This is a genomic window from Methylobacterium sp. PvP105 (assembly GCF_017876975.1).
Classification (GTDB): domain Bacteria; phylum Pseudomonadota; class Alphaproteobacteria; order Rhizobiales; family Beijerinckiaceae; genus Methylobacterium; species Methylobacterium radiotolerans.
In genome coordinates this window covers 6,414,192-6,529,534 of the sequence record NZ_JAGIPA010000001.1, presented here as the reverse complement: position 1 = coordinate 6,529,534, position 115,343 = coordinate 6,414,192, and the positions used below count along the sequence as shown (strand labels likewise).

Below are 115,343 nucleotides of genomic sequence, written 5' to 3'. Positions count from 1 at the left end.
CGCAGCACGAACGGCGGGGCACGATCCCCCACGCGGAGGGCAGGCTTGAGATCAGCAGGCTCCTTGTGGTGCGGCGAAGGCTCCAGATGTTGGATGCGCCCGTCGTCTCCGAGAGTGAAGGCGACATCGAGCGCCGAGAGGCCGTTGGGACCAGTGCGCCCATCCGCCCCGCCGGTGAACCTCGCGCGAAGGGCCAGCCTCGTGGCGGTTGCGGCGGGCAACAGGCGCCATTCCAGCGCCTGCATCGCAGGTCCGGCCGGCATCCGCGCTTGGTGAGCCAAGACCGCATCGATGCCGACGACCGTCTGGCCGGCAAAGGTCAGTCTCACGTCGTCGCTCAGCGCGGAACGGCGGGCGGCATCGGCCGAGGGCCCGGTCTGCCCGAGGGCGTTCATCCATGCGGCGACGGCAGTCGGGAGCTTGTCAGGCAACACCATGGTTCGAATCTCCTCGTGGGACACGTCGCTGGTCTGGGTCAGCCGCCCCATCGCTCGGAGCCGTCCCGGTCGTTGCGCCAAGGGGCGTCACGACCGACGCGACACAGGGTGATGGCGAACAGTTGGACCGACGATCCATCGAGCGAGTAGACGCTGTCCTTGCAGGCAAAGTCGGCGCTTCCGGTCTCGCGCTGCACCAAGACTTGCCCCGTGACGGGACTGGTCCAAGGCAGAAGGGGCTTGGCCGTCCAAGCGGCCGTGGCTCCGGGCGGGAGATCGGCGACTGCGCTGCTGATGGCGGCCATCTCTCCGGCGTGTATCAGGCGCTGCCAAAGTCGGCCCGCGGCACCGACGACGGGTAACGGCACCAGCAGCACCGCCGGGATCAAAAAACGGAAACGTCCTTGCGGCAACACGACCCTTAACCTAGCGAATGAACGTTGCCTCGATGCGACGCGGCCCCGGTACCGCCGATCCCGCGGTCCAACTCGCGCCGCACGAGTCGGCTGACCTCCGCGCGAGACGCTCCCTTGGCCCGGTGCGGGGAACGATCCGATGCCTGCGGCACACCCGACGGCATACCGGCGTCCCTGCGCGACCGCCAATCGTCATTGATGCAGGCTGTGATCAGGATCGATGATCAACCTTGAGCTTCGGCACCTACGATCGTTCGTCTGTCTCGCCGAGGAACTACACTTCGCGCGAGCCGCCGCACGCCTCAACATCGTGCAGCCGGCGCTCAGCGCGCAGATCCGCGGCATGGAGGGCATGCTCGGCGTTGAGTTGTTCGATAGAGGCCGACACAAGGTGGCGTTGACCGAACCAGGGCGCCTCTTGCTGGCCGAGGCCCGCGCAACCCTGGCGCAGGCCCAACACAGTATCGAGGTCGTTCAGCGCGCCGGGCGCGGGGAGGCCGGCCACCTACGGATCGGCTACACCGGCGCCGCTGCGTACTCGGGACTGATGTCGCGCCTGGTCCGCGATTTCCGCCGACGCGCGCCCGCCGTCACCTTCGGCTTCGAGGAGCTGTATCCGACGCTGCAACGCGATGCGCTCCTGGCAAGCCGCATCGACATGGGACTGATGGTGTTCCTGCCCTCGTTCCGCGACGAGCGGCTGGCCCATCGCGTGATCGAGCATTGGTCGCTGGTGGTTGCGCTGCCTGCCACCCATCCGCTCGTGTCCTGCGATCGGATCCGCCCCGATCAACTTCAAGGAGATGCGTTCGTCGTCTACGCGGCGCACGGCGGGGAACTCGGCGGGGAAGTTTTGGACCGGATCGGTGTGGTGCCGACCGCCGTCCATAGAGCCGCAACCGTGACCTCGCTCCTTGCCCTCGTTGCAGCCGGGCTTGGCCTTGCCGTCGTTCCCTCGGGTTTGGCAATCAGCACGACCGCCGACGTTGTTTTCCGATCCCTCGACTTATCGATTCCACCGCTGGAGGTTTCAGTCGTCTATGACGCGACGACCATGGTCCCGGCCCTGATGAATTTCATCAATGCATTCACATGACGGTCGCTGGCGAACGTTTCCGGCACAAAGACGCTCACTTCGCCATGTCAGCGAGATTCCTCGCAGGGATTGTATGTCGGAAGCGGGAAGATCGATTGGGTCGGTTGTCGTGATGAAAGCCGATCGCGGCCGCGATCGGCGACAGGTGGCATCAGCCCTCGACCTCGGCCATTAGCCCTTCAACCGATCCGGCGGCGCTCGGCCGCGGCATCGGGATGATCGTGGCGACTTTTCTCGGGTTCGGGGCGGTCGCTGCGAGACGGAACTCGTATCGCGGTCGGTTCGGTCCTCGCAACCGCAGGCAATCCAAGCTTCACGCAGCAAGCCCTGCCGGCCTCGTCGTGGGCGACATTCCGACGGACACGTCCGCGTCCCACAAGCCAAGCCGGCGCGTCGTCGGCATCGTTCTCGGCCCTGACCCCGGTGGACGTATCTTACGAGTACCGTCGCTCACGGTACAGGGTGCATCGTTTCGAGTCCTGTCTCAGTTTGAACCAGCCCGCGGGCCGGCGCTCCTGCGATTCCGTCCCACTTCCCGGACGCGCATGCGCGGCGGGGTCTGCGGCCCAGGCGACACCACGGACTGGTGGCCGGGGCCCGGCCGGGCGGATCCTCGCCCGCGAGCATGAGGCCGCGGGCGGGATCGGCGCCCCCTCGCAGTTCGGTTTCCCGGTCCCCGCTGGCCATCCGCGACGATTTGCCGATGAGTTGGCGTCGGGGGAGCCCAACGCAGGAGGTGACCTGTCGCCGCTCGCGGAACCTTTGTCGTCCCCCCGGAACGGGTGGGCGTCGGCCCCGGGGCAGACATGGCTCGCCCTTCAGAGATCTGCTGGCGGATCCCGGTCGGCGTCAGGCGCCCCCCTGATCGCGGAGATCGGAACCCATGCGGCGCCCGGGAACGGGCCGCACGACGGGTGACGGGCGGCCGGCAGCGGGCGAGCCTCGCCCGCGGGGCCTCATCCCACCAGCTCGTCGAGAAGAAGCAGCAGCAGGAAGCCGACGAAGAACATGGCGGTCACCCAGGGACGGTCCTCGGACTCGTGCGCCTCGACCAGCAGTTCCTCGGTGACGAGGTAAAGCAGCGCGATCAAGCCGAAGGCCAGGAAGCCGCCTTGGACGGGGGCGGGCATGGAGCCCACGGGACCGCCGAGCAGGGCGCCGAGCGGCAGCAGCAGGACGAGACCCGCCGTCGCGCCGACCACCTTCCACTTCGATGCGCCGCCCTCGCCGAGCTCGCTGGCCACCGTGAGGCCCAGGAACAGCACCTCGACGGTGAGAGCCACGGTGAGCAGGAAGCCGGCCCTCGCGGCGGATGCGAAGGCGATGCCCAGCACGAGGCCGTCCACCAGGATGTCGATGCCGGTCACGGTCAGCAGCCCCACCGGCCCGGCCGCCCGCCGCTCCAGCATGCGGACCCCGAGCATCGCCGCCACGCCGACGGCGCCCCCGACCAGCGTGGCCCAAGGGGAGCCGACATGCTTCAGGTCTGGCAGGATCTCGCCGGCGGCAGCGGCGAACACCACCCCCGCCGCGAGATGCTGGATGGCGCTGACGAAGACGGCCCCCGGCCGCAGGTTGGCCGCGATCGCGGCCCCGAGGATGGCCGCCGCGGCCGGGATCAGCGTGTAGATCCAGGCTTGCATCGTGGCCTCACGCGGCGCCGTTCGGGCGGGCGGCGACGGGCCCGTCGTTGCACCCGAAGCGCTGCCCCTCGCCCCCGCGGAACTTCCGCCGGGCCTGCCGCGGGACCTGTGCGGACGTGGCCGGCGAGATGCCGGCCCTCGTCCTGGCGACCGCGAGGCCGGTCCACGCGCTCGACGGGTCGCGGAGGCAGTGCGCCGCGGCCGCGGCGTCCCCATCGTGCCGGAACGGCCCGGCAGCAGGCGCGCCCGTTGGCCCGCAGGCACGGCCGATCGGGTCCGCGTCGCGGCAGAGGCTGGCCATGTCACGCTCCCTTCCGAGGTCGAGCCGCGAGCCCTAGATCATCCAATGGCCGGTGGGGCAAGCCTCCCGGGCCGTGCGGGAAGCGAAATGAATCGAGCGACCCCGGCGCCATCGCGCCGGGGTCGCTCGGTCTTCCACGTCGCATCCTTCCCGGCCTCGCCCCACCTCGTCGCGTGCCCGATGCGCGATCGCCGCCGCGACGGAGATTCCCGGCGCGGCCTGGCTTGAGCCGGGGATCGATCCCGCGCCGACGCCGATGCCGTTCGTCACCTTCCTGCGGGTGCCGCTGCGAGAACCCGGCCGCGTCTTCGACCTGGCCCGCATCCGCGGGGCCCTGCTGGCCGCCGCCTCCTCGTCGGTGCCGCTGTCGGGCACGGCCCCCGATCTGGTATCTGCCAGCCGACCCGATGCTGCCCGCCGGCCTTCCGATCTACCGGTTCCGGGATTTGGCGACGGTCTACGGCACTGCCTGCCAGGAGCCGATCCAGGGGAGTTCGGCGACGGCATCATGTCGGCGATCGGCTCTGGACATGGACGTGGCTCAGAAGGCCAAGAACGAGCGCGACCGCGTGCGGCCCAGGATGTCGGGGAAGCTCCCGCTATACAAGCGTCACGGCGACGACGACACCTCGAATGCGGTTTCAAGGAGGACCAGGGACGCGGGTCCGGCCGGCGGCTGGCGAGCCGTCGCGCCGGTCATATCGAGGCGGCGGGCCCACTCCGTCCCACCAGGCATCCCGGTCGGGATATGCGTCATGACGGTCGAAATCGACAAGGACCCGTCGGCCGCCCCACGAACCCGCCGAGGCATGGAAGTGAATGAGGTGCGTCGGTTCGGCGGGGCGACACTCGACATCTTAGCCGAGACTAACAATCACAGTCCGGCCCAAGAAAATGCGGCCTAACTTGCTCATCCGTCAATCGGATTCATGATTTTTGGGCTTGACCGCCTCGGCCCTTCGTTTACTGGAATGCCGTCGCCGGCGCGCCTGTGCCGCCCGCGTCGCACACCGGAACCCTCTCCACCCCATGCCCAGCGACAGTCACAGTCGATCGACTGTGCCGCGCGCCGGCTAGGTCGCACGGACTCGCCCTGGAAGGGTGAACCCGGGACCTGGCCGCACGCGCGGCCCGTCCCAGGAGACCCTCATGTCCATCGTCCATCTCGCGTGGGCCGCGTCCGCGCCCGCCATTCCCCCTCGCGAAGGAACGGCGCCTCCTCGTCTTTCGGCCCACTGGTCGCTGAATCCCGCCACGGGTCGCCTGGAGTGTGCCTGGGTTCGGGCGCCGGGCCCACTGCAGGCGGCCGCGGTTGCCCAGGATCGCCCTGGACGTCTTGCGTTGCCGGAAGCGGCGTGAGACGGGGGCCCGCAAAGCTGCCCTCCCCCGACCCGCGCGGACAGGCGAGGCGTCCTTCGTTGGCGGATCTGCGCCGCGACGTCAGCCGGCCCGCGCGCGGCGGCCGCGGGCGCAAGACATCCGTACGACGCCAGTGACCGAATCGAGGCTGCGGTGGATTCCGGGGTTGCCCGCCAGCCCATCGCCGTCCACGACGGGCCGGAGGGGCGCCATGGCGCGATCGGGATCCGGCCGTCATCGAGATGTCTTGCGGGTTTGTGACTGACGCCCATGCCTTCGGGGCGACGTTCGCGGGCCTCGCCCCGTCGGAGCGAAAGCCGCCAATCAGACGATTCATCGCCGGCGTGCGACGTTCGGAAGTTTAGCCATGCGTACCCTAGTCAGGCTTGCGATCGCCGCTCCATGGTGCGTCCCGTTGATCCCGGAGGCGGGAGCCGCGGACCTGGGGATCCCCGCGCCGTCCGCGGCCAGCTTCGTCGATTGGTCGGGGCCGTACCTGGCCGGGCAGGCCAGCGGGGGCGCGTCGTACGGGGGCTTCGACCTCGGCGCGCCGCGCGTCGGGGGCCGGACCCTCCCCGATTTCCGGACAGGCGACGGGGCCGGGCGCAACGACGCCGGCCGGCGGGCGACCTCCGCGGTCGGCGGCCTCGCCCTCGGCTGGGACTGGCAGGCCGGGCAAACGGTGATCGGGCTGGAGGCGGACCTCTCGGCGGCATCGCTCAAGCGGCCGGTCCTCGGCACGACCCCCGGCTTCGGCTACGAGCGCCGCGACGGGCTGGACGGGCTCGACATCGTGCGGGCCAAGACCGGCGCGTACGGCACGCTCCGCGCGCGGCTGGGCTACAGCTTCGACCGCTACCTCGTGTACGGGAGCTTCGGCCTGGCGGCCGCCGACAGCCACGTGCTGTCGACGTTCCCGGGGCAGGACGGGACCGCCCCCGACCGCGGCCGGCGCGAGTTCGGGTCGGTCGGGTTCACGTTGGGCGCGGGCATCCAGTTCGCCATCCTCCCGAACTTCGCGCTCGGCATCGACTACCGCTACCTGGACCTCGGGCGGACCGACCGCCTCGGGCTCGGCTTCGTGCCCGGCGCCGACGGGGGCCCCTTCTCCGCGCGCGTCGGCGCCGCCTCGAACCAGGTGTTGGCCCGCCTTTACTGGTTCCCGGGGGGCCTCGCCCTGCCGCCCGAACCCGACGACGCGGCGCCGCACGATCCGGACACAGGCAATTCCGACCGCATCTCGGTGCACGGGCAGACGACCCTCGTCGCGCAGGGCGTGCCAAACTTCCGTTCGCCCTACGTCGGCCCTCAGAGCCTGGTCCCGAGCCAGACCCAGCAGACCACGACCGCGACCGTGTTCCTCGGCCTGAGGCTGACCGACAGCACCGAGCTCTACTACAACCCGGAGTTCAGCCAGGGCTTCGGCCTCAGCCGGACCACTGGCGTCGCCGGCTTCCTGAACGGCGAGGCGCAGAAGGCCGGCGCCGCGGCGCCCCGGCTGCGGTCGAACCGCTACTACGTGCGCCAGACCTTCGGGCTCGGCGGCGAGACCGAGACCGTGCCCGACGGGCCCAACCAGTTGGCCGGGACGCGCGACGTCGAGCGGGTCACGGTGGTGGCCGGCAAGTTCGCGCTCGGCGACTTCTTCGACGGCAACGCCTACGCGCACGACCCGCGCGTCGACTTCTTCAACTGGTCGCTGTGGGCCTCCGGCGCCTACGACTTCCCGGCCAACCTGCCAGGCTACACGCAGGGCGTCATGGTCGAGTACAACCGGAGCGCGTTCGCCGTCCGCGGTGCCTACACGCAGGTCCCGAAGGAGCCGTCCAGCGACGTCCTGGACCCGAGGGTCCTCCGGCGCGGCGGGGCCACGCTGGAGTTCGAGGAGCGCCATACCCTTCCGCTCCTCCACCAGCCGGGCAAGCTGCGCGTCGGCCTGTTCAGCAACGAGGGCGTGACCGCGAACTATCGCGACGTCGTCGCCCTCACGCAGGCGGGCGCGTTCGCCGACGCCAACGAAGCCGCGGCCGCAACGCGCCGCCCGAGGCGCAAGAGCGGCTTCTACGTCAACCTGGAGCAGGCCCTGACGGCCGACCTCGGCTCGTTCCTCCGGTTCAGCGACGGCGACGGCCGGACGGAGAACCTGTCGTTCGCCGACATCGACCGCTCGCTCTCGGGCGGCCTCTCGCTGAAGGGGGCCGGCTGGGGAAGAGCGCAGGACACCGTCGGCGTCGGGGCCGTGATGAACGCCCTGTCGCCCTCGCACCGGGCATACCTCGCGGCGGGCGGCCTCGGCCTGGTCGTCGGCGACGGGCGGCTTCGGTACGCCGCCGAGCGCGCGTTCGAGGCGTACTACGCCGTCGGCGTCAGCAGGGCCGTGACGGTGACGTTCGACTACCAGCACGTCGACAGCCCGGGATACAACCGCGACCGGGGGCCAGTGGACGCCTTCGCCACGCGCCTGCACGTCGACTTCTGACGGCATCGAGACCAGGGAGACGAGCCGACGGGCTCGACGGCAAGCCGTCGTGGCGGATGCGGCAGCGCCGGATCGGACCTGACGCCAGGGCCGTCTGGGTCAGCGCAGTCGCAGGTGGGATCCCGCGAAGGGCGGGAGTGCGATCCATGCGTCGGTTTCGGTCTGGCCCGATGCTGCATAAGCCTCGGACAGCCTCTCGAAGGCGATCTCGTCCCACGCATAGCAGTCGACTGGCCGAAATCCGATCGGTTGGCTGCGGCCGGTCCTGATCGCGTCGAGAAATCGGGGATTGGCGACGTACAAGACGTCCGGCCCCGTCGCGAGGATGACGCGTTTCAGGGGCTCCCCGTCGTAGGCTCGTACCAGGGCGAGATGCGCGTGATCCATCGAGGCCTCCATGGCCTGTTCGTGCCACCGATCCCCGTTTGATCAACCCTCTGGTTCCGCGGCGATTCGAGTGGCTGACCTTAACGAAACAGTAAGGCACCTTTGGCGAAACAGAAGGGCTTTGACGATGCCGCGACTTGCTGAGGGGGTGCGAATTCCGCCGGCCCCGTTTATGTTTCGCTGAGCGCCGTCTTGGCTGTAATCACTGTCCTGCGCGATCACGGCACGCCAAATCCCATCGACGAAATGGCGTTGCAGCACGTGTCTCAGAGTATGCGACGGCAGGTGCTCTCGGGCCTGAGGTTTCTGCGGCTGATCGATGCCCGTGGCCGTGCGCTGCCGAGGCTGAAATCCCTGGTTGTGGCGTACGAGACTCCGGCATGGCCGACCGTGCTGACGGGCGTGCTCAAGGCGGCTTACGAGCCGCTGTTCCAGCATGAGCTCGGCACGATGTCGCCGACTGTGTTTCAGCGCCTGTTTCGCTCGCAGTATCCCTCGACGGATGGCGTAACGCGGAAGGCCCTGACGTTTTTCATCAGCGCGGCGCGGTCGGCCGAGATCCCGTTGAATGGGGATCTCTTCGAGGGCCGCCGCGTGCGACGGGGTGGGCAGCGGCGGGAGGCTTTGGGCCGCGAGAATGGCGGCCGTGTCGAGCCCGTCGACGACGCACAGGATGAGACCCCGAGCCTTGGCGAATCGGGGGGCGAGGAATCCCCAGGAAAGGTGATCGCGGCCGATGACGGGCACGCGGCGCTCGCCTTTCTGACGGACCTTCTCGACGAGGCCCGTATGACGGGACAGGAGCAGGAGGCCGTGTGGACCCTGGTGAAGTATGTCCGCCGCTGCCGCGACCACGCGCATCGCGCTGCGTGACGACTCTTGATCCGGTTCGTGCCTGACTGCGTCTGGTCTCATGGCGTCGTCAATTTGACCGGTCTCGGCCAGGGGACGCCCCGCGCCGCCGGAGCTTGGGGCCCGTCGCGCGCAGGATCCGCGCCGCACGGATGCGCCGGTAGCGTGGGTTGTCGATCCGCCGCAGGCGCTTCAGGCGTTTGTCTTGAAGGACGGGGAGGAAGGTCCGGTCGCGGCGAAAACCTTCGGGCAGGCGGAGGATCTGGCGCGCGAGATCGCCGGGCCGGGCGACTTTTCGGAACATCCGCTGAGTGAGCCCGGCTTCGCCGGCGGCAGTGAAGAAGCGGCGCGGCCAGTCTTCGATCCACGCCGCGACGGTCTCGACGATGACAGCACAGTCGCCGGCACTGAGACACCGCGGGCAGATCTGAAGCGCGTGCCGGATCCGTGTGCGGCGATAGATCCCGGCCGACAGGATCAGGGACGCATCGCCCGATCCCCGCCCGAACCGACGGCGAGGGGCATCCAAGGTCATCGCGCGGACCCGGTCGAGCGTCAGGCCGGCGCGACCCGCGAGATCGGCGAGCCATGCGGTGTCCGCGACCTGGTCGAGATCGCGGTTCCACACCGGTCGGTCCGGCCACCACAGTGCGGCGAACGGCTTCACGACCTCCAGGGTGATGCCGTGATCGGCGGCCGCTTCCGCCGCGCGCTCAGGTATAGAGCCCTGATCGACACAGGCGAGGTTCACGCTGTCACTGGTTGCCCTCTGCACGGCACAAGCGAGCGCGGCCACGGCTGCGCGATCATCGGCGTTGGCCGGTGTGACGTGCAGAGCCAGCACTTGGCCGAGCGTACCGACCGCTGCGTGCAGCTTCGAGCCACGGGTGCGCTTGTGACCGTCCCAAGCGGCGCGAGCGACGCTCTCAGGGGTCGAACGCGGGGTGCGGCTGTCGTGCACCACGGCCGAGGGCTCCTCGGCACGACCCGCAGCCAGGCGCAACACGGCGCGCAGGTTGTGGATCAAGCTCTCGAAGCAGCCGGGCCGCAGCCAACGTTGCGCCTGATCGTACACGGCGTGCCACGGCGGCAAGTCATGGGGCATCGCGCGTTGACCTGACCGGCTGGCTTTGGACCGGGCTGATTGAGAGGATCAGCCGGGACCGAAGGAGCTGGGTATGAAGCGGGGTCAGAAGACGAGCGCAAAGCAGGTCGTGCTCAAGCTGCGCCAGATCAAGATCCTGACGGCACAGGGCAAGAGCTTGGCGCTCGCATGCAAGGAAGCCGAGATCCCAGAGCAAAGCTACTATCGCTGGCGCAAAGATTACGGCGGCTTACAGATCGATCAAGCCAAGCGAATGAAGGAGCTGGAGCGCGAGAATACCCGCCTGCACCGGCTGGTCGCCGATCTGTCCCTTGAAAAGCAGGTGCTCGCGGACTTCGCCGCGGGAAACTTGTAGCCCCCGAACGACGCCGGCAGGCGGTCGATGGTGCCCGAGAGAAGCACGGTCTCTTGGAGCGCCACGCCTGCCGGATCGTCGGCCAGCACCGGGGCACGCAGCGTTACGTGCCCACGGTTGCGGCCGACGAGGATGAACTGACCCGCGCCATCATCGCCCTGGCGTCCGAGTACGGCCGCTACGGCTACCGCCGCGTGACCGCGCTGCTGCAGGCGGCCGGCTGGCGGGTGGGCAAGGACCGGGTTCAGCGCATCTGGCGTCGTGAGGGGCTGAAGGTCCCAAAAAAGCACCGACCGCGCAGCCGCCTCTGGCTGAACAACGGCTCGTGCGTGCGGCTGCGCCCGCTCCACCCCAACCACGTCTGGAGCTTCGACTTCGTCCAGGCGCAGACCCATGACGGGCGGAGCCTGCGCGTCCTGACGCTGATTGACGAACACAGCCGGGCCTGCCTCGCGCTGAAGGTGGCGCGGCGCATCGGCAGCCTCGGCGTGATCGAGGCGCTGGCCGACGCGATGTGCCTGCACGGCATCCCGGAGCATCTCCATTGCGACAACGTCCTACGTAGCGATGAAGGACGGCTGGCCAGGCAACAGGTCTCCGTCCGCGAACATGCGCCCGCGGTGTGTTTGTCGTCAACGTCGATCCAGGCGGCTCCTGCCGATCCGGAAGAACTCTCGGCCATAGCGAACACAGGATCCAGCCGATGCACGCGGCACCGTGGTCCTCACCGTCCTCAACACGAGATGTCGATCCAGGCAGGAGACCCGAGCATTATCTACAGGGTCGTGGTTCTCACGCCCTCACGGCTCTGCTGAGAGGGGTTCTCCCACCTGGCACCGGCCCCTCGACGAAGGGCCGGTAGTCGGCACCGGTCTTGATGACGGCGTGCACCACGCGCGCCATCTTGGCGGTGATCGCGGTCAGCGCCTTACGCCGCAGGTCGGCATTGTGCCGGTCGCGGGCGATGTAGCGCTCGAACTTGTCGCGGAAGCCGTTCTCCCGCTGCCGGATAGCGACCTGTCCGGCCAGCCAGAGCGTACGCCGGAGCCGGGCGTTGCCGTACTTCGACAGCTTGGTCTGGCCGCGGAAGGTGCCGGATTGCTGGGTGGCCAGATCGAGCCCGCAGAACTTCAGGAACTGCCGGTGATGGCTGAAGCGGCGCAGGTCGCCGGCCTCAGCCAGGATGGTCAGGGCGTTGATCGGGCCGATGCCGGGGATGCGGCGCAGCAGCTTGTAGTCGGAGCTGTCGGTCAAGAGGGCGTCGGCCGTGGCCTCGATGGCGTCGCGCTGCTGGATCAGCCCGCGCGCCTCGCCGATGACGAGCCGGAACATGCTCACCGCCGGAGCGTCAGGCGGCACCGGCAGGCCGATCGAGCTGTGGGCCGTCTCGTAGATGTCGCCGAGCAGTTGCGCCTTGGCGACCTTGCGCCCGACGACATCCCAGGCGGCGGCGATGAAGGCTTCCTTGCTCAGCGCGGTGATGCAGGCGGGCGTGGGGAAGCGATCGAGGAAGGCGAAGAACCAGTCCGAGCGGCTGTTGTGGCGGAAGCGGTCGACCTCTGGGAAATACAGCGGCAGGTAGTGGGTCAGGATCCGATGCAGCACCTCGGTCTTGGCCCGCGAGACGGCGTCGTGCGTCTTGGACAGCTCCTGCACGTCGTTGATGCCGGCGGCGAGCGGGTCGTGATACACCTGCGAGGCGCCGATGCGGATCATGTGCAGCATGACTTGGGCGTCCTTCGGGTCGTTCTTGTCCCAGCCGTTGTGCAGGGCCTCGCGGGTGCGGGCGAGCCCCACGGAGGAGATCAGGCGCACGGCAAAGCCGGCCTGGAGCAGGCGCCAAGCGATCGGGCGGTGATAGTTGCCGGTGGCCTCGAAACCGCAGGTCACCGGCTGGCCGAGGTTCGACAGGAGCGCGATCAGACGGTCGTGCTCGGCGCGGGTGTTGAGGACGCTCAACCGGCGTCGTCGGCCGGAGCCGGGCACCTCGATGAGGACCTCGTTGCGGGCCTTGGCGACGTCGATGGCTACGAGAACGCCGGCCGGCGGCGTAAGCTGTGGTCTGGTCATGGTCGATCCGTCTCCGGAATGAGGCTTCGAACACCGTCATTCTAGAGACCTGTCGATCGGCCATGACCGCCCAGGGCGGCGCGCTGCGCTCAGCATGGCTTCGCGCGCCGCCCCAGAGCCGTCGAGCCATCTTCCCGATGTGCTATGGCCCCGAGATGATTGCGAAGGCGCTGCGCAAATGGGTCGCCAAGACGGGCCCGCAGATCCAGTACATCACCCCAGGCTCGCCGTGGAAGAACGGGTACTGCGAGAGCTTCAACGGCAAGCTGAAGGACGAGTGCCTGAGGCAGGAGATCTTCTACTCGCTCAAGGAGGCGCAGACCGTGATCGGGATCTGGCAGAACACATACAACCGCGTCCGGCCGCATTCGTCCTTGGGCTACCGGCCGCCCGGGCCCGTCACCTTCCCGGATCTGGCCTTCCGGCCTCCATGGTCGCTGCCATGCAGTAGCCTCTCACTCGGCCCGGTCCAAAATACCGGTCAGGTCACCCGTGCCGACGGCCGGTGAGGAAACTCGCAGGGATCGACAGGTTTCGCGAAGCGGCTCGGCCGTTCGAAGCCTAACGATGTCCAGGGCGCGGCGAACACGCCTACGGCGCGGAAGGCCCACGGCAGCTTGGTACGCGTTTACCGAACCTCGCCCCGAGACGACGGCCCGTCCGATCGGGGAGCCGCGGAGGGGGCAGCGGGTCAGATGGACGGGCTCGGTCCATCGAGACCCGGACGATCGTCGGGCGATGGCGCCGTCTCTTGGTCCGGAGCACCTGCGGCGATGAAATCGAGGAGGGCTTGTTCCCGGTCGATTGGCCCGTTCGTCGCCGCCGGACGGCGTTGGCCATCGACGTCGAATGCCTCGAAGTGGAGTTGCGCGTTGCCGACGTCGCCGAAGGCCGCCCTGATCGGCTTGGCGTGGTATTGGGGGAGTCGGTTCGCGGCGAGCTCGTACCAGACTTTCTCCCGGATCGTTTCCACCATGCCCGAGGGTGCGAAGAGCAGGCCGCGAAGGCCCTCCAGATCGTCCTGCGCCTTCAGGGTCGCGACGACGCACGCGATGTGCCGGGCGAGCTTGCGGGCGTTGCCGACCTCGAAGCGCTTGCTCCCGTCGCCGGGACGATCGCCTCGGAGAAGCAATGCCGTCATCACCGGGTCGCGCCTTACGAGTCGGGCGATGTCGTCGGCCGCCGCGAAGGCGGCCACGGCGTCGCCGGCCTCGATCGCGCGCCGGGCCTCGCGGACGCCCGACATGAACGCCTCTCCCGTCGGGGGCAACGGCCTGCGGGTTGCCAGCCGGTTCCGCACGCACTCCTCGTAGGTGGCGCCCGGGTACACGGTCTCGGTCTGCGTCTCGGATCTGACGGTCGGCCGCTCAGTCCCTGCCGGCATCAGGGAGGCCAGGTGGTCGGCGAGCTTCCGACCCAGGCGGTCGACATCCCCGTCGGGGCCGCTGAGCATGACTTGGTAGTTCACGTGCACGAAGGGATCGACCGGGGCGAAATAGAACGCGCGCGACAGCCCGAGGACCTGCTTCACCCGTTCGCGGATGTTGTCGGGCGCGGCATGGAGCACGGTTCCGGGTGCGACCGCCTCGATCCTGGATGTCCAGGACACATGCACGCCACAGGCGCGGGCCTCCTCCATCGCCTCGGTCATTGCCCCCCGGACGCCATCCTTCAGGCGAGCGGCCTGGACGGAGACGCAGGCGCCGACGATGCCGAACAGCTCGTCCATCCGGTGCTCCACCATGGATTGGTCGAGACACTGCACCGCTTCGTCGCCGCCCGCCTCGGCCAGCGACGCGCAGAGGTCGTCGAGGACCGCGCCGCGGTTCGCCTTTGGGAGGGCCTGGTTGAGGGCGAAGGCGCGAGTCTCGTCCGGATGTCCCACCGCCGGAATCGAGCGCGAGAGTCCGATATGGCAAAAATGCGTGACCCGCACGGTGGGGCCGACAGAAGAACTTATTTCCATGGATGTCATGACTGGCCCGTCCCGCTCAGTGCACCATCGAGCCCGATGCCCGATCGTCCCGGCGAAGGTTGGTCGGGGGGCTTGCAACCCACAACCTCGGCCCACGCCGCCGACGGGAATGGGCCACCCGGCTGATCCTGCCCCGCCGACGGCCCGGCCACCGCGCCGGGACCGCACAAGAAAGTTCCGCGATCACCGGGGCACATGCGTCACCGCCCTCGCACCGTGCCAGAGCACAATGGCTGGGCCGTCTAGGGGCCGGGAACGGCTGCGCGGCGCTCGGCTTCACGATGCCGGTGATGGACGGGTTCCACTCTCTCGACAGGCTCCCGGGGCTGCCCGGCTGCGCGAAGGTCCCCGTGGTGGCGCTCAGCGCACGGGACGTGACGGCGACCGAGCGCGACCGCCGTCCGAGGCCGACCAGGCTGGCGCAACGGCGAAACGAGCCCGCAGAACATCGCCACGGGAGATGCGCAAGCTCGACAATCAGCAGACGGACGGCGCGAACGCCGCCACGACGCACGAGCCGGCACGGGCTCGGCGGGCTGACCACTGCGACGGCCTGCCCGTCGTCGCCGCTACCCGGGACACCATGGGTTCGACTTCGGCTCAGCCCGCGAATGTCTGGAGCGCGGCTTCGATGCGGCGGGGGTCGAACGGCTCGCCGAGCACGATCCCGCGCTCCGGAATCTTCGAGGCGTCCAAGGGCCGCGACGGGACCATCAGCAACTCGATAGGCGGCCAGCGGTGGCGGATCGAAGGCGGGCTGCATGCCCGCGGTGGAGCCGCGCATGTCGAGGCCGGTGAACACCGCGTCGATCTCGCTTGTTGGCCGGCAAGGTCGACGAGCCGTGGTCCCATGCCGCGCCCCTCGACGACACCGTCCCGACGCCACGACGATGACCGGGAGGCCCACCGGAAGGGGGGCCTGGCCGATCCGCGGCACCCATCGGCGATCGCCTGTGGATCCACGACATGGTCGCGCACGCTTAACTCGTCCGACAGGGACTTGTGCGATCAGAGGGATTCAACGGGTTTCGAGGCCGCGCCATGCTCAACGTCGTCGGATGCCTCGTCGAAACCCATGATCTCCGCCTCGTCGTCCTGGCGGCCGCCACCTGCGGACTGTCGGCGCTGACGACGGTCTGCCTCGTCGACCACGCCCGCCGGACCGCCGCCTGGGTCCAGGTCGGCTGGCTCGCCGTGGCCGCCTTCGCGGGGGGATCCGGCATCTGGGCGACGCACTTCATCGCCATGCTCGCGTTCGCGCCTGGCGTCCCGGGCGGCTACGATCTCGGTCTCACCGCGCTCTCCCTCGTCCTCGCGATCGCGCTGGTCGGCGCCGGCGTGGCCCTCTCGGTCTCCGTCGGGGGGCGTGCGGCCGCATGGGCCGGCGGTGGCGTCGTCGGGCTCGGCATCGCGGCGATGCACTACACCGGCATGGCCGCCTACGACGTCGCCGGGCACAAGGCGTGGGACCCCGCCGCCGTCGCGGCCTCGCTCGCCCTTTCCGTCCTGCTCGGCGGGGCCGCCCTGTCGGCCCGGCCGGGCGGGCGAGGCCTCGCCCGCCAGCTTCCCGCCGCGCTCCTGCTGCTGCTCGCCATCTGCGGGCACCATTTCACCGCGATGGGCGCCGTCACCGTTACCCCGGACCCGACCATGGCCGTCTCCGAGGCCGCGGTCCCGAACGCGTGGCTGGCCGTCGCCGTCGCGCTGGCGAGCTTCACCATCCTCCTCATGGCCGGCGCCGCGCTCGCGCTGGACCTCCGCGACCGCCGGCATGCCCAATTGGAGGCCGACCGCCTGCACAGCCTCGCCAACGCCGCCGTCGAGGGGCTCGTGGTCTGCACGGGCGACACCGTCGTCAGCGCCAACCGCAGCTTCGCCAAGCTCGCCGGCCGGCCCCAGGCCGGCCTCCCGGGCTCGTCCCTGTCCGCCTACCTTCCCGGGGAAGCGACACGCCTCCTCATGGCCGGCCATCCCGAGCGACCGGTGGAGGTCGAGCTTCGGCGCGCGGACGGCACCTTGATCCCGGTCGAGGTGATCATGCAGCCGGTCGAGCATGCCGGGCGGCCCCACTACGCCGTGGCCGTGCGCGACCTGCGTGCCCGTCGCCAGGCCGAAAGCCGTATCGCGTTCCTCGCCCACCACGACGCCCTCACCGGCCTCGCGAACCGCGCCAGCTTCGGCCAGCGGCTCGACCTTGAGATGCGGGCGGCGGACGTGGGGGGACGCAAGCTCGCCGTGCTCTGCCTCGACCTCGACCGCTTCAAGGAGGTCAACGACCTGTTCGGTCACGCCGCCGGCGACGCGATGCTGGAGGCCGTCGCCCGCATCGTCTCCGCGGAGCTCGACGGCACCCAGACCATGGCGCGCCTCGGCGGCGACGAGTTCGCCGTTCTGATGCCGTGCGAGCATGCGACCGCCGCGGGGGGACTCGCGGAGCGCATCCTGGAGGCGCTGCGCGCCGGCCGGGCTGAGGGGGGCGGCCCCAGCATCGCGACCAGCATCGGCGTCGCCCTCTACCCGGACGACACCCGGGAACGCGCGGCGCTCCTCAACTTCGCGGACACCGCCCTGTATCGGGCCAAGTCGGAGGGCCGCGGCACGTACCGCTTCTTCGAGGCCCGGATGGGCGCGGAGGTGCACGAGCGCCGCTCGCTGGAACATGACCTCCGCCATGCCGTCGCCCGCGGCGAGATGGAGCTCGTCTACCAGCCCCAGACCGAGGTCGGCACCGGCGAGGTCATCGGCTTCGAGGCGCTGCTCCGTTGGAGGCACCCCGAGCGGGGCCACGTCCCGCCGTCCGTGTTCATCCCCATCGCGGAGGAGAGCGACATCATCCTTCGGATCGGCGAGTGGGTCCTGCGCGAGGCCTGCCGCGAGGCCGCGGGCTGGCCAAGGCCCCTGTCCATCGCCGTCAACGTCTCGGCGGTGCAGATCCACTCCCCGGACCTCGTCGGGCTGGTGCACGAGGTGCTCCTCGGGACCGGGTTGGCCCCCGGACGGCTGGAGGTCGAGATCACGGAGACGGCGCTGATCAGCGACCCGAACCGGGCGCTCCTCACCCTGCGGCAACTCAAGGCGGTCGGCGTGCGTGTCGCGATGGACGATTTCGGGACGGGCTACTCGTCGCTCTCCAACCTGCGCTCCTTCCCGTTCGACAAGATCAAGATCGACGGCTCGTTCACGCGCGCCGTCGACACCAACGAGCAGACCGCGGCCATCGTGCGCTCGGTGTTGGGCCTCGGCCGGGGCCTCGGGCTTCCGGTCCTGGCCGAGGGGGTCGAGACCGAGGCCGAACTCGGCTTCCTCGCCGCAGAGCGATGCCATGCGGTGCAGGGCTATCTCCTGGGACGCCCGTCGCCCATCGCGGCGTTCTCCCGCCATACCCATGGGATCGTCAGGCAGGATGCCGCGTGACACCCCCGGCGAGCGAGAGGCACGCCATCACCGAACGGTCGCGCGACGGATCGCCCGAATGGCCAAGCGGGCGGAGGACGCGGTCGCCGCCGACCTGAAGCAGGCTTTCGCCGGAGAGGCAGCGGAGCGACCGCGCCCCGCGACTGAGCGGCGTTCGGCCCGATGACCATCATGCTCGCCCCGGCCTCGAACACCGCCTCGCGCGGCCTGGTGAACGCCGGTCCTCCGTGACGCGCGGCGCAATCAGGGTCGCGGGCCGTCTGCCCTCGGGCTCGTCATCGAATCCTCTCTGACCGACCGGTCCCTGGCGTCGCCGTCCTCAGGCCGGGATGCGGTCGATGCCGCCAGTTTCCTCTTCCGCCACGCCGTTCTCGCGATGGCGGAACGCGCTGAGCGCCCTGTACACCTGCAGCCGCGCCCGCATGACGGAGCCAAGCGGCCGGTGCGCCGCGAGGCTATGCGCGGGACGGAAGGTCATCACCTCGTCGAAGTAGTTCACCCGCTCCGGGGAGTAGGCGTCCTGGGGCGGCAGGCGAACCGTCGCCACCGTGCGGTACGGGCTGACCGAGACCGGCCAGTCGACCGAGGCGTCCTCGATGGGCTGCTTGTCGGCGTCGGCCCAAAGCTGGACCCTCAGCTCGTAGACGACGTCGTGCTCCCGAAAGAAGTCGACCGTGGCGTGCCGGAACCCGTTTTCGTCCTGATGGGGGTCGAGCCGCCATTCGGAGAGCGCGCGCTGGGCGTCGGTCACCGGCACGGCCCCGAGCTTGGCCACGTAGTCCCCGAAGCGGACCGGCGCCTGGCTGAAGTAGCTGTCGGCGAGCGGATGGCTGTAGGGGTGGCCGAAGAAATCGGCCATGGCGCTCTCCGTGCCGAAGGCGTGTAGGACACGGTTGAGGTTACGCGCGGTCGAGGAGACTGCGCTCTTCACCCCCTCCGGCATCCCCGTCGACTTGCCGATGACCGTGCCGTCGCGCAGGAACCCCGCCGCCGTGCCGGACGGGAAGGTCGTGCCGGTGGCGAGGACGAAATCCTGGGTGTCGACCGCGTGGCCGGGCAGCTTCTCGCCGGGCACGTCGAAGACCTTGATCGACATGCCGCGGTGGGTCGAGACGCGGTCCCCCAGCGTTTCGCCGGGGCCTTGCGCGAAGCGCACCGCGACCGGATGCGTCCCCGGAGTGGCGAAAAGGCCCTGAGCCAACTCGGGCGGCAGACCCTCTGCGACCACCAGTTCGCCGGTCACGCAGGCCGAGCTCTTGGCGTGGCTCGCGCGCACCGCATGGTGCTCGCGCGCCTCGACGGCCCGTGACTGCCGGGTCATCCCCTCGATGATGCCGTCGATGGTCTTCTGCTCGTCCGGCGCGGGGGTCTCGATCTCGGCTGCGTAGCGCAGGTAGTCCATGGCCGACCTCCTCAAGGATGTGCCCGTATCGGGCGCCACGCTCGACGCGAGACGATGGCTGCACCGGGCGGACGTGCCGGCTCCCGGGTCGCCCCCGGGACTGCCGCGCGCGTGTGCCATGATCGGGGTACTGGCGGCATCGCCAACCGTACCTCGACAAACGCAGCCCAGGCCCTTCGTTCCCCGAAACTCGGCGACGGACGATTGAGTCATGCCCAATTCGGAGCGCACGTACGCCCTGGCAATTCGATCCCGGGTGTTCCGCCGACTGCGACCAGCGGCGCCGCACAGCGGAGACCCTGTCGTTCGCGCAGGCGCAAGGCCTCCGGCGGTCGAAATCCGCCCCCTCGTACCCACCGCCGGAGGCTGAACGGCGCCCGCGGCGGCGCCGGCCCTCGCTGGAGGGCAAGACGTCGATGCGCCCTCGACCGCACCGCAGTCCGAACGCCTTGCGTTCCGGATGTCGAGGGCTGACTCTATGAGCCCAGCGTACCGGCGCGGTCAGGGAGAAGCGCTCATGCACCTCGTCATGCTACCGGGTGATGGCATTGGACCTGAGATCTCACATGCCACCCGCCGCGTGCTGGAAGTCGTCGACCGGGCGCTCGCCCTGGGGCTCACCTTCGAGGAACACGAGATCGGGCTGTCCCGCCTCGCGAGGGATGGCTCGACGTTCCCGGAGGCGGTGTTGGAGCGCTGCCGGGCGTCGGACGGGGTGATCCTTGGGCCGGTCTCGCACTCGGACTATCCGCCCCGCGAGAAGGGTGGGATCAACGGCTCGGCGCTGCTGCGGCGCGAACTCGACCTCTATGCCAACATCCGGCCGTGCCGCTCGCGTGAAGGGCTGGCCTATTACGGCCGCACGCCCATCGACCTCGTGATCGTCCGCGAGAACACGGAAGGGTTCTACGCCGACCGCACGATGCACATGGGCACCGGGGAGTTCATGCCGACGCCCGACGTCGCCATCGCCATGCGCAAGGTGACCGCCAAGGGCTCCGAAAGGATCGCCCGCGCCGCTTTCGAGATCGCCCGCACCCGGCGTCGGCGGAAGCTGACCTACGTCCACAAGGTCAACGTGCTGAAGATGTCGGACGCCCTGTTCCTGAAGGAAGGCCGCCGCGTGGCGGAGAGCTATCCGGATATCGCCACCGACGACCAGTTGATCGACTCGATGACCGCGATGCTCGTGCGCGATGCCGCCCGCTTCGACGTGATAGTCACCACCAACATGTTCGGGGACATCCTGTCGGATCTCGCCTCCGAGTTGTCGGGCAGCCTCGGTTTGGGCGCGGCGATCAACGCAGGCGACCAGCACTGCGTGGCGCAAGCTCAGCACGGCTCGGCGCCCGACATCCAGGGGCAGGACAAGGCCAACCCATGCTCGCTGGTGCTGTCGGCCGCGATGCTGCTCGATTGGTTGGCAGATCGGCTCGACCGTCCCGATCTTCGGCGGGGCGCGGCGGCGATTGACGCGGCCGTCGATCACCTGGTCAAGGACCCAGCGACCCGCACACGCGACCTCGGTGGCCTGCTCGGTACCCAGGCTTTTGCGGAGACCCTCTGCAAGGAAGTCGAAAGCCGGCTTCGTCATACGCGGTAGGTCGTCAGCCAACGACGCGACTGGCCCGCCTTCCCCCGGTGCGGACCTCGCGAGTGGGTGCGCGGCTCGCGTCGTCGACCCTGCGACGAGCGCGACGGCACGGTTCGATTCGACCTGCGAGGAATCGGGCCGGCCTGTGGCCCGTCTCGACGGGCAGGCGCGGCGCGATGCGGGGCCAACGGCCCGAAACCGCGCGCCCTGTCCGGGCCGGATCGGCCACGATCGGACCGCGCGCATCCGTGCGACCCGCACGGCCGGCTATCCTCAACCTAGGATAGCGGACCCGGAACGGCGCGTTCGGTCTTGGATTCGCGGACCAAATCAGAATACGGTCGTGGGCCAGGCGGCGACAACGCGCGGCGGCCCGCGGAGCCAGATCACGTGGCAAGGGTAAGCAGAGCCAAGGGGCGTTGGGCCGCCCTGGTCTTGGTGATGGCGTTCGTTTCCGTCCCCCCGTCGGGTGGGGATGCCTCGGCGCAGGGGGTCGATCAGGCCACCCGCGCCGCACAGAACGACCTCAGGGACCTTGGCTTCGACCCTGGCACGATCGACGGCAGGTGGGGCCCGCGGTCGTTGGCTGCCCTCAGACGCTTCCAGCGCGGCGAAGGTCTCCCCGAGAGCGGAAGGGCCGATCCAGACACGCTGGCGCGCTTGCGGCAACGATCCAGGCAGCCGTCTGCGGCTTCGCCGATCGCCAAGGCCCCGGAGCCCGACGCGACCGCGCGCTCCCCGCTGCCATCCGTCGGTGTCGCACAAGTCCCGGATCCCGATGCGCGAGCCAAGGAAAGCCCGGCGCCGACGTCGTCGGCCCAGGATGCCATCGATAGCGACAGCCCCGACGGACACACCGGGGGGGCGAAAGCCGCCGCGCCTTCGGTCTCCGGTCAAGCGTCGGGAGAGTCCAGGGCCAACGCGCCGAACCCCGCCGCCGAGCCACGATCGCAAGCGCCGGGGACTTCGAGCCAGTCCCCGGCCCCCGCCTTCCCCCTCGCCACGCTCGCGCTGGTCGGCGCCATCGTACCCGGCGCCCTGCTGGCCGCCTGGGGCGTGCGCCGCAGACGCCGCCAATTGGTCCCGTCCACGCCGGAGACCATCGACGCCGGGCTTAGGGACGGCGAGCCGGCTCCATCGACCGGCCTGCCGCGCGAGGCACCCGTGGGTTTGCGCGCTGCACGGCCGGCGGCCTCGAACCACGTCGCCGTCATTCCCGAACCGAGGACGCCGATGGCCGACCCGAGCCCGATGACGGGGCTCGTCGGCTCCACGGAGGTCCCGGCGCCGGACGCCGTCGCCGATCCGCCGGCGGATGATCCCATTGAAGCGACGGATCGATCCGGCGCGATCGATCCCGGACAGGGATCCGGAGAGCCGCCGCGCGCCGGTCCGGCGCCTGCCTCGAACCCTTTCGTCGCGCGATCGCCGGAGACGGCCGACGACCGCTCGTGCCACCCGCCGGCCATCGCCCCGCGTTCCCCGGATGCGGCCGCGCCACCCCGGGCATCCGAACCCGCGACGCGTCCATCGAAGCACAGGCTTGCCGGCGACCGGACGTGGGTCCCCGCCGGCGTCGGCGTGGCCGTCGCGGGCCTGACCCTTCCCGGGCTCGTCTACGTCGGCAGGACCTTGCCGCCGGCCAAGGGGGGCGAACAGAACGACAACTGCCTGGTCGACCCCGGGCTCGCCGTCCCCAGGACCACCTCCGACACCGCCGGCCGGCACCTGGAATACTGCCCGTCCTACGGGAGCATGAAGCCTTCGTCCCGTCGGGCCTACCTCGAATGGCTGGCCGGCGACCGGGCCGCTCCGGGGACGCCCATCGGCTACGTGTTCCTGTACCTTTACGGGCTCGAACGGCGCGGGGTGCTCGAAGGATCGGCCGAGGACAGGCCCGCCATCCGAGCGGAAGTCGAGCGGCTCCTCTCGGTCTACGGCGACAACGGCTCGTTCCGCCACTACGCGAGCTGCCTGCTGGCGGCGCTGGACGCCCTGTCGCTCGTGCCCGGGACGGATCCGGCGCCGGTCTTCGAGCCCAGCGGCTACGAGCTGCCGCTGTCGGTGCGCTTCGCCGTCGGCTCCCGCATCCGCGACGGCAAGCCGGTCGAGGGCGTCTGGCTGCTGGCATGGACGATGTCCCACCCCGAGACGCGCGTGCGCACGCCGGCGCGCCGCGCCTTCGACCGCGTCAGGGACGAGTTCGTGGCGGAGTTCGAGCGCCGGCATCCGTCCGGCGGCCTGCCGATCAAGTGGCGCAAGGGCGCGCCGTCCCCGGCCTTGTACCGGGCGGCGAGCCGGACCTTCGAGGTCGACCTCGCGCTCTTCGGGTCCGAGCGGATGCCCGACCTCGCGCGTCACGCGGACGCGCTCGCCCTCGGGCGCGAGCTGCTCGACCTGAGCTCCGACCGGCTGGACGCCTACAGCCGACACCTGGGCAAGGAGGCGGGCCGAGCGTCCCCCCTCTCGCTCCAGGCCCTGGCCCTGTTGCCGGCCGGCCAGCGCGAGCGCGCGGCGGACGCGCCGGCCGCCGCCCACCTCTCGTGGCTGCGCGAGCGGGCGGAGGCGTGCGCCCCGGTGCCGCTGGCCGAGCTGGGCAGGCGCGTGGCCGGGCGGTCCGATGCGGGAGCCACCGCCGCCAAGCCGCGGGAGCTGGCCGACGTCCTGTGCCGCTTCGGGATCGGCCTGATCCCCGACCCCCGCTTCCCTGTCCGAGCCCCGGCGGCGGACGTGACGCTGTTCGCGTTGACCGGGCCTCGGGACGCCGTGGACGCCCCGTCCGCGGCTTACGAGGCTGCGTTCCTCACCCTGTCCGTCGGCATGCTGATGGCCCGCGCGGACGGCGTCGTGACCGAGGACGAACGCGCGGTCCTGCGCGACCTGGCTTCCGATGCGCCGGGCCTCGGCCCGGACGAGCGCTTGCGGCTGGGTGCCGACGCATCGTGGCTCGAAGCCCACCCGACCGAGCTCACCTCGATGCGCGCCCGGCTCGCCGGGCTGGACCCGGAGCGGAAGCGGGCCGTCGCCGACACGCTCGTGCGCGTGGCGTCCAGCGACGGCCGCCACCACCGGGCCGAGATCGCGCTGCTGGAGAAGGCGTTCCGTCAGATGGGCCTGGACCTCAACGGCTTGTACTCGGCGCTGCACGGGGCCGCGCCGGCGGCGGCGCCGGACGGGCCCGTGCTCGTCGCGCGCGGCCCGGCGCGCGAGGCGGCCTTCCTCATCCCCGGCGGCCCCGAGGACGGGCGGGAGCCGTCGGGCCGTGCGGCCGCCGACGCGTCCCGACGGGCGGAACGGGGACCGCCCGCGCCGGCGGGACGCGTCGATGCGGAGCGCCTGGCCGCCATCAGGTCGGAAACCGAGGCGGTGAGCTCCGTCCTCGCCGGGGTGTTCGACCTGGACGCCGACCCCATCCGTGAGGCGCAGGGGGCGCCCCCCGAGGCCGAACCGGCCCCGATGGCCGCCCCCGGGGCCCCCGACGGCGGGTTCGATGGCCTCGACGCCCGGCTCGCCGGCCTGATGCGCGCCCTCGCGGGGCGACCCGAGTGGCCGAGGGACGCGTTCGACCGCCTGGCCCGCGAGCGCGGGCTGATGCCCGGCGCGGCGATGGAGGACCTCAACGCGTGGTCCTTCGACCGATTCGACGACCCGCTCGTCGAGGAGGGCGACCCGGTCCTCGTGAACGTCGGCCTGATCCCGGCCCACCTTTTGGAAACAGCATGACCGTCACCGTCACCAAGCCCGCGCCGAACATCAGGCCCCGGGACCGCGACACCATCGTCAACGCACTGCGGGCGGGGGTCGTGCCGCGCCTGGGCCTGCAGCACATCCAGGTGGGGCGCCGAAGGGAGATCGAGGCGCTCCTCGCGGACGTCTCGCGGGTCGCCGACGGCGGCGCGGCGTTGCGTTTCGTCGTCGGCGAGTACGGTGCGGGGAAGACGTTCTTCCTCTTCCTCGTGCGCCAGCTCGCCCTGGCCAAGAACCTGGTGGTGATGCAGGCCGACCTCGCCCCGGACCGCCGGCTCCACGCGACGGGGGGCCAGGCGCGGCTGCTGTACGCGGAGCTCGCCCGGAACCTCGCGACCCGCGCGGCGCCCGACGGCGGGGCCATGCGCAACGTCCTCGAACGTTTCGTCGCCAGGGCCGTCGAGGACGGGAAGCGCCCCGGGCGCGCGACCGAGGACGCGATCCGGGCCGGCCTCGCCGAGTTGCAGGAACAGGTGGGAGGCTACGACTTCGCCACCGTGGTCGCCGCCTACGCCGCGGCCCACGAGGACGGCGACGAGGCACGGCAGGCGAACGCGCTGCGCTGGCTGCGGGGCGAGTACGCGACGCGGACCGAGGCGCGCCAGGATCTCGGCGTCCGCGGCATCATCGACGACGGGAACGTCTACGACAGCCTGAAGCTCCTCGCCCGCTTCGTACGCCTCGCCGGCTATGACGGGCTGTTCGTCTGCCTCGACGAGCTCGTGAACCTCTACAAGCTCCAGAGCCCCCAGGCCCGCAACCAGAACTACGAGCAGATCCTGCGCGTCCTCAACGACGTCCTCCAGGGCACGGTCGAGGGCCTGGGGTTCGTCCTCGGCGGGACGCCGGAGTTCCTGCTGGACACGCGGCGGGGCCTCTACTCCTACGAGGCGCTCCAGTCCCGGCTCGCGGGCAACAGCTTCGCGACGGACGGCCTTGTGGACCTGTCCGGTCCCGTGGTCCGGCTGCAGAACCTGACCCCCGAGGAGATGCTGGTCCTGCTCGAACGCCTGCGGGACGTGTTCGCGGGCGGCGACCGGGCCCGCCACCTGGTCCCGGACGAGGCGCTGCACGCGTTCCTCGACCATTGCCGGGCCAGGGTGGGCGACGCCTACTTCCGCACGCCCCGCAACACGGTCAAGGCGTTCGTGGACCTCCTGGCCGTGCTGGACCAGAACCCGGGGGCGGACTGGCGCGAACGGCTCGGCGCCGTGGCCATACCCGAGGACGGCGCCGCCGACGCTTCGGCGCCCGCGGACGACGGCGACGGCGAGGCCGCGGGGACCGACGACCTCGCGCGCCTGCGGCTGTGACAGGCGCGCGGGCGCCGGGCGCCCACGTCGTCCCCGACGCGGCCTCGACGGCCTTCGAAGCCCTGGCCGAGCCGGTGCGCCGCTGGATCTGGCGGCAGGGCTGGACCGCGCTGCGCGAGGTCCAGGAGATGGCCGTCCCGGCGATACTGGCGGGCGGCGACGTGATCCTCTCGGCCCGCACGGCCGCGGGCAAGACGGAGGCGGCGTTCCTGCCGTTGCTGACGCGCGTCCTGCCGCGGCTGGACGGCGGGAGGCCCGGGTTCGCCATCCTCTACGTCTGCCCGCTGAAGGCGCTGATCAACGACCAGCACCGGCGCCTCGAAGGCCTGCTGCAGGCCTGCGACGTCCCCCTGCACCGTTGGCACGGCGACGTCCCGGCCGACGCGAAGCGCAAGGCGCGCGAGCGCCCCCAGGGCGTCGTGCTGATCACGCCGGAATCCCTTGAGGCGACGCTGGTCCGCCGCGGACCCGACGCGGCGCGGCTGTTCGGGGCGCTCGACGCGGTGGTGGTGGACGAGCTGCACGCCTTCGTCGGCACGGAGCGGGGCCGCCAGCTCCAGTCCCTCCTGACGCGCGTCGAGGTGGCCTGCGGGCGCGACCACGTCGACCGCGTCGGGCTGTCGGCCACGTTGGGCGACATGCGCCTCGCCCGGGAGGCGTTGCGGCCGGGCGCCCCGGATTCGGTCCGGCTCGTGGAGAGCCGCGAGGGCGGCGCCGACCTGCTGCTGCAGGTCCGCGGCTACGAGCGCCCGCCGCGAAATGGCACCGGGAGCGAAGCCGCGGACGCGCGTCGCGAAGGCGCCCCCGACGCCGACGGTCCGGAGCGCGCGGAACCCGTGAAGCCGGCCCCGGACGCGAACGGGGCCGACGAGCCGATCGCGTCTCACCTGTTCGAGGTGCTCCGCGGCCGCCGCAACCTCCTGTTCGCCGGATCCCGGCAGCGGGTGGAGGTGTATGCGGACCGCCTGCGCGCCCTCGCCGAGGACGCGCGGCTCCCCAACGAGTTCTTCGCCCACCACGGCAACCTCGCCAGGGCCGAGCGCGAGGCGGTCGAGACCCGCCTGCGCGAGGACGGCCGGCCGACGACCGCGGTGGCGACGACGACCCTGGAGCTCGGCATCGACATCGGCGACGTCGAGAGCGTCGCGCAGATCGGTCCGGGCCCATCCGTGTCGTCGCTCCGCCAGCGGCTCGGGCGGTCCGGCCGGCGGCCCGGCATGCCATCGGTCCTGCGCATCTACGTCGCCGAGGAGGCGGCGGGGCCGACGCTCCATCCGGCGGACCGGCTGCGCCTCGACCTCGTGCAGGCCGTGGCGACCGTCGACCTGCTCCTGGAGCGCTGGTGCGAGCCGCCGCGGGTGGGCGGGCTGCATCTCTCGACGCTCACACACCAGGTGCTCGCGCTCGTCGCCCAGACGGGGGGCCTGCGGCCGGACGCCGCCTGGAGGACGCTCTGCGGGCGCGGGCCGTTTCGAAACGTCTCGCGCGACCTGTTCGTCGAGCTGCTAAGGGCGATCGCGCGTCCCGAGGCGGCCCTGGTCGAGATGTCGCCGGACGGCTTGCTGATGCTGGGGCCGGCCGGCGAGCGTCTCGCGGAGGGCCATCAGTTCTACGCCGTCTTCCAGACGGACGAAGAGTACCGGGTCATGGTCGTCGGCGGGAAGGTCCTGGGCACGGTGCCGCTCGACCTGACGCTGGCGCCCGGGCAGACGATCATCTTCAATGGCCGCCGATGGCGGATCGAGTCCCTGGACGCACGGGCCAAGGTCGTCGTGGTGGCTCCCACGAAGTCGGCGTTGCCGCCGAGGTTCGGCGGCGGATGGTCGGGCGTGCACGACGCCGTCGCCGCGGCGATGCGGCGATGCCTGTCCGGCCCCGGGATGCCCGCCTACCTCGACGCCGGGGCTCGCGCGCTGCTCGACCAAGGCAGGGCGGCCTTCCTGGGGTACGGCCTCGACGGGACCTGCATCGTCGAGGTCGGGCGTGACTGCACGGTCCTGCCGTGGGTCGGCGCGGCCAAGCTTGAGACGTTGGCCTTGACGCTCCTGGCCCGCAACCTGCAGGCCACGCCCTACGGCCACGCCGTCGAGGTGCGGGGTTGCTCCGCGGGCGACCTGCGCGCCGTCCTCACCGACATCGCCGGCTCCCCGCCCCCCGACGCCGGCGCCCTTGCCGGCCTGGCGGCGAAGCCCGTCCGCGAGAAGTACGACGGCTACCTGACCGACGCCCTGCTCGCCCGGTCGCTGGCGGTCGAGCGGCTGGAGGCGGACGCCGTCCCTGACGTCGCGCGCCGCATCCTCGAACCCGGCGCCTGACGCGGTCGGCGCGGCCGACCGCGGCATCCGGGACACGGGACGCCCCCCGCACGCGTCGATCGGCGGCGCAAGCTTGACCATAAGGATCGCGTGCTCCGATAATGCCCGCAATCCGAGGTGGGGGTTGGCGATGGGGTTTCGCCGGACGGTTGTGGTCCACGGTCGACTGGCCGTGGCGGACGAACGGCTGGCGGCGGCTCGCCGGGGCGAGCACGGCGTGCAGGTGCTGACCGTGGAGGCCCTGGCCGCGCGCCTCGCCGGCGGCTTCGCCCGCCCCATCGACGACGAGTCCCTCAGGGGGGCGCTCAAGGAGGCCCTGGACGAGGTCGAGATCGGCGAGCTCGACCCGATCAAGTCGCTCCCGGGCATGGTCGACGCCGCGGCGGAGACGCTGCGGAAGGCCTGGGCTGCCGGGTTCGCCCTGGACGGCGCGGGCGCCGGCCGCGTCGCGTCCCTCGCCAGGCTGGAGGCGGCCGTCGTCGGGAAGCTGCCGTCAGGTATGATGCGCCCCACCGACCTCGCCGCCGCCGCGACGGCCCGCGCCGCCCACGCCGGGCGCGTGCTCGGGCCGACGACCTTCCAGGGTATGGCGGACCTCGCGCCCTGCTGGCGAGGGGTCGCCGCGGCCCTGGCCCGGCACGTGGCGGTTTGCTGGGCCTCGGGGCCGCGCCCGGTTCCCGAATGGGTGCCGGCGGCGGCCCTTCGCGTCGTCGACGGGCCCCGCTCGGCGCCCGCGGTCGAGGTCTGCACCGCGGCGACGCCACGCCACGAGGTGCTGGAGGCCTTCCGCTGGGCGAGGTGGCTGATGGCGACCGGCCGGGCCCGGCCGTCCGAGATCGCGGTGTCGTCCTGCAGGACGGAGGATTACGACGACGTCGTCCTCGCGCTCCGCGCGGAGGCGAACCTGGACGTGCGGTTCGTCCACGGGGTCCCTGCGACGGCGGTGCGCGAGGGGCAGGCGGCGGCGGCGCTCGCGGACATCCTGGTGAGGGGCGTCACGCAGGATGGCCTGCGCCGCCTCGCCGCGCTGCTGCGGCACGCCCCCGGGCCGTTCGCCGCCCTGCCGGAGGGATGGACGCGGATCCTGCCCCGCGAGGCCCCGCTTTCCGACCTCCCCGCCTGGGAGCGCCTGCTGGGCGGGGAGGGAGTGACCGGCCACTCGGAGGGTCCCGCGCTGGCCGCCGGGCTTCGCGCGATCCTGGCGCTCCTGGCCGCCGGGACCGCGGGGGCCGCCCGGGCGGGGGAGGCCCTGCTATCCGGGCTCGCGCTCCGGATCTGGCGGAAGGCCTTGCTGGAGGGGGCGCCCGCCGTGGTCGACCTGACGCTGTCACGGCAGCGCATCGACGACGACGCCGACGCCGGCACGTCGGTGGTCTGGGTGCCGGCGTCCTCCCTGGCGAGCGCCCCGCGGCGGTTCGTCCGGCTCCTCGGGCTGAGCTCGCGCGGCTGGCCGCAGGTGGCCACGGAGGACCGGCTGCTGTCGGACCATCTGGTCCCCTCGCACGTCCTGGATCCGCAGCCGCGCTCGGCCGTCGACCGGGGCGACTTCGACGCGATCCTCGCCACGAGCGCGGACGCCGTGGTGCTGTCGCGGGCCCGCCGCGGCGCCGACGGCCGGCTCCTCGGCCGCAGCCCTCTTCTGCGCGACCACCCCGACGGCGCGCACCTCGGGAGGAACCGCGTCCCCGAGCATGCCGCCGGCGAGGTCGACCGGCTCACGGCGCGGCCGGAGGAGTTCGCGTCCACGGCCCAGGCCCGGTCCGCCGCTTCCTGCTGGGCGTCGTGGGCCTCCCACTCCCCGACGCCGCACGACGGCCTGGTCCGGCCCGACCACCCCGTCATCCTGTCGGTGCTGGGCCGGGTGCACTCCGCCAACTCCCTGCGCAAGCTGCTGCGCGACCCCCTCGGTTTCGTGTGGCGCTACGGCCTCGGCCTCCAGGCCGCCGATTCCAGCCAGGAGACGCTGACGCTGGACGATCGCGCGTTCGGCAACCTCATGCACGAGGTGCTGGAGCTGGCGGTCATCGCCCTTGAGGCGGGGGACGGGGCCGCGTCGTCCGAGGCCGCGCGGCGGGCGGCACTGGAGGGCGCGGTCCGGGCCGTGGCCGACGCGTGGGAGCGCGGGCGGGCGATCCCGCCCGCGGTGGTCTGGCGCCGGGTCCTCGACGACGTGTCGGTCGCGTCGTGGAGCGCGCTCACGCACCCCGACGACGCCTACGAGGGGCAGTCCAGCTGGGTCGAGGTGCCGTTCGGCGGCCGGGGCCCCAAGCGGGCCGGGGGCGCCGTCCCGTGGGATCCGGACCTGCCCGTGGAGATCCCGGGGACGGGCTTCCGCATCTCCGGCTACATCGACCGCCTCGACCTCTCGGGGGACCGCGCCTCGGCCCGCGTCCGCGACTACAAGACCGGCAAGCCCCGCGGGTCCGACGACGTGCTGGCCGGAGGCCGGGAGCTGCAGCGCTGCATCTACGGCTACGCCGCCCGGGTCCTGCTCGGCGGCGACGTGGCCATAGACGCCTCGCTTCACTACCCGCGCGAGCGGACCTGCATCGCCCTCGAACGCCCCGACGCGGCGCTGGCCGACCTGGCCCGGCACCTCGCGGCGGCCGGGCGAAGCCTCGGGGCGGGCAACGCCTTGCCCGGACCCGACACCGAGGCCGGGTGGAACGACCTCGCCTTCGCGCTGCCGGCCAACGCCGGCGAGGTGTACTGCCCGCGCAAGCGGGCGTCGGCGACGGCGGCGCTCGGCGACGCCGCCCTGGTGTGGGAAGCGCCCTGATGACCGTGCACGACAGGGCCTTGGCGGACGCGGGGCAGCGCGCCCTGGCCATCGCGCGGCACGACCGCTCCATGCTCGTCGAGGCCGGCGCCGGCTCCGGGAAGACGGCGGTCCTCTCCGGCCGGATCGCCATGATGCTGGCGTCCGGCGTCCCGCCGCGCGAGATCGCGGCGGTGACGTTCACGGAGCTCGCCGCGAGCGAGCTGCTGGAGCGGATCGGCGACGTCGTCCACCGCCTCCTCGCCGGGGAGGTCCCCGAGGAGTTGCGCTGCGTCCTGCCGCATGGCCTGACGCGGGAGCAGGAGGGGAGCCTGGCCGCCGCGCAGGGCCGGATCGACGAACTGGTGTGCACGACCATCCACGGGTTCTGCCAGCGGCTCGTGAAGCCGTACCCGGTCGAGGCCGACATGGACCCCGGGGCGCGCGTCGCCGACGACGCCGAGGCCGACGGCCTGTTCCGCGACATCCTGGACGGCTGGCTGCGCGAGACGCTCGCGGGCGGCCGATGCCTCGTGGCGGAGATGTTCCTCGCGGATCCCGTCGCCGCCGAGAAGGCGGTAGAGCGCGTCGCCGGCTGCCTGCGCGCGGGCCGCGCCGTGGGCCCGCCGCCCCCGGTGCCGTCGTCCCGCCTCGCCGAAGGCTTCGCCGAAAGCGTCGCGGCCTACGCCGCCTTCGTCGCGGCGTCGCCCGCCGAGGCCGAGACCGCGGCCGCCGCCGCGGCCTTCGGCGCGATGGCGTCCCGGACGCCGGCGCACGGCCCGGTCGGGGACGCGGAGCTCCTGGGCGTCCTGACGGCGAAGCCCGACCCGGCGCTCTGCACGTCGAAGGGCGCGTTCGCGGCCTACAAGGGCGGGAAGGGCAAGTGGCAGGCCGCGGTCCGGAGCGCCGGGCTCCCGAAGGTCGAGGCGGACAGGCTCCATGCCGCGGCCAAGACGCTGCACGGGGATTGCTGCGCCGCGTGGGACGGCATGCGGGCGTCCGCGGCGAGCGAGCTCCTGGCCAGGCTCGTGCCCCGGGTCCGGACGGTCCTCGACCGCTACCGGGAGCGCAAGCGGGCCGGCGGCCTGCTCGACTTCGACGACCTCGTCGAGGCCGCGGTGCGCCTGCTCCGGGACCACGAGCCGGTCCGGCAGGCGCTGGGGCGGCGGCACCGGCACGTGCTGGTGGACGAGTTCCAGGACACCGACCCGCAGCAGGCGATGCTGTTCTGGCTGCTGTGCGGGGAACGGCCGGAGGGGGCGCCCGCCGACGACTGGACGGCGCGCGTGCTGCGGCCCGGCGCCCTGTTCCTCGTCGGCGACCCGAAGCAGGCGATCTACCGCTTCCGCGGCGCCGACGTCTCGACCTACGTCCGCGCCCGCGAGCGGATCCTGGCCCGCTCGCCCGACGACGTCGTGCCGATCTCCACGAACTTCCGGTCCTGCCGGTCGATCCTCGCGTTCGTCGACCGGTGCTTCCAGGACATCCTGGCCGGACCCGGCCAGCCCGGGTTCGCCCCCCTCGCGGCGTTCCACGAGGACCACGACCGCGGCCCCTGCGTCGCCGCCCTCGACGTGCCCGGCCCGGCGGACGGGACCAAGCGCAAGGCGGGCGCCCTGCGGGACGCCGAGGCGGAGGCGGTCGCCGAACTCTGCGCCCGCCTGATCGGGACGCAGCTGGTCACGTGCAAGACCCACGGCACGCGGCCCCTCCGGCCCGGCGACATCGCCCTGCTGGCGCCGAGCGGGAGCGACCTGTGGCGCTACGAGGAGGCGCTGGAGGCCCGGGGCGTCCCCGTGTCGACGCAGGCCGGCAAGGGCTTCTTCCGTCGCCAGGAGGTCCAGGACCTCATCGCCCTGACCCGCGTCCTCGCCGACCCGCGCGACACCCTGGCGCTCGGCGCGTTCCTGCGCGGGCCGACCGTAGGCCTGACCGACGAGGAACTGCTGGACCTGGTCCACGGCCTGCCGCGCGACCCGGACCGGCCGGACGCCGTGCCGCCCCTGCGCCTCGGGATCGACGTGGCCGCCGTCGCGCACCCGGTCGCGCGCCCCGTCCTCGAACGCCTCCAGGCGTTGGCGCGGCAGGCGCTGGGGACCACGCCGTACGACATCCTCAGCCGGGCGGTCGACGCCGTCATGCTGAGGCCGGTCCTGGGCCGGCGTCACGACGGCCACGCCGAGCGCGCCCTGGCCAACGTCGACCTGTACCTTGAGATGTCCCGCCCGTACGCCGTGCGCGGACTGCGCGCGTTCGCCCGCGCGATGCAGGCCGCCTGGGACGGCCGGACCCGCGCGGTCGAGGGGCGTCCGGACGCCCAGGCCGAGGCCGTCTCCCTGTTCACCATGCACGCGTCGAAGGGCCTCGAATGGCCCGTGGTCATCCCGATCAACACCTCGACGCTCACGATCCCGGCGAGCGGCGCCTTGGTCGACCGCGCCTCGAACTGCCTCTACTGCCCGGTCTTCGGGGTGCGGCCGGCCGGCTACGACGCCGTCCTGGCCGCCGAGGACCGCGAGGTCGGGAACGAGCGCGTGCGGCTCTGGTACGTGGCCGCGACCCGCGCGCGCGAGACCCTGGTGATCCCGCGGTTCCCCGACCCGGCCCACGACGACGCCTGGGCCTCGGTCGTCGGCCTGGGGCTGGACCGGCTGGCCGCCATCGACATGGACCGGCTTCCGGTCCCGGGCGCGAGGACCGGTCCCGCGGGTCGCAACGCCCAGACGCGCGAGAGTTTCGCGGAGGAGGCCGCGCGGGTGGCAGGCCACCGCCGGTTGAGATGGGTCGTGCCGAGCCGCCACGAGGGCGACGAGGCCGCGCCCGGCGGGGCCCTCGACATCGAGGCGCCCGACATCGAGGCGCCCGTCGCGCCGCCCGGCCTCGCGGCGGCCGTCCGCGGGAGCCGCGATCGCGGGCTGATCCTGCACAAGCTCATCGAGGAGCTGCTGACCGGCGAGACCGACGAGGGCGGCGATCTCGCGCTCCGCGCTTCCCAGCTCGCGATGCAGCTCGCCGTCCGGGACGTGGACCCCGACGAGGTGGCGGCCTGCGCGGCCCGGGCCTTGGCCGTGCCCGCCATCGCGGCCCTGCGCGCACGCCTCGTGCCGGAGCTGCCGGTGTACGCCTTGGAGGAACGCGACGGCGAGGACCACGCGACGGCCGGCATCGTCGACGCGATGGCCTACGACGAGTCCGGGCGGCCGGAGGTCGTCGTGGACTGGAAGAGCGACGTCGCGCCGACGGAGTCCGCGGTCGAGGGGTACCGGGGCCAAGTCCGGCGCTACATGGCCGCGACGGGCGCCGGCATCGGCCTGATCGTGTTTGCCACGGACGGGCGGGTCGTTTCGGTAGCTCCCCCGGCGGGGGCCCTGGCCGGGGCCGTACGTGAGGCGTGCCGCACCGAGGCTCCGCCGTCACTCGCCGGCGGCGCATGATCCTCCCCGTCGCCTGACGTCGGGAGCCGGCAGCGGAGCCGGCCCGGCCTGCGCGGCCGGCCGAAGATCCGGGCGGCCAAGGCGGACACGGCGTCCCTCACCGCGACCCCGGCCGGCGCGGAGGACCCGGATCGCCATGGCCCGCTACGGCGTCACCTCGTCGACGACCTCGACCCCGACGGGGGCGACGCCCCTTGGCCGCCGGGCGCCGGGTGCCAGCCTCCAGGCTCCGGCGCGCCAACCGTCCGCCCCGCGGAACAGGATCATCATGGCCGGGTCGGGACAACCCAAGGGGGTGAAGCCAGCCAGCTTCGCCAGGGTCGCGACGTCCAACCGGCTCAACGCGGCGTCCGTGGCGTCCGGATGGGAATGCCAGTCCGCCAGGAACGCCACGTCGCCGCCACGGTCCGCGAGATCGCGGATCCGGCGATTCTGCCAGTCGTGGTCGACTTCGAGCCAGGTCCGGGCCCGGCGCGCGCCGGGCCCGGACCCGATGACGTGGCGTACGAACCGGTCGCCGCGGCCGTCCCGCGATCCGAGCAGGATCCCGCCCTCCTCGTGCGGCAGGGCCGCGTCGGCCGCCGCGACGCAAAGTTCGAGAAGGCGTTGGGGGATGGCGAGACGGGTCAACCGCAGGCGCAGGCCGGATGGCGTTCGAATGGATCGAAGCGCCAGGCGGGCCTCCGGTCCTCGCCGACGAAGTTCAATGTCTCGACGAACGACGTCGCCGGCGCCGCGCGGAGGGTTCGGACCGCGACGCGCACCGCGTGCATCGACAGCTCGCCCAGGTCGTGCGAGGCTCCGGAGAAGGTCGCGTCGGCGCAACCGGGCAACCGAACCGCGTGCGCGTCCCCCCGCTCGCCGGACGGCCGCGCGATGGCGCCGGACCCGTATTGGTGGAGCAGGCAGTTCGGGCAGCCACCCCCGGGCGCGAAACATGCCACGACGCCGCCGGTGAACGCCGCCGTGCCGTAGGCGGAAATCAGCGGCGCACCCATGCTCCCGGCATGTCGGGCGAGGAGCCGCTCGACCTCGAACGAGGTGCTGCAGTCGACGACGAGATCGGCCTGGTTGAGGGCGGCGACGAACTCGCCCCCCTCCCCCTCGGCCGTCCGGAAGTCGAGGTTGCCGATCGGCATTCGGGCGACCGCCGTCCGCGTGGCCGCATGGTTGGCCGCGATGAAGTCGGCGAGGGCGTCGACCTTGAAGCGTCCCCATGCCGACTCGCCGAGCGGCCAGCGCACGGCATTGCCCGGCGTGACGATGTCCAAGTCGGCCATCGCGATCGAACGCGCCCCGTTGCGCGCTAGGTCGAGGGCGACCGGGGCGCCGACGGCGCCGAGGCCGACGATCGCGATCCGCTTCCCCGCGATGACGCCTGCGGACGGGGAGCGTGAGCGGCGGTCGTCCAACCCCGCCCGCAACGTCCGGGCCGTGCCGGAATGGATCTGGTCCGCGCGGCCGTGCTCGAACGCCCGCCGGCTGCCCGTGCGGACCAGGAGGATCCAGGACAGGCCGCGCTCGCCGTGCGTGATCTCGGTCCTGCACGCCACGGCCGCGATGCGGGCGCGCAGACTGTCGGCGAGCGGGATCAGCCCTGTCGTGCCGGTGCCGGGCGACACGGCGCCGAACACGCGTTCGTATTCGTCCGGCTGGGGTTCCTCGTCGAGCAGTCGCCACGGGACACGGATCGAACGCGCTGCGGAGAACTCCAGGGGAAGCGGACCGGCGTTCCGGGCGATCTCGCCGCCGCCGCCGTCCAGGACCCCTTCCACGAACGCTCGCAGCGCGGGGGGGCGGCCGGGCACCACCCCGACCCGCAAGGCCAACGTGCCGCAGGTATGGGTGCCCAATTCCCATCCCGACTCGATCACGAAGGCCGAGCCCGGCACGGCGAGCGCCGCCCACCAATCCTCCATGGGCTCGGCCACCGGCTCGCCGTCGGGGGTGCCGTCCAGGATCATCGGCAGCCGATCCTCGATGTAGGATGCGACCGACGTCTCCGGCTGCCAGGCATGCCGGTCGTGCGCCAGGAAACAGAGGTTGCCGTTCACCGGGTTGCAGTGGTTGCGCGGGCGATCCTCGACCCGCAGCATCCGGATCTCGGGTCGCGTCAGGGGAAAGCCGGGCGGGTAGATGATCGCCAGCGGAAGCGTGCGGCCCCGATGGTCCCACTCGTATCGGACGACCAGGAATCCGGGCGGCGCGGTCTCGCGGCCGGCGCCGGTCACGCGCCCCCGCTCGCGCAGCCGGGCGAGCTCCCAGGTGAAACGGTCCGGCCAGGCCGCCCCGCACGGCGTGTCGCCGCCGACGGGGCCGCCCGACCGGGCCATGGGAGCCGGCACGCTCATCCGACGCGACGCGGGGGGACCACCGGCGGGTTCCCGGGGCCGGGCGCGGGGGGAGCGGCCGGCGGCACGGGCTGACCGCCATGGGCGGGCGGGCAATCGCCGCCGTTCAGGGCATCGCGAATGTCGCGGTCGTCCTCGGCGATCCGCCGCTCGTCGGCGGCGATCGCCGCGTGCGCCTTCGTGGCGGCGTCCTCCTGGATGACGCGACGGCGCGCGAGCTCGGCCATCTCGGCGTCGATCCGCGCCGTCTCCGAACGGGCGTCCAACTCGATCGCGCGCTGCCGCTCGATGTCGGTCGCCGCCTCGACGATGTCCGCCGCATCGTGCTGGATCCGATCCTGCTTGTTTCCGTCCTGCATCGCCGCTCCTTTCGCCTCGCCGCCTGTGTCACCTATGTCCGGATGACGCCGCCTCGCGCCGGTCGCCGGCATCCTTCCGTCGGTCGCCGCGCGAGAATCGGCGACCCGTCTAGTCCATAGATGGGTATTGTTGCTATACCCGTCAAGTGAGCGGAGGGGTAGACATGGCCGAGCCGGAGCGGCGCGTCTGGGCGAGGAACGTCCGATACGAGTTCATGGAATGGAAGCTGTTCTGGGAAGGGCAGCTCAACCGCAGCGACCTGGAGGCGGCCTTCGACATCTCGACGCCGCAGGCCTCGGTCGACCTCAAGAATTACCGCGGCCTGGCGGAGGGCAACGTCGAGTACGACTCCACGGCGAAGTCGTTCGTGCCCGGCGCCGCGATCCGGCCCCGGTTCCTCGTGCCGTCGGCGGACAGGCTCCTGCTGCAGCTCCGGGCGCTGATGTCCGGGGCCCTCCCCCGGGACGTCGTGTGGTTCAAGACCTTGCCGGCGATCGACATGGCGCCGGACGTCGCGAGGCACGTGGATCCGGAGTGCCTCCGGCTGATCCTCGGCGCGATGCGGTCGCGCAGCGCCCTGCGGATCCGCTACCAGTCGCTGACGAACTCGCGTTGGCGGGTCATCGCGCCGCACGCGCTCGCCTTCGACGGTGCGCGGTGGCACGTGCGCGCCTGGGCTTGCGACCACAAGGATTTCCGGGACTTCGTCCTGAGCCGGATCGACGAGTTCGGGGGGGCGGAGGCCGCCAGCTACGAGCCCGCCGACGACGTCGAGTGGCACACGACGATCACCTTGAGGGTGCTGCCGCATCCCGGGCTGACGGACGACCAGCGCCGGGCGATCGAGCGCGACTACGGGATGGTCGACGGCGCCAGGGAGGTGGAGGTGCGTCTGTCGATGGCCTTCTACTTCATCAAGCGCCACAACCTGGACCTGATCGACCTGCCGCCGGAGCGGGTCCAGTTGCGCCTGGAAAACCTCGCCGAGGTCGGCCTGCGGGTCGCCGCGGCGAAGGAGGAGACCCGCAGGCGGGTCATCCCGTCCGGCGGCGGCGGTCCCGCAGACGGTTTGAGCCATGCCGCGGACCCGTGGGATTCAAGCCCGGCATGAACCTTCCGAATGCATCATGCACTGGGACGCGTCGATTCCGTGGATCCTGCCAACGCCCCCGGCCCCGGAATATGCTTTCGCGCGCAGAGTTCCGCGCCACTATGCCAAGAGTTTCCTCACGCAAGATTTTTGACTTCAAGCCCTTCCGAGGGTTCGTGATATCGAGCGGGGCGTAGGCTTCGGCTCGACAAAGCGCCATGGTGGCTCGCGCCCGGCTGATCTCGCTGGCGCTGCTGGCCTACTTGCTCACGCCTGTGGAAGGCGAGGCCGCCGGCCGCGCCGACGCGGCCTACGGCGGCTTCTGCATCGTTGCGGCCATCTTCCGGCTCCGCGTCTTCGAGGGCCATCGCCGAGACCGGTGTGACGTAACCCGCGGCTTGGTGTGCCTGCCCGGCGGTACCCTCAACCTGTTCGCTCCGCGCGGTTCGTAGGCCGCCGGGCTGCCGGCCCACAGCGCCGCGGCTGGCGCGACCATGGACAGTCCCCGCCGATGATGCCGGCGCCTGGTCAGCGAGGCGCCCTGGTCGCATGGGGGCCATGGATGGCAGCTCCGGGTGGGCCGCCGGTCAGATTCGTGCGCGCAGAAGCTGCAGAGCGTTGCCCGTCACCGGAACGGTCGCCCCGGTGTCGGCCAGGATCGCCGGCAACAGGCCGGTTATGCCGACGATGGTCGTCACCAGGAAAACCAGCTTCAGGCCGATGGCGATATCCGCCCGGATGTTGCCGAGCGTCTAACGGGCGAGCGCGACCATGCGGGCCACGTCCGCGGCCCGTCCGTGCAGGATCGCGGCATCGGTGGTCTCCTACGCGACGTCCGTGCCGCCACCCATGCGATCCCGACATCGGCGGCCGCCAGCGCCGGGGCGTCGTTGATGTCATCGCCGACCTTCGCCACGACGGCGCCCGCGCCCTGGAGCTCGCGCACGATGCGCAGCTCGTCCTCCGGCAGGAGCTCGGCCCGGGCCCCGATGCCGAGCGCGCTGGCGACGGCCTGGGCCGTGCGGGCATTATCGCCGGTCAGCATGATGGCGCCTGCGCACGCGGCCGCGACGCTGTCAGCTGCATCGACGGCATGAACCTGAAAGATGCTCTTGGCCAGATGGATGCCGACAGTGGTGATCTCCATGGGGATGGCTCCTGCACCTGCGTGGCTGCGGATTCGGTAGCAACCACATCTTGGCACCGACATGCCGTCAGTCGGAGCGGGAGCCATCCACTCCATCTGCTTCCGGGAGGCTGCCGGCTTCATCTGACTTCCGGCACTCGCCGCAAAGCCGAACGACAGGTTTCGCGCGCCCGGCGATCCGCTATGGCGTAGTCTCGCCAAAAGCCGTCGGTCTGCTTCGGAGAGGCCACGCCGGACAAGCGGACCAACCTCTATCGACCCAACACGGTGGTGCGGGTGTCCACCGGAGCATCCCAAAAGCAGCCATCCGCGGGCCACATGGCAACTCCGACGTGGATCAGAGAGCCATCGTAAAGCGCTGAACCGAACGCCGCAGTGACGTTGCGATGGCCCTTCGCTATCAGCGCGCTCAAAGGACGACATTATTCGCCGGGGGGCGGGCGTAGTTTTAAATGAACAACGATCTGCATGGCCTCTCGCGCGAGGAACTTGAGGCAGAGGTCCTGCGCCTTCGGGCGGAGCGAGGCGAGCGGACCGCTCACGGCGCAGAAGCGTTCAGCCGGCGTGACCACTCTCCTGTATCTGATGCCGACGTGCTGTTCTCCGCCGTCGACAAGACCGGCCTGCCGATGATCCTCACGGATCCCAACCAGGACGACGACCCCATCGTCTTCACCAACCGCGCCTTCCTCGACCTCACGGATTACGGGATCGACGAGGTCGTCGGTCGCAACTGCCGGTTCCTCCAGGGTCCGGCCACCGAGCCCAACCACGTCGACGAGATCCGCGCGGCGTTGCGCGACAACCGCGACCTCACCATCGAGATCACCAACCATCGCCGGGACGGCACGCCCTTCGTCAACGCCCTGTTCATCGGACCCGTCTTCGACGGCGAGGGCCGCCTGCGCTACCGCTTCGGCAGCCAGATCGACGTCACCGAGGCGCACCGCAACCGGCGCCGTCTCGCCGAGAGCGAGGCGCGCCAGCGCGCGATCTTCGACAGTGCGAGCGAGATGGCCATCGTCGTCACGGATGCCGCGGGCAAGGTGACCGACTGGAACGTCGGGGCGGAACGCATCCTGGGCTGGAATGCCGAAGAGATGCGCGGGCAGACCATCGAGCGGATCTTCACGCCCGAGGATAGGGCGACGGGTCGAGCCCGGGAAGAGATGGCTCTCGTCCTCGACGAGGGGCATGCCGAGGACATGCGCTGGCATCTGCGCAAGGACGGCGGCCGGTTCTACGCGGTCGGCGACATGACCTCGCTGCGGGGGCTCGACGGGACGCACCAGGGTTTCGTCAAGGCGTTCAGCGACCGCACGCAGGAGCGCAACGCCGCCACGAAGGAACAGGCCGACGCCGAGTTCATGCGCAGCGTCCTGGCGTCGTCCGCCGACTGCATCAAGGTGCTCGACCTCGACGGCGGCCTGACCTTCATGAGCGAGGGCGGCCGGAAGGTGATGGAGGTCAGCGACTTCAATCACATCAAGGGCTGCCCATGGCCGAGCTTCTGGCAGGGCCGGGGGAACGCCGATGCGCTCGCGGCGCTGGCAGCGGCCCGGGACGGGCGGATCGGTCACTTCCAGGGGCGCGCGGACACCTTCCTCGGTAACGCCAAGTGGTGGGACGTCCAGGTGACGCCGATCTTCGGCCCCGACGGGCGGCCGGAGCGGATCCTGTCCGTGTCGCGCGACATCACCGAGCGGCGGTCGTTCGAGGAGCGCCTCGCGACGAGCGAGGCCCATTGGCGCGGCCTGTTCGAGCGCCTGAGCGAAGGCTTCGTCGTCGGTGAGGTCGTGCGCGACACGACCGGGCGCATCACGGATTGGCGCTATGTCGACGTCAACTCCGCCTGGGGCCGTCTCGTCGGCATCGCCCCGGCCGACGTCGTCGGCCGCACGGTCCGCGAGGTGATCCCCGGCGTGGAGGACGCCTGGGTCGACGAGTTCGCCGACGTGGTCGAGACCGGGGAGCCCGTAACGTTCGTCCGGCAGGTCGGCACCCTGGCGCGGTGGTACGAGGGCCGGGCCTTCCCGCTCGGGAGCGGGCGCTTCGGCGTGATCTTCATGGAGGTGACGGAGCGAGTGCAGGCCGATGCCCGGCGCAGCGGCCTCCTGGAGTTCGGGGAGCGGCTGCGGAGCGCCATCGGCACCGACGCGATCGCGATGGCGGCCTCCGCCATCCTCGGGCGTGTGCTCGGAGTCGGTCGGGTGGGCTACGGCACCGTCGGCCCCGACGGCGAGGGCTTCGTGGTCGAGGAGGACTGGACCGCTCCCGACTTCCCGACGCTCGCCGGCCGCTACCGCATGGACGATTACGGCCTCTACGCCGAGGACCTCCGGCAGGGGCGGACGGTCGTCATCGGCGACGTGCGCGAGGACCCGCGAACCGCCGCTTCCGCCGCGACCTTGGAGGCGGTCTCCGCGCGAACGCTGGTCAACGTGCCCATCGTCGAGAAGGGCCGGACGGTGGCGGTGCTGTACGTGAACGACGACCGTCCGCGCTCCTGGGGGGAACCGGAGGTCGCGTTCATCCGCCAGATCGCAGAGCTGACCCGCCAGGCCGTCGAGCGGCGGCGCGCGGAAGAGCGGCAGGACCTGCTGAACCACGAACTCTCCCACCGCCTCAAGAACACGATGGCGATGGTCGTGAGCATCGCGCACCAGACGCTGCGCTCCGTGTCGGAGCGCGGACCGGTCGAGGCTTTCGAGAAGCGCATCCAGGCGCTGGCCTCGGCCCACGACCTGTTGCTGCGCAAGGACTGGACGGCCGCCGACCTGCGAAGCGTCTGCCGGGAGGTTCTGGGCACCGCGGCCGAGGCGCGCCGCTTCACGCTCGATGGCCCCGACGTGGCGCTCGGCCCCAGTGCCGCGCTGTCGGCGTCGCTGCTCCTCCATGAACTGGCGACCAACGCGGCCAAGTACGGCAGCTTGTCCGGCGAGGAGGGCGAGGTCAAGGTGCGGTGGTGGATCGACGGCGATGCGGGAGAGCCGGGGTTGGTGCTGCGGTGGCGCGAGCACGGCGGCCCTCCCGTGGTGGCCCCGACGCGGCGCGGCTTCGGATCGCGCCTGATCCGGACCGGCCTGGTGGGAACGGGCGAGGTCGACGTGACCTATCATACCGAGGGGCTCGTGGCGGCGATGCGTGCGCCGCTGGTCGAGGTGCAGCGTCTATGACAGCGAGACAGCCGGACGGAGCGAACCCGAAGCCGGTCGTGCTGGTGCTCCAGGACGAGCCGATCCTGGCGGGGATCATGAGGGACTTCGTCGAGGAGGCGGGATGCGAGGCCGTCGTTGTCCGCACCGCCGAGGCGGCGGTCCGCACCCTGGAGGGGCGGACGGACATCCGGGTCGTGTTCGCGGACCTCGACGTTCGCGGCTCGACCACGGGGCTGAAGCTGGTGGCGATGATCCGCGACCGGTGGCCGCCCATCGAGCTGGTCCTGACGGGCGCCCTGGCACCGGACCTCGACGCCATCCCGGCGCGGGGCGTGTTCTGCGACAAGCCCTTTCGGGAGAACAAGGTCATCTCCGCCATCCGTGGCTTCGCCGCCTGAGCGCGAAAGCTGCGCCCTCCCGGGGCGTCGCTTCACCCGGGCCTATCGCGGGCCGGTCTCCGACCGTCCCGGTACCGCCCGGAAGGCCTCGGCGACTTGCGCGGCCGAGTAGGGCTTGCGCACGAGGTCGAAGCCGTGCGTGCCCTCCCGGGCCATCACGTCGCTGTAGCCGGACGTGAGGATGATGGGCAGGTCCGGCAGCATCGCCCGGATGCGGTGGGCCATCGCGATGCCGCCCATCCCCGGCATCACCACGTCGGAGAACACCGCGTCGAACCGGTCCGGGTCGCGCTCGATCTCGGAGAGGGCCTCCTCGCCGTTCCTTGCCCAGACCGTGGAATGCCCGAGCTCCTCCAGGATCTGCGTGCAGGTCCGCCCGACATCGAGGTTGTCCTCGACGACGAGGATGCGCAGCGCCCGGCCATCGGACGCCGCCGTTTGCGTGTCCGGTGCCTCGGCGGCGGGGGCGTCGGCTTGGGGCAGGTACAGGGTGAAGGCCGTTTCGCGGCCAGGGACGCTGGCGACGTCGACGTCGCCGCCGGACTGCTTGGCGAAGCCGATGACCTGGCTGAGTCCGAGGCCGGTCCCCTTGCCGATGCCCTTGGTGGTGAAGAACGGCTCGAAGATGTGGGGGAGCGTCGCCGGGGGGATGCCCGTACCCTGGTCGATGACGGAGACCGCGACGAACGGCCCGCGCGTGCCGGCGTGCCCGCGGATCTCGGGCAGGCTCCGCCGGCATTCGAGCCGCAGCGTCAGCGTGCCCTCGCCGTCCATCGCGTCCCGGGCGTTGACCGCCATGTTAATCAGCGCCGTGTCGAACTGGGTCGGGTCGGCGAAGACGTGGCAGGTCGCCGTCGGGACCTCGACGACGACCCGGATGCGGGCCCCGGTGACCGATGACAGCATGTCGGCGGTCGAGGCGATGCGCGCGCCGACGTCGAACGTCTCGGGCATCAACGACTGACGGCGGGCGAAGGCGAGGAGCTGGCCCGTGAGCTTGGCGGCCCGGTCGACGGTGTCGGACACCGCGTCCATGTAGCGCCGCCGCCGCTCCTCCGGCAGGTCGGGCTTGCGCAGCAGGTCCATAGACGAGCGGATGATCGTCAGCAGGTTGTTGAAGTCGTGGGCGACGCCGCCGGTCAACTGCCCGACGGCCTCCATCTTCTGGGCTTGGCGCAGGGCTTCCTCTGCCTTGGCGAGCTGCTCCAGGTCGCGCAGCCGCTGGGTCACGTCGGTCGCGTACTGGAAGGCGCCGATGCGTCGGCCGTCCGCGTCGCGCAGCGGGGTGAAGGCGAGTTCGTAGTAGGGCCGCTTGCGGTCGGGGTCGCCGAACTCCTCGACCAGCGTGAAGGCATCGTCCGTCAGCGCCCGGGACCAGACGGCCCGCGCCTGGGCCTGCTGGTCGGGGGCGTGCGAGAGCAGGCCGATCAGGTCGTCGCCGACCTGGGGCCGGATGCCGTAGATGGCCTCGAACTCGTCGGCGTAGGCCCGGTTGAGGGCGAGCAGCCGGAACTCCGGGTCGAGGGCGCAGACGAGGGCGTCGGTGATCTCGAACACGTCCGCCCAGAGCTTGCGCTGGGCGAGCGCCTCCTCGATGCGACGCTCCAGGTGCGCGTTGAGCTCGCGCAGGTCGCGCTCGGCGAGCTTGCGGTCGTGGATGTCCTCGACGACGCCGTACCAGGAGACGATGGCACCGGTCCCGTCCCGGCGCGGCTGGGCGCGGGCGCGCATCCAGCGGTACTCGCCTGTCGAGCCCATGCGCAGGCGGTAATCGACGTCGACCGTGTCGCCCGAGGCGAGGCAGGCCGTGAAGACCGTGACCGTCGACGGGATGTCTTCGGGATGGACCGCCTTGATCCAGCCGGACCCGTAGGGCTCGCGCGGCCCCTGGCCGGTCAGGGTCAGCCACCGATTCGAGAACGAGGTGACGTTCCCTTCCGGGTCGCAGGTCCAGGGCACCTGCGGGTTCAGCTCGACCGTGTGCCGGTAGTGGTCCTCGCTCTCCCGGAGCGCCGCCTCGCCGACGACGCGGGCGGTCGTCTCCGCGGTGACGCAGAACAGGCCCGCGATCCGACCGTCCTCGTCGAAGGCGGGCGAGTAGGTGAAGGACCACCAACCCCGCTCCGGCCTGCCGTCGCGCGAGAGGTCGAGCGGCATGTCGGTGACGGTTGTGCCCTCGCCGGCCAGCGTCGTGGCGACGAGCGGGCCGATCTCGTCCCAGATGCTGGCCCAGACCTCCCGGAAAGGACGTCCCAGCGCCGTGTCCCCGCGGTAGCCAAGGATCGGCCGGTACGCGTCGTTGAAGAAGCACAGGAGATCGGGCCCCCAAGCGAGAAACATCGCCGTGGGGCACGCGAGCATCTGCGCCAGCGTGCCCTTGAGCGCCGGCGACCAGGTCCCGGGCAGTCCGAGCGAAGTGCTCGACCATTCGCGCTTACGGATCTCGGCGCCGGTGACACCGCCGGAGGGGAGGAACTGGAACGGGTCGATCACGCCGGGTCGGACCCCGCTATCGCGGCGCGGCGGGCATTCCGGCAAGGGCTCGTTCCTCGGCGGCGGAAGTCGCCGCCGGGAGCGGGCGAGCGGAAGATCGATAGGAGTGGCCACATGCGGCGGCTATCGCCCGTGATGGTGGGCCGGGCAATCGGACGGCCTGTCACGCCTTGCCACCAGCAGTTGGTGCAGGTTCGTCGCCTTCTTGACCCCTCCCGCCCTGGTTCGGATCGGGCGGAGGCAGGTGCGGCGGGGGCAACCGACCGGGGCTGGGAGGCGTCGGCAGGCCGATGTCCTCGGTCACCGGCGGGACTTCGCCGGATTCAATGTCGTTTCCCATCGCCTTGCCCTACGCTCGACAGCGAGGGACAACGCGGAAGTATCCGGAAGGTCGCTGGCCCAATCCTAAACCGAGAAGTCGAGACCGGAACGGCAAACGGCCAGACCGTTCGCACCGGAGAGGTCGTCCGTGCTGCCGCCGGCTGCACAACACCTCGCCGGTGCCGCAGCTTGCCTTCCATACGGACAAGGGCATGTGAAGCAGGTGCTTGCTCTGAGACCAGCCCCAGCCCACCGCACGACGCGTGGGACCTGACTCTACCAGCCGCTTCCCGTAGCCGGCCGCAGGATCGCCGAAAGGCAGTCCTAACCGGGCTGACGGCTCAGGTCGTCTCGGAGCTGCAGCGACTTCGTCCGGTACGAGACAGGCTTATCAGCGCCTCAAGCTCCCATGGTCATGACCGAGCCACCGTCGACCCGTAGGAACTCACCGGTGATGAAGCTGGCGTGTTCCGAACAGAGGAACGTGACTGCGGCGGCGACTTCCTCCGCGCGTCCGCGGCGCTTGGCGACGATGCCGGGGCGCTCCTCGTCCAGCGTCACCTGGACCGCCTCGTCGAAGGAGATGCCCTTCTCCCTCGCCTTCTTTTCCATCTGGGCGTCGGTCATCGGCGTGGCGATGAAGGCCGGCCCGACCGCGTTCACGAGTACGCCGTCAGGCCCGTAGGCCTTGGACAGTCCCTTAGCGAGGTTCAGGACGCCCGCTTTGGCCGCGGCATACGGCAGTTCCTCGACGTAGGGCTGCACGGCGTCCTCGGAGGAGAACAGCACGACCCGGCCCCAGCCGGCCTTGCGCATGTGTGGGATGAACGCCCTGGTCGCGCGCACTCCGGCCATGAGATCAGTTTGAATTGCCTCAAGCCAGTCGTCGTCGGTCAATTCGAGGAAGTCCCCCGACGCCCCGGTGATGCCTGCGGCGCAGACGAGGATGGTGGGCTTGTCGTCGAAGGCCATGTTGGCGAAGGCGGCGAGCACGTCGATCCCCTTGGCCGTGCTCAGGTCCGCCTCAACGGCGCGAACCTGGCCCAGCGCCGCCAGTTCGTTGGTCGTCGCCTGCAGCTCGGGACCTTCCTTGTCAGTCAGGACGACGTGGACGCCCTCGCGCAGAAGGTGTTCGGCGGTCGAGCGGCCCATGCCCGACTTGGCCCCCGTCACGACTGCGACCCGTCCGCTGATGCCGAGATCCATCTCTACGGTTCCGTTAATCCTTGGGAGGTCCACCCGGGGGCCCGGCAGGACCGGTAGTTGAGAAGTCCGCCTTTTGACGGGAGTTCCGTTCCCTTGATCCTCCCCGGGGGGAGCACAAGCTTGACGTTTGCGTGCGCCTGGACCGAACGACCACTTCAACTGGTGCAACGACCCCGCGTCGAACCGATGCACCCTGGACGATGCAGGCCTGCAAACCTGCAGGGCGGTGTCCGACTGGGGGAACCTCCTTTACGCTCCACTATTGCCGCCTCGACACAGTGGAGCACAGGCATGGCGACGAGCAGCACCCCGCGTACTCACCAGACCCGCAACAACACCAATTCCAACGCCAAAAGGGTTTCCATCGAGGCGCTGAACGCACGGCTGGCCGACGGCATCGACCTCGCCCTCGCGATCAAGCAGGCCCATTGGAACCTGAAGGGACCGCAGTTCATCGGCATCCACCTGATGCTGGACGGCTTCCGTGCCGAGATCAGCGACCTCAACGACAAGGTAGCGGAGCGGGCGGTTCAGCTCGGCGGTACGGCCCTGGGAACGGCGCAGGTCGTGGCGGGATCGACCAAGCTCCCCGCCTACCCGACCGGCATCTATGCCATCGCTGACCATATCGCCGCGCTGATAGACAGCTATGCCGTGTACGCCAACGCCGTGCGCGAGAACATCGACGAGACCGATGAGGCGGGAGACCCCGACACCGCCGACCTGTTCACGGAAGTGTCCCGCGCCGTCGACAAGCAACTGTGGTTCCTCGAAGCCCACGTCCAGGAGCCGACAGGCCAGATGCGGGACGGCGACGCCCGCAGCTGAGTTGTGTGCCGCCTCTCCGTGACCGACCGAACGGGGGGCGGCTACGGTGCTCATCGACGAGCGATGCGCTCGGCAGGTCGGTCATCCCCGACACCCAAGCCGCGACCTGCCGAGGCTGCGCGGGAGCTGACCCAGCGTTGCCTGCCCCGCGAGCGACGGGCGTCCCTCAGCCATGACCGGGATTCCGCCGACGCCTCGCGGTCGAAGCAGGGCGGCCGCATTACCGCGCAACTCCATGGCGCGGATGCGCTGGCTGCGAACCAGTACGCACAAGGTTGGAACGTGGATGTCCCCGGGCCTGCATACCGCCAGGTCCACCAGGGCTTCGGCATGAAACTCACGCCCGACTGCCTCGTCCAGCAAGCGGCGCATCGAACCGTATTCCCCGTCGTGCATCCCGATCCACGTCGCTTCGCGGTCCAAGTGAGCCGGGCCCGCTGCCGCGGAGATGTCGACGCGACCACGGCTAGTCAATTCAATCACGCTACGACAGGCCTTGCCGCCACCGCTTTGTCACGGCATGGGGCGTCACGCCTATACCGAAGTGGGCGGGCGTCATCTTCCCCGCCAATCTATCGACCAAGGAGAGCTTGCGTGGAGCGAGCCGCGAACCTGACTGCGGACGACTTCCGGGCGCTCGCCGACGCGCTGCCGCAGATGGCCTGGGTCGCCGAGCCGAACGGCGACATCATCTGGTACAATCGGCGCTGGTACGACTACACCGGCACCACCATCGAGCAGATGCGCGGCTGGGGCTGGCGCGACGTCCACCATCCCGACCATGTCGAGCGCGTCGTTGCGCTCATCAGCGAGGCGTTCCGCACCGGCGAGCCGTGGAAGGACACTTTCCCGCTGCGCGGCACCGACGGCGAGTACCGTTGGTTCCTGTCGCTGGCCGCACCCTACCGCGGTCCGGACGGCGCCATCCTGCGCTGGTTCGGCACCAACACCGACATCACCGAGCGCAAGGGCTTGGAGCGCCGCCTCGCCCGTCACGCCATCGACCTGCGCCGCTCGAACGAGGAACTGGAGCAGTTCGCCTACGTCGCCTCCCACGACCTGAAGGCGCCCCTGCGCGGCATCGAGAACCTTGTCGGGTGGATCGAGGAGGACCTGGAAGGCTCGCTGACCGGCGACGTCCAGACAAACATGGAGTTGCTGAAAAGCCGTGTGCGCCGGCTGGACAGCCTGCTTGACGACCTCCTGGCCTACTCACGGGCCGGGCGGGCTGATGCGACGATGGACACGGTGGACACGAAGTCCCTCGTCGATGAGCTCGCCGTGCTGGTAAGCCCTCCAGAAGGCTTCGCCATCACGGCAGATGCGTCCCTCCCGACGTTACAGGCGGCGCGTGCACCGCTGACCCAGGCCTTGCAGAACCTCATCGGCAACGCCATCAAGCACCACGACCGGCCGGCCGAGGGGCACATCCGGGTCGAGGCGAGGCCGGCAGGGGACGTGGTCGAGTTCGTCGTGACAGACGACGGCCCCGGCATTCCCGAACAGTTCCGCGAGCGCGTGTTCGGCATGTTCCAGACGCTCAAGCCCCGCGACGAGGTCGAGGGCAGCGGCATGGGGCTCGCCATCGTGCGCAAGCTGGTAGACCGTCAGGGCGGGAAGGTCTGGCTCGCCGACGGGCCGGACGGGCGCGGGCTGGCGGTGCATTTCACGTGGCCGCTCGACGGCCGGAAGGGACGGGCGGATGGGATCGACGGTTAACATCCTGCTGGTCGACGACGACGAGGTCGACGTGCAGGGGCTGAAGCGGGCGTTCAAAAAGAGCAAGATCGGCAACCCGATCACGGTCGCCCGCGACGGCATCGAGGCCCTGGAGATCCTGCGCGGCCAGAACGGGCGCGAGCGCCTGCCCAAGCCGCACCTGGTCCTGCTCGACCTGAACATGCCGCGCATGAACGGCATCGAGTTCCTGGAGGCGGTGCGCGCCGACGAGGACCTGCGCTCGGCGGTGGTGTTCATGATCACCACGTCGAAGGCCGACGAGGACCGGATGCGTGCCTACGGCCACAACGTCGCCGGCTACATCGTGAAGCGGGACCCGGCCAACACCTTCATGGAGGCGGTGGCGCTGCTGGAGCACTACTGGAAGGTCGTCGAGTTTCCTGCATAGTCGACCCGTGACGAATCCGACCCGCATCCTGCTGATCGACGACGATGCGGTCGACCGTGCGGCCGTGCGCCGGGCGCTGCGCAAGTCCGGGCTCAAGCATACGCTGACCGAGGCGTCGGGTGGCGAGGAAGGCCAGCGCCTCGCCGCCGAGATGGCCTTCGACTGCGTCCTGCTCGACTACCGCCTTCCGGGTATTGATACCTTCGCACTGCTCAAGACCCTGCTCGCGGCGGAAGGCGATGCGCGGGCGGTGCTGATGCTGACCGGCGAGGCCGACCCGGAGCTCGCGACACGGCTGATGCGGGCCGGCGCGCTGGATTACCTCGACAAGGCCGAGGTCACGCCGTCCGGCCTAGCCAGGGCTATCCGCTACGCCGAAGCGAGGCGGGCCTTTCAGGCGGAGCTTGCCGCCGCGCGGCGGGAGGCCGAGGCGAAATCCCTCGAACTCGACACGCTGAACCGGCAGAAGTCCCTCTTGTTCTCGATCATCGCCCACGACCTGCGCAACCCGTTCCAGGCCCTCCTCGGGCTGTCGGAGGTGCTGGGCAAGGCTGTCGCGGCCCGCGACCCCGCCTCCATCGAACGGCGAGCGAAGGGCATCCACGAGGCGGCGACGCAAGCCTACGCCCTGCTGGAAAGCCTGTTCTCCTGGGCGAGCCTGCAGATGGACACGATGGCGGTCACCCTGACCGACGTCGACCTCGACGCCGTGACCAGTGAGGTGGTGCGCGGCGCGGCGGAGGCCGCCTCGGACAAGGGTTTGAAGATCGAGGTTTCCTGTGGCGGGATCATCGTTCGCGCACAGCGGGACATGCTGACCACGGTGTTGCGCAATCTCGTCGGCAATGCCGTCAAGTTCACGCTGCCCGGCGGGACCATTTCCGTCACGGGCCGCCAGGATTGGGACGACGTCGAGATCTCCGTTACGGACACCGGGGTCGGCATGCCGCCAGGCAAGGTCGACGACCTGTTCCGGCTGGACAGGCGGACCACCACGAACGGCACGGCTGGCGAGCGGGGAAGCGGGCTCGGCCTGCTGCTGTGTCGGGACCTGGTCGAGCGACAGGGCGCCGTGCTGACCGTGACGAGCGCCGTCGACCGTGGCACGACCTTCCGGTTCCGTCTGCCTGCACCGCTCATGGCCAGACAGGTCCCCGCCTCCGCCGCATCGACTTCCTGAACTCCTCCAACGCCCCTGGCCTTTCGGAGGTGACGAAACGTCCGTCGCCCCGGGAAAAAGTCGCGCCTCCTTGGACGACTTTGGCTCCACTCGTCAGGTATCGGACTTCTTCGCGCCAGGAAATCCGCTAGTTCGCAACCCGACGACCAGCGCTGCGACCATCCCCCCGTGAACATCCGCCCTTCATCGACGGCAACTTGCTGCTCGAAGCCCTCGATGCCGACGACCGCAACCTGCCGGCTCTGCACGCCGAGCGGCGCGAGGTCGAACGGGGCGACGTCCTGTTCCGTGCCGGCGACGACGTCAGCCACGTCACCTTTCCGGCTCACGGCTGCGTCGTCATCCTGGTTGTGCCGCTCATGGACGGGAAGTCCGTCGAGACCGCCACGGTCGGTCGCGAAGGCGCCATGCGCGGCGTCGTCAGGCATGGATACCTGCCGGCGTTCGGGCAGGCGGTCCAGGTCGGCGGCCCGGTCGTCCGGATCGACGCCGCGCGCCTGTCCGAGGCCAAGCAGGCCTCGAAGGCCATCCGCGACCTGTTCGTGCGCTACGCCGACTGCCTGCTGGCGCAGGTGCTGCAGTCGGTCGCCTGCAACGCCGCCCATACCATCGAGCGACGCTGCCTGCGCTGGCTCCTGACCCGGCAGGACCGCCTCGGCACGCCCGACTTACCGGTGTCCCGTGAGATCCTAGCCGACATGCTCGGGTGCGCCGCGCCTACCTTACGGAAGTGCTCGGGCGCATACATCGGGAGGGTTTGATCGAGATCGGCCACCGGCGCCTGACGCTGCCGGACCGTGCACGCGCGGAAGCCGCGTCCTGCGAGTGCCATGCCGCCGTCCGACATCACCGCATCACCATCGAGACCGCCAACCGTTGGATCGACGAGGCCGGCGGCCGCCAGCACGACCTCGCGCCCGGCCAGTACCTGGGCGTCTGCGTGACCGACACCGGCACCGGCATGGCCCCGGACCTGATCGGCAAGGTGTTCGAGCCGTTCTTCACGACGAAGCCCACCGGCGAGGGCACGGGCCTCGGCCTGTCCATGGTCTACGGCTTCGCCAAGCAGTCCGGCGGGCAGGTGCGCATCTACTCCGAGGTCGGCGAGGGCTCGACCGTCTGCCTGTACCTGCCGCGGCACTACGGCGAGGCCGACGAGGACGAGGTCGTGCGCAGGCTCGCCGAGGTGGAACAGGCGGGCCAGGGCGAGACGGTGCTCATCGTCGACGACGAGCCCTCGGTGCGGATGCTGGTTACCGAGGTGCTGGAGGATCTCGGCTATACCGCCATCGAGGCGGCCGACAGCGTCGCCGGCCTCAAGGTGCTGCAGTCGGACGTGCGCATCGACCTGCTGGTCACCGACGTCGGTCTGCCAGGGGGTATGAACGGGCGCCAGATGGCCGATGCCGGCTGCGAGCGTCGCCCAGATCTCAAGGTGCTGTTCATCACCGGCTACGCAAAAAAATGCCATGCTCGGGAACGGTTACCTGCGCCCCGGTATGCAGGTCCTGACCAAGCCGTCCGTGCTGGAAACCCTTGCCACCCGCATCAAGGATCTCATCGCCGAGAGTTAGTCTCCCGCGCATGCGCCGACCCCTGATCGCCGCAGCGGGTCAGATTCCCGCGTACCAAGCGTAGCCCTGGTCTTCCCAGTATCCGCCCTTGCCCTCGCCGATGTCGGCGAAGCTCTCCACCACCTCGATGCGCATCACGTACTTGGCTTGCTTGTAGCCGAGGTTGCGTTCGAGGCGCAGCCGCAGGGGAGCGCCGTTCGCCACGGGCAGGGTCTTCCCGTTCAGCTCGTAGGCGAGGATGGTCTGGGGATGGAAGGCGTCCACGAGGTCGATGCTCTCGTAGTAGCGAATGGGCGCGTCGTTGCCAGTGGAGCTTCCCTCGGCGGCCTGCTGGCCTCCGGAATCCCGCTTGTCCTCACCCCCGCCCGATTGCTTCGTCATCGCGGGGTTGGCGTTGCCGCCGGACGAGGCGTCCTCCGTCCCGTCACCCTCGGCGCCATCGTCCTCGCCCTGGTCCATCGTGTCGGCGCAACGGAACACGACGTAGCGCGCCTGCGGTTTCAGCCGTGCCCGGTCCAGGATCTCGGACAGTGGCACGCCGGTCCACTTGCCGATGCAGCTCCATCCCTCAACGCAGTCATGCCGGGTGATCTGCGTCCGGGAAGGGAGCTTGCGCAACTCGGCCAGGGAAAGCTTCAGCGGGGTCTCGACGAGGCCGCACACCTCCAGCCGGTAGTCCGCGAACTTGCGCCGCTCCAGCGCCTTGTAGGCCCGGTCCGGCGGATCCTCGGTGCCGTTCGGCTTGAACCACGGCGAGATGTCGGCCTCGGCGTACTCGGGCGCGAGCGTTCGCTCCGTGAGGAGCAGCCGCTGCACGAACAGGTTCGCGTCCTCGCCGGCCTTGAGCGTGCGCCGGAACCAGTCGGCCTCGCCGAGGCGGTCGCAGCCTCCGAGCATCGCTGCTCCGGCCGCGGCGGTGGCGCCGAGCAGGAGGGAGCGTCGGCTGGGCTTCCGGGTCATGCCCGGTCTCCCGCGCGGTCCGCCGATGCGGGCTCGACCTTGCGCTCAATCACGAACCAGCCGGTGAGCATGCCGCGCATGTTGTTCCAGAACCCCGAGAGCACGACCAAGGCAACGTGGACGACCACGAACAGAACCAGCAGGGCCGCCACGACGAAATGGACCGTGCGGGCCGACTGCCGCCCGTCGAACAGGGTCAGGAGGAACGGGAACGCCGCGTCCATGGCTGGAGACATCGCCAGCCCGGCCAGAACCTGCATCGGCAAGAGCACGAACAGCACGATGGCGTAGGTTAGCTTCTGGATGACGTTGTAGCGCTTGGCCTCGTCGCCTTGCGGGAAACGCAGGGTCACGTGCTCCCACACCGAGGCGGCGAAATGCCGGACCTGGTCGCGCTGCGGGACGACGCGAAAGCGAAGCTGGCCGCTCAGCAGCCCGTACAGGAGGTACAGGGCGCCGTTCAGGACGAAGGCCCAGGCGAAGAAGAGGTGCCAGGAGCGCCCTCCCGTGAGGTCCTGATCGCTGGGAAGCGTCAGCCAGGAGGGGAAGCCGCGGTCGGCCGGCTCGCCGTCAGCGCCGGGCGAGGAGCCTAGCCAGCCGGTGGTGTCGAGGCTGTGGCCTAGCAAGGTCGTGACGCCCTTGGGCGGGTCGTCGTCAGTCGAGGTCATCGACAGCAGCGGGTGATCGAAGGTCGAGACCTTGCCCCAGTACAGGGCCGGGTGGGCGTTGAAGATCTGCAGGCCGCTCATCAGCAAGACGAGCAGGCACAGGGCGTTGACCCAGTGGGTGATCCGGATGACGGCGGGGTGCCTGAACATCCAGCGCCGATGCTCGACCTCTCCGGTGTCGGGGGCGGAGCGCGTCAGGTAGGTGCGGGGCACAAGGGCGGCTCGTCCTGAGGACCGAGGGGCGCGGCGACCGGACCGAGGGTCGGGCCGCCGCGTTCGGGATGGCCGCTTACATGCGGTTCATCATCATCTTCCGCTTCATCATCCGGCGCTTCATCATCTTCTTATGCATCATGCGCTTCTTCATCATCATGCGCTCGCTGTGCGTCATGCGGACCTGCGTGATGCCTGCCGGGCCGGCCTGAAGGCCGTTCGGGCCCATCGGGGCGGCCGAGGCGGCGCCAGTTCCAAGCGCGAGGCTTCCGAGGACCGAGGCGGTGAGCGCGAGGGTGGTGATCTTCATTCGGTATCTCCTTTACAGGGTAGAATTTCCCTTTCGCACAGTGGAGCAAGAAGGGAAATACGTCACAAGTTCCTGATTTATCGAATTAATTTCTTTGATTAGTGGCCTATGGGCGCAACTCTCCGGGCGCCGGGGCGAGGCGCCGCGCCACGCCCCAACCGGGCGTACCCCGACCTGTACGGAGGCTCGCCGCGGAAGGTTTCAGGGGGCGGGAATAATCTGGTCCCGGGCATGAATGGGGTTGTTGGCATTTTACACCCTATTGGCATCACGGACGGGAGCGGACCGGAAGCCGAGCAGCTTGACCTGCGCTGGCCTGTTACTGAATGGAGCGGACTAACCTTCCTTCTGTTGCCTCGCCACCGACAAGGGGACGGCTTCCTCCCCGGCCGGATCTGGGGGATTCGGGCAACCGCGGCACCAAGAAGGCGCGACCGCGAACGTCGCGTGGGCCGGTGCGTTCTCCCAAGGCCAGGCTGCGGACGGGAATAGAGTTGGCACAGGTTCCTCGACGAGCGGACAACACGGCTGCGGCGGGTCCCGCGGCAAGGGCAAGGGCCATGTCCCGGGCGCTCGCCTACTTTGGCATCGCGGTCTCGATCACTGTCGCCTCGGGCTGGGCGTTCCGATTGCCTCTCCTGACGACGATCCTACCGGGCGAGGCGCCGATGGTGGCGCTGACCGCCCTCGCGGTGCTGATCCTGTCGGTCTCGTTGCTGCTCTCGGCCCAGCCCGAGGGGCGAGAGGTCGACAGGTCTGTGGGCCGCTGGCTCGCCGTCGTCGCCGTCGCGGTGGCCGCCGGCGGAGGCATCCAGTACGCCAGTCCGCACGGTTTCCGGCTCGACGACTGGCTGCAGCGGCTCGTGTCAGGCCCGCTCGGGCCGGACAACGGGATGTCGCTCGCGACCGTGGCCTGCGTCCTGGGGGCCGCGGCCGGTATCATCCTCGGCGACGCGCGAGGCCGGACATTCACCCGCCTCGGCGTGGCGACGGCTGCCTTCGCCTTCGTCGCCGCCGCCGTCGGCGGCCTGGGCTACGTCTACGGGGTCGGCGCCCTCCATCAGGGCGGCCCGTTCTCGCGCATGTCGCTGCTCAGCGCCCTGGCCCTGGGCCTGCTGTCGGCCGGGGTGTTGCTCTCCAGGCCGCACGGGCCGTGGGTCGCGACCGTACTCCGCGGCGGCGAGGTCGCGCGTGTCCTCCTGCCGGCCGTCGTGGTCGCACCGCTGCTGCTCGGGGCGCTGGAGATCTACGCCGTCCGTTCGAACCTGCTGGAGCCCGAGACCGGGACCGCTCTCCTCGTCACGGTGCTCGCGATCTGCCTCGCCGCGCTCGCCCTCCGCCTCGCGCGTGACGTCGAGCGGCGCATCGTCGGAGAGAGACGGCTCAGGGATGCTCTCCAGGCCATGAACGAGGCGCTTGAACGGCGGGTGGAGGAGCGGACCCGCGACCTCGCCCAGGCGCAGGACGCCCTGATCCAGGCCCAGAAGATGGAGGCCATCGGGCAGCTTACCGGCGGCGTGGCCCACGACTTCAACAACCTCCTGACCATCATCCGGTCGTCGGTCGAGTTCCTCCGCCGGCCGAACCTGCCGGAGGAACGGCGTGTTCGGTACATGGACGCCGTGTCCGACACCGTGGACCGGGCGGCGAAGCTCACCGGGCAGCTCCTCGCCTTCGCCCGGCGGCAGCCGCTGAGGCCCGAGACCTTCGACGTCGGCTCCCGCCTCGTCGGTCTGGCCACGATGCTGGACACCCTGACGGGGGCCCGCATCCGCGTCGTGACGACCAAGCCCGAGTGCCCCTGCTTCGTGCACGCCGACGCCAGCCAGTTCGACACCGCCATCGTCAACCTCGCAGTGAACGCCCGCGACGCGATGGACGGCGAGGGCACGCTGACCCTCACCCTGTCCTGCGGCAGGGAGAAGCCGGCGATCCGCGGCCACGCTGGCCTGTCGACGCCGTTCGTAACGCTCGGCGTCGGCGATACCGGCGCGGGAATCGCGGCGGAGAACGTGGCCCGCATCTTCGAGCCGTTCTTCACCACCAAGGAGGTCGGCAAGGGCACGGGCCTCGGCCTCTCCCAGGTCATCGGCTTCGCGAAGCAGTCCGGCGGCGACGTCGACGTCGCGAGCGTCGTCGGTCATGGGACCACGTTCACGCTGTACCTGCCGCAGGGCCAAGAGGCGGTCATGGACGTCGTCGAGGACGCCGTCCATGACGACGCACAGGCCGACGACGAGGCCCGGTGTATCCTGGTGGTCGAGGACAACGTGGAGATCGGGCGCTTCTGCACGCAGATCCTGCACGACCTGGGTTACGGCGCGATCCTGACGGAGACCGCGGAGGCGGCGCTCGCGGAGATCGAGGCGGTGCCGTCCCGCTACGACGCGGTGTTCTCGGACGTCGTCATGCCGGGAATGGGCGGCTTCGAGCTGGCGAAGCGGCTGCGGGAGACTCACCCCGGCCTGCCGGTGGTCCTGACGTCCGGCTACAGCCACGTGCTGGCGCAGGACGACGCCCACGGCTTCGACTTGGTGCGGAAGCCCTATTCCGCCGCCCAGGTCGACGGTGCCCTACGTTCGGCGACGCGCCGTCGACGACGCGCGCGCGCACTCGGCATCCATGCGGGAGATGAGCTCATGACCACCTCGAAGCCTCGCCTCGTCGGGCTGAACCACGTCGCGCTTGAGGTCGGAGATATCGGGGAGTCACTCGGGTTCTACCGGGCCGTGTTCTCGTTCGAGCTCCGGGGCACCCATGAGGATGAGGCAGGCCGCACGGTCATGGCCTTCCTCGACATGGGCGACCAGTTCCTCGTCCTGTCGGCCGGGCGGGAACAGCCGGCCGACACGGAGCGGCATTTCGGACTCGTCGTCGATGATCGGACCGGCGTCATGGAACTCGCCGAGAAAGCGGGTGCGAAGGTCCTGGACCGCCCATTCAACTTCCTCGACCCCTGGGGCAACCGCCTGGAGATCGTCGCCTACCCGGATGTCCAGTTTACGAAGGCGGGCGAGATTCTCGGAGGCATGGGCCTGAATCTCGGGAAAGGCGATGAGGCGTTGGGGGAGTTGCGGCGCAAGCTGTCTTCGCCTCCGGCACGCGCCGAAGATTGAAGGCGTGTTTTTCGGGAAAGGCGGGCATCGGATCACCCGCATAAGCGATGGACGGTCGCAGGTCTCCTGGCGCGAACTACAAGAACGATGGCCCCATCCACATACGGAAAATGGCGACCGAGGGGCTGTCAGTCGCCCCTTTCGTTTCCATCCTGACGATTTGGCCTCGAACCTCCGATGACTCCGCAATGCCTCAGTAACCGTAGCCGTAGGCCCGGCAACCGTACCTATAGTTCGGCGCGTAGCCATCACCGGCGTATGAATTTGCGTCATCGACACGCGAAGCCGGTCACCGCCTCCTCGCGAGTATCCGGTCCGCCGTACGCAACGCGACCGCTTGGATCGTGAGCGAGGGATTGACCCCCCCAACCGTCGGGAAGACCGAACCGTCGCAGACGTACAGGTTCGGGATGTCCCAGGACCGGCAATCGGCATCGACCACGGAGGTCCGCGGGCCGGACCCCATCCGGGCGGTGCCGTTCAGGTGGCAGGTGTCATCACCCTGGTCCCAGACCTCGCGCCCGCCCGCGGCCGATAGGGCCTCGCGCATGAACTTGAGCGCGTGCCGGTTCAACGCCTTGTCGTTGTCGCACCAGGAGTAGGTGATGCGCGCCACCGGCAGCCCGTACTGATCCTTCACGTCCGCGAGGGTCACCCGGTTGCGCTCCTGCGGCATGTACTCGGAGACGACCTTGAGCCCGGCGACGTGGTTGTAGCGCTGCATCTCCGAGACGAGCGCCTCCCCCCACAGGCCGTGCGCCGAGGCCTGTGTGTTTGCCCAGAGCTGCGGCAGCGGCCCCTGGCTCATGTAGGAATAGCCACCGAAGAAGTCCTTTACGAAGGGGCCGTGACCCTTGTCGTCGTAGTTCCAGTGCTCGCTGATCGCCAGAGATGGCGGGCCCTTGTAGCTACGGATCTCCTCGTCGAAGACGCCCCAGACCGCTTGGTTGCCCTGGACCATCAGGTTCTTGCCGACGAGGCCCGAGGAGTTGGCGAGGCCGTCCGGGAACTCCTGGTTCGCCGAGTTCAAGAGGAGCCGCGGCGTCTCGATGGCGTAGCCCGCCACCACGACGTTCTTCGCGCGTTGAAACCGCCACTTCCCCTCGCGGAAGTAGTGGACGCCGGTGGCGCGCCCATTCCTCGTCTCGATCCGCCCGACCATGGCGAGGTCGCGGATCTCGGCGCCCGCCTTCAGGGCGCGCGGCAGGTAGCTCACGAGCACGCTCTGCTTGGCGTTGGTCGAGCAGCCCAGCGTGCAGAAACCCCGGTAGACGCAAGGCGGTGCGTCGCCGTGCGGCGCCGAGACCGTAGCGAGCGGCGTCGGCGTCCAGTTGATGCCCATCGCCTCCGCGCCCCGGGCCAGCACCTTGGCGGCGGCGTTGATCTCGTGCGCACGGCGGTGATAGCGGCGACGGTGCGGTCCCCATGGGTAGGAGACCGGGCCGGAGATCTTCAGGTCGTCCTCGACCTGATCGTAGTAGCGCCACATCTCCCGCCAATCGAGCGGCCAGTCGGCGCCGTAGCCCATCAGGGTGCGGGTCTTGAACCATTCCGGTCGGAAACGCAGGGCGACCATGGCGTAGTGTACGGTCGAGCCACCCACCGCCTTGCCGGAATTGTTCGAGCCCATCTGCAGCGGGTTCTCGCCGTCGACGATGCGCTCGTCCGTCCAGTAGAGCTTGGACTGATGGCTCTCGTCCGAGGCGAAATCCTCCAGCGGCCGGAAATACGGTCCGGCGTCGAAGGCCACCACCGACACGCCACCCTCCGCGAGCCGGCAGGCCAGGGTGCCGCCGCCCGCGCCGGTGCCGACGATGGCGAAGTCGACCTCCTCCTCGTCCCGGTGCTGGCGCATCGGCACCCATTCGCCGATCCGCATGACGTTGGGCGCGCGGCCGTCGCGGGCGCGGGGATGGTGCTCCGGGTCGTCGCCGGGCGTGGCGTGCTTGGGGTTGTCGGCGGCGTTGCCGAGGCCGGGGATGCGCATGGACGGAGGTATCCTTATCGACCGACCCGAAGGTTCTCTTGGTAGGCCTCGTCCTCGCGGCCGGGCTTGGCCTCGGCGGCCTCCCAGGGGTCGCGGCGGTCGAAATCCATGCGCACGTAGCCGCGCGGGCTCGCCGGGCCGCCCCAGCCGATCTCGTTCCAGGCCGTGGGGTGGGCGTAGTACGCCTTGACCACATCGGCGAGGACGCGCTGGTGGAAGAACAGCTTCGAGGGCATGCCCTCCCAGACCGCACCGGTCAGGTCACCCTTTTCAGCAAGCTTCAGAAGCTCGTCCTGCGCCCAGGCGCCGAGTTCGTGGAAGCGTGCCCCGAACCGTGCCCGTGCCTCGGCATCGAGGGCGCGCAGTCCCAGGCGCCATGCCTCGCGCTCCCCGGGCATTTCGGCGTTGCGGTAGCCGTCGCGGGTATCGGTCGCGAGCTTGTGGTCCACGAGGGCGGCCACCGGAACCGGATCCCCCCGGTCGGCGGGTTGCGGGACGATCCGCTCGGCCAGCGACTTCATCGTCGACCATTCGGCCTCGTCGAAGAAGCGGCGCGTCTCAGGTCCGATGGCGAGCCGTTCCTCCAAAACCTCGCGGGTCTTGGCGTTCCAGGACGGGCCGTCGCGCTTCGCGAGCACGTCGTAGCCCGGATAAAGGTCCAGTCTCGGACGCATGATGATCTTTCGGGTCAGAAGCGGAAGCGGCTGCGTTCGATGAGTTCGAGGGCCGCGAGCCCCCCGAGCGCCACCCCCGAGAAGGAGGGCGGGGCCGGCAGAGGCGGCCCGTCGATGAGGTTCTGGCGCCAGTTGGACCAGCCGCCCATCATCCGGGCGACGCCGTAGCCGTGGAACGCGACGCCACCGACGCCCATCGCCGAGACCGCCCACATCCCCCACTTGGCGCCCGATTGACTCGCTCCCTCCGGTTTGGTCGCGGCGCGGACGAGAAGGGCGGCGGCAAGCGGCGGCAGGGTGACGGGAACGAACATCGCCGGGTTCTGGAAAGCACCCCGGAAGTGAAGCAGCCCGGCCTCCAGGGTCGTGCCGGCGAGCATGCCCGCCGTGGCGACTGCAAGGGAGCGCCCCGCCGGCAAGCCACCGAGCCGCGGCTCGTCGGGGTCGGCGTCGCGCACGCGCTCGGCGATGACCCCGAGGACGCCGGCCAGCGTCAGAGCCATCGGCGCGCCGATGGGGGCGGAATAGAACAGGTTCTGGAAGGAATACCCACCCTCGCGCTTGCCGACGTTGTAGGCGTGGAAGCCGAAGCCGATCAGCCCTGTCAGGCCGGCGAGCGCCTGCACCCCGTGCCGGACGCGGGAGCTGCCGGGGTCGGTGTCGCCGGCCCCGTGCAGGGACGCCGCCAGGATGACGCTGGACACGACGATGGGCGTGTACATCGCCCGGTTGAAGAACTGGCCGCGGTAGTGCTCCAGGCCGGAATCGAACAGTACCGAGGCGGCGAGCATCGTCGAGGCGTGGTTCAGGCGCTGTGCCGCGCTCGCGGTGACCTCGCGCCCCCGCGGGCTGTAGCTGCGGCCGCCGGCGGCGTGACCTAGGGGCTTGGAACGCCCGGCGGCGAACCAGGTCAACAAACCGGCCCCCGCCGCCACCGCGGCGAGGACCACCACCGGGTGGACGGCCGCCTCAACTCTCACAGGTGCGACGCGCCGCTTCATGCCTGGCGCATGTTGACGTTTCGGCGGGGGTGGGCCGCGATCAGACGGCATAGGCATCGGCATCCCGGGTCTTGAGGGTGAGGCCGTGTCCCGGCCGGGTCAGATCGGGGGTGATCACGCTATCGCGCGGTGCGGGCGCCCCGTCGAACAGCATCCGCTCGATGCGGACGTGGTCGTGGAACCATTCGAGGTGTCGGAAGCGGGGAGCCGCAACCGCCACCGGGAGGTGCAAGGCGGGGGCGCAGTGGCCGGACAGATCGATATGCGCCGCCTCGCACAGGGCCGCGATCTTCAGAAACCCGCTGTAGCCGCCGCAGCGGGTCACGTCCGCCTGGGCCACGTCGACTGCCCCTACGTCGAGCAGTCCACGCAAATCGTTCAAGGTGTAGATGTACTCGCCCGCGGCGACTTCGATGCCGGCAGGCGTAGAGGCACGGACGGAAGCCATACCTGCGGGATCGTCACTGGACACGGGTTCCTCGAACCACGCCACGTCGTAGCGGTGTGCTTCGTGCGCAAGGGCGACGGCGCGCTTCGGGGTGAAGGCGCCATTGGCGTCGATGAACAGACGTGCATTGCCGATGGCTGCCTTCGCCACCGCCATGCGCGCCGGGTCGTGCTCGGGAGCGCTGCCGACCTTCATCTTCACCGCCCGGCAGCCGTCTCGCTCGACCCACCCGGCAAGCTGCTCGCGCAACTGCCGGTCGCCGTAGCTCGTGAAGCCGCCGCTGCCGTAGATCTCCGCGTGTTCCCGCGCCTGCCCGAACAGGCTCGCCAGGGATACGTCGAGGAGGCGTGCCTTGAGGTCCCACAAGGCGGTGTCCAATGCCGAGATCGCCGTGGCGGCCAGCCCGGAGCGCCCGAGGTTCCGCACGGCGCCCCACAGCACGGCATTGGCCCGCGGGATGTCGAAGGCGGACAACCCGGTAAGACGCGATGCGAGCGTGCCTACAATCAAGCGCGCGACACTGGCGTCGGTGTAGCTGTAGCCGAGGCCGGTCTCGCCCCCGGCCTCGACATGGACGACAACGAGCGTCGTCCTGTCCCAGCTGAACGTCCCGTCCGCCTCCGGCGCGTCGGTGGGAACGGTGTAGGCTCGCGCCCGCACCGTTCCGATCCTCGGATCGTCATGCATGCCGTAGAAGCCGTCCTACTTGCTGCCCGGTAGGACGGAACTCAGCACCTGTCGGGCGGTGTCGACAAGGAGATGACGCTCCTTCGGGTCGCCCTTGCCGAGCATCGACATGAAGTTCTGCACCTGCTGGAGCGTGAAGAACGGCGGCAGCGGCGGCACCTCGGGGTCGGTCTTTACCTCCAGCACCACCGGCACGGGGCTCGCCAGCGCCTCGTCCCAGGCCGCCCCCATGCGCTGGGGATCATCGACGTAGATGCCCTTCAGGCCGATCAGCTCGGCGAACTTGTGATAGGGCACGTTCGGGATAGTCTGGCTCGCCTCGAACTTCGGGTTGCCCTCCATCACCCGCTGCTCCCAGGTCACCTGGTTCAGGTCCTCGTTGTTGAACACGCAGCAAATCCAGGTCTTGTTCGACCAGCGATGCATGTACTTTGAGACCGTGATCAGTTCGGCCATGTTGTTCATCTGCATGGCGCCGTCGCCGACCAGCGCGATCACCGGCCGGTCGGGATGGGCTACCTTGGCGGCGATGGCGTAGGGGACCGCCGCGCCCATGGAAGCGAGGCCGCCCGACAGCGAGCACATCTGGCCGCGGCGCATCTTCAGGTCGCGGGCGAACCAGTTGGCGCAGGACCCGGAATCCGAAGTGATGATCGCCCGCTCGGGCATGCGCGGCGAGAGTTCCCAGGTGACGCGCTGCGGGTTGACCGGGCTGGCCTTGGCCATCGCCCGGTCCTCGGCCTCCTTCCACCAGGAGACCATCCCCTTCTCGATGCCGGTGCGCCAGGAGCCACCCTCCTTCTTCTGCTCCAGCAGCGGCAGCAGGGCACGCAGGGTCTCGGCGGACTCGCCGCAGAGCGGCACCTCCATCGGGTACCGCAGCGACAGCATCTCCGGTGAGATGTCGATCTGCACACCGCGGGCCTGCCCCTCCTTCGGGAGGAACTCGGCCCAGGGAAAGCCGGAACCGATCATCAGGAGGGTGTCGCAGTCCTCCATCATGTCCGAGGACGGCTTGGACCCGAGCAATCCGATGGTGCCGGTCACGAACGGCAGGTCGTCCGGCAGCGCCGCCTTGCCGAGCAGCGCCTTGGCGACGCCGGCCTGAAGCTTATTGGCGACGGCGATGACCTCGTCGGTGGCGTGCAAGGCGCCCGCACCGACCAGGATCGCGACCTTCTTGCCGGCGTTCAACACGTCGGCGGCGCGGCGCAGATCGGCGTCGAAGGGCACGACCTTCGGGGCGGTGTAGCCCACCCCGGAGAAGGTGTTGCCGTGCTTGCGTACCGGCTCCTCGTAGGGAACGTCCTGCAGGTCGTTCGGTAGAATGATGGCCGAGACCTTCCGTTCGGCCTTAGCGATCCGCATGGCGCGGTCGACGATGTGGCGGACCTGCGCGGGCGAGGACGCCTGCTGCACGTAGGCCGAGACGTCCTTGAAGACGCTCGTGAGGTCGAATTCCTGCTGGTAGTGGGCGCCATTGACGTTGCGCGCCTGCTGCCCGCAGATGGCGAGAAGCGGCACGTGGTCGAGATGGGCGTCGTACATCCCGGTGAGCAGGTGCGTCGCGCCGGGACCGGAGGTCGCCATGCAGACGCCGACCTCGCCGGTGAACTTGGCGTAGGCCGCGGCCATGAACGCCGCCATCTCCTCGTGGCGGACCTGGATGAACTCGAACGGCAGGTCGTTGCGCTGGAGGGCGCCGAGCAGGCCGTTGATGCCGTCGCCGGGATAGCCGAAGATCTTCTTCACCCCCCACTCGGCCAGGCGCTTCCAGAAAAAGTCGGCGACGGCTTCGGCCATGGCGGATCCTCGGAATAGGTATTGGTGCCGCCCGCTGGGCGAACGTGGTCGGGGGCGGCATGGGATGAAGCCTGCGTGTACCGGCACACGGCTTCCTTAGTCCGAGGCCAACCTCGCGTGGGAACCCAGGTTCCTAGGAGTTTCCGGAGCGTTCTGACGATGCCGTGATTTCACCCCGATCTACTGGGCGGCGAGGTCCAGGGCGTACAGGTGCTGTTTGGACGTGATGAACAGCCGTTGCTGCTCCGGGGAGAAGCAGAGATTGGAGCACACCTGAGGCGTGGGAATCAGTCCGAGCCGGTGCCCCTCCGCGGAGAGGACTTGAACCCCTGCCTCCGAGCTCGTCCAGATCCAGCCGCGATGGTCCACGCGGAACCCGTCCGGCACGCCGGGCTCGACCTCGGCAAAGACCCGCGGTTCGCCCAGGGTTCGGTCATCCACGACCGCGTAGGCGTGGATCGTGTGCCCGTCACCGCCCTCGGTCCGTGAAGTGTCGCTGACGTACAGGGTGTGCCCGTCCGGCGAGAAGGCCAGCCCGTTCGGTTGGCCGAGGTCGGCCATGCGCCTGACGGAGCCGTCCGCCGGGTCAAATCTGTAGACGCTGTGATGGCCCAGGTCGGACGCGGCCAACACCCCCTGCCTGGGTAGCCGTAGCCCATAGGCTGGATCGGTGAACCAGAGGGCGCCGTCGGCGGCGCAGACCACGTCGTTCGGAGCGTTGAACCGGCGGCCCTCGTAGGTCTCGACCAGGGCCTCGTAGTGTCCGTCCGGGGATGTGCGTGACAGGCGGCGGTTGCCGTGCTCGCAGTGGATGAGGTTGCCGTCCCGGTCGACCGTGTTGCCATTGATGAACGGGGTTGCGTCGATGACGACCCGCACGCAGCCGTCGGCGTGCCAGCCAAGCACCCGGCGCCCCTCGACATCGGACCAGACCAATATGTCCCGCGCGGGCCACCAGGTCGGCCCCTCGCTGAAGACGGCCTGATCGTAGAGCGAGACGAGACGGGCGTGGTAGGGCACTACCTCGGTGAAGCGCGGGTCGGACGCCCGGGGTGGATCGACGTGGTGGACGGGCTCGGGCGGACCGGGTCGCCGCAGCAGATTCGACGCGGGTTCAGCGTTCATGATCCCTCCCTGATCGAAGTTTTAGGGCACCTCAGTGGGTGCATGTCTCGAACGGTTAATCCCTCCGGGTTGATGTCGTTCTCCCGCCACCCCCGGCTGACTTGTCGGGTACGACCTAAAGAATGCGGGATCGTCGAAGATCATGAATCAAGAAAAACGCCGATCTTTTCGATGACGACTGCAGCCGGCACCTTGGGGCTAGGTTACTGTCGGCGCACGTCCCGAAGGTCGAACGCAATCGCGAACCTCGTCTTCAGGGCGGCATGGAGACCATTTTAGAAATGGGTGCCCAGCTAAACGCAAGCCCGACCGTGGAATATCGTTCCGTAGCGTCGCCTCATGCGAATGGCCGATCGCAGCTGGTAGCGTCCACTTACGGGATATTGTCAGAACCATCTGAATGACCGGGATGGGCGCGAAGACGAATGTCCGGTGTTGCGCGCTCCAGCGGTACGGCGTGACAAAGTGGGGCCGAAAGCGACTGGTCCGCTTCGGAGAACTCCCGCGGGAAAAGCGGACAGCCTCCTATCGACCCAACTGCGCCGTAGAAGCAGTCCGACGTCGTTCTCGAAAGCAGACATCGAAACTGGGCTCGCGCCGCCAAGGTACTCTTATGAGTGTTCGCCTTCCGAACTAGCGCCCCCCACTCGATCAATCCACAGTCTGCATCTGGACGACACTGCCGAGTTCACCGGGCTTGCCCGAGACCACCACGAGGTAGCGCCGGCTAGCGCCGGCATCCGTGCGGGTGACCTGTCGGATCGGGCCGATCGCGTTGACGATGGCCGCGCCGGCCGGGTTGGTCATGAAGGCGGCGAGCGGCTCCAGGCCGGTCGCTCCCTTCGGATTGGCGGCGAGCGCCAGCACGAAGGGCATTTTCGCGGGCAGTCCTGTGACCGCGGCCTGTAGCGTTTGCAGCACGCCTTGGTCGAACAGGGTGACCTGCGTCGCCGGCTTGTCATCGGAACCGGTGAGCGTCAGCGCGCTGGTCTTGCCGGCAGCACCCAGCGGCTGGAGGTTCTGCTTTCCGTCGCCCTCCGGCACGGCGTTCGGGACGTAGGCGACGCCCTGCGGACCCTGCCCGATCGGCACCTCAGCGATCACCGTGTTCGACGCCGTGTCGATCACCGCCGCCATGTCGGCGTTCTCCAGGCCGACATAGACGCGGCTGCCGTCGCCCGAGGGCCAGAGCCCGTGCGGCAGGGCGCCGGTCGCGATGGTGGCGACCTGAGAGAAGTCGTCGGTGCGGAACACCTTGAGCTGGTTCAGGCCGCCGATCGTCACGTAGGCGAACTGGCCGGCCTTGGTCGAGACGATGTTGACGTGGTTGGTGATCGGCCCGGTCTCGATCGTCTTCAGCGGCGCGAAGGGCGGACGCGCCGAAAACACTTGGGTGCGGCCGACATCCTTAAGGGTGAACCACACCTGCTTGCCGTCCGGCGTCGCGGCGATGTCGGGGCAGAACGGGCTCTCTTGCTTCACGCGGCCGACGATGGTGTGGGTCTTGGTGTCGATGACGACGGTCTCGGGGCTGAAGCTGGAGCAGACGTAGCCGTAGGCGCCGTCCGGCGAGAAGATCGTCATGCCGGGCCCGTTCGGTACGGTGATCCGGCGGGTCTCCTTGGCGGTGGCGGCATCGAGCACCGCGATATGGTCCTCGCCGCGCACGCTCACCCAAACCTCTCGGCCGTCCGGCGTGAAGAAGGCTTCGTGCGGCGAGCGGCCGACATAGGCGGTGTGGCGGACCGCGTTGGTCGCCGTGTCTATGAAGCTCACGGAGTTCGAACCGATCGAGACCGCGAGCAGGGTCCTGTGGTCCGGCGAGAAGCCCATGCCGTGAACCAGAAGCTGCCCGCGATAGAGCGGGCTCAGGTTCATCGGCGTCGGGTCGCCGAGCCGGATCACCCCGAGCAGGGTGTTGGCGGCGGGATCGACCACCGAGACCGTGTTGGAGAACTGGTCGGAGGTGTAGAACCGATCCTTGCCGCTAACCGGCACGTCCGGGGCGGAAGCTGCGCCCGGGGCCTGCCCGGCGAGCGCCGGGCCGGAGAGCAGCGCGAGGGCGAGGATAGTCAGGGCGGTCTTCATCGGCGGGTCTCCGAGGGCATGGCGGCGGGGGCTGCACTGTGGTCGTGGGAATGGGCCGCACCAGTCGATGGCTGCGGCGCTTTAGGAAGACTGGCGAGCGCACGGCGCATCACATCGATCTCCTGGCCCTGCTCGACGACGATTCCTTGCGCGAGGCGACGCAGGACCGGATCCTTGCCGTAGAGCAGCTCCGCCTTGGCCATCGCGATCGCGCCCTCGTGGTGGGGGATCATCATCGCGGCGAAATCGCGGTCGGGATCGCCCGAGGGCGGGACCATCATGTCGGCGTGCATCCGCGTCATCGACTGCGCCATCATCGCGTCGAACGACGTTGACGACGCGGCCGGAGGCTCGCTGGCGGCCAGCGTCGGGCGCATCATCATCCGGCCGCCGACGAGGCCGCTCGCCATCAGCGCCGACGTCACGGCAAATCCCAGTGCTCCGCGCATGCGGCCTCCTCGCGATCCGGTATCAATGGAAGGGATGCCAGAGGACCGCCTTTATTCCGCGGCGGGGCCGAAAAAGCGTTCGCGCCGATGGGATCGCCTTTTTTCGTGTGTCAGCGGAATAAAGGCGCCCGTTTCGCATCCCTCCCGATGCGGTCATGCTCGACCGCGGGAGACTTCACCCATGCGCAATCTGCTGATCCGCACCGCCTTCGCGGCTATCGCCTTCTCCGCCGTGGCCGCCCAGGCCGCCGCGCCCGCCATGACGGCCGAGACCGCCAAGGGGCCGGCGCTCGTGGATGCCAAGAGCATGACCCTCTACACCTTTGACAAGGACATGGGCGGCAAGTCGATGTGCAACGGCCCCTGCGCCGCCAACTGGCCGGCCCTGACGGCTGCCTCCGGATCGGCGGCCTCCGGCGATTGGACGACGGTGACCCGGGACGACGGCACGATGCAGTGGGCCTACAAGGGCAAGCCGCTCTACACCTTCGCCAAGGACACCAAGCCGGGCGACACCACCGGTGACGGCTTCCTCAACGGTGCGTGGCACATCGCAAAGCCCTGATCGGTGAATGCCCGGATCGGCTCCCTCTGATTGGGACACGTCGTTGGACGAGATCGCCCCCCTGATCGAACCGCAGATCCCGGCCCTGCGGCGCTACGCGGTCGCGCTTCTTCGGGATCGCGAAGCGGCGGACGACCTCGTCCAGGACACCCTGGAGCGGGCATTGTCCGCCTGGTCCGGGCGTCGCCGCGACGGCGACCTGCGGGCGTGGTTGTTCACGATCGAGCGCAACCTGTTCCTCGCCGCCGTCCGACGCCGGGGCCGGCGCGGCGCCGATCTCGGCGCGGAAGTGTTGGAGCAGGTGCCCGATCCGAGCGCCGACCCGGGGGCAGCTTTGGGAGCCCGTGACGTACTCGCAGGGCTCGACACCCTGCCCGAGGAGCAGCGCTCGGTGTTGCTCCTCGTGGCGGTGGAGGACCTGTCCTATGCCGAAGCGGCACAGGTGCTCGGGGTGCCGCTCGGCACGGTGATGTCACGATTGAGCCGGGCGCGCACGCGGATGCGCGGATTTGTGGAGACGGGCCGGACAGGCCTGCTGAGGAGGGTTAAATGAGCGGGGATCCGCGCCCGGTCGGCGAGGACGATCTGCACGGCCTGATCGACGGCCGCCTTGAACCGGAGCGGCAGGCGCTGGTCGAGGCGTGGCTCGTGGGGAACCCCGCGCGTGCGGCTGAAGTCTCGACGGACCGAGTTCTGCGCGAGCGCCTGCGCGCCCGCCTCGCGCCGATCGCCGAGGAGGCGATCCCGGCGCGACTGCGGGTGGCCAACATCCGCTCGCGACACCTGTACCCTGGCGCACGCTGGTTCCCCATGGCGGCTGCGGCCGTGCTCTGCCTCGCGCTCGGCAGTGCCGGCGGCTGGGTTGGCCATGCCCTGCACGGTGTGCCCGCGGCGGCGGCGGTGGCGGAGGCACCGGCGACGCAGGACGCGGTCGCAGCCTTCCGCACCTTCGTGGTCGAGGCGGTGCATCCGGTGGAGGTGCGCGCCGACGAGAAGCCCCACCTCGTGACGTGGCTCTCGAAGCGTCTCGGTCACGCGGTCGCGGCCCCCGACCTCTCGGCGCAGGGCTTCCGGCTGATGGGCGGGCGCCTGTTGCCGGCCGGCACCGAGCCCGCGGCGATGTTGATGTACGACGACGACCGCGGCACCCGGCTGACGCTCTACAGCCGCGTCGGTGACGGCGACGGCCGCACGCTCTTCCGCTTCGCCCGCGAGGGCGACATCGCTGCCTTCTCCTGGGTCGATGGTGGCATGTCATACGTCGTCACCGGCCGCACCGACGAGGCCCGGCTGCTCTCCGTCGCGCAGGCGGTCGATGCGCACGTCCGCGACCTCGCGCCGGATCGTCGGCAGCCATGACCCTCGATCAGCTTCGCATCTTCGTGGCGGTGGCCGAGCGACAGCACGTGACGCGGGCCGCCGAGGCGCTGAACCTCGTCCAGTCGGCGGTCAGCACGGCGATCGCCAACATCGAGGGGCGGCACGCGACGAAGCTGTTTCACCGGGTTGGCCGCGGGATCGAGCTGACCGAAGCAGGGCGCGTGTTCCTCGTCGAGGCCCGCGCCGTGCTCGCCCGGGCCGAGGCCGCCGAACTTGTGCTCGCCGACCTCAGCGGCCTACGACGCGGGACGCTGGCGCTTTTTGCCAGCCAGACCATCGCCAGCGACTGGCTGCCTCGCCACCTCGTCGCCTTCCGCCGGGCCTACCCTGAGATCGCTATCCGGTTGGCGGTGGGCAACACCACCGACGCCGCCGACGCGGTGCGCGCGGGGCAGGCCGAACTCGGCTTCGTCGAGGGGGCGCTGGACGACCCGACGCTCGCAAGCACGACCATCGCCCAGGACAAACTCGTCCTCGTGGTCGCCCCAAACCATCCCTTCGCCGGGGCGGCTGCACTCGCACCCGAAGACCTCGCCGGGGCCGACTGGGTGCTGCGCGAAGCGGGATCGGGAACCCGCTCGGCCTTCGAGGCGACCCTGGGTGCGGCCGGCCTTGCCGCGGCCCAGCTCCGGGTCATGCTCGAACTGCCCTCGAACGAGGCAGTGCGCGCCGCCGTCGAGGCCGGGGGCGGGGCCGCCGTCCTGTCCGAGACCGTGGTCGCCGCAGCGCTTCGAACCGGGACCCTGGTGCGGGCGGCGTTCGACTTACCGAGCCGGCCGTTCCGGGTGCTGCGCCACAAGGAGCGCTACCGCAGCCGGGCCGCCGACGCGCTTCTCGACCTGATCGCGACGGCGAACATCAAATGAGCGAGCCCGCGAAACCAGTGCCCCCCGACGACCCGCGGGTGAGGCTCGCCGAGGACCGGACGGTGCTGGCAGCCGAGCGTACGTTCGTGGCGTGGCTTCGAACCGGGCTCGCCTTTCTGGGCGTCGGCTTGGCCGCGCAGCGCTTCCTGCGGGAGGTGCTGGCGGTCTGGCCGCTGAAGGTGCTGTCGCTCACGTTGATCGGCTGCGCGCTTGCCTCGTTCGCCGGCGCCGCATGGCGGGACCGGGCGATCCGGGCGCGTCTCGCCCATGCCGAGATCCCGATGATGCCGCGCATCCTCACCATCGGGATCGCGGCCTTGCTGATCGCGATCTCGGGCCTCGCGGCCACCGCCTTGCTCTGGGCGTGATGATCAGGCCACGGTGACCCGCACCCGGTGCCATGCGGCGCTAAGGTAGCCCTTGTAGTTCCAGGTGTCGTCGGGGGCGGCCGGCTGGGTCTGGCCGGCGGAGTCCCAGGCCCGCACCGCAAGTTCGTGCTCGCCGGCCGTCAGCTCGCGCTCGATCTCCCAGAATGTCCACGCGTAGGGCGCGTCGGCATCGCGGTCGATCCGGGCCTGCGCCCAGCTGCGGCCGCCATCCGTCGAGACGTCGACGCGGGCGACCGCGCGGTCGCTGGCGATGGCATAGCCGCGGATCGCGTGCCGGCCGGCCTTCAACGCCGCGCCGCGGGCGGGCTCGCAGATCGCGCTGTTGAGCGGCATCGCCTCGATGGTGATGCCGTGGGCGGGGTCCGCGGTCTCGGCCGTCACGTCGGGCGGAAACAGCTTGTAGTCGTCGGCCTGCATCGGGTTGTCGGAGGGCCGGTCCTGCACCGTGATCCGGGCGAGCCATTTCGGGCTGCGGATGCCGGCAAATCCCGGCACCACCACGCGCAACGGATGGCCGTGCTCGGGGGCGAGAGGCTCGCCGTTCATCGCGAAGGCAAGCAGCGTCTCGGGCGCCAGCGCCTTGGCGAGAGGGATCGAGGCGCCGAAGCGCGTGTCCGTGTCCGCGATCCGGTCGTGGCTCTCGAAGGCGACGTAGCGCTCTTCATCTGCATCGATGCCGGCCGCGCGCAGCACCTCGGCGAGCCGCACGCCGGTCCATTCCGCGTTGCCGATGGCACCGGGCGCCCACGGGTCACCGGAGACCGGCGCCACCGCCAGCATGTCGGCCCGTCTGTTGCCGGCGCATTGCATCACCGCCGTGACGGTGGCGTGCGCAAAGCGCGCCTTGAGTTCCGCGAGGGAGAGTTCGAGCGGCATGGTGACCATGCCATCTACCGTCAGGCGGTAGCTGTCGGCGTCGAGGTCCGGGATGTCGCCGTGGCTGCGGACGTAGAAGTCGGCCTGTTCGGTGAGGAACGCCGCCCGCAGGCGATCGAGCGGCGGCTCGGCGTTGTAGGGCGCCTTTCCGTGGACGATGAGGCGGTCCTTGCGCTGGAACAGGCGGAGCATGGGGTCTTTGTCCTGCGTACTTGACATGTCGACGACGAGAACGCGCCGGGGGCGATAAGGCCCCCGGCGCGCGTCGCCTCAGGGCTTCATTGTCGAGACCACCGCATTCTTCGCGCGATCGACCACGGCGACGCTGAGATCGCGGTTGAGGACGTAGGCGCGGGCGTTGTCGGCCGAGAACGCGATCGCCTGGCGCGGCTCGTTCAGGCCGGTCACCGTGGCGACAACCTTGAGGGTGCCGGTGTCGATCACTGAGAGTGAGTTGTCCTTGAGGTTGCCGGAATAGACGAAGCGACCGTCCGGTGTCAGTGCGGCTCCGTAGGGGTCCTTGCCCACCTCCACCTCGGAGGTGACTTTGCGGGCGGCGATATCGACCACGCCGATGGTATTGCGGCCGCTGTTGGCGGCAAACAGCGTCTTGCCGTCCTTGGTGATCGAGATGGCGCGCAGCTTGTCGAACCCAGCGATCTCGCCGGTGATCTTGTTGGTGGCGGTATCGACCAACGTGATTTTGTCGCCGAGGAAGTTCGTCACGAACACGGTCTTGCCGTCGGGCGACAGCTTCACGCCCTGGCGCGGCTGCGCGAAGCCGGGAATCACGGCATCTGCCAGCATAGTCTTGGTGTCGAACACGGTCAGCGTGCTCGCGGCCTCGTTGTTGACGTAGAGCTTGCCCCCGTCGGCCGAGAGCACGGTGCCGAAGACCCCGGGCCCGGCGGCGAGAACGCCGGCTTCCTTGCCGGTGGCGGTCTCGTAGACCGTGATCCGGCCGGTGCCGCTGTCGGAGACGTAGAAGCGGGCGCCGTCCGGCGCGAACACGATGTTGCGCGGCGTGACGAAGCCGTCGAGGCGGCGCAGCACCGTGCCCTTGGCGACGTCGTAGACGACGACGGCGCTCTCCTCGCTGTTCGATACAGCGGCGACGGTCCCGGCAGCGTTCAGCGCCAAGGCGTTGTTCTTGATCGCGCCGTCGAAACCAGCGGCGGACCCGGGCTGGCCCTGGGCGAGAAGCAAGGCAGCTCCGGCGAGGAAGGCGCGGAGACTGGTGCGGATATGGGTCATGAAGCGGGTCTCTTGGGCATGCGCGCTCGTTCGGCGGCCGGGGCCAGCCGTGCGGGCGGGTTCGAAATCGGATTGCGTCGTGCGGGACCGGTCCGGCCATGCATCGCCTTAAGGAGATGCCAGCGAGGGCGGTCTATTCCCCGAGGCCGGCGAAAAAACGCGGCGGCCTCGGGATTCGGGAGTTCAGGGGGTCGGCTTCAACGCCGTGAGGTAGTCGACGATGGTCTGCACGTCGGCCTGATCGACCGGAGCCTTGTAGATGTGGACCATCTTGTTCACGGTCTCGGTCCACTGCGCCTTCGTGAGCTTGGGCTGGGTCAACACCATCCCGGCCGAATGGCAGGCGAGGCAGTTGTTGTTGACCGCCTCGGCCCCGGGCCCGTCGGGGAAGATCCGGTCGGAGGTCGGCATCTCGATCGATTGCGAGGTGAAGCGCATCGGCTCGGGAGCCGGGGCGGCGAGCGCCACCAGGGGAGACAGTATGAGCGCGACGCTGAGGGCTGCAGAGCGGATCGGGGTCATGGCTGTTCTCCTCAAGCGGCCTGGAAGGACACGGTTTCTATACCGTTCTGCATGAAGCCGGCCCCGTTCCAGACCCGGTCCGTGGGCTGCGCGACGCCGTTGGTGTTGGTGCAGCGGACCTTCACCGTGTGGGTGCCGGCGGCCAACGCCGGCAGGCTGCCCTCGAAGCGGCGGAAGCTGTAGGGGCCCTCGTCCGCGCCGAGCTGTGCTGGAAACCACGTCGCGCCGCCGTCGCCGGAGAAGTCGACCGCCTTCACCCCGCAATCGCCGCCGAAAGCGATGCCGCGCAACGCCACCGGCGCGCCGGCCGTCACCTTGGCGCCATCCTGCAGGTTGGTGACGAACGAGCGCGGTACCATCTTGTTGATCGGCACCGTCTTGAAGCCGGTCTGGCCGGGCTTGATGTTGGCGCCCGGCACGTCCGGGATGCGGTAGGCGGTCTTCATCCAGTACTGGTCGTCGGGCTTGTCCAGCACCTCGATCTCCGACAACATCTTGACCCAGTAGGTCGAGTACCAGCCCGGCACCACGAGGCGAAGCGGGAAGCCGTTGAGAAGCGGCAATTGCTCGCCGTTCATCGCGTAGGCGATCATCACCTCACCGTCGTAGGCGTGGTCGAGATCGAGCGACTTCTTGAAGTCCGGCGCGTCGTCCACGACCGGCTCATCGAGGCCGCTGAAGCGCACCTGCACGGCACCGGCCTTCACCCCGGCCTTTTCGAGCACGTCCTTGAGGCGCACCCCGGTCCAGCGGGCGTTTCCCATCGAGCCGTTGGCCCATTGCGCGCCGGGAACCCGCGGCTCGAACAGCCCGCGGGAGTTGCCCGAGCACTGGTTGACCGCGGCGATCTCGAAGCGCGGCAGGCCGGCGATGGCATCGAGGGAGAGCGAGAGCTCCTTCTCGACATGACCGTGGACCTTGAGACGGAAGGTGCCGGCATCAACCTCGGTTGGGATCGAGGCCCAGTGCCAGCGCACGTAGAAGCGGTCGTTGGGGGTGAACACGCCCTCATCGAACACCGCAAACGGCGTCTCCAGCAGCGGCGGATGGGTACGCTGGAGGATCATCTCGCCCTTGCCGGGAAAGGCCGTCGTGAGATCCCGCACATCCGGGCCGCCGGGTAGCGGCAGCTTCACCGAGCCCGCGGCCCAGGCCGGCATCGCGGCGGCAAGGCTGCCGAGCCCGAGCCCGCCCAACAGGAGGCGGCGGTTCGTCGGTCTTTCCAATCCGTGCATGGTCTCTCCCTTCAAAGTTCGTCGGCGTCGATGCGTTCGAGGGCACCGGACCCGTGGCGATTCCTTGCGACTAGGGAGATGCTACGGGATGCGTTTAATTCCCACCAACGGTCTTTCGCGATGCGAACGATCTCCCAATGCGATGATTTGAGAATTTTGGATCTCCGCGCCGGTGGTGCCAGATATCGTCTCGACGTCAGACCGCCGGTGCTTCGACAGGCGCGGTCCTGCGACACCCGAACAAGGCGTGACGCTCGGCGAAACCGCGAAGGGCGACAATGCCGAGCGGTTCGAGGGCATGCGCCAGGCCGTGGAGGAAGGTGTCGGTGGCGATCAGCGGCGTGTCGTAGGTCTTGCACAGGCGCTCGACGCGAGCGAGCACGTTGAGATCGCGGCCGATCGCCGTGAAGTCGACCCGGTCGCCGCCGCCGATATTGCCGTAGGCGACCTCCCCAACATGAAGTGCGACGCCGACCTCAAAGGCAGCCCTGTCACCGTCGCGCAGGGTCGCAAGCGCATCGAGTGCGGCCTCGGCGGCACGCAAGGCGGCACGGCGCGCCTCGGCCTCGTCGCGATCGGCATCGAACACGGCCAGCAGCCCGTCACCAATATACTTTAGCACCTCGCCGCCTTCCGCCTCGACGGCCGGCACGATGGCATCGAACATCCGGTTGAGGGCGGCCACGACATGGTCGGGGCTTTGCCGGTCGGACAGTTCACCGAACCCGCGCAGATCGGTCAGCATCATCGCGGCCCGCATGAGGCGTACGTCGCCGCGCCGCACTGTGCCGGCCAGGATTTGCCGCGCCGGGTCGCGCCCGACATAGGCGCTCAGGACCGCGCCAAGCATGTCGTCGAGCGCCTTGATTTCGAACAGCAGCGAGAACGGCTCGACCAGCGCTAGCAACGTCTCGATCTCGATCGGCGTGAAGCCGCCCGGTCTCGCCGTGGCCCAGGAGGCGGCACCCATGCGTCCACGCGCGGCATGCAGCGGCGCGATGAGGTAGTCGGTCAGACCCTCGTTGCGAAGCTCGCCAAGCACGGGAAACGGCAGCGGCCCATCCCCGTCGAGACGGCATTGGAGTGGGGTCCGCGTCTCGACCACGTGCTCGACGGTGTTGCCGTGGAAGGTCGGCGTGCCCTCGATGCCGTGGCGGCGACGCAGGGCTAGGCTCGACGTTCCTGGATGCCAGACGCGCATCACCCACCGGAACGACGGATGCAGGGTCGGCGCGTGGGTGGTGGCGCGGGCCAGCGGCAGGCCAAGCCCCGAGAGGCACGCACTGAACCCATCGAGAAGGGCTGCCGCGTCCACCGCTTCGCGACCCGGCCCCATCAACCATCCCGTCGCCTGCGCGACTGCCTCGGATGAAGATTGGGACGAACGTGTCACGGCAATTCTTCCATCAAGGGGTCGGATCGATGCCATAGCGTGGATCAGACGAGGCCGAGCACATGGATCAGGCCGAGGCTGACGGCGCCGAGGGCAAGGAGCGAGGCGACCACAGCGAGGGTCACCCGCGCCCCGGCCTTGGCGACGCTGCGCACGTCGACCCCGAGGCCGAGTGCCGCCATCGAGACTACGGTCAGCACGTTGGCGGTCTCCGACATCGGCGCGAGCGCGACTTGCGGGATCAGCCCGGCCGAGCGGAGTCCCGCGAGCGCCAGGAAGGCGAGGATGAACCACGGCACCAGGCGGTGGATCGCGAGGCCGCCGGGGGCCGGGCGGTCGCCGGTTGTGACGCCGGGGGCGGCCTCGTCGGTCTCCTCGCGCAGCCGGCTCGCGCCGAGGGAGAGCATCAGAACGACCGGCCCGAGCATCAGCACCCGGACGAGCTTCACCAGGGTTCCGACCTGGACGCTGAGCGCCGCGACCGGCGCGGTGGCGGCGAGGACCTGCGGCACGGCGTAGACGGTGAGGCCGGCGAGCACGCCGTACTGCATCGGCGACAGGCCGAGCAGCGGCACCAGCAGCGGCAGGCCGAGCACCACCAGCACGCCCAGCACCGCGGTGAAGGCGATGGAGGCGGCGACGTCCTCGCCGTCGGCGCCGATCACCGGGGCGGTGGCGGCGATCGCCGAGTTGCCGCAGATCGAGTTGCCGCAGGCGACGAGGATCGCCATGCGCGAATGCAGTCCGAGCGCCCGGCCGATGCCGTAGCTCGACAGGATCGCGACCACGACGACGCCCGCGATGCCGAAGAGCAGGCCCGGGCCGGCGGCGAGGATCGTCGCGAGGCTGAGCGACGCGCCTAGCATTACGACCGCGATCTCCAGCACGGTCTTGGCCCCGAAGGCGATGCCGGGAAAGAAACGCTGCGACGGGGTCCAGGCGGTGCGGATCGCGCTCCCGAGGAGGATCGCCAGCACCAGGGCTTCGAGCCAAGCGCGACCGAACAGGTGCGTCTCGACGGCTTCGAAGCCGACCGCTGCGGCGGTAACTGCCACGCAGAGGCCCAGTCCTGGAAGGATGGCTCTCGTGCCGGCCAGGGCACGCATCGATCGAGGGTGGGAGACAAGTCTGGGGGCGGACATGGGTGGCTCCGATGTGATGCCGGAGAATCCCACTTCCCTTTCATTCACTCCAACGGAATGATTAGATAATTCCAATCACTTAATTAGATCAAATGGGGATCCCTTCGAAGCGTGAGGCGACCCATTCTTGGGGGCCTACAGGCGGATTCAACCGTCGATCCAGCGGGCCTCGATCGTCGTGTCCGCAGCAAACTCATAGATCCTGACGGAGCCCGTCGCGAGTTCGAGTTGCTCGACCTCCGCCGGGCTGAGGTCGTCGAGCGCCATAACGAGCGCCCGCAGGCAATTACCGTGGGCGACGACGAGCACGTCCCCGCCCATGACCGCCGGTAGGATGGATCGGAGGTAGCATGGCACGATGCGGGCGACGGTATCGCGCAGGCTCTCACCGTTCGGCGGCGCCTCGGCGTAGGAGCGCCGCCAGGTCTCGATCCGCTCCGCCCCCCAGCGCGCATCGGCGGCGGTCTTGTCGAGCCCGCTGAGGTCGCCGTAGTCTCGCTCGTCGAGCGCGGCGAAGCGTTGAGGGATTAATCCGGGTTGCCCGAGCGTATCGAGGATAAGCCGGCCGCTCACGACGGCCCGCGTCAGCGTCGAGGTGAAGGCATCGGAAAAGCGCCAGCTGCGCTCGGCCAAACGCCGCCCGGCTGCCACGGCTTCTATCCGACCCTGCTCGGTCAAGGGCGAGTCCAGCAATCCCGTGAACAGACCGGATCGGTTGGCTACGCTCTGGCCATGCCGGACCAGCACGAGACGTCGCGTGATTGGGGCTTTGCGATCGTGAATCACTCTGTCTCCCAAGGCAACGCACTTTCGCGTCGGTCGCATCGCCTCTGATGAAAACGGCATCCGGCTTTAACGAACTTCGACCCTGAGATGGGTTGGACCGTCCATCCGGAGACGGCGATTCATCCTAGGTCCGCTTTAGAACGTCTTGCGACCGAAAGCAGCCAAGCTGCTTCCCACCCCGAGCGGTCATACGGCGAGCGCCCCGTCCGTGATCACCGGGTCGAGCACGGCTGCAAATCGTTCATGCCCGCGGATAGCTCCCTCATTCGGTTTGGTTCGGCGACGCCCTAGGTGAGTTTGAAAGGGAGGCCGACCACGTGGAGCAGGACAGCGGCGAGGATGACGGGCAGCCTGCCGCCCAGGTGCGAAAGCCCATCTCCAGACCTCTCGATCTCCTGAACTTCCTGCTGATCGACGTGAACGGGGCGATCAAGCCCTACCTCAACGTCTACCTCTACGTGCATCGCGGATGGGACGACGCCTCGGTCGGACTGGTCAGCACGGTGTCAGGCATCGTCGGCATCGTGGCTCAGACACCCATCGGGACGGCCATCGACGCAGTGCGGGACAAGCGAGTCATCCTGCTCGGCGCCCTGGTCGCGCTCTCGCTGGCCACGCTCCTCGTCGCGCTCTTCCCGCAGTTCTGGCCCGTGCTCGCGGCTTCCTGCGTGTTAGCCGCCGTCGGGGGCATGCTGAGCCCGGCCATCGCAACGCTGACCCTCGGCCTTTTCCCGGCCGACAGGCTCGCCCGGCGCTTCGGCCGCAACGCCGCACTGGAGCGGACCGGGAACGTCGCCATCGCCGTGCTAATCGGGCTCGTCGGTTGGCTGTTCCCGGACCGGGCGGTCTTCCTCTTGGTCCCGGCCTGCGCCATCGTCTCGGCCGCGGCGCTCTACTCGATCCCGCGAGGTGCCATCGACGCGCGTCGAGCCCGCGGTGGCGGCGAGGGTGAAGGCGAACAAGCCCCGGCCGGATGGCGAGCCCTGCTGACCTGCCGGCCGCTCATGATCTTCGCCGCCTGCGTGGGTCTTTTCCATCTTGCTAACGCGCCGCTGCTGACCCTTGTCGCTCAGGAGATCGGGCAAGCGCGCCCTGACTGGTCGTCCGTCATCGTGTCCGTCTGCATCGTCGGCGCGCAGGCGGTTATGGTGCCGATGGGGCTCATCGTCGGCCGCCGGGCCGAACATTGGGGCCGTAAGCCTCTTCTCGTGATCTGCTTCGCCGCGCTGCCCATGCGCGCCTTGCTTTATCTCGTCTGGCGCGACCCGTATTGGCTGATCGCGGTCCAGTGCCTCGACGGCGTCGGCGCCGGCCTGCTCAGTGCGGTGAAGCCCTTGGTGATGGCCGACATCACCCGCGGGACCGGCCGCTACAACGCCGCCCACGGCCTGATCGGGACCGTTCAGGGCGCGGGCGCTTCCCTATCGTTCGTGATCGCCGGAACCTTGGTCCAGCAGGCGGGGTTCGATGCCGCCTATCTCGCGTGCGCCGCCGTCGCGGCGGTCGCGCTCGGGGTGCTCGTGGTGATGCTGCCGGAGACCGCCCCCGGGAAAGCCTTGGAGCTGGCCGGCGACGTGACTGCGGGCGGTACGACCTGACACGGCGTGAGGAGGGGCGGTGAAACATCGGAACTTCGTCAGGGGCTGCCAGCGATTCACTGCGACGCTGGCGGTGGTCCTGTCCCTTGCCCTGCCTGCCGCCGCCGCCGGGACGCTGCGCAGCACCTACATCGACCCGGAGGCGATGGCGCTCCAGCGCGTCCTACCGCCCCCGCCCGAGGCCGGTTTGGAAGCAGCCAAGGTGGACTTGCAGACCGTGGAAGCCGCCGTCCGTGCCCGCACGCCCGAGGACGAGCGCCGCATCACCGCGAACCTGCCGTGCACCCTCGACCGCTTCACCGGTGTGCTCGGCCCGGCCTTCACGGCGGAGACGATGCCGGTCACCGCAGCGCTGATCGAGCATGTGTTCCAAGACGGCGAACTCGCCGTGCTGGCGGCCAAGGCCACCATCGCCCGGCCGCGCCCCTATAAGGTGAAGCCGGACCTCGCCACGTTCGGCCATCGCTCCGACAGCACGTCCTATCCGAGTGGGCACGCCACGTTCGGGTATCTCGCGGCCACGGTGTTGTCGCGCCTCGTGCCCGAGAAACGCCAGTCGCTGTTCGCGTTCGCGGCCTCCTACGGGGAGAACCGCATGATTGCCGGAACCCATTTCCCGTCAGACCTCGAAGCCGGGAAGATCGCCGCGGCCGTCATCGCGGAGGTGCTGTTCCGCGATCCTCGCTTCGAACGGGATCTCGACCGGGCGGCCGCGGAGATCGCGGCCCAGGGAGCGTCAGGTCGTTGAGGCGGACGCCGCTTCGGTGAGGATCACGAAGGCGGGAGCCGGGTTGCGACGCCCGCCCGCGTGTCCATCTCCGATTCCAAGCACCCCGGGCGTCCGCGCGCCCTTCGTCGCCGCATGCACTTACCCCGGAGACAGGCCGCTCGACGTCCGAGCCCCGAACGACAGGAGGCCGACCATGCACTACGTCACCAAGGAAAAGGCGGCCGACGGGCACTTCATGGTCAAGGTCGCCGGTCGGCCAGTCATCGAGACCTGCGAGAAGCGTCAGGCCAAGAAGCTCGTCCGCGCGATCAGGAGCCTGCGCCGCCTGAAGAAGGCCAGGAAGCAGGCTGGAGCCTGGCGCCTGTACTGAACGGGCCGGGGGGGGGGGCTGGGTCGCTCAGACGAGCCTCATATCGCCCGGCTTGAGGCCTAGACTCCGTGTCAGGTCCCGTGAGAGGGCGCTGGGATATCGACGCGTCAGGACCGAGGTCAATCGACACGCTCAGGGCGCCCCCGCTCACGTGCGAACTCCGAATCGGCCGTGAAGGCGAGCTTGACGCTCCACGGCCCGATGCGTCCGGCCTTGGTCTGGGCGAGGAGCCGGGAAGGTCAGCGAATGGCTTGCATACAGGTCGGAGATAGCCCCAAGCACCGCGTTTGGGGGTAGCTTATTCGAACGGCGCGGCAGGCGATGGCACTGCTTCAACTCGGGTTGCAAGGGCGAAGGGGTAGCCTATTCCGTCAACCGGGGGACGTTAAACCCTATTTGGGGCATGTTAAACGCGCTCCTGACAGCGACGGCGCCGTTGCTCCACTCCACCCGGCGGCGGCTCGGCGACCAGGTGGGCCGGGCCCGCCCCCGCGCCGGCAGGCCGAGCAGGCCGGAGGGCCCCTCGACCATCACGTCGCGCACGTCGAGATGGGTCTCGCCCACCAGGGCGATCCGCCCGACCGGCGCGGCCGCGAAGGCCGGGTCGCCCCGCGCGAGGGCGTCGACCCACTCGGCCCCGGTGCGGGTCTTGCCGCTGCCGCGGCCGCCGATCACCGCCCAGGTGGTCCAGGGCTCCGCGTCGGGCGGCGGCAGCTGGTCCGGCCGGGCCTGGTGCAGCCAGTCGCCCGCGAGCGCCCGGAGGAGATCCGGCGGCAGCGTCCCGAGGAAGTCAGGCAGCCGCCCGGCCGCCGACAAAGCCAGCAACGCGTCGCGCGATCTCCGCGCGCAGGGCGGGCAGGTCGGGTTCGGGTTCGGTGCCATCGCCCCCCTCCCCCGCGGCGGCGCGCGCGCCCGCCGCATCCACCGTGTCGAGAAGCCGCTTGAGCCCGCCGAGGTCGCGCAGGACCCGGGCGGAGTCGCGCGCGCCCGGCCCCGCCCCGCTCAGCGCCGCGTCGAAGGCGGCGATCTGCCGGGCGATGTGGGCGCGCAGACGCGCCCGCAGGGTCGCCGGATCGGCCGCCGGGTCGCCGCGCCCGGTGACCGCCGGCGGCAGCGGCAGGTCCACCCCGAAGGCCGAGGCCATCATCCCCGCGTCGAGCCGGCCGAGACCCAGGACCTCGGTGACGTCGCCGGGATCGGCGCCCGGGGTGCAGAGCAGGCGGATCAGGGCGGCGCGGCGCGCCGCCGGCCAGCGCCGCGTCAGGAGTCGCGGCCGCAACCGCCGCGGCCTCGGCCAGCCGGCCCGGGCGTTCCAGGTGCGGACCGTTCTCGGATGGACGCCGAGGCGGTCCCCGATCGCGTCGAACGTCAGGTCGGTCTCCCGCAGGAGCGTCAGCGCCTCGGCGCGGCTGTCCGCCCGGCCGGGAGGGGGTGGCCACATCGGCGTCTCTCCGCACACGTCTCGACCGTGCCGAGGTGATACCCCGACAGCGCGCCGGTGTCAAGTGTAAATTCCTAATTTGCGGCGGTCATAGGATTTAAGGCAGGGCGCGGAGCCTCAACCCTCCCAGTGCGCCACGCCGCCGTGGCGGGAGCAGGTGCCGCGATGCGTGTGGCTGAAGCTCCACGTGCCGTCCCGGCACTTGGCCGTGGCCCCCGCGGGCTTCCCGCCGTCGAGGCTCTTGGCCGGCCGGTGCACGTCGGACCCGTCCCGGCTGCGGTAATGGCCGTGGCGGTCGAGGGTCCGGTCGTCGGGCTCCGGGAACGGCCGGGCGACGGCGCTGCCCGACAGGCCGATGAGGACGAGGCCGGCGAGCACCGGCCAGCGGGCGGCGCTCCGAGGGGGGTGACGGACAGGGCGCCGTCCGCGGCGGGCGGCGCTTGTCGCGGTCGGGGCAGGCAGCACGGTATCCTCAAGGTTGTGTCTGATGCCAAAAGACACAACTGAGACGAGGCGTCACGCACGATCTACGGTTATCCCATGACCGGCTACAGGTTGTGCGCGGGGGATGTGGCCGGTCCGCCGGCCGGGCCACGCGGCGGGTCGTTCGACCTGTGCGGGCCCGCACGACGGCGGGATGCTGAACGGGCTCGAAAGGTATTGCCGCTAATGTCCCGCTGACTGGCGGATCTGAAGGCGGTTCAGGACCGGAACGGCCGTCCGGTCGACACGTTGACCGGCGCCATCCGCACGCAGGCGTCGCCTTTCACGCAGTTCGTCAGAGTGAATCGGGTACAGAATGGTCGGTGAGCCACCAGGGTCCGGCGCGGAAGACTCGCCGGGCAACGGCCCCGCGGGGAACCCGGGTCGGGGTCCGGCACAGGGTACCGCGGAAGCCGCCGCCCTGAGCGACAGCTTCAAGCGATTCGCCGACGTCGTGCCGCTGATGATGTGGCGCTCGGACGAGGCCGGCCACGCGATCCACCACAACGAGTGCTGGCTGGAATTCACCGGCCGCCCCCTGGAGGCGGAGCTCGGCCTCGGCTGGCGCAGCGGGCTGCATCCCGAGGATTTCGAGCGCCACGCCCGGATCGTCGCCGAGGCCTTCGCGACGCGGGCGCCGTTCACCGTCGAGTTCCGCCTGCGGCGGCACGACGGCGAGTACCGCTGGCTCCTCGACACGGCCCGCCCGCTCGTCGAGGACGGCCGGTTCCAGGGCTATCTCGGCTCCTGCTTCGACATCACCGACCGCAAGCACGCGGAGGAGCATATCGAGCACGCGCTGGCCGAGAAGGAGGCGCTGCTGGCCGAGGTCTATCACCGGGTCCGTAACAACCTCCAGGTGATGGTCAGCCTGATCGGCCTCTACGGGCGGGCGGCCCCGGACGCCTGCCGCGGCAGCTTCGAGGCGCTGGGCCAGCGGGTCCGGGCGATCGCGCTGGTGCAGCAGCACCTGCACGAGGCACCGCACATCGCGTCGATCGACCTCAAGGACTACCTGCACCGCCTCGCCTCGGGGCTCGGGCAGCTCCGGCGCGCCGGGCGGATCGGCGTCCAGGTCGGCGGCTCCGGGAACGGCCTCGTGGAGCCGCGCACCGCCAACGCGCTGGGCATGATCGTCGCGGAGATCGTGGCCGAGTGCCTCGACGCCACCGCCGAGCACGTCGCCTGCTCCATCGCCATCGACATCGAGGCCGGCGCGCCCCTGCGGCTCGCGATCGTCTCGGGGGTGAGCGACATGGCCGAGTCCGGACGGCCGAACGTCCCGAAGCTCGGCCCCCGCCTCATCGCCGCCTACGCGGCGCAGGCGGAGATCACCGTGGCGGGCGATGCCAGCCCGGGCGATCCCCTGTGGCTGACCCTGCCGCCGGCGCGGCCCGGCGCGCAATGAGCGCCCGCGGCGCCGGACCCCGTCGCCACGGCGGCGCGGCCGGCCTATAGCGGCGCAGACCTCTCCGGACCCGGCCGAGCATGCTCCCTCCGATCGACACCATCATCGAGAATTTCGAGATCGTCGAAGACGACGACATGCGGCTCGAATACCTGATCGAGCTCGGCCGCGCCCTGCCGCCGATGCCCGAGTCGGAGCGGACCGAGGCGAACCGCGTCCACGGCTGCGAGAGCCAGGTCTGGATCGACACGCGCGCGGAGCGGGCGGACGGCACGCCGCGCCTCGTCCTGCACGGCTTCAGCGACTCGTTCATCGTGCGCGGCTTCGTGGCGCTGATGATCGCGCTCTACACCGGCAAGACCCCCCGGGAGGCCGCCGAGACCGACGGCCTCGACCTGTTCCGACAGCTCCGCTTCGGCGCCCACGTCACGTCGAAGCGCTCCAACGGCGTGCGGGCGATGGCGGAGCGCATCCACCGCGACGCGGTCCGGCTCGCCGCCGAGGCCTGAGCGGCCCGGGCGGCCTCACCCCCGCCAGAGGCGCAGGCGGGCCCGGTCCGGTCCGGTCGCCTCCCGCTCCAGACCGTAATGCTCGGCGAGCCGCCCCAGGGCGATGCGGGCCACGACTTTGGCGGACCGGGCCGGCCAGCGCCGCTCCGCCTCGATCCGCTCCAGCCCCTTCAGGAAGCCGCAGAGGTCGATCAGCAGGCCCGAGAGGTCGCTCCCGACCGCGTCGAGGGCGCCGCGCACCCGCTGCCGGGCCGCGATCACGTGGTCGGCCGCGGAGGCCGGGTCGCGCGGGCCGCCGCCGTCGATCCGGGGCGCCCCGAGATCCGCGCCCATCCGCGGCAGCAGGGCGGCGGCGGTCATGTCCCGCCGCAGCCGCTCACCGGCCTCGAAGGCGGCCGCGTCGATGAGCGGCGCGCCGTCCCGGTCGCGCCGGCGCACCATCCAGGCCAGGGGGTTCTCGGCGGCGTTGCGCAGGGTCGGTCCGGCGCCGCCCTGCACGACGGCCAGCTCCCGGTGCTGGTCCGCGAAGGCCAGGTCCCCCGGCCTGGCCTCGCGGCGCAGGCGCGCCCGCCCGGCCTCGCTGATCGTCAGGCGCGTGCCGGCCGCGTTCCACGTCGCCAGATCGGCCGCCGCCAGGGCCCGCCCCGAGGCGGCCGCGAAGCGCCCGCTCCCCACCGAGATCCCGTCGCCGCCCCGCCGGGTCACCAGCGCCTCCTCGACGAGGGGGTCGGGCCGCGCGTAGGCGCCCGGCTCGCCGAGCCGCGCCAGCAGGCGCGACGCCTCCGCCGGGAGGTCGCCCGCGGCGGCGCCGCGCGGGCGGGCCCCCGCGGTGGCTGAACGGCCGCCCCTGAAAGATTTGTTCATGTTTTGTTCCGTGCATGCTACGACGGACGTGCGAAGCCCCCAGTGTCTCAGGAAAACTTAGAAGTTCAAGGCTTTTTTACCTACAACCCACAGCTATCTCGCGGCGGCGCGCGTCGGAGGCCGGTGCAGGACGTCGGCGATCTCGTCCTCGGACTTGCCGCGGACCTCGTACCCCATGGCCTCGAACCGGTCGATCAGCGCGTCGCTCTCGGCGGCGGAGCGCGCCGCCCAGACGGCGAGGATATCGTTGACGCGCTCCAGGTCCGCGGCGGGTTGATCGTCCTGCGGATCGGGCTGCGGATCGGGGATCGCGTCCATGTCGGCACCTCGGGATCGAACCGGCGACCGTGATGGGTGCCACGGCCGGCGGTTCAACGCCCGAGGTCGGAACCGGCTCCCGGCCAAGCCGGTCTCGCCGCCCGCGGCCGCCCTCAGAAGTCCCGCTGCACGCGCGCGCGCACCTGGATGACGTCGACGTGGCGGGCGGTCGAGACCGGGTTGGCGGGGTTGTTGACGTAGGCCGCGTTCTGGTTGGGATACCGGCCCAGGTCGAGGATGCGGCCGCTCCGGGGCCCGTAGCGCGTGTAGATCGCCTCGACGCCGATATCGAACTCCTTCACCGGCGACCAGATCAGGTTGGCGCCGGCGACGAAGCGGTAGCTGTCCCGCAGCACTTGGCTCAGGTCGAAGAACCGCGTCCCGGGGGTGCCCGGCCCGGTCCCGGTCACGCCGAAATAGGCGCCCTGCGCCGCGCGGGCGCCGCGGGCGAAGCTCAGGGCGCCGTAGGAGCCGAAGAAGGCGGAGCGGACCGCGGGCGTCCAGTAGTGCAGCATCGCCGCCGTGAACGAGTAGCTCGTCGACAGCTGGAGGCGCTGGGTGAAGGGATTGATGACGCCGTCGTTGAAGAACTGGGAGAAGGCCGCCCCCTGCACCGCCGTGGCCGACTGCGCCCAGGGGCCGTTATAGGCCGGCAGGCCGGTATACAGGGCGGTGCCCTCCCCGTAGGCGCCCTGGAGGTAGAGGGTGTCGCCGGTCGCTATCGCTGGCAGGTTGATCTTCACGCCTCCCTGCACGGCCCAGCCGAGGGCGGAGGCTCCGCCGGCCGGAGCGCGGTTGTTGCCCACCGAGACCGGCGCGCCCAGGTTCGAGCCGGCGAACGCGACGCTGCTGAGCAGGCCGTGGTTGACCTCGTGCACGGCGCCCGAGAGCTGCGCGGAGCCCCAGGACTGGTCGGAGCGCAGCACGCCGACGAGGTCGGGCATGCGGCTGCGCTGGACCGTGTCCACGAAGCCCACGCCGGTCGGGCGGCCGGCGGCGTCGTACCCGACGAAGATCGGGGCGACGGGGTTCCCGGGCGAGAGGATCGCGCCGGGGTTCGGGAAGGCCGAGGCCGGAGCGTTCTGGGACGCGTAGACCGGCGTGCGGCGGAACATCGGGTCCTCCACCGACAGCGAGGCGGACAGCCCCTTGCCCAGCGTCGCCGTGTAGGCGGCGAGGTTGGTCGAGGGATTGTCCGAGCCGATGGTGGAGACGATGAACTCGAAGTCGTGGGCGTAGAAATCGAAGAACGAGGAGGCGCGGCCGGCGGTGATGCCGGCGAACTGGATGAACGCCTTGTCGACGTTGAACTGCTGCTGGGCCCGCCCGAACTGGTCGACGCCCAGGGCCGGGAAGGCGCCGCCGATCCGGTTCAGCGCGCCGGCATGCATGGTGGCGAAGCCGGTCCGGCTCCCAGCGTCGAGGCGCAGGAAGGCGCGCAGGGTCCCGTAGGACGTCTGGGTCCGGGCATCGAGGTTGATCCGGAGCCGGCCCTGGTAGCCGCTGTAATCCCCCGGGGTGGCGGCAGCGGTGCCTGAGCGGCTGTAGGAGGGCTGGTAGGCGTACTCGAAGCGCGCGCGGCCGGAGAGGCGCAGGCAGGTATCCGTGCCGGGGATGAAGAAGAAGGCTTGGCCGTAGGCCGAGCAGATCCGCACGTGCTCGATGAGCTGCGATTTTCGCCGATCGGGAAGTTCCGCCGCCGCCACTGGCAGACTCAGCACCCCCGCGACACCCGCCAGAACGCCCGTTGTCCCACGCTTCGTACGATGTTTCCGGTAATCCGCAGACACAACATGCATCGAATCGGCCATTCCACCATCCGCACATCCCCCTTTAGGTCGGACGGATCGCGGCGCCGGATAATCCCAGGCCGGTTATCTCAGGCCTGTGCTCGGCTCGACTTGTCACGACCTGTGCAGCACCCGGGGCGATCCGGTGCCGGGACGCGGCGGAAAACGGCCGCTGCGCCAAGTCCCTGGCGGGTTCGCGGTCCCCGCCGAGACCGCCCGATCCGGCCGCCCCGGCGCGGCTCCGGACGCCGCTCCGGCGCGGGACCGGACGCGCGGATCCCGTCCGCGGCCCGGCCGTTTCCCGCGCCACCGATGCCGCGAGGCAACGGGTCGGCGCCGGTCCCGCGGCCGCGCCGACCCGGCCGGCGGCACAGGGCTCCCGCCCCGGCCCCGCCTCCGGACGCCTTGCATCCGCGCGCCCGGCGGGACACATCCGCTCACCCGGACGCGACACCCGCGCGCGACGGGACCCGACGGGAGAGACGATGACGGAGATCGGCCACGGCTTGCTCGCTCACAGGACCGGCGCGCCGGTGGCCGAGGCCCGGCCGCGGCGCTTCAGCGTCCACGGGCAGGAGATCATTGACGACTACGCGTGGCTGAAGGCCGAGAACTGGCAGACGGTCCTGAAGGACCCGGCCGCGCTGCCGGACGACATCGCCGCCTACCTGAAGGCCGAGAACGCCTTCGCCGAGGCGGCGCTCGCCGGGAGCGCGGAGCTGCGGCGCCAGCTGGTCGCCGAGATGCGCGGGCGGATCCAGGAGGACGAGAGCGGCGTCCCCGAGCCCGACGGGCCCTTCGCGTACTACACGCGCCACCGCGAGGGCGGGCAGCACCCGCTGATCTGCCGGCGGCCGGCCACCGCCCCCGACGTGCCCGAGTCGGGGCCGGACCCGGACGAGACGATCCTCATCGACGGCGACCGCGAGGGCGAGGGCCTGCCGTTCTTCGAGATCGCCGCCGCCGTCCATTCCGACGACCACGCCCGCCTCGCCTGGAGCGTCGACACCAAGGGCTCGGAACTCTACACGATCCGGGTGCGCGACGTCGCCACCGGCCTCGACCTCGACGACCGGGTCGAGGCGACCTCCGGCGAGGCGGTCTGGGCCGCGGACGGCGCGAGCTTCTGGTACGTGGCGGTCGACGCCAACCACCGGCCCGCCAAGGTGATGCGCCACCGCGTCGGCACGGGGCAGAGCGAGGACGAGACCGTCTACACGGAGGCCGACGCCGGCTACTTCGTCCACATCGGCAAGACGCAGTCCGGCGCCTTCCTCGACGTGACGGTGAGCGACCACGAGACCTCCGAGGTCCGGCTCCTCGACCGGCACGCGCAGGACGCCCGCCTGCGCCTCGTCGAGCCGCGCACGCCGCTGCTGATCTACGGGGTCGAGCACCGCGGCGACCGCCTGTTCATCCGCACCAACGCGGACGGCGCCGAGGACTTCAAGATCGTCACCGCGCCGCTCGACGATCCGGGCCGCGCCCACTGGACCGACCTCGTGCCGCACCGGTCCGGGGTGATGATCCGCCACCTGCACCTGCTGGCCGGCCACCTGATCCGGCTGGAGATCGAGAACGCCAGGCCGCGGATCGTCGTGCGCGACCTCGCCGACGGTACCGAGCACACGGTCGCTTTCGCCGAGGAGGCCTACTCCCTCGGCCTGCGGGCCGGTCTCGCCTTCGACACGGCCACGATCCGCTTCGTCTACTCGTCGATGACGACCCCGTCGGAGACCTGGGACTACGACTGCGCGGCCCGCACCCGGCTCCTGCGCAAGCGGCAGGCGGTGCCAAGCGGTCACGACCCGGCCGCCTACGTGACCCGGCGGCTCTTCGCCACCGCGCCCGACGGCGAGCAGGTGCCGATCTCGCTGCTGCATCGCCGGGACCTCGCCCTCGACGGCGGCGCGCCGCTGCTGCTCTACGGCTACGGCTCCTACGGCACGCTGATGCCGGCGGCGTTCCGCACGAACCTGCTGAGCCTCGTCGACCGCGGCTTCGTCTACGCGATCGCCCATATCCGCGGCGGCACCGAGAAGGGCTGGCGCTGGTACCTCGACGGCAAGCGCGAGAAGAAGCCCAACACCTTCACGGACTTCATCGCCTGCGCGCGGGCGCTGATCGAGGCCCGCTACACGTCCGAGAAGCGCATCGTCGCCCACGGCGGGTCGGCCGGCGGGATGCTGATGGGGGCGGTGGCCAACCTCGCGCCGGAGCTGTTCGCCGGGATCGTCGCCGACGTGCCCTTCGTCGACGTGCTCAACACCATGCTGGACGCGGAGCTGCCGCTGACGCCGCCGGAATGGCCCGAATGGGGCAACCCGGGCGAGAGCGAGACCGCCTTCCGGACGATCCTGTCGTACTCGCCCTACGACAACGTCGCCGCCAAGGAATACCCGGCGATCCTGGCGCTCGGCGGGCTCACCGACCCGCGGGTGACCTACTGGGAGCCGGCCAAGTGGGTCGCGCGGCTGCGCGCCACCATGACGGGCGGCGGGCCGGTGCTCCTGCGGATCAACATGGAGGCCGGCCACGGCGGCGCCGCCGGCCGGTTCGACCGGCTGGAGGAGGTGGCGCTGATCTACGCCTTCGCGCTCATGGCGGTGGGCAAGGCCTGAGCGCCGCGCGGGCGCGGCGTCCGCGACGGGGTGCTGCGCCCGAGGCTCTCGGGGTGATCGCCCCCTTCCACGCCCTCATCCCGCGGTGCCCGCCCCGGCGAGCCTCGAAGGAGGGCTCCGGGGGTCACCGTCGGCTCTGGACGGCCCCTTCGCGGCCTCCGCGTCGCCCCGGCCCGTCGGGACGCGGCCGGGGCTTCACGGCCGGGCCTCGGCGGGCGCCGGCGGCTGGGCGATCCCCTCCTCCGGATTGCGGACCCGCTTCGCCGCCTCCTCGGCGGCCTTGTCGGCGGCAGCCCTGTCGGCGGCGGCCTTCTCGGCCGCGGCCTTGAGGGCCGCCGCGCGGGCGCGGTCCATCTCGATCCGGGCGCGGCGGCGCTGACGCTCCACCTGGTCGGCCTCGGTCAGCTCGATCGTCTCCAGCTCGCGCTGGAGCACGAAGGCCGCGAGGCCGTTCGACAGGGTGCCGACGTCGAGCGCGCGCTCCGGCGCGCTCAGGGGCCCGGTCAGGCCGAACTGGACCGCGGGCGGACCGGCATTCCAGCCGCGGGGCACCGGGCCGCCCACGAGCGTGCCGCGGACGTCGAGGCGGCCGGCGCGCAGGTCGTAGCCGACGGTGCCGGCCCAGCGGGCCGGCCCGAGATCGAGGTCGAACGGCCCGGCCCGCAGCACGCCCCCCACGATCGTGGCGGCGGCCCGGGCGGATCCCCGCGCCTGCGCGCCGCCCCGGGCGAGCTCCTCGGTGACCAGGGCCTGGAGCCGCCCCTCGCGGAGCGGGTCGTCCATCTCGGCCGCGCGGGCCAGCGCCCGGCCGAGGGCCGCGGGATCGGCCGCGGGCAGGCTCAGGTCCGTCAGGGTGAGCGCGCCGCTGCCCGAGAGGCTGTCGGCGAGGCCCGACAGGGTCTCGGCCGTGGCGGCGAAGCGCAGGTCGGCGCTCAGGCGGCCGCCGAACGGTCCGCCGGCCAGGATCGGGAGCGCCGCGCCGTCGAGGCTGCCCGAGCCCGAGACCGAGGCCCCGGCCCCGGGCCGGGCGACCGTCACCGAGCCCGCGAGCCGGCCGCCGGCGAGCTTGCCGGTCAGGTCGCGCAGGGTGAGGCCCGCGTCGGCGAGGCCGAGGGCGGCGGCCGCGTCGGTGGCGACGAGGCCGCGGCCGAGATCCAGGCTGGCGACGCGGACGTCGAGGGACACGGCCGGGTGGGCGGTCGGCGGCGCGAACGCGCCGTTGGCGCCCGGCGGGATCACCAGGGCGGCGGCGAGCTGCGGGATCGACAGCCGGTCGAGGGCGAGGCGGCCGTGCAGGGCCCCGCCCGCCGCCCGCAGCAGCGTCCCGTTCACCCCCGCGCCCGCCACCGTGCCGGCGAGCGCGGCGGCGGCCTCGCCCTGCTGCCGCGACAGCGTGACGGTGAGGTCGGCCGGCCACGCCCCCGGCGCCAGGGTCGCGGCGCCGGCCAGCGTCAGGAACGGCGCCAGGTCCGCCGTGTCGGCGCGGAGCGTGCCGCCGGTCGGGACGAAGTCGGGACCGACCAGGATCGGGCGGCCGGTGGCGAGCCGCAGGCCCGCGACCGTGCCGTTCGCCGTCAGGGCGAGGGCCTGGCCGTCCGGCCTCTCGGCGGTCAGGTGCAGCTCGGCGGGCTGCTGGAGCCCCGGGATGTCGGTGCGGCCGAACCACGGCCCGGCCCGCGGCGCCGCGAGCATGGCGGTGCCGCCCTCGATCCGCGCGCCGCGGCTCGCGAGCGTCAGGTCGAGGGTGCCGCCACCGGCGCTGCCCCGGGCCTGGGTCCGCAGGGCCGCGGCCGCGCCGCCCTCCCGGTCGAGGGTGACGGCGAGGTCGAGGGGCGCGTCCCGCAGGAAGGCGGGCAGCAGGCGGATCTCGCCCACCCAGACCCGCTCGAGCAGGCCGAGCAGGGGCGCCGCCGCCGGCGCCTTCAGGCGCCCGGAGACGCGGCCGGTCCCGTCCGCGCCGATCTGCCCGGACAGCCGGGCGCTGGCGCCGGCGAGGTCGGTGACGTCGAGGCTGTCGACCGTGAGGCCGGCGCCGTCCGACTGGATCCGCGCCGCGATCGTGCCGGTGCCGGAGCCCGCGGCGCCGAACCGGACGTCCTTGGCCTCCAGGGTCAGGGCGAGGTCGGTGTCGCGCAGGGTGCCGAGCGCCGTCCCGAGGGGCGGCAGGCCGGCGATGTCGAGGCCGGTGGCGCGGATCTGGGCCTCGAACCGGCCGCGCTCGGTGCCCTCGGCGGCGGTGTAGCGGGCGTTGCCGGTGATCCGCGCCGGCCCGAGGCCCAGGCGCATGTTGCGCAGGGACAGGCCGGTGCCGGCGGCCGACAGGTCGGCGGCGGCCTCGATCTTCCGCCCGTCGAGGAGCGCGACGAGCGGCCCCTCGGCGCCGAGGCGGCGGAGGTAGCGGCCGAGCGCCTCCGAGTCGGGGGCGGCGAGCGCCACCGGACCGGAGAAGCGCAGCGGCGCCGTCTCGACCTGCCCGCTCGCCGTCACGGTGGACTCGGCCGGGCCGGTCACCGCGAAGCGGCGCAGCAGCAGGCCGCCGGCCCGCTCCAGGGTGCCGGTGAGGGCGAGGTTCGACCAGTCCTCGCCGCCCAGAACGGCGCTGCCCACGGTGAGGTCGAGGTCGAGCATCGCCGGCAGGCTGCCGGCCGAGCGCGGCAGGCCGCGGGCGATCAGGTTCTGCCCCTCCGCCGAGGCCAGGAAGGCGTCGAGGTCGAGGCGGCGGGCGTCCAGGGTCAGACCGGCGCGCCACTGGCGCAGGTCGAGCCGTCCGGTGCCGCCGAGCCGCAGGGCCCGGCCGCCGGGGTCGATGGCGAGGTCGATGGCCTCGAACCGCACCTGCGTGCCCCGGGCCTTGAAGGTGCCGGCCAGCGAGAACGGCAGGTAGGCGCCGGCCGCCTGGGTCGGCGGCCCGACGACGAGGCGGGCGGAGCCCTCGGCCTCGACCTGGGTGCCGCCGGCCTCGGCAGGGGCGAGGCCGAACCGCGCGTCCGCCTCGAAGCGCGGCGCCGCGTCGCCGCCGCCCGAGATCTTGGCGGCGAGGCGCCCGTCCGGCCCCGGCGTGCCGCTGACCGCTCGGAACGGGATGCCGCCGCTCGTCCCCTCGATCCGCCAGGGCCCGACCAGGGCCGGCGCCTGCAGGCGGAGGTCCTGGACGTAGAGCTGGTCGGTCCGCCCGGTGGCGGGGACCTGCGTGGTGACGAGGAACTGCTGGATCTGCAGGTTCTCGATGGCGAGGTCGCGGTCGCGCAGGGCTCCGCCGAAATCGGGCGGCAGCTTCAGCGTGTCCGGGCCGGCGACCGGGAGCTTGATCTCGGCCCGGCCGATCCGGGTCTCGGTGAAGCGGAACTCGCCCTTCAGGAGCGGCGCGAGGGCGATCTCGGCCTTGACGAACCGGGCATCCAGGCTCGGGCGGTCCGGATCGGTGCCGAGGTGGAGGCGGTCCACGCGCAGCCGCGGCGACGGCAGCAGGCGGACCTCGATCCGGCCGTCGGTCCGGACCGGCACGCCGAGGGACCGGGCGAGCGCCCGGTCGACGAGCCCGCGATGGGCCTGCCAGTCGACGAAGGGCGGAACCGCGAGCGCCGCCACGAGAACCAGGATGACGGCGCACGCCAGCGCGGTCAGAAGATCACGCAATGGTCCCGTTCCGCACCATCTCTGCGCGAGGCCGCGACCTCACCGGGCCGCCGTGCCCCGCGTGCCCCCGCGAGTCAGTCGCCACGGCCATAGCACGATAAGCCGCCGGGGGCGCCAGCGGCGATGCCACGGTCGGGAGCGGCTCGCGGCACGCCGGGCCTGCGGCCTCCGGACCCGGCGCGGGTCCCCTCTCCCGTGGAGGAGAGGGGGCTCGTCGCGCTCCGCCGCTGGCGGCCCCCGGTCGCACACGTGCCGATCCGCGGCCGCCGAGGGGCAGGCGGCGCGCGCCTGCAGACCCCGGATCGTCCCGGCGCGGACAGCCGCGTTTCACGGCTCCGCCCCCCTCCGCGGCGCGAACGGCCTCGACGCCGTTCGCGATTTGGTCCAGGGAAGCGGGATGCAGAACCGTCCGCATCCGCAGGCCGCCGGGGACGGCGCGCCCGCCACGTCCATCGCCGCCCGCGCCATGGGCGCCCTCCGCCGCGAGGCGGCCGGCTACCTCGAGGGGCTGAACCCCGAGCAGCGCCGCGCCGTCGAGACCACGGAGGGCCCGGTCCTGGTGCTGGCCGGCGCCGGCACCGGCAAGACCCGGGTGCTGACCACCCGCATCGCCCACCTGATCGCCACCGGGCGGGCGCGTCCCTTCGACATCCTGGCGGTGACCTTCACCAACAAGGCCGCCCGGGAGATGAAGCACCGGATCGGCGCGCTGATCGGGCCGGCCGGCGAGGGCATGCCCTGGCTCGGCACCTTCCACGCCATCGGCACCAAGATCCTGCGCCGCCACGCCGAGCTGGTCGGGCTCAAATCCGACTTCACCATCCTCGGCACCGACGACCAGCTCCGGCTGATGAAGCAGGTCATCGCCGACCAGAACGTCGACGAGAAGCGCTGGCCGGCCCGGGCCCTGTCGCACGCCGTCGACGGCTGGAAGAACCGCGGCCTCGGCCCCGAGCAGGTGCCCCCGGGCGAGGCCGCGGCCTTCGCGTTCGGCAAGGGCGGCGCCCTCTACACGGCCTACCAAGCCCGGCTCGCGACGCTGAACGCCGTCGATTTCGGCGATCTCCTGCTGCTCTGCCTCAAGCTCTGGCGGGAGAACCCCGACGTCCTGGCCAATTACCAGGACCGGTTCCGCTACATCCTGGTCGACGAGTACCAGGACACCAACGTCGCCCAGTACCTGTGGCTGCGCCTGCTGGCGCAGGCCCGGAAGAACATCGCCTGCGTGGGCGACGACGACCAGTCGATCTACGGCTGGCGCGGCGCCGAGGTCGACAACATCCTGCGCTTCGAGCACGACTTCCCGGGCGCGGTGGTGGTGCGGCTGGAGCGCAACTACCGCTCCACCGGCCACATCCTGGCCGCCGCCTCCGGGCTGATCGCCAAGAACGAGAGCCGCCTCGGCAAGACCCTGCGCACCGACGACGAGCCGGGCGAGCGCGTCACCGTCACGGGCGCGTGGGATTCCGAGGAGGAGGCGCGGATGCTCGCCGAGTCGATCGAATCCCTCCAGTCCAAGCAGCACCCCCTGTCGGAGATCGCCGTGCTGGTGCGGATCTCCGCGCAGATGCGCGAGATCGAGGACCGGTTCGTCCAGCTCGGGCTGCCCTACCGGGTCATCGGCGGCCCGCGCTTCTACGAGCGCGCCGAGATCCGCGACGCGCTGGCCTACCTGCGCGCCACCGTGAACGTCAGCGACGACCTCGCCTTCGAGCGGATCGTGAACACGCCGAAGCGCGGCCTGGGCGACGCTACCCTGCAGCAGCTCCACACCTACGGCCGCGCCAACCGGCTGCCGCTGCGGATCGCCGCGGAGCGCCTGTGCGAGACCGACGAGCTGAAGCCCCGGGTCCGCTCCACCCTGCGGGCGCTCACCGAGAGTTTCTCGCGGTGGGCGCGGCTCGTGGAATCGCAGCCGCACAGCGAGGTCGCGCAGACCATCCTTGAGGAGTCCGGCTACACCGAGATGTGGCAGAAGGACCGCTCCGCCGACGCCGCCGGCCGGCTGGAGAACCTGAAGGAATTCGTCCGCTCCATGGAGGAGTTCCCCGACCTCGCGGCCTTCCTGGAGCACGTCTCCCTGGTGATGGAGGCCTCCGAGGCCGAGGGCGCCGAGCGGGTCTCGCTGATGACGCTCCACGCCGCCAAGGGGCTCGAGTTCGACACCGTGTTCCTTCCCGGCTGGGAGGACGGCCTGTTCCCGAACCAGCGCGCGCTGGACGAGAGCGGCCGGGCGGGCCTGGAGGAGGAGCGGCGCCTCGCCCATGTCGGCCTGACCCGGGCGCGCAAGCGCGCGAAGCTGTCCTTCGCGGTCAACCGGCGCATCCACGGGCTCTGGTCCTCGACCATCCCGTCCCGGTTCATCGACGAGCTGCCCGAGACGGCGGTCGACGTGGTCGAGGCCCCCGCCCACTTCTCCGCCGGCGCCTCGCGGTTCGACCGCAACCCGGCGCCGTTCGGGTCGAGCTACGGCACGCCGGGCTGGCAGCGGGCGCAGGCCAACACCGCGCCGGGCGGCCGGTCCGGGTTCGGCGCCGCGGGCGGCTTCCGCGCGGCGACCCCGGGCGGCCGGTCCGGCGGCCAAGCGGGCGGTCCGCGCCAGATCGAGGGCGAGCTGATCGCCAAGTCGACCGGCGCGCCCTCGGCCTTCCAGGCCGGCCAGCGGGTCTTCCACACCAAGTTCGGCCCCGGAACGGTCGCCGCGGTCGACGGCAACAAGCTGACCGTTGACTTCGACAAGGCCGGCCGGAAGATGGTCCTCGACAGCTTCGTCCAGGCCGGATCGAGCTAGTCCCGCCGACCAAGCCCGGACGTGTCAGGGCGGCAGGGTCGGCCGGCTTCGCCCGTGCGGGCGGGGAGGATCGCGATCGTGCCGGATGCCGCGTCACCGCGACACCACCGTCCCGAACCTGATGCATCCGCGCCAGCCGCGCGGCTTTTCCGAAGCCTCTCGACCGACCGTCACCCCTTAGTCACACCCGACGCGCAATCGTCGGGCGCGAATCGCGATGGTGCGTCAGTTGCATCGCGTATTCGGCCGCGCACGAAACGTCGTGACGCTCTCCACAGGCGGACGAGCGCGGGGCGGAACCTTCGGCCTGGGGCCGGTATTAAGTTCCGCAAACGAGTAGACCCGGGAGCACGCAGGTAAACGGCAGTTCAGATACAGATCCAGGTTGGCAAGTCCCGTTGGAGTGTACATCCATGAAGAGACGCCGCGCACGACTTGAACTGGTTGAAGACCGCACGTCCCGCATTCATCGCACACGCTTCGACGAAGAACGCAATCTCGCTCCCATCCAACCGCTCACCGAGCGCCAAGCCGAGTACCTCGACGCCCTCGCCCGCTCGCCGCAGGTCATCGTCCTGGGGCCCGCCGGCACCGGCAAGACCTTCATCGCCGGCACCCGCGCGGCGGACCAGCTCCGCCAGCGCCGCATCGCCAAGGTCGTCATCACCCGCCCGAACGTGCCCTCGGGCCGGTCGCTGGGCTACTTCCCCGGCACCCTGGAAGAGAAGATCGCCCCCTGGGTCGCCCCGCTCACCGAGGCCATGAAGGAGCGCATGGGCGCCGCCGCCTTCGAGATCGCCCTGAAGACCGGCGACATCGAGATCGTCCCCTTCGAGGTGATGCGCGGCCGGACCTTCAAGAACTGCCTCGTGATCCTGGACGAGGCGCAGAACACCACGATCAACGAGATCAAGATGTTCCTGACCCGAATCGGCGACGATTGCCAGGTCATCATCAACGGCGACGTCTCGCAGACGGATCTCCGCGAGACCTCGGGCCTGCGCACCGTCATGCACATGGTCAAGAGCCGGATGATGCCGATCCCGGTGGTGGAGTTCACCCGCAACGACATCGTCCGCTCGGGCATCTGCGCCGAGTGGGTGAAGGCGTTCGAGGAAACGAATCTCTAAATCGAAAGTTGATGGCGGCGGGTCCTCGCAGGCCCGCCGTGCCGTCCCCCGGCACGAGACGACTCTCCGCACCTCCCATCCGGGAGGATGAACCGGGCGCCGAGCCCGGCCTTCAGAGAACTGGAGTCTCCTCGTGAGGAAACTGACCTTCGCCTTCGCCGTGCTGGCCTCCCTCGGCGGCGCCGCCCTCGTCCAGCCGGCCTCGGCGGCCCCCGCGATGCCCGGCGCCGTCGCGGCCCCCGACGCGGTGACCCACGTCCGCCTGACCCCGATGGAGCGCCGCATGATGCACCGGCGCATGGAGCGTCGCATGATGCACCGCCGGATGGAGCGCCGGATGATGCATCGCCGCATGCACCGCCGCATGATGCGCCACATGTGATGGCGTCGGCGGAGCGGGCCTCGACGGCCCTGCTCCGCCTCCCCGCTCGGTCCCGGACCGGGCCGGGCGTTGCTCCCCATCGCGAAGATTCCTATCTCGTCGGCTCGAATCGCGCCGTCAGGCGGCCGCCGCGGCAGCCGGCCGATCCGGGAGACCCCGATGCCCCCCTCCAATCGACTGTTCGACGACCTCGCCCGCCTGATGACCGACGCCGCCGGCGCCGCCCAGGGCGTCCGCCGCGAGGCCGAGACCGTGGTCCGGGCGCAGCTCGAGCGCGTCGTCCGCGACCTCGACATCGCCTCGCGCGAGGAGCTCGACGTGCTCCGCGACCTCGTGACCCAGCTGCAGGCGCAGAACGAGGCCCTGACGGCCCGCGTGGCGGCCCTGGAGGCGCGAGCCGGCAGCGCCGGAGCGGGCGCCGCGGGCCTAAGCGAGGTGGTCTGAGTCTCCGCGGCAACGCCGCGGGCTTTTACACAGGAAGCGGCGTCGACGATCCGGTTTCCTGTTCACTGAATGTGACCTGCACTTTGTGTCGCGAGTCACGGCCGGTCTATAGTCGGGCATAGGGTGATTCGGGGGCAGCGGGGCGATGTCCGCAGAGCTTCGACAGTCGATCGCATCACCGCCGGCCTAGATCTGCCGGTCGTTCAAGTTCTCGGAGTGTTCTCGCGCTCCGGTTTCGCGTCACCGCCACGTCGGGCCGGATCTCGTCCGGGCCGTCCATTTGGATCGTCATGCCGCTTCTCAACGTCGACTTCCACGACCCGGACCGGAACGAGCATCCGCTCGACGTCGTCGAGCGGCTGGCCTCCCTGCGCGACTGGATCTTCGACCGGGCCGAGACCGACGAGATGTCGGTCACGAGCCCCGGTCGCTGGACCGACTACAACGTCGCCTTCACGTGGATCGAGGACGTCGAGGCGCTGCACGTCGCCTGCGCCTTCGACCTCAAGGTGCCGGAGCGGCAGCGCACCGAGGTGATGCGCCTCATCGCCCTGATCAACGAGCAGCTCTGGGTCGGCCACTTCGACCTCTGGACGACCGACAGCGTGGTGATGTTCCGGCACGCGCTGCTGCTGACCGGCGGCGCCGTCCCGACCCATCCGCAATGCGCCACCATGATGAGGACGGCGGTCGACGCCTGCGAGCGCTACTTCCAGGCGTTCCAGTTCGTCCTCTGGGCCGGCAAGAGCGCCCGCGAGGCCCTCGACGCCGTCCTGTTCGAGACCGAAGGCGAGGCGTGACCGGGCCGGGCGCCTCGACGGCGCGGATGCCCGCCTCCCTGGTCCTGGCCGGGGCCGGCAAGATGGGCGGCGCGATGCTGGCGGGCTGGCTGGACGCGGGCCTCGACCCGCGCCGCACCACCATCGTCGACCCGGTGCCCGCGCGCCCGATCGTGGATCTCTGCACCGAGCGGGGCATCGCCCTGAACCCGACCGACCCCGAGCCCGGCGCCGTCCTGGTCCTGGGGATCAAGCCGCAGGGCCTGGACACGGCGGCCCCCGGGCTCGACCGGCTCATCGGCCGCGACACGCTCCTCGTCTCGATCCTGGCCGGCAAGACCGTCGCGGATCTCCGCGGCCGGCTGCCGCGGGCGCGCGCGATCGTCCGGGCGATGCCCAACCTCCCGGCGAGCATCGGCCGGGGCGCCACCGGCGCCTGCGCGAGCCCCGAGGTCACCCCGGCGCAGCGGGCGGCCGCCGAGGCGCTGCTCGCCGCGAACGGCGCGGTGGCGTGGCTCACCGACGAGGCGCAGATCGACGCGGTGACGGCGGTCTCGGGCTCCGGACCGGCCTACGTCTTCCTGCTGGCCGAGACCCTGGCGGAGGCCGGCATCGCGGCCGGCCTGGAACCTGAGGTCGCCCGCAGCCTCGCCCGGGCGACCGTGGCGGGGGCCGGCGCGCTCCTCGATGCCAGCCCGGCCGAGGCGGCGGAGTTGCGCCGCAACGTCACGTCGCCCGGCGGCACGACCGCGGCGGCCCTCGAGGTGCTGATGCGGCCGGACGGCCTCGGCGCGCTGATGCGGGAGGCCGTGGCCGCGGCCCGTCGGCGGGCGGGGGAACTGTCCGGCTGACATCGGGCTGATGGCGGGGGCTGACATCGGGCAGCGTCCGTGCGGCATGGCCGCGCGACGGACCTGCCCTTCGCGGCCCGTCCGCCTACATGAGGCGACACGACCGATCAGACCGGGCGACCGACTCATGACCGACAGCAAAGCCCCCTCCAAGCGGCCCCGCAAGGCCGCGAGCTCCGCCAAGGCGGGCACCGATCAAGAGAGCGCTGCCCACGCGAGCGTCGCGCCCGCGGGCGTCGCGCCGGGGGCCGCCCGGGCCGGTGCGGCCGAGGCTGCCGATGCGGGGGCGAAGGGCGGTGCGCCGAAGCTGCCGCCCCGGGAGGCCGCCGTCGAGGCCCTGATGCGCCTCGCCGCCGAGCAGCCCTGGAACGACATCGAGGTCAGCGACATCGCCCGCGAGGCCGGCCTCACGCTGGCCGAGCTGCGCGACCTCTTCCCCTCGAAGGGAGCCGTCCTCGGCGGCCTGACCCGCATCATCGACCGCAAGGTTCTGGAGGGCGACCTCACGGGCCTGGAGGAGGAGCCGAGCCGGGAGCGGCTGTTCGACGTGCTGATGCGCCGCCTCGACGCCATGGAGCCCTACAAGCCGGCACTGCGCCGGATCGCCTACGCGCTCCGCGGCGAGCCGCTCTCGATGCTGGCGCTGAACGGCGTCATGCTGAACTCGCACCGCTACATGCTGGCGGCGGCCGGGATCGACACCGAGGGTTCGCTCGGGCAGCTCAAGCTGCAGGGCGTGGTCATCGCCTTCGCCCGCGTGACCCAGGTCTGGCTGGACGACGATGATCCGGCCCTGGCCCGGACGATGGCGCGGCTCGACAAGGAGATCCGCAACGGCGAGCGCATCATGGAGCGGGCCGAGGATGTCCGCCGGCTCACGGCGCCGCTGCGCGCCATCGGCCGCTCGTTCCTGGATCGGCGGCCGCGCGAGCGGCGGAGCCGCGACGGCGACGAGACCGATCCCGCCGCCGCGATCTAGGCCGCCCGCTCACGCGGCCTGGATATCGCTGAGGAAGCTGGCGACCTCGCGCTTGACCGTCAGGGACTGGGTCGCCAGTTCGGACGCCGCGCTCTGGACCTGCGCGGCGGCGCTGCCGGCCTCCCGAGCGGCGGCCAGCACGCGCGCGACGCTGGCCGAGACCCCCTCCGTGCCCCGCGCGGCCTCGCCGGCATTGCGCGAGATCTCGCCGGTCGCCGCCGTCTGCTGCACCACGGTCGCCGCGATGGCGCCGCTGATCTCGTTCACGGCGGCGATCGTGCGGGCGATCTGCGCCATCGCCTCCGCGGCCTGCCCGGAGGACGCCTGGATCGCGGCGATCTGGCCGCCGATCTCCCCGGTGGCCCGCGCCGTCTGCGCGGCGAGCTCCTTCACCTCGGAGGCCACGACCGCGAATCCGCGCCCCGCCTCGCCGGCCCGCGCCGCCTCGATGGTGGCGTTGAGGGCCAGCAGGTTGGTCTGGTTCGCGATGCCGGAGATCATGACCACGGCGGCGCCGATCTGCTCGGCGGCCGCGCGCAGGCCCGCCATGGCGGCGTTGGTCGCCTCGGCCTCGTGGGCGGCGTGACCGGCCACCTCGTTGGAGCGCACGACCTGCCGCTCGATCTCCTGAAGCGAGGAGACCATCTCCTCGGCGGCCGACGCGACGGTCTGGACGTTCGCCGAGGTCTGCGCGGCGGCCGAGCTCGACGTCATCGCCTGGCTGTTGGTGTTCTCGGCCACCTGGGTCATCGCCTGAGCGGTCGCGTCGAGCTCGCTGGTCGCCGCCGTGACGATGTCGAGCGAGGCGGCGATCTTCTGCTGGAAGGTCTGGACCCGCTGCTCCACCCGCTCGGCCCGGCGCAGGCGGGCCTCCCGCTCGGCGGCCTGCGCCGCCTCCAGCTCGACCCGGGCGACGGCGTTCTGGCGGAAGACGTCGACGGCCTTGGCCATCGCGCCCATCTCGTCGCGCGCGTCGCGGTGCGGCACGGCGACCTGCAGGTCGCCGCCGGCCAGCCGCGTCATCGCCTCCGTCATGCCGGCGACCGGCCGGATGATGCTGCGGGCCAGCACGAGGGCCAGGACACCGCCGAGGAGCAGGGCCGCGGCGACGAGACCGATCAGGATGTACCGGGCCCGCGAGGCGGCCAGCGCGGTGTCCCGGGAAATCCGCTCGCCGGCGGCCACGATCCGGTCGCGCAGCGCGACGCCGAGCCGGTCGATGGCGTCGGCGTGGGGCTTGATCCCGGTCTCGAACGTCGCCTTCGCCGACGCCACCGCCTGATCGTACGCGCGGAAGCCGGCCGCGGCGGCGATCAGCGCGTCGCGGACGGCCCTGAGCTGCTGCGCGAAGGCCGCGCCGCCCTGCGTGTCCTTGAACGCGTCCAGGGTCGCCAGAGCCTGCTCGGCCCGCTGCTCGAAGGCGCTGCGGTCCTGCGGATCCAGGCCGATCACGAAGCGGGCCGACGCGATGCGGGACCGCAGGATCGCATTCTCGACGTGCTCGGTCCGCGCCAGCATCGCCTCGCCGCCCCGGGCGCGCACGTCCGCGAGCATGTTTCCGAGAAGGACCGTGAGGGTATTGCCGGTCTCGTAGAGTCTCGCCCTGGCCTCACGCAGGCTCGCACCCGTGTCCGCGAGGCGCTCCAGCTCCGGCTTCATCGCGCGGGCGGCTTCCCGCATGTCGTCGTACAGCTTCCGCCCTCCGTCCGTGATGGCCAGCGAGAAGTACTTGTCGCAGGTCTGCTCGATCGCCCGCCGGGTCTGCTCCATCGCGACGATCAGATCGGGATCCGGCTGGAGCCGGTACCGTTCGGCAGCTCCGATGAGGCGCGCGGCATGACCGTCGATCAGCAGGACCGATTGTGCACCCCGCTCCACCCGCTCCTGAAGCGCGTGGTCGTCACTGATCACACCCTGCTGGTAGATCGCGAATGCACCGATGATGCCCGTGATCATGACGAGCACTGCAAATCCCGCGTAGACGCGCGCGCGTATCCCAATTGTCACAGGCGTATCTTCCACAGAACAAGCCAATTTCTCGGCCGGATGATAGACGACACGATCATGACAACATCGTGTCACTCGATCAAGTTCAACTTGTACTATAGATATAGGGTGTCCCTGTCCGAGAATAGACTTGATATCTCGGCCGGACGAGGCGGCCGCAGACCCTGGGCCGCGCGCGCAGACGGCAATCGGGGCGTTCTCGCCGCGATGGACTAATTCTGACCGCGCGTCCCGGGCCGCCCGACAGCTTCGCCTTGCGCGTGTCCGCTGCCGAGCCGCGTCAGAACTCCGCGCGGATCCCTCTCACCGGATCACGCGGGTGCTGCATCTGGATCGCCGCGCGGCGCCGCGCGCGTTGCTGACATCGGGCGGGAAGTTCCGATCGCGACAGTCCCGAACCTGCGCGGAGGCGCGGCGACGCCGTGAGTCGCGTCGGGCACGATTCGAGCGCCGCGCCGCGAGCCTTCTCGGGCCGTCGCGCCGGACTTCAGGCCGCGCGGTTCGCCAGCGCCTCGCGCATGGTCGTGGCGACCATCCCGTTCTGGAGCTGGTCGCGCCGGACGAGCAGCGCGTCCGGCACGCGGGCCGACGCGTCCGGCCCAACCGCGTCGACCGGGTCGCTGGCGAGGATGATGCGCAGGGCCGGGCGCAGGGCCCGGGACTCGACGGCGAGCTGCGCGCAGCACAGGCCGCCCTGCAGCGCGGTGTCGACCACCATCACGTCGACCGGGAGACCCAGGGCCAGAACCGTCATGGCGTCGACGCCGCGGTCGCAGGCGGTGACCTGATAGCCCAGCATCCGGACCTGGGTCGAGACCTCGTCGCGCCAGCGCTTGTGGCGGCCCACCACCAGGACCTGGATCCGGTAGCAGCTGCCCTGGGGAAGGCTGCTCGAGGCAGTCTCGACGTCGGCTGGGGGCATTCCGCACTCGACTTCGCGCTGGCTTTGCGATGCAGCATGCTAAGCTGGGATGCAATCCCCACGCAAGCCCGGCGCCGTGATCGCGCCGCATTCGGCGCCGCCGTTGCACAAAGGCGATGCACTCCGGCAGCCTGACCATAGGCTAGGCACGGAGTTGACGCCGGAGGGGTCGCGCGGGCAACACCGGGCCGCCGCGGAACCTGTGCCGCGCGCTGCCGGAGCCTGAGCCGATGTCGTCCGCGAAAGCCCCTCCCGTCTCCCCGCTGGCGCCAACCGCGATGCCCGACCTGCCGCCCCTGCCGGGGGTGCGAATCGCGACCGCCCAGGCGGGGATCCGCTACAGCGGCCGCACCGACGTGCTCTACGTCGCCCTCGAGTCGGGGACCCGGGCGGCGGGGGTGTTCACCCGGTCGAAATGCCCCTCGGCGCCGGTGGATTGGTGCCGCGACGCCCTGGCGGACGGGTCGGCGCGGGCGCTCGTGGTCAATTCCGGCAACGCCAACGCCTTCACGGGCCGCCTCGGGCGCGACGCGGTGGCGCGCACCGTCGAGATCGCCGCGGCGGCGGCCGGCTGCGCCGCGCGCGAGGTCTACGTCGCCTCGACCGGCGTGATCGGCGAGCCGCTCCCGGCGGAGCGCTTCGCCGGCGTGCTCGCGGATTGCGCGGCGCGGGCCGAGGACGGGCCGGCCGCCTGGACCGCGGCCGCCCGGGCGATCATGACCACCGACACCTTCCCGAAGCTCGCCACCCGCACGGCCGAGATCGACGGCGTCCGCGTGACGATCAACGGCATCGCCAAGGGCGCCGGCATGATCGCCCCCGACATGGCGACGATGCTGTCCTTCGTCTTCACCGACGCGGCCCTGCCGCAGGACGTGCTGCAGGCGCTCCTGTCCGCGGGGACGAAGACCAGCTTCAACTGCGTGACCGTGGACGGCGACACCTCCACCTCCGACACGCTGATGCTGTTCGCCACCGCCAGGGCCGGCAACCCGGCGGTCACCGATCCCGCCGACGCGCGGCTCGCCGGCTTCCGGGAGGCGCTCGACGGCCTGCTGATCGAGCTGGCCCAGCTCGTCGCCAAGGACGGCGAGGGCGCGCGCAAGTTCGTCACCGTGCGGGTCACCGGCGCCGAGAGCGACGCCTCCGCGCACCGCATCGCCATGTCGATCGCCAACTCGCCGCTGGTGAAGACCGCGGTGGCCGGCGAGGACGCCAACTGGGGCCGCGTGGTGATGGCTGTGGGCAAGGCCGGCGAGCCCGCCGACCGCGACCGGCTCGCGATCTGGTTCGGCGACGTGCGGGTGGCCGTCCAGGGCGCCCGCGACCCCGACTACAGCGAGGCGGCGGCGAGCGCCGTGATGCGCGAACCGGAGATCACGGTCCGGGTCGATCTCGGCCTGGGCGACGGCACCGCCCGCGTCTGGACCTGTGACCTGACCAAGGCCTACGTCGAGATCAACGGGGATTACCGCTCGTGAGGGCGCTCCTGTCCGGCGCCCTCCTCGTCCTGGGCCTGGCGACCGCGGCGCGGGCCGACGACGCGGCGTGCAAGCGCCACATCAGCGTCGTCGGGCGCGCGTCGGAGACGCGGGCGCCGGACTTCGCCGAGGTGACCGTCGGCATCGAGGCGCGCGGGGCGAGTGCGGCGGCCGCCCTCGACGCGGCCTCGAAGGCGGTGACCGGCGTGTCGGCGCAGGCCCGCGCCCTCGGAGTCCCGCCGGCCGATATCGGCACCGCCGCCGTCACCCTGCAGGCGGCGACCCGCCCCGTCGCCCGGCCGGGGGGCGCCGTCACCGAGGAGCCCGACGGCTACCGCGCCGGCAACCTCGTCACGGTCCGGCTCGCCGACATGGACCGCCTCGGCGACCTGCTCCGGCAGGCCCTCGACTCCGGCGCCAACCGCATCGACGGCGTCAGCTTCGGGCTGCGCGACCCGGACAAGAGCGAGGCGGCCCTTCAGGTGGCGGCGACCCGGGACGCCCGCAGCCGGGCCGAGGCCCTCGCCGAGGCGGTCGGCGCCAAGCTCGGCCCGCTCTGCACGCTGAGCACCGCGGCCGCCACGCCGTACCGCCCGGCGCCGGAGATGGCCCGCGCGGCCCCGATGGCCGCCAAGGGGCGGCGGGTGCCCCTCGAGGCGGGCACGATCCAGATGTCCTCCGAGGTCTCGGCCACCTTCGCGGTGGCGCAGTGAGCGCGCCCGATAGCGCCCCCGCGGCCGCGCCCCTGCGCCTGCTCCTCGTGGTCGCCGTCGCCCTCGTCGACGTCGACGGCCGCGTCCTGGTGAGCGAGCGCCCGGCGGGCAAGCAGCTCGCCGGCCTGTGGGAGTTCCCCGGCGGCAAGGTCGAGCCCGGCGAGCGCCCCGAGCAGACGCTGATCCGGGAGCTCGCCGAGGAACTCGGCATCCGGGTCGAGGAGCCGTGTCTCGCGCCGCTCACCTTCGCCAGCCACGCCTATCCGGACTTCCACCTTCTGATGCCGCTCTACGTCTGCCGGCGCTGGACCGGCACGCCGCGCCCGATGGAGGGGCAGGCGCTCAGATGGGTCCGGCCGAAGGCGCTGCGCGATCTCGCCATGCCGCCGGCCGACGCGCCGCTGATCCCGTTCCTGATCGACCTGCTCGAGGTCTGAGAGGGTATCCGGCTGAGGCGACCGGGTGACGGACCCGCACCGTCCTCGCGAGCGCAGCGAAGCGATCCCGGAGCCGGGTGACATCAGCCGGCGTCGCGCCGACGGGATCGCTTCGCTCCGCTCGCGAGGACGGCGGGACGGGAGCGATCACCGCAGTCCTCGGCCGGCCCGGCGCCCTCCGGCTGACGCCCGGCAACGCCGGCCACGTCACCGCCGCTCCGGCCGTCCTGGCCGAAGCGCCCGGCCGGATCCGCCGCCTGAGCGCCGACAAGGGCTACGACGCCGACGGGCTGCGCGCTGACCTGTGCAAGCGCGGCAGCAAGAGAAGGATCCACCACGACAAGCGGCACGACCGGGACCGCGGGCGCATCGAGGCAACCTTCAATTACCTCAAGGACTTCCGCCGCATAGCCACGCGATACGACACGCTCGCCCGCAACGACGCCTCAACCGTCGCCCTGGCTGCCGTCATCGCCTTCTGGTGCAGAACGAGTCCAAACCCTAGTCCGTCGGATCCAAATTCTTTCTTATCCAAGCTCCGGCCGCACCATCAAGTCGGAGAGCATAAGCTCCGTTTCCGCACAGAACGGTGTTATAGTATCCATTCGGCTGCCCGCGAATAAGAATGCCTATAAGATACTTTACACCATTCTTGCGCGCAAAGACCGGCGACCCTGACTGGCCCTGGCATATCAAATCCGAGCGATCGACGATCATGTTCTCATGCATGTTGATCGAAAACGCCATCGATCCGGCGCTTTTCGGACCAGGAAGACTGATACGGCTCTGCTTATCGAGAGACAGAAGGACGATATCATCGTATCCCTTCGAGTAATGCATCGGCACAATTTCGACGATCCGGGAACGCGCGTCATGTCCGCTGGCGTCAAATGTCTTTAATTCGATTGAGAAACTCTGCTCGTCATTGAAATTCTCGATCGGCTCAGCATCCCCGATGGCGATAACGCCATCGACTTCGGCCGCGAGAGGTTTATTCGCCTGAAATATGGCTATGTCAGTAATAGGCGAGCGAGAATACAAAGTTTTTACTCTCGAGACTTCAGAAAATCCGACCCGACTGCCGACAAAATATCTAACTCCGAGCCCCTCTCTACCTCGAAAACAATGGGCCGCCGTTATGATATCGTTGCCGATTTTCAGCCCTCGACAAACAAATTGATCTTTTTCATATATACCTACGTGTGAATATTCAAATACTTTGCTCGCATACGATGTCGAAACTGAATGCAATAATACTACGATGCAAACAAGCACAGACAAAATCGTGCAGAAATATTTCATATGACCTAATGCGATTGTGGGCAGGCACCCCGAAGAGCGCCTGCCAAGATTTATAATCCTCTATTTCAAGGCTCGTCGCCAGGATACCCCGGACCATACGGCGGGGGATCATAGGGAAGCATTGGAGTTGGCTCCGGGTAGTCCGGAGGGTTCGGAATGATTTCCGGCGGGTTGTCGACGGGATTATTGGGAGGAAGGTCGTCACCTGGATTTTGCGGCATGTTTGCAGTTTAAAATATTAAATCTCTGCTTGCCGGAGACAGCGTCAGAGTCGATCGCGGATCGGCCGACTGCTTCAGCTGTGTTGTTTCGACATCGTCCAGAGAAGGCGCTGCCAAACGATCAGTCGGCAGGGGCACTGTCCGAAGGCGAGATGTCGTGACAGAGGAAATTGCAGCACTCATTCAACGGCTCCTACAAAGACGTGAAATGACTGATGTTTCCTTTGACGACAGCTATGTTCGCTGCAGCCGAGCCGCGTTTCGCGATCTTACGATCGCATCCGCCCGCCAATGATCGATCCGGACCGATTTCAGATTCCGAGCCCGCATGGAGTCGCCGGGCTGTCATGCTCGATAGACCGCCACTGATACTTCACCTGCAACCACAGCAACGTTGCCGGATATGGCGGTAGGACAATCGTCTTAGTTCGTCAAGCATCGTGCTGCACGACAGCGCAGATTATCACTGTTGGCGCGCAGAAGCTCTCAAGCATTCCTCGCCGAATATTGCCGGGCGCGATCTTCGAGTTTGTAAGGTCAGCTCTGTGAGATGTAGCGAACCGCGATCATGGGAGCATGCGATCGCAATTCCCAATCAGCCGCGCCTGGGATCCTTGCACGGGGTTTGCCCCACACTCCGAGCGACCGGGCGCATATACGCTGCCTCTGGTACCGTCATCGTCGCGGTCGTGCCCAAGCTGACGACGCGGGTGGCGGACGGGCCCTCGGGCGGCGCGCTCCCTTCGAGGGTTGCGCCCCTGGATCGCTTCGCTCCGCCCGCCAGGGCGGCGGGGCCGAAGCCATCACCCGGACAGGGTCCGAGGGCCTCCGCCCTCACAGCGCCAGGATAGCCTCGACGACCTCCTGCACGTCGAGCGCCTCCGCGAAGGTGGCGAGGTGGTGGGGCTCGCCGCGCGCCATGCGGACGACGCCCTCGAGCTGGCGCCGGAGGGTGATCGGCCGCAGCCGCTCGTTCGGGATCGCGTCGGGCTCCGGCTCGAACCGCCCGTCGGCGCCCCGACGCTCGGCGATGGCCCAGTCGCGCAGCCGGACGGCGCCCGCGTCGCCCTCCAGCGTCCACGTGTTGTGGTCGTCGGCCTCGACGCCCCCGACCCGGCCGGTCAGGGTGACGGGGATCCCGCCCGCCGTGAGCGTCACGTCGATCGCGCGCTCGGACCGGCCCGGCTCCGGGAAGGCGATCCGTCCGGCGAGCCCCGCGAGCGGGCCGAGCTGGCGGCGGGCCAGGAAGAGGAAGTGCGAGACCACCTCGCGGGTGAAGCCGCCCTCGCCGCGCGCGTCGAGCCAGCGGGCAGCGTCGGCCTGCCACGGGCGGGGCCAGCGGGCGAAGGCCACCGCCACGGTGAGCGTCCGGGGCGTGCCGACCGCGCCGGCCGCGATCCAGCGCTCGAGGGTGGCGACGCCCGGCGACGAGGCGAACGGGAAATTGACCGCGCCCGCGCCCCCCGCCTCCGCCACGAAGGCGCGGGCGTCGGCGCGGTCGATGGCCAGCGGCTTCTCGCAGAAGACGCTCCGGCCGGCCGCCAGGGCGGCGCGGGCGTAGCCGAGATGCGAGGCGGGCGGCGAGGCGACGTAGACGCAGTCGCTCGCCGCGACGACGGCGGCGGGATCGGCCACCCGCGGCACCGCCGGGAACGCCGCGCCGATCCGGGCCAGGGCCTCCGGGGCCGGGTCCCAGATCGCCGCGACCCGCACGGGCGAGTCCGCTGCCCCGTGGATCGCGCCGAGCAGGCGCTCACCCATGATGCCCGCGCCGATGATCCCGAGGGCGAGCGGTGCGGCGGAGGTCGGCATGCGGGGATCCGTGCGGAGGTTCGGGATGACCGGCCGCGCGGCGCGGCCCGTCGCAGGCTTTAGGAGCCCGGGCCGGCGCGGGAAAGGCCGCCGGTCTCCTCAACCTTGGATGAAGGCGAGCAGGTCGGCGTTCAGCCGGTCCTTGTGGGTGGCGGCCAGGCCGTGCGGGGCGCCCGGATACTCCTTCAGCACGGCGTTCGGCACGAGCTTGACGGCGGCGCGCGCCGCGGCGTCGATCGGCACGATCTGGTCGTCGTCGCCGTGCACCAGCAGGGTCGGCACGTCGATGCGCGTCAGGTCCTCGGTGAAGTCGGTCTCCGAGAAGGCCGCCACGCAGGCGTGCACGTTCCGCAGCCCGGCCATCATGCCCTGCATCCAGAACGTGTCCCGCATACCGTCGCTGACCGCGGCGCCGGGACGGTTGGCGCCGTAGAACGGGCCGCTCAGGTCCTTGAAGAACTGCGACCGGTCGCGCAGGACCGAGTCCCGGATCCCGTCGAACACGTCCCGGGGCAGGCCGCCCGGATTCGCGTCGGTCCGGACCATCTGGGGCGTCACGGCCCCGACCAGGACCGCCTTGGCGACGCGCGCCGTCCCGTGCCGCCCGAGGGTGCGGGCGACCTCGCCGCCGCCGGTGGAGTGGCCGACCAGCACCGCGTCGCGCAGGTCGAGATGGGCGATCAGCCCGGCGAGGTCGTCCGCGAAGGTGTCCATGTCGTTGCCCGACCAGGGCTGCCCGGAGCGACCGTGCCCGCGCCGGTCATGGGCGATGACCCGGAACCCGCGCTCCGCGAGGAACAGCATCTGGTCCTCCCAGGCGTCGCCGTTGAGCGGCCAGCCGTGGCTGAAGACCACCGGCTGCCCGGTGCCCCAGTCCTTGTAGTAGATTTGGGTCCCGTCCCGCGCGGTGAAGTAGGGCATCGTGGTCTCCCGAGGGTCGAAGGGCGGGGGTCGAAAGGTGGAGGGCGAGAGGCAAGGGTCGCGCGGATCGCCGGACTGGTCAGGCCCGGCCCTGCCGCGCGTCGAGGCTGAGCGGGCCGGCCCCGAAGGCCGCGACCTGAAGCAAGCCGCCGGCCATGGCGAGGTTCTTCAGGAAGTGGAACATCTGGTTCTGGTCGCCGAGGGCCGCGTGGAAGGTCACCGCGGTGGCCACCGCGAAGAGCGCGAGGACCAGGGCGACCAGCCGGGTGCGGTAGCCGGCGACGAGCAGCAGCCCGCCGACGACCTCCACGCCGGTCGCCGCCGCGTAGGCGAGAGGCGGCAGCGGCAGGTGGGCGGCCTCGATGGTGGCGAGCGTCGCGGCCGGGGCCGCGAGCTTCCCGGCGCCGCTCACGAGGAAGATCGCGCTCATCAGGACCCGGCCGGTCACCGGCAGCAGGGCGGTCGCGCTGGAAGAGGAGATCGGGGACATCGTCGAACGCTCCGTCCTGTCGTGCGCGGCCGAGTCAGGCCGCTTCGGGAAGTGCGAGGCCGCGAAGCCAGTTCAGCGCCAGGCCGATATCGGCCTGCGACAGGCCGTGGCCGACCGGCAGGATCCGGTGCTCGACGCGGGCTCCGGCCGCGGTGAGCTGCTGCGCGAGGCGCCGCGCATTCTCCGCGGGCACGATCGGGTCCATCGCCCCGGAGAGGATCAGGACCGGCCGGCCGGCGAGATCCGCGACCGGCGGCTCGGCGAACGGGACCATCGGGCGGAGCAGGACAGCGCCCGCCAGGGTCTCGGACCGGAGCAGCAGCAGCGACGCGGCGATGTTGGCGCCGTTCGAGAAGCCCAGCGCCAGGGGCGCCCCGATCCCGTACCGCGTCCGGGCGGCCGCCACGAAGGCCGCGAGGTCGCCGGTGCGGCGGCGCAGGTCCGCCTCGTCGAAGACGCCCTCGGCCAGGCGCCGGAAGAAGCGCGGCATGCCGTTCTCGCTGACGGCGCCGCGGGGCGCGAGCAGGGCGGCCTCCGGCGCGACCGTGCGGCCGAGGGGCAGGAGGTCGTTCTCGTCGCCGCCGGTCCCGTGGAGGAGCAGCAGCGGACGCGCGGTGTCGGGACCGGGCTCGAAGCGGTGGATGAAGCCGGCGGTGTCCTGGGTCATGATGGCCTCACGGGTGGCGGGGAGAGGTCCCGCCCCGCGCGGGCGCGGGGCGGGCGTGGTGGTCGCGGCTCAGGCGACCTTGGGCAGCACGGCCTCGATCTCGGCCCGGTGCGGCTCCAGGCCGGCGGGGAGCTTGAGGGCCTGGCCGAGGGCCTCGATCGGCTCGTCCACCGCGAAGCCGGGCGCGTCGGTGGCGATCTCGAACAGCACGCCGCCGGGTTCGCGGAAGTAGATCGAGCGGAAGTACTGGCGGTCGCGCTGCTCGGTGACGTGGAGCCCCCGTGCCTCGAGAGCCCGGCCCATCGCGGCCTGCGCGGCGTCGTCCGCCGCCCGGAACGCGATGTGGTGGACCGAGCCGGCCCCCGGGCGGCCGGGCAGGAACCCGCCGACGGCCCGCAGGGTGACGAGACCGCCGAGCTCGGCGCTGCCCGCGAAGCGGATCAGGTTGCCCTCGCGGCCGACCTCCTCCAGCCCGAGCACCTCCGTGAGGATCGCGGCGGTCGGCTCGGCCCTGTCGATGAGGAGGGTCACCCCGTGCAGGCCGCGGATCGCGTGCTCGGCCGGCACCTCGCTCGACGCCCAGCCCTCCGCGTCGCCGACGTTCACGCCCACCAGCGCGAGCATCATGCCGTCCGGGTCGCGGAAGCGCAGCGTCGGCGCGCCGAAGACCTGGACCAGCGGCTCGTGGGCGACGCCCTTCTCGATGAGCCGGTGGGTCCACCAGCCGATGGAGGCGCGGGGGACCCGGAAGGCGGTCTCCTGGGTCTCGCCGATCCCGACGCGGCCCGGCGCGGCGTGCTCGACGGGGAAGAAGGTCAGGATCGTGCCGGGCCGACCGGCCGCGTCGCCATAGTACAGGTGGTAGGTGCCCGGATCGTCGAAGTTGACGGTCTTCTTCACCAGCCGCAGCCCGAGGATCCGGGTGTGGAAGTCGAGGTTGCGCAGGGCCGGCCCGGAGAAGGCCGTGACGTGGTGGAGGCCGGTCTGAACCATGGCGATGTCTCCCGACGGAAGGCCGCGACGGGCGGCCTGTTGCGATGACGGGAATGTGCCCCTTGCCATGAGCCGCGAAAATAGAAACGATGGAAACCTATCGTTTCTGGAAATGGCTGATGAGACTGCCCGATTTCGAGGCCTGGGCCGTGTTCGCCAAGGTGGTGGAGACCGGCTCATTCGGGCGCGCCGCCGCGGAGCTCGGCCTGTCGAAGGCCACGGTCTCGAAGGCGGTGAGCCGGCTCGAGCTGCGGATCGGCGCCCGCCTGTTCAACCGCACGTCGCGGAAGCTCGCCCTCACCGAGGCCGGGCAGGCCGCCAAGGACGGCGCCGCGCGCATCCTGGCCGAGGGCGAGGCCGCGGAAGCCCTCGCCACGGCCGGTGCCGCGGAGCCGCGCGGGCTGGTGCGGCTCGCAGCGCCGATGACCTTCGGGGTGATGCACGTGGCGCCGATCCTGCCGGCCTTCTTCCGGGAGTACCCGGCCGTGTCGGTGGATCTCCACCTGTCGGACGCGGTCGTCGACCTCGTCGGCGGCGGGTTCGACATCGGGCTGCGCATCGCGGCCCTGCCCGATTCCTCCCTGCGCGCGCGCCGGCTCTGCGGGATCCGCCGCTCGCTGGTCGCCACCCCCGCCTATCTCGACCGCCACGGCCGGCCCGAGCACCCGGACGACCTCGTCCGCCACACCTGCCTCGGCTACGCCTACCTGCCGACGCCCGACCGCTGGCGATTCGTGGACGGGAGCGGCGCGGAGGCCGTCGTGGTGCCGGCGGGCCAGCTGCGGGCGAACAACGCCGAGGCGCTGGCGCCGGCGCTGCGGGCCGGGCTCGGCCTCGCCCTGCAGCCCGACTTCATGATCTGGGACGACCTCGAATCCGGGCGCCTCGAGCGGGTGCTGCCGGCCTGGTCGCCGCCGCCGATCGCCCTGCACCTCGTGACGCCCCCGGGCGACCCGAGGCCGGCCCGGGTGACGGCGCTGATCGCCCATCTCGGCCAGGCCCTCGGCCAGGCGCCCTGGGCCGCTCCGCAGCCGCGGCGCGACCCGGCGGACCGGTGAGCCGCGCGTCGGCGCCCTCCCCGCCGCCGGCCCCGATCCGTGCGCCTCATTCACCTGGATCAGTGTCGGGGTCGTGCGCCTGCGCTATCGGCGCGTCGCACGGATCCGAATCGCGGCGCGGTCCTTGCTGCTCGGCGTTCCGGGCGACAGCCGCGGCGCGCGGTCCCCGTGCAATCCGTCGGCCCATCTAACCTCAGGTTTATTCGGGACAATCTGGCATTGGACAGACGCGCGTTTTCCGGGCAAGAGGCTTCCGTGTATACATGTATACCGTTCTCCTGAGGCACTGATGTCCCCCACGGGCCCTGGACGTCCTGCACCCGACCGGCTGCGGCACAAGACCGTGGCGGCGGCCGTCGCGGATTCCCTGCGCGAGCAGATCCTGAACGGGGATCTGCCGCCGGGGGTGCAGCTGCGCCAGGACGCCCTGGCGGAGGAGTTCGGGATCAGCCGCATCCCGGTCCGCGAAGCCCTGCTGCAGCTGGAGGCCAGCAAGCTCGTGCGGATCGTGCCGCATCGCGGGGCGGTCGTGACGGGCCTGTCGCTCCAGGAGGTCGAGGACATCTTCCAGC

89 protein-coding genes and 7 pseudogenes (2 of these 96 cut by a window edge) are annotated in these 115,343 nt (G+C 70.7%); 48 read left to right on the top strand and 48 right to left on the bottom strand.

Annotation, left to right across the window (positions count from 1 at the left end; translation table 11 throughout):
- Together J3A75_RS31665 and J3A75_RS31660 are read right to left on the bottom strand one after the other, a co-directional pair.
- On the bottom strand, positions 1-488 hold the beginning of the coding sequence (locus J3A75_RS31665) for a thioredoxin family protein (RefSeq protein ID WP_052516998.1). Its footprint begins 508 nt before the window's first position; the window shows 488 of its 996 coding nt (coding positions 1-488); its start codon is at positions 486-488; its stop codon lies beyond the left edge, outside the window.
- Entirely contained in the window at positions 476-853 is a 378-nt protein-coding gene (locus J3A75_RS31660; protein ID WP_124262951.1) for a hypothetical protein, read from the bottom strand. The genes J3A75_RS31665 and J3A75_RS31660 overlap by 13 nt, the downstream gene beginning before the upstream one ends.
- Positions 854-1,073: 220 nt before the next feature.
- On the opposite strand from J3A75_RS31660, the gene J3A75_RS31655 reads away from it, so the two are divergent.
- On the top strand, positions 1,074-1,949 hold the full coding sequence (locus J3A75_RS31655; protein ID WP_024828459.1) for a LysR substrate-binding domain-containing protein: 876 nt from the start codon (positions 1,074-1,076) through the stop codon (positions 1,947-1,949).
- Between the two features lie 956 nt (positions 1,950-2,905).
- On the opposite strand, the gene J3A75_RS31650 is transcribed toward J3A75_RS31655, so the two are convergent.
- Both J3A75_RS31650 and J3A75_RS31645 read right to left on the bottom strand, forming a co-directional pair.
- Positions 2,906-3,592, bottom strand: a complete 687-nt coding sequence (locus J3A75_RS31650; RefSeq protein WP_071000280.1) for a transporter — start codon at positions 3,590-3,592, stop codon at positions 2,906-2,908.
- Positions 3,593-3,599: 7 nt separating this feature from the next.
- Positions 3,600-3,893, bottom strand: coding sequence for a hypothetical protein (locus J3A75_RS31645; protein ID WP_043075190.1), 294 nt, complete (start codon positions 3,891-3,893; stop codon positions 3,600-3,602).
- A 1,726-nt stretch (positions 3,894-5,619) separates the two neighbouring features.
- Here J3A75_RS31645 and J3A75_RS31640 point away from each other — a divergent pair.
- Positions 5,620-7,731: a carbohydrate porin gene (locus J3A75_RS31640; RefSeq protein WP_071000279.1), complete on the top strand. Its 2,112-nt coding sequence runs from the start codon at positions 5,620-5,622 to the stop codon at positions 7,729-7,731.
- Between the two features lie 99 nt (positions 7,732-7,830).
- On the opposite strand, the gene J3A75_RS31635 is transcribed toward J3A75_RS31640, so the two are convergent.
- Complete coding sequence (locus J3A75_RS31635; protein ID WP_127992115.1) at positions 7,831-8,118, bottom strand: hypothetical protein; 288 nt, start codon at positions 8,116-8,118, stop codon at positions 7,831-7,833.
- Between the two features lie 192 nt (positions 8,119-8,310).
- Here J3A75_RS31635 and J3A75_RS31630 point away from each other — a divergent pair, with 192 nt between their 5' ends.
- Entirely contained in the window at positions 8,311-8,991 is a 681-nt protein-coding gene (locus J3A75_RS31630; protein ID WP_124262952.1) for a hypothetical protein, read from the top strand.
- 640 nt (positions 8,992-9,631) lie between these two features.
- Here J3A75_RS31630 and J3A75_RS36745 read toward each other — a convergent pair.
- Positions 9,632-10,081 (bottom strand): annotated as a pseudogene (locus J3A75_RS36745) (transposase); the annotation flags it as partial.
- Positions 10,082-10,148: 67 nt separating this feature from the next.
- On the opposite strand from J3A75_RS36745, the pseudogene J3A75_RS31620 reads away from it, so the two are divergent.
- A pseudogene (locus tag J3A75_RS31620) lies at positions 10,149-10,984 on the top strand (IS3 family transposase); the annotation flags it as partial.
- 238 nt (positions 10,985-11,222) lie between these two features.
- On the opposite strand, the gene J3A75_RS31615 reads toward J3A75_RS31620, so the two are convergent.
- Positions 11,223-12,500 carry an IS110 family transposase gene (locus tag J3A75_RS31615; RefSeq protein ID WP_071000277.1) on the bottom strand — a complete coding sequence of 426 codons (1,278 nt, stop codon included), beginning with the start codon at positions 12,498-12,500 and terminating at the stop codon, positions 11,223-11,225.
- Positions 12,501-12,646: 146 nt separating this feature from the next.
- On the opposite strand from J3A75_RS31615, the pseudogene J3A75_RS31610 reads away from it, so the two are divergent.
- Positions 12,647-13,009: pseudogene (locus J3A75_RS31610) on the top strand (integrase core domain-containing protein); the annotation flags it as partial.
- Between the two features lie 182 nt (positions 13,010-13,191).
- Here J3A75_RS31610 and J3A75_RS31605 read toward each other — a convergent pair.
- Entirely contained in the window at positions 13,192-14,475 is a 1,284-nt protein-coding gene (locus tag J3A75_RS31605) for a hypothetical protein (protein ID WP_124262953.1), read from the bottom strand.
- Between the two features lie 1,041 nt (positions 14,476-15,516).
- Here J3A75_RS31605 and J3A75_RS31600 point away from each other — a divergent pair.
- Positions 15,517-17,889, top strand: a complete 2,373-nt coding sequence (locus tag J3A75_RS31600; RefSeq protein WP_071000275.1) for an EAL domain-containing protein — start codon at positions 15,517-15,519, stop codon at positions 17,887-17,889.
- Positions 17,890-18,208: 319 nt separating this feature from the next.
- Here the strand turns inward: J3A75_RS31600 and J3A75_RS31595 are convergent, their stop codons facing one another.
- A complete protein-coding gene (locus J3A75_RS31595; protein ID WP_043074875.1) occupies positions 18,209-19,291 on the bottom strand; it encodes a catalase family protein in 1,083 nt (360 codons plus the stop codon).
- Between the two features lie 517 nt (positions 19,292-19,808).
- Between J3A75_RS31595 and J3A75_RS31590 the strand changes: the two genes are divergently transcribed.
- The 7 genes and pseudogenes from J3A75_RS31590 (at position 19,809) to J3A75_RS31560 (ending at position 34,452) form a co-directional block, all read left to right on the top strand.
- A complete protein-coding gene (locus tag J3A75_RS31590; RefSeq protein ID WP_043074874.1) occupies positions 19,809-20,894 on the top strand; it encodes an isocitrate/isopropylmalate dehydrogenase family protein in 1,086 nt (361 codons plus the stop codon).
- Positions 20,895-21,326: 432 nt separating this feature from the next.
- Positions 21,327-21,536 (top strand): annotated as a pseudogene (locus tag J3A75_RS37300) (peptidoglycan-binding domain-containing protein); the annotation flags it as partial.
- Positions 21,537-22,466: 930 nt separating this feature from the next.
- Positions 22,467-24,608 carry a TerB N-terminal domain-containing protein gene (locus tag J3A75_RS37130; protein ID WP_071000759.1) on the top strand — a complete coding sequence of 714 codons (2,142 nt, stop codon included), beginning with the start codon at positions 22,467-22,469 and terminating at the stop codon, positions 24,606-24,608.
- On the top strand, positions 24,605-25,945 hold the full coding sequence (locus J3A75_RS31575; protein ID WP_071000274.1) for an ATP-binding protein: 1,341 nt from the start codon (positions 24,605-24,607) through the stop codon (positions 25,943-25,945). The genes J3A75_RS37130 and J3A75_RS31575 overlap by 4 nt, the downstream gene beginning before the upstream one ends.
- Positions 25,942-28,260, top strand: a complete 2,319-nt coding sequence (locus J3A75_RS31570) for a DEAD/DEAH box helicase (protein ID WP_312892914.1) — start codon at positions 25,942-25,944, stop codon at positions 28,258-28,260. Before J3A75_RS31575 ends, J3A75_RS31570 begins: the two co-directional genes overlap by 4 nt.
- Positions 28,261-28,390: 130 nt before the next feature.
- Entirely contained in the window at positions 28,391-31,039 is a 2,649-nt protein-coding gene (locus tag J3A75_RS31565) for a PD-(D/E)XK nuclease family protein (protein ID WP_199825813.1), read from the top strand.
- Complete coding sequence (locus J3A75_RS31560; RefSeq protein WP_071000271.1) at positions 31,039-34,452, top strand: UvrD-helicase domain-containing protein; 3,414 nt, start codon at positions 31,039-31,041, stop codon at positions 34,450-34,452. The genes J3A75_RS31565 and J3A75_RS31560 overlap by 1 nt, the downstream gene beginning before the upstream one ends.
- A gap of 144 nt (positions 34,453-34,596) precedes the next feature.
- Here J3A75_RS31560 and J3A75_RS31555 read toward each other — a convergent pair whose 3' ends face one another.
- From J3A75_RS31555 to J3A75_RS31545, 3 genes are read right to left on the bottom strand one after another with little or no spacing between them, the layout of a single operon-like run.
- Positions 34,597-35,082: a Mov34/MPN/PAD-1 family protein gene (locus J3A75_RS31555; RefSeq protein ID WP_071000270.1), complete on the bottom strand. Its 486-nt coding sequence runs from the start codon at positions 35,080-35,082 to the stop codon at positions 34,597-34,599.
- Positions 35,079-36,797 carry a ThiF family adenylyltransferase gene (locus J3A75_RS31550; protein WP_159392778.1) on the bottom strand — a complete coding sequence of 573 codons (1,719 nt, stop codon included), beginning with the start codon at positions 36,795-36,797 and terminating at the stop codon, positions 35,079-35,081. The genes J3A75_RS31555 and J3A75_RS31550 overlap by 4 nt, the downstream gene beginning before the upstream one ends.
- A 2-nt stretch (positions 36,798-36,799) precedes the next feature.
- A complete protein-coding gene (locus tag J3A75_RS31545) occupies positions 36,800-37,234 on the bottom strand; it encodes a hypothetical protein (protein ID WP_127992122.1) in 435 nt (144 codons plus the stop codon).
- Between the two features lie 92 nt (positions 37,235-37,326).
- Here J3A75_RS31545 and J3A75_RS31540 point away from each other — a divergent pair, with 92 nt between their 5' ends.
- Entirely contained in the window at positions 37,327-38,274 is a 948-nt protein-coding gene (locus tag J3A75_RS31540) for a transcriptional regulator (RefSeq protein ID WP_071000268.1), read from the top strand.
- 197 nt (positions 38,275-38,471) lie between these two features.
- The gene (locus J3A75_RS31535; protein WP_052516965.1) at positions 38,472-38,705 is read left to right on the top strand and encodes a hypothetical protein; all 234 of its coding nucleotides are present in this window, start codon (positions 38,472-38,474) and stop codon (positions 38,703-38,705) included.
- A gap of 260 nt (positions 38,706-38,965) precedes the next feature.
- On the opposite strand, the gene J3A75_RS36740 is transcribed toward J3A75_RS31535, so the two are convergent.
- A complete protein-coding gene (locus tag J3A75_RS36740) occupies positions 38,966-39,400 on the bottom strand; it encodes an HAD-IC family P-type ATPase (RefSeq protein WP_043074868.1) in 435 nt (144 codons plus the stop codon).
- 593 nt (positions 39,401-39,993) lie between these two features.
- Between J3A75_RS36740 and J3A75_RS31525 the strand changes: the two genes are divergently transcribed.
- Both J3A75_RS31525 and J3A75_RS31520 read left to right on the top strand, forming a co-directional pair.
- Positions 39,994-42,576, top strand: a complete 2,583-nt coding sequence (locus J3A75_RS31525) for a PAS domain S-box protein (protein WP_052516963.1) — start codon at positions 39,994-39,996, stop codon at positions 42,574-42,576.
- Entirely contained in the window at positions 42,573-42,956 is a 384-nt protein-coding gene (locus tag J3A75_RS31520; RefSeq protein WP_043074867.1) for a response regulator, read from the top strand. Before J3A75_RS31525 ends, J3A75_RS31520 begins: the two co-directional genes overlap by 4 nt.
- A gap of 42 nt (positions 42,957-42,998) precedes the next feature.
- Here J3A75_RS31520 and J3A75_RS31515 read toward each other — a convergent pair whose 3' ends face one another.
- Together J3A75_RS31515 and J3A75_RS31510 are read right to left on the bottom strand one after the other, a co-directional pair.
- On the bottom strand, positions 42,999-45,449 hold the full coding sequence (locus J3A75_RS31515) for a PAS domain-containing protein (protein WP_043074866.1): 2,451 nt from the start codon (positions 45,447-45,449) through the stop codon (positions 42,999-43,001).
- 720 nt (positions 45,450-46,169) lie between these two features.
- Entirely contained in the window at positions 46,170-46,976 is an 807-nt protein-coding gene (locus J3A75_RS31510; protein WP_071000267.1) for an SDR family NAD(P)-dependent oxidoreductase, read from the bottom strand.
- Between the two features lie 291 nt (positions 46,977-47,267).
- Here J3A75_RS31510 and dps point away from each other — a divergent pair, with 291 nt between their 5' ends.
- The 6 genes and pseudogenes from dps to J3A75_RS31480 form a co-directional block, all read left to right on the top strand.
- Positions 47,268-47,804, top strand: coding sequence for a DNA starvation/stationary phase protection protein Dps (dps, locus tag J3A75_RS31505; RefSeq protein WP_043074865.1), 537 nt, complete (start codon positions 47,268-47,270; stop codon positions 47,802-47,804).
- A gap of 594 nt (positions 47,805-48,398) precedes the next feature.
- A complete protein-coding gene (locus J3A75_RS31500) occupies positions 48,399-49,523 on the top strand; it encodes a sensor histidine kinase (RefSeq protein WP_043074863.1) in 1,125 nt (374 codons plus the stop codon).
- Positions 49,507-49,932 (top strand): response regulator, encoded by a 426-nt coding sequence (locus J3A75_RS31495; protein WP_043074862.1) that lies wholly within the window; start codon positions 49,507-49,509, stop codon positions 49,930-49,932. Before J3A75_RS31500 ends, J3A75_RS31495 begins: the two co-directional genes overlap by 17 nt.
- Positions 49,933-49,939: 7 nt before the next feature.
- Positions 49,940-51,112: a hybrid sensor histidine kinase/response regulator gene (locus tag J3A75_RS31490; protein ID WP_071000266.1), complete on the top strand. Its 1,173-nt coding sequence runs from the start codon at positions 49,940-49,942 to the stop codon at positions 51,110-51,112.
- A 197-nt stretch (positions 51,113-51,309) separates the two neighbouring features.
- A complete protein-coding gene (locus J3A75_RS31485) occupies positions 51,310-51,873 on the top strand; it encodes a Crp/Fnr family transcriptional regulator (RefSeq protein ID WP_071000265.1) in 564 nt (187 codons plus the stop codon).
- 89 nt (positions 51,874-51,962) lie between these two features.
- Positions 51,963-52,686: pseudogene (locus J3A75_RS31480) on the top strand (response regulator); the annotation flags it as partial.
- A gap of 39 nt (positions 52,687-52,725) precedes the next feature.
- Here J3A75_RS31480 and J3A75_RS31475 read toward each other — a convergent pair.
- From J3A75_RS31475 to J3A75_RS31465, 3 genes are all read right to left on the bottom strand, one after another.
- On the bottom strand, positions 52,726-53,646 hold the full coding sequence (locus J3A75_RS31475; protein ID WP_043074860.1) for a molybdopterin-binding protein: 921 nt from the start codon (positions 53,644-53,646) through the stop codon (positions 52,726-52,728).
- On the bottom strand, positions 53,643-54,527 hold the full coding sequence (locus J3A75_RS31470; protein WP_236961835.1) for a cytochrome b/b6 domain-containing protein: 885 nt from the start codon (positions 54,525-54,527) through the stop codon (positions 53,643-53,645). Before J3A75_RS31470 ends, J3A75_RS31475 begins: the two co-directional genes overlap by 4 nt.
- Before the next feature lie 76 nt (positions 54,528-54,603).
- On the bottom strand, positions 54,604-54,837 hold the full coding sequence (locus J3A75_RS31465) for a hypothetical protein (protein WP_043074859.1): 234 nt from the start codon (positions 54,835-54,837) through the stop codon (positions 54,604-54,606).
- A gap of 560 nt (positions 54,838-55,397) precedes the next feature.
- Between J3A75_RS31465 and J3A75_RS31460 the strand changes: the two genes are divergently transcribed.
- Entirely contained in the window at positions 55,398-57,953 is a 2,556-nt protein-coding gene (locus tag J3A75_RS31460; RefSeq protein WP_071000264.1) for an ATP-binding protein, read from the top strand.
- Positions 57,954-58,242: 289 nt separating this feature from the next.
- Here J3A75_RS31460 and J3A75_RS31455 read toward each other — a convergent pair whose 3' ends face one another.
- The 8 genes from J3A75_RS31455 to J3A75_RS31420 all read right to left on the bottom strand — a co-directional run bounded on the left by J3A75_RS31455 (position 58,243) and on the right by J3A75_RS31420 (position 68,215).
- On the bottom strand, positions 58,243-59,940 hold the full coding sequence (locus tag J3A75_RS31455; RefSeq protein WP_071000263.1) for a GMC family oxidoreductase: 1,698 nt from the start codon (positions 59,938-59,940) through the stop codon (positions 58,243-58,245).
- 14 nt (positions 59,941-59,954) lie between these two features.
- Positions 59,955-60,614 carry a gluconate 2-dehydrogenase subunit 3 family protein gene (locus J3A75_RS31450; RefSeq protein WP_043074858.1) on the bottom strand — a complete coding sequence of 220 codons (660 nt, stop codon included), beginning with the start codon at positions 60,612-60,614 and terminating at the stop codon, positions 59,955-59,957.
- Between the two features lie 14 nt (positions 60,615-60,628).
- Positions 60,629-61,615: a hypothetical protein gene (locus J3A75_RS31445; protein WP_236961837.1), complete on the bottom strand. Its 987-nt coding sequence runs from the start codon at positions 61,613-61,615 to the stop codon at positions 60,629-60,631.
- Positions 61,616-61,655: 40 nt separating this feature from the next.
- Positions 61,656-62,750, bottom strand: coding sequence for an enolase C-terminal domain-like protein (locus J3A75_RS31440; protein ID WP_071000262.1), 1,095 nt, complete (start codon positions 62,748-62,750; stop codon positions 61,656-61,658).
- A gap of 15 nt (positions 62,751-62,765) precedes the next feature.
- Complete coding sequence (locus J3A75_RS31435; protein ID WP_043074856.1) at positions 62,766-64,553, bottom strand: thiamine pyrophosphate-requiring protein; 1,788 nt, start codon at positions 64,551-64,553, stop codon at positions 62,766-62,768.
- Positions 64,554-64,733: 180 nt separating this feature from the next.
- Positions 64,734-65,678, bottom strand: a complete 945-nt coding sequence (locus tag J3A75_RS31430) for an SMP-30/gluconolactonase/LRE family protein (RefSeq protein ID WP_043074855.1) — start codon at positions 65,676-65,678, stop codon at positions 64,734-64,736.
- A gap of 651 nt (positions 65,679-66,329) precedes the next feature.
- A complete protein-coding gene (locus tag J3A75_RS31425; protein WP_007557737.1) occupies positions 66,330-67,766 on the bottom strand; it encodes a YncE family protein in 1,437 nt (478 codons plus the stop codon).
- A complete protein-coding gene (locus tag J3A75_RS31420; protein WP_007557739.1) occupies positions 67,763-68,215 on the bottom strand; it encodes a DUF305 domain-containing protein in 453 nt (150 codons plus the stop codon). Before J3A75_RS31420 ends, J3A75_RS31425 begins: the two co-directional genes overlap by 4 nt.
- A 181-nt stretch (positions 68,216-68,396) precedes the next feature.
- On the opposite strand from J3A75_RS31420, the gene J3A75_RS31415 reads away from it, so the two are divergent.
- From J3A75_RS31415 to J3A75_RS31395, 5 genes are read left to right on the top strand one after another with little or no spacing between them, the layout of a single operon-like run.
- On the top strand, positions 68,397-68,780 hold the full coding sequence (locus J3A75_RS31415) for a hypothetical protein (protein ID WP_007557741.1): 384 nt from the start codon (positions 68,397-68,399) through the stop codon (positions 68,778-68,780).
- 43 nt (positions 68,781-68,823) lie between these two features.
- A complete protein-coding gene (locus tag J3A75_RS31410; RefSeq protein ID WP_043074853.1) occupies positions 68,824-69,333 on the top strand; it encodes an RNA polymerase sigma factor in 510 nt (169 codons plus the stop codon).
- Entirely contained in the window at positions 69,330-70,139 is an 810-nt protein-coding gene (locus J3A75_RS31405; protein ID WP_043074852.1) for an anti-sigma factor family protein, read from the top strand. Before J3A75_RS31410 ends, J3A75_RS31405 begins: the two co-directional genes overlap by 4 nt.
- On the top strand, positions 70,136-71,026 hold the full coding sequence (locus tag J3A75_RS31400) for a LysR family transcriptional regulator (RefSeq protein ID WP_007557747.1): 891 nt from the start codon (positions 70,136-70,138) through the stop codon (positions 71,024-71,026). The genes J3A75_RS31405 and J3A75_RS31400 overlap by 4 nt, the downstream gene beginning before the upstream one ends.
- Positions 71,023-71,394: a YidH family protein gene (locus J3A75_RS31395; protein ID WP_007557749.1), complete on the top strand. Its 372-nt coding sequence runs from the start codon at positions 71,023-71,025 to the stop codon at positions 71,392-71,394. The genes J3A75_RS31400 and J3A75_RS31395 overlap by 4 nt, the downstream gene beginning before the upstream one ends.
- A gap of 3 nt (positions 71,395-71,397) precedes the next feature.
- Here J3A75_RS31395 and J3A75_RS31390 read toward each other — a convergent pair whose 3' ends face one another.
- From J3A75_RS31390 to J3A75_RS31360, 7 genes are all read right to left on the bottom strand, one after another.
- The gene (locus J3A75_RS31390; RefSeq protein ID WP_007557751.1) at positions 71,398-72,483 is read right to left on the bottom strand and encodes a sulfite oxidase; all 1,086 of its coding nucleotides are present in this window, start codon (positions 72,481-72,483) and stop codon (positions 71,398-71,400) included.
- Between the two features lie 78 nt (positions 72,484-72,561).
- Positions 72,562-73,545 (bottom strand): beta-propeller fold lactonase family protein, encoded by a 984-nt coding sequence (locus J3A75_RS31385; protein WP_007557753.1) that lies wholly within the window; start codon positions 73,543-73,545, stop codon positions 72,562-72,564.
- A gap of 183 nt (positions 73,546-73,728) precedes the next feature.
- Positions 73,729-74,067: a c-type cytochrome gene (locus J3A75_RS31380; protein ID WP_007557755.1), complete on the bottom strand. Its 339-nt coding sequence runs from the start codon at positions 74,065-74,067 to the stop codon at positions 73,729-73,731.
- 11 nt (positions 74,068-74,078) lie between these two features.
- Positions 74,079-75,302, bottom strand: coding sequence for a molybdopterin-dependent oxidoreductase (locus tag J3A75_RS31375; RefSeq protein WP_043074850.1), 1,224 nt, complete (start codon positions 75,300-75,302; stop codon positions 74,079-74,081).
- 196 nt (positions 75,303-75,498) lie between these two features.
- The gene (locus J3A75_RS31370; RefSeq protein ID WP_007557758.1) at positions 75,499-76,638 is read right to left on the bottom strand and encodes an adenylate/guanylate cyclase domain-containing protein; all 1,140 of its coding nucleotides are present in this window, start codon (positions 76,636-76,638) and stop codon (positions 75,499-75,501) included.
- Positions 76,639-76,739: 101 nt separating this feature from the next.
- Positions 76,740-77,801 carry a YeiH family protein gene (locus J3A75_RS31365; protein WP_047170696.1) on the bottom strand — a complete coding sequence of 354 codons (1,062 nt, stop codon included), beginning with the start codon at positions 77,799-77,801 and terminating at the stop codon, positions 76,740-76,742.
- A gap of 183 nt (positions 77,802-77,984) precedes the next feature.
- Positions 77,985-78,599, bottom strand: a complete 615-nt coding sequence (locus J3A75_RS31360) for a 2,3-bisphosphoglycerate-dependent phosphoglycerate mutase (protein ID WP_193375331.1) — start codon at positions 78,597-78,599, stop codon at positions 77,985-77,987.
- A 341-nt stretch (positions 78,600-78,940) separates the two neighbouring features.
- Between J3A75_RS31360 and J3A75_RS31355 the strand changes: the two genes are divergently transcribed.
- The 3 genes from J3A75_RS31355 (at position 78,941) to J3A75_RS31345 (ending at position 81,321) form a co-directional block, all read left to right on the top strand.
- Positions 78,941-80,221, top strand: a complete 1,281-nt coding sequence (locus J3A75_RS31355; RefSeq protein WP_052516962.1) for an MFS transporter — start codon at positions 78,941-78,943, stop codon at positions 80,219-80,221.
- Positions 80,222-80,366: 145 nt separating this feature from the next.
- A complete protein-coding gene (locus tag J3A75_RS31350; protein WP_245364382.1) occupies positions 80,367-80,969 on the top strand; it encodes a phosphatase PAP2 family protein in 603 nt (200 codons plus the stop codon).
- 175 nt (positions 80,970-81,144) lie between these two features.
- Positions 81,145-81,321 (top strand): hypothetical protein, encoded by a 177-nt coding sequence (locus J3A75_RS31345; protein ID WP_164706348.1) that lies wholly within the window; start codon positions 81,145-81,147, stop codon positions 81,319-81,321.
- A 399-nt stretch (positions 81,322-81,720) separates the two neighbouring features.
- Here J3A75_RS31345 and J3A75_RS31340 read toward each other — a convergent pair.
- The 3 genes and pseudogenes from J3A75_RS31340 to J3A75_RS31330 form a co-directional block, all read right to left on the bottom strand.
- Positions 81,721-82,137, bottom strand: a pseudogene (locus J3A75_RS31340) (terminase large subunit domain-containing protein); the annotation flags it as partial.
- A complete protein-coding gene (locus J3A75_RS31335; protein WP_012321870.1) occupies positions 82,112-82,762 on the bottom strand; it encodes a helix-turn-helix domain-containing protein in 651 nt (216 codons plus the stop codon). The gene J3A75_RS31335 and the pseudogene J3A75_RS31340, both read right to left, overlap by 26 nt.
- 117 nt (positions 82,763-82,879) lie before the next feature.
- Positions 82,880-83,140: a DUF3761 domain-containing protein gene (locus J3A75_RS31330; RefSeq protein WP_071000261.1), complete on the bottom strand. Its 261-nt coding sequence runs from the start codon at positions 83,138-83,140 to the stop codon at positions 82,880-82,882.
- A gap of 421 nt (positions 83,141-83,561) precedes the next feature.
- Between J3A75_RS31330 and J3A75_RS31325 the strand changes: the two genes are divergently transcribed.
- Both J3A75_RS31325 and J3A75_RS31320 read left to right on the top strand, forming a co-directional pair.
- Positions 83,562-84,653 carry a sensor histidine kinase gene (locus J3A75_RS31325; RefSeq protein WP_012321868.1) on the top strand — a complete coding sequence of 364 codons (1,092 nt, stop codon included), beginning with the start codon at positions 83,562-83,564 and terminating at the stop codon, positions 84,651-84,653.
- 80 nt (positions 84,654-84,733) lie between these two features.
- Positions 84,734-85,162: a SufE family protein gene (locus J3A75_RS31320; RefSeq protein ID WP_012321867.1), complete on the top strand. Its 429-nt coding sequence runs from the start codon at positions 84,734-84,736 to the stop codon at positions 85,160-85,162.
- A gap of 15 nt (positions 85,163-85,177) precedes the next feature.
- Here the strand turns inward: J3A75_RS31320 and J3A75_RS31315 are convergent, their stop codons facing one another.
- From J3A75_RS31315 to J3A75_RS31305, 3 genes are all read right to left on the bottom strand, one after another.
- Positions 85,178-86,026, bottom strand: a complete 849-nt coding sequence (locus tag J3A75_RS31315) for a DUF6456 domain-containing protein (RefSeq protein ID WP_024828484.1) — start codon at positions 86,024-86,026, stop codon at positions 85,178-85,180.
- Positions 86,027-86,119: 93 nt separating this feature from the next.
- A complete protein-coding gene (locus J3A75_RS31310) occupies positions 86,120-86,344 on the bottom strand; it encodes a hypothetical protein (RefSeq protein ID WP_024828485.1) in 225 nt (74 codons plus the stop codon).
- Between the two features lie 113 nt (positions 86,345-86,457).
- Positions 86,458-88,155 carry a porin gene (locus J3A75_RS31305; RefSeq protein ID WP_083374416.1) on the bottom strand — a complete coding sequence of 566 codons (1,698 nt, stop codon included), beginning with the start codon at positions 88,153-88,155 and terminating at the stop codon, positions 86,458-86,460.
- Positions 88,156-88,619: 464 nt separating this feature from the next.
- On the opposite strand from J3A75_RS31305, the gene J3A75_RS31300 reads away from it, so the two are divergent.
- Positions 88,620-90,755, top strand: a complete 2,136-nt coding sequence (locus J3A75_RS31300) for a S9 family peptidase (RefSeq protein ID WP_071000260.1) — start codon at positions 88,620-88,622, stop codon at positions 90,753-90,755.
- 195 nt (positions 90,756-90,950) lie between these two features.
- On the opposite strand, the gene J3A75_RS31295 is transcribed toward J3A75_RS31300, so the two are convergent.
- A complete protein-coding gene (locus J3A75_RS31295; RefSeq protein ID WP_209650904.1) occupies positions 90,951-94,391 on the bottom strand; it encodes an AsmA-like C-terminal region-containing protein in 3,441 nt (1,146 codons plus the stop codon).
- A gap of 397 nt (positions 94,392-94,788) precedes the next feature.
- Between J3A75_RS31295 and J3A75_RS31290 the strand changes: the two genes are divergently transcribed.
- The 7 genes from J3A75_RS31290 (at position 94,789) to J3A75_RS31260 (ending at position 101,747) form a co-directional block, all read left to right on the top strand.
- Positions 94,789-97,182: an ATP-dependent helicase gene (locus J3A75_RS31290; protein WP_071000258.1), complete on the top strand. Its 2,394-nt coding sequence runs from the start codon at positions 94,789-94,791 to the stop codon at positions 97,180-97,182.
- 413 nt (positions 97,183-97,595) lie between these two features.
- On the top strand, positions 97,596-98,312 hold the full coding sequence (locus J3A75_RS31285; protein ID WP_012321860.1) for a PhoH family protein: 717 nt from the start codon (positions 97,596-97,598) through the stop codon (positions 98,310-98,312).
- Between the two features lie 133 nt (positions 98,313-98,445).
- Positions 98,446-98,694: a hypothetical protein gene (locus J3A75_RS31280; RefSeq protein WP_012321859.1), complete on the top strand. Its 249-nt coding sequence runs from the start codon at positions 98,446-98,448 to the stop codon at positions 98,692-98,694.
- 159 nt (positions 98,695-98,853) lie between these two features.
- On the top strand, positions 98,854-99,138 hold the full coding sequence (locus J3A75_RS31275) for an accessory factor UbiK family protein (RefSeq protein WP_012321858.1): 285 nt from the start codon (positions 98,854-98,856) through the stop codon (positions 99,136-99,138).
- Between the two features lie 290 nt (positions 99,139-99,428).
- Positions 99,429-99,938: a YbjN domain-containing protein gene (locus tag J3A75_RS31270; RefSeq protein WP_012321857.1), complete on the top strand. Its 510-nt coding sequence runs from the start codon at positions 99,429-99,431 to the stop codon at positions 99,936-99,938.
- 26 nt (positions 99,939-99,964) lie between these two features.
- A complete protein-coding gene (gene proC, locus J3A75_RS31265) occupies positions 99,965-100,768 on the top strand; it encodes a pyrroline-5-carboxylate reductase (protein WP_041372842.1) in 804 nt (267 codons plus the stop codon).
- Between the two features lie 127 nt (positions 100,769-100,895).
- Entirely contained in the window at positions 100,896-101,747 is an 852-nt protein-coding gene (locus J3A75_RS31260; RefSeq protein WP_107645317.1) for a TetR family transcriptional regulator, read from the top strand.
- 9 nt (positions 101,748-101,756) lie between these two features.
- On the opposite strand, the gene J3A75_RS31255 is transcribed toward J3A75_RS31260, so the two are convergent.
- Entirely contained in the window at positions 101,757-103,703 is a 1,947-nt protein-coding gene (locus J3A75_RS31255) for a methyl-accepting chemotaxis protein (protein ID WP_083374499.1), read from the bottom strand.
- 538 nt (positions 103,704-104,241) lie between these two features.
- Positions 104,242-104,676 carry a hypothetical protein gene (locus J3A75_RS31250; protein WP_012321853.1) on the bottom strand — a complete coding sequence of 145 codons (435 nt, stop codon included), beginning with the start codon at positions 104,674-104,676 and terminating at the stop codon, positions 104,242-104,244.
- 230 nt (positions 104,677-104,906) lie between these two features.
- Here J3A75_RS31250 and argJ point away from each other — a divergent pair, with 230 nt between their 5' ends.
- The 4 genes and pseudogenes from argJ to J3A75_RS31230 form a co-directional block, all read left to right on the top strand.
- Entirely contained in the window at positions 104,907-106,157 is a 1,251-nt protein-coding gene (argJ, locus tag J3A75_RS31245; protein WP_029359861.1) for a bifunctional glutamate N-acetyltransferase/amino-acid acetyltransferase ArgJ, read from the top strand.
- A complete protein-coding gene (locus J3A75_RS31240) occupies positions 106,154-106,870 on the top strand; it encodes an SIMPL domain-containing protein (RefSeq protein WP_012321851.1) in 717 nt (238 codons plus the stop codon). Before argJ ends, J3A75_RS31240 begins: the two co-directional genes overlap by 4 nt.
- Positions 106,867-107,307: a (deoxy)nucleoside triphosphate pyrophosphohydrolase gene (locus tag J3A75_RS31235; protein WP_012321850.1), complete on the top strand. Its 441-nt coding sequence runs from the start codon at positions 106,867-106,869 to the stop codon at positions 107,305-107,307. The genes J3A75_RS31240 and J3A75_RS31235 overlap by 4 nt, the downstream gene beginning before the upstream one ends.
- Positions 107,308-107,450: 143 nt before the next feature.
- Positions 107,451-107,792 (top strand): annotated as a pseudogene (locus tag J3A75_RS31230) (transposase); the annotation flags it as partial.
- 16 nt (positions 107,793-107,808) lie between these two features.
- Here the strand turns inward: J3A75_RS31230 and J3A75_RS31225 are convergent.
- The 6 genes from J3A75_RS31225 to J3A75_RS31200 all read right to left on the bottom strand — a co-directional run bounded on the left by J3A75_RS31225 (position 107,809) and on the right by J3A75_RS31200 (position 113,713).
- On the bottom strand, positions 107,809-108,609 hold the full coding sequence (locus J3A75_RS31225) for a trypsin-like serine protease (RefSeq protein ID WP_209650903.1): 801 nt from the start codon (positions 108,607-108,609) through the stop codon (positions 107,809-107,811).
- Positions 108,610-109,664: 1,055 nt separating this feature from the next.
- Positions 109,665-110,642 (bottom strand): Gfo/Idh/MocA family protein, encoded by a 978-nt coding sequence (locus tag J3A75_RS31220; protein ID WP_058608368.1) that lies wholly within the window; start codon positions 110,640-110,642, stop codon positions 109,665-109,667.
- Positions 110,643-110,741: 99 nt separating this feature from the next.
- Complete coding sequence (locus J3A75_RS31215; RefSeq protein WP_071000256.1) at positions 110,742-111,563, bottom strand: alpha/beta fold hydrolase; 822 nt, start codon at positions 111,561-111,563, stop codon at positions 110,742-110,744.
- Positions 111,564-111,642: 79 nt separating this feature from the next.
- A complete protein-coding gene (locus J3A75_RS31210; RefSeq protein WP_024828494.1) occupies positions 111,643-112,053 on the bottom strand; it encodes a DoxX family protein in 411 nt (136 codons plus the stop codon).
- Positions 112,054-112,087: 34 nt separating this feature from the next.
- Entirely contained in the window at positions 112,088-112,720 is a 633-nt protein-coding gene (locus tag J3A75_RS31205; RefSeq protein ID WP_024828495.1) for an alpha/beta hydrolase, read from the bottom strand.
- Positions 112,721-112,789: 69 nt separating this feature from the next.
- Positions 112,790-113,713 carry a ring-cleaving dioxygenase gene (locus J3A75_RS31200; protein WP_024828496.1) on the bottom strand — a complete coding sequence of 308 codons (924 nt, stop codon included), beginning with the start codon at positions 113,711-113,713 and terminating at the stop codon, positions 112,790-112,792.
- 119 nt (positions 113,714-113,832) lie between these two features.
- On the opposite strand from J3A75_RS31200, the gene J3A75_RS31195 reads away from it, so the two are divergent.
- Together J3A75_RS31195 and J3A75_RS31190 are read left to right on the top strand one after the other, a co-directional pair.
- Entirely contained in the window at positions 113,833-114,771 is a 939-nt protein-coding gene (locus tag J3A75_RS31195; protein ID WP_043343129.1) for a LysR family transcriptional regulator, read from the top strand.
- 289 nt (positions 114,772-115,060) lie between these two features.
- Positions 115,061-115,343, top strand: partial view of a GntR family transcriptional regulator gene (locus J3A75_RS31190; RefSeq protein WP_024828498.1) — the start only. Its footprint extends 413 nt past the window's final position; the window shows 283 of its 696 coding nt (coding positions 1-283); the start codon lies at positions 115,061-115,063; the stop codon falls past the right edge of the window.

Bases quoted from the DNA above. Each gene is read 5' to 3' on its own strand.
- J3A75_RS31260 (WP_107645317.1), top strand. From the start codon at position 100,896: ATGACCGACAGCAAAGCCCCCTCCAAGCGGCCCCGCAAGGCCGCGAGC.
- J3A75_RS31350 (WP_245364382.1), top strand. From the start codon at position 80,367: ATGGCGCTCCAGCGCGTCCTACCGCCCCCGCCCGAGGCCGGTTTGGAA.
- J3A75_RS31205 (WP_024828495.1), bottom strand. From the start codon at position 112,720: ATGACCCAGGACACCGCCGGCTTCATCCACCGCTTCGAGCCCGGTCCC.
- J3A75_RS31380 (WP_007557755.1), bottom strand. From the start codon at position 74,067: ATGACCCCGATCCGCTCTGCAGCCCTCAGCGTCGCGCTCATACTGTCT.
- J3A75_RS31640 (WP_071000279.1), top strand. From the start codon at position 5,620: ATGCGTACCCTAGTCAGGCTTGCGATCGCCGCTCCATGGTGCGTCCCG.
- J3A75_RS31415 (WP_007557741.1), top strand. From the start codon at position 68,397: ATGCGCAATCTGCTGATCCGCACCGCCTTCGCGGCTATCGCCTTCTCC.
- J3A75_RS31560 (WP_071000271.1), top strand. From the start codon at position 31,039: ATGACCGTGCACGACAGGGCCTTGGCGGACGCGGGGCAGCGCGCCCTG.
- J3A75_RS31425 (WP_007557737.1), bottom strand. From the start codon at position 67,766: ATGAAGACCGCCCTGACTATCCTCGCCCTCGCGCTGCTCTCCGGCCCG.
- J3A75_RS31605 (WP_124262953.1), bottom strand. From the start codon at position 14,475: ATGACATCCATGGAAATAAGTTCTTCTGTCGGCCCCACCGTGCGGGTC.
- J3A75_RS31375 (WP_043074850.1), bottom strand. From the start codon at position 75,302: ATGCACGGATTGGAAAGACCGACGAACCGCCGCCTCCTGTTGGGCGGG.
- J3A75_RS31290 (WP_071000258.1), top strand. From the start codon at position 94,789: ATGCAGAACCGTCCGCATCCGCAGGCCGCCGGGGACGGCGCGCCCGCC.
- J3A75_RS31325 (WP_012321868.1), top strand. From the start codon at position 83,562: ATGGTCGGTGAGCCACCAGGGTCCGGCGCGGAAGACTCGCCGGGCAAC.
- J3A75_RS31465 (WP_043074859.1), bottom strand. From the start codon at position 54,837: ATGAAGATCACCACCCTCGCGCTCACCGCCTCGGTCCTCGGAAGCCTC.
- J3A75_RS31385 (WP_007557753.1), bottom strand. From the start codon at position 73,545: ATGACCCATATCCGCACCAGTCTCCGCGCCTTCCTCGCCGGAGCTGCC.
- J3A75_RS31220 (WP_058608368.1), bottom strand. From the start codon at position 110,642: ATGCCGACCTCCGCCGCACCGCTCGCCCTCGGGATCATCGGCGCGGGC.
- J3A75_RS31635 (WP_127992115.1), bottom strand. From the start codon at position 8,118: ATGGATCACGCGCATCTCGCCCTGGTACGAGCCTACGACGGGGAGCCC.
- argJ (WP_029359861.1), top strand. From the start codon at position 104,907: ATGTCGTCCGCGAAAGCCCCTCCCGTCTCCCCGCTGGCGCCAACCGCG.
- J3A75_RS31475 (WP_043074860.1), bottom strand. From the start codon at position 53,646: ATGACCCGGAAGCCCAGCCGACGCTCCCTCCTGCTCGGCGCCACCGCC.
- J3A75_RS31225 (WP_209650903.1), bottom strand. From the start codon at position 108,609: ATGAAATATTTCTGCACGATTTTGTCTGTGCTTGTTTGCATCGTAGTA.
- J3A75_RS31305 (WP_083374416.1), bottom strand. From the start codon at position 88,155: ATGGCCGATTCGATGCATGTTGTGTCTGCGGATTACCGGAAACATCGT.
- J3A75_RS31370 (WP_007557758.1), bottom strand. From the start codon at position 76,638: ATGGGGCCGGGTCGCGAAGCGGTGGACGCGGCAGCCCTTCTCGATGGG.
- J3A75_RS31210 (WP_024828494.1), bottom strand. From the start codon at position 112,053: ATGTCCCCGATCTCCTCTTCCAGCGCGACCGCCCTGCTGCCGGTGACC.
- J3A75_RS36740 (WP_043074868.1), bottom strand. From the start codon at position 39,400: ATGGAGATCACCACTGTCGGCATCCATCTGGCCAAGAGCATCTTTCAG.
- J3A75_RS31565 (WP_199825813.1), top strand. From the start codon at position 28,391: ATGGGGTTTCGCCGGACGGTTGTGGTCCACGGTCGACTGGCCGTGGCG.
- J3A75_RS31285 (WP_012321860.1), top strand. From the start codon at position 97,596: ATGAAGAGACGCCGCGCACGACTTGAACTGGTTGAAGACCGCACGTCC.
- J3A75_RS31300 (WP_071000260.1), top strand. From the start codon at position 88,620: ATGACGGAGATCGGCCACGGCTTGCTCGCTCACAGGACCGGCGCGCCG.
- J3A75_RS31270 (WP_012321857.1), top strand. From the start codon at position 99,429: ATGCCGCTTCTCAACGTCGACTTCCACGACCCGGACCGGAACGAGCAT.
- J3A75_RS31540 (WP_071000268.1), top strand. From the start codon at position 37,327: ATGGCCGAGCCGGAGCGGCGCGTCTGGGCGAGGAACGTCCGATACGAG.
- J3A75_RS31345 (WP_164706348.1), top strand. From the start codon at position 81,145: ATGCACTACGTCACCAAGGAAAAGGCGGCCGACGGGCACTTCATGGTC.
- J3A75_RS31365 (WP_047170696.1), bottom strand. From the start codon at position 77,801: ATGCGTGCCCTGGCCGGCACGAGAGCCATCCTTCCAGGACTGGGCCTC.
- J3A75_RS31405 (WP_043074852.1), top strand. From the start codon at position 69,330: ATGAGCGGGGATCCGCGCCCGGTCGGCGAGGACGATCTGCACGGCCTG.
- J3A75_RS31535 (WP_052516965.1), top strand. From the start codon at position 38,472: ATGGTGGCTCGCGCCCGGCTGATCTCGCTGGCGCTGCTGGCCTACTTG.
- dps (WP_043074865.1), top strand. From the start codon at position 47,268: ATGGCGACGAGCAGCACCCCGCGTACTCACCAGACCCGCAACAACACC.
- J3A75_RS31255 (WP_083374499.1), bottom strand. From the start codon at position 103,703: ATGATCACGGGCATCATCGGTGCATTCGCGATCTACCAGCAGGGTGTG.
- J3A75_RS31320 (WP_012321867.1), top strand. From the start codon at position 84,734: ATGCTCCCTCCGATCGACACCATCATCGAGAATTTCGAGATCGTCGAA.
- J3A75_RS31650 (WP_071000280.1), bottom strand. From the start codon at position 3,592: ATGCAAGCCTGGATCTACACGCTGATCCCGGCCGCGGCGGCCATCCTC.
- J3A75_RS31335 (WP_012321870.1), bottom strand. From the start codon at position 82,762: ATGTGGCCACCCCCTCCCGGCCGGGCGGACAGCCGCGCCGAGGCGCTG.
- J3A75_RS31495 (WP_043074862.1), top strand. From the start codon at position 49,507: ATGGGATCGACGGTTAACATCCTGCTGGTCGACGACGACGAGGTCGAC.
- J3A75_RS31510 (WP_071000267.1), bottom strand. From the start codon at position 46,976: ATGGATCTCGGCATCAGCGGACGGGTCGCAGTCGTGACGGGGGCCAAG.
- J3A75_RS31460 (WP_071000264.1), top strand. From the start codon at position 55,398: ATGTCCCGGGCGCTCGCCTACTTTGGCATCGCGGTCTCGATCACTGTC.
- J3A75_RS31430 (WP_043074855.1), bottom strand. From the start codon at position 65,678: ATGAACGCTGAACCCGCGTCGAATCTGCTGCGGCGACCCGGTCCGCCC.
- J3A75_RS31420 (WP_007557739.1), bottom strand. From the start codon at position 68,215: ATGCGCGGAGCACTGGGATTTGCCGTGACGTCGGCGCTGATGGCGAGC.
- J3A75_RS31195 (WP_043343129.1), top strand. From the start codon at position 113,833: ATGAGACTGCCCGATTTCGAGGCCTGGGCCGTGTTCGCCAAGGTGGTG.
- J3A75_RS31655 (WP_024828459.1), top strand. From the start codon at position 1,074: ATGATCAACCTTGAGCTTCGGCACCTACGATCGTTCGTCTGTCTCGCC.
- J3A75_RS31275 (WP_012321858.1), top strand. From the start codon at position 98,854: ATGCCCCCCTCCAATCGACTGTTCGACGACCTCGCCCGCCTGATGACC.
- J3A75_RS31310 (WP_024828485.1), bottom strand. From the start codon at position 86,344: ATGGACGCGATCCCCGATCCGCAGCCCGATCCGCAGGACGATCAACCC.
- J3A75_RS31400 (WP_007557747.1), top strand. From the start codon at position 70,136: ATGACCCTCGATCAGCTTCGCATCTTCGTGGCGGTGGCCGAGCGACAG.
- J3A75_RS31450 (WP_043074858.1), bottom strand. From the start codon at position 60,614: ATGCGTCCGAGACTGGACCTTTATCCGGGCTACGACGTGCTCGCGAAG.
- J3A75_RS31315 (WP_024828484.1), bottom strand. From the start codon at position 86,026: ATGAACAAATCTTTCAGGGGCGGCCGTTCAGCCACCGCGGGGGCCCGC.
- J3A75_RS31445 (WP_236961837.1), bottom strand. From the start codon at position 61,615: ATGAAGCGGCGCGTCGCACCTGTGAGAGTTGAGGCGGCCGTCCACCCG.
- J3A75_RS31520 (WP_043074867.1), top strand. From the start codon at position 42,573: ATGACAGCGAGACAGCCGGACGGAGCGAACCCGAAGCCGGTCGTGCTG.
- J3A75_RS31215 (WP_071000256.1), bottom strand. From the start codon at position 111,563: ATGCCCTACTTCACCGCGCGGGACGGGACCCAAATCTACTACAAGGAC.
- J3A75_RS31645 (WP_043075190.1), bottom strand. From the start codon at position 3,893: ATGGCCAGCCTCTGCCGCGACGCGGACCCGATCGGCCGTGCCTGCGGG.
- proC (WP_041372842.1), top strand. From the start codon at position 99,965: ATGCCCGCCTCCCTGGTCCTGGCCGGGGCCGGCAAGATGGGCGGCGCG.
- J3A75_RS31575 (WP_071000274.1), top strand. From the start codon at position 24,605: ATGACCGTCACCGTCACCAAGCCCGCGCCGAACATCAGGCCCCGGGAC.
- J3A75_RS31390 (WP_007557751.1), bottom strand. From the start codon at position 72,483: ATGCTCCGCCTGTTCCAGCGCAAGGACCGCCTCATCGTCCACGGAAAG.
- J3A75_RS31615 (WP_071000277.1), bottom strand. From the start codon at position 12,500: ATGACCAGACCACAGCTTACGCCGCCGGCCGGCGTTCTCGTAGCCATC.
- J3A75_RS31455 (WP_071000263.1), bottom strand. From the start codon at position 59,940: ATGCGCATCCCCGGCCTCGGCAACGCCGCCGACAACCCCAAGCACGCC.
- J3A75_RS31590 (WP_043074874.1), top strand. From the start codon at position 19,809: ATGCACCTCGTCATGCTACCGGGTGATGGCATTGGACCTGAGATCTCA.
- J3A75_RS31395 (WP_007557749.1), top strand. From the start codon at position 71,023: ATGAGCGAGCCCGCGAAACCAGTGCCCCCCGACGACCCGCGGGTGAGG.
- J3A75_RS31200 (WP_024828496.1), bottom strand. From the start codon at position 113,713: ATGGTTCAGACCGGCCTCCACCACGTCACGGCCTTCTCCGGGCCGGCC.
- J3A75_RS31435 (WP_043074856.1), bottom strand. From the start codon at position 64,553: ATGGCCGAAGCCGTCGCCGACTTTTTCTGGAAGCGCCTGGCCGAGTGG.
- J3A75_RS31600 (WP_071000275.1), top strand. From the start codon at position 15,517: ATGCTCAACGTCGTCGGATGCCTCGTCGAAACCCATGATCTCCGCCTC.
- J3A75_RS31440 (WP_071000262.1), bottom strand. From the start codon at position 62,750: ATGCATGACGATCCGAGGATCGGAACGGTGCGGGCGCGAGCCTACACC.
- J3A75_RS31545 (WP_127992122.1), bottom strand. From the start codon at position 37,234: ATGCCGGCGACCGGCGCGAGGCGGCGTCATCCGGACATAGGTGACACA.
- J3A75_RS31250 (WP_012321853.1), bottom strand. From the start codon at position 104,676: ATGCCCCCAGCCGACGTCGAGACTGCCTCGAGCAGCCTTCCCCAGGGC.
- J3A75_RS31595 (WP_043074875.1), bottom strand. From the start codon at position 19,291: ATGGACTACCTGCGCTACGCAGCCGAGATCGAGACCCCCGCGCCGGAC.